The following is a 115,343-nucleotide window of genomic DNA, read 5'->3' on the forward strand; positions in this document are numbered from 1 at the left end:
GATTTAACAGGCATTCGAAGATTGTTCAAAGCGGGGGTGCTCCTTTTTACCATTTCCTCTTTACTTTGCGCTATGGCTCCATCCGGGCTCTGGCTAATCATTTTCAGACTAATGCAGGGAGCCGGGGCCGCACTATCCAGCACAACCGGTCCGGCCATTTTAGTGTCCGGCTTCCCCATAAATCAACGCGGAAGAGTTTTAGGAATATCCACCTCTGCTGTTTATCTGGGACTTGCCTTTGGTCCATTTGCAGGAGGACTTCTGACCCAATCACTTGGCTGGAGATCTATTTTCTATACATCTTTTATAATAGGAATTCTGGTTGTGACCATCACCTGGGTTTTCCTCGGAAAAGATAAAGTGCCTAAAGATTCTCAACCTCAAAAAATTAATCTTAAAGGGTTGATATTTTATATAGCCGGATTGATATCATTGGTTTATGGCTCTTCCATTATTCCCGAGGTTACCGGATGGACCCTTATGGCACTGGGAGTGCTTGCATTAATCATTTTCTGGAGCATTGAATCACGGTCAACAAACCCAGTAATTCAGACGGAACTATTCACAAAAAACCGACTGTTTGCCTTTTCTAACCTCGCCGCGCTTATCAACTACAGCGCCACTTTTGCCATTGTCTTTTTACTTAGCCTTTATCTCCAGAAAATCCAGGGGTTAAGTCCCCGGGATGCAGGCATCATCCTCGTAGCGCAACCCATCATGATGGCAGTATTTTCGCCGGTTGCAGGACGCGCTTCAGATAAAATTCAACCCCGTTATCTGGCCACCATTGGCATGACCATGTGCACGCTGGGACTGGCTGCCTTTGCCTTTTTGAATGAAAACACACCACTTTGGGGAATCGTAGCCCTGCTAATCTGGGTCGGTCTTGGCTTTGCACTGTTCTCCTCACCCAACATGAACACCATCATGAGTTCTGTCGATAAAACAAAATATGGTCTGGCCTCAGGAACTGCGGCAACTATGCGTGTAGTGGGCCAAATAACAAGCATGACAATTGCCACATTCTTTTTTGCCCTTTTATTTAGCGGCAAAGCAGTAGATATCATAGAAAACGAAACATTTCTGATAGCCATGCAATATGGCTTTATCACCTTTGCACTTATTGCAATTGCAGGAATCTGGTTTTCTTTCTCCCGGGGCAGCATAAAACGATAATGCTAATTTTTTTGCTTCCATTCAGTTTTTGTTGCTTAACACCATACCATCACCGGTATAAATAATGAATTCAGGAGGACAAAATGGTAATTCTGTTTTGGGCCATCAGATGACTCATCAATTTTCTTTAATCTTGTGAAAGAAACTGAAAAACTGAGTCATGAAGGCAATAAAGAAATTAAAAAACAGATCTCTGATTTGGACAGCAATTCTGGGGTTTAGCCTGCAGGTAAATGCACAAAACCCCGTTATTACAGAAAAGCATACCGCCGATCCGGCTGCCATTGTTCACAATGACACCGTTTATCTATATGCAGGCCATGACGAAGCAGCGCACGATTTTCACTTTTACAATCTTAACGAATGGCTCATCTACTCCTCCACAGATATGGTTAACTGGAGAGAGGAATCTGCCTTCCCTGTCACTGAGTTTAAGTGGGCCAGCGGAGATGCATGGGCAGCAGAAGTTATTGAGAAAGACGGAAAGTTTTATTGGTACGTCACAGTACATCATAAAGATGTGGATGGGAAAGCCGGGAAAGCCATTGGTGTTGCAGTTGCCGAATCTCCCACAGGCCCCTTTAAAGATGCCATCGGTTCCGCACTTATTACAAATAATATGACCACGGATATTGATATTGACTGGGACGACATAGACCCCACTGTTTTCATCGATCACAATGGCACTCCCTGGCTGTTCTGGGGGAACACCAAATGCTACTACGCAAAACTGAAAGAGAACATGATTGAACTGGCAGGTCCCATCAAAGAAGTTGAAGGACTTCCAAATTTCACTGAAGCCCCTTATATCCATAAGAAAGGAGATTATTATTACCTGACCTATGCTTATGAGTTCCCTGAGAAAACAGCATATGCCATGAGCAAAAGCATCGAAGGTCCCTGGGAATATAAAGGGATTTTGAATGAAATTGCCGGAAACAGCAACACCAACCATCAGGCAATTCTGGAGTACAAAGGAAATGATTATTTCATTTACCACAATGGCGGTATTCCAACTCAGGGAGGCAGCTTCAGACGATCTGTTTGTGTAGATTACCTTTATTATAACCCCGATGGAACACTAAAAAGAATAATCATGACCAGTGAGGGGGTTAACCCTGCAAAATAAAAAGACCTCAAATCCTGTGTGCTTCCCCCCAAAAAAGGATTTAAGCCAACAGACAGGCCCTCAGCCGGACCTGTCTGTTTTTATATTTACTCATCCTCCGGGGATTCATCCTTATTGTTAAAGTTTACAGACCCCAGATTGGTAAGCTGGTAATCTCCCGGCACAAAGCGAATCGATGCAGCATCATTCAACTCAGTTACCTGCATCATATTCGTTTCTCCCGTTTCTTTGTCTAAACTTTCACTCTCCATAATCATCCCGTTGTATATGCCATGTGAATACAAGCCTGCCTTGAAAATCGACGAAAAAGTATCATTCGCTTTCCACTCCGCTTCTTTTGTCACCCAGAAACTCCCTTTATCTACTTCTGTATCAAACGCATATTCCTCACATTTACAACCGGCAATCATTTTTGTTCTACCCGTTTTCTTATACCGGGAATCATAAAGATCCGAATCCTCTGTCTCCTCTTCATAGGTTTCCGAATCATCCTCTATGGCCTCATCAAAAAATTTTATCCCATAGACAACCCCTGTCTTCTCACCATTATCATCCGACAATATAATAGTGGCTCCATTGGCATAATCCATAATAAAAATGCCCTTTTGAGGTCCTTCCCGATGAGACGGATTTCCGGAGATAAACTCATATGCAAAATTCTTCTCCCCAGGTGATAAATAAGTCACCACATCGCCCTCATCGGTTACCTGTCCGCGATTGTCCATGTTTTTATAATGCATGTTCATTTTAGAGGAAAAATGATAACTGTCTGAAATGGGTACCGGCTCTGATGACACACCCATTTTTTCCATCAGGGCACTCATTTTTTTGCGCGAACGTTCTTCTCCGGGAGCTGCTGCTTCTTCCTCTCCATTATCTACAGATTCTTCCAGACTATTGAACCCTTCATCGATTTTCTCATCCAGTTTTTGATCGGCTTTTTCTTCTGCCTTCTGTTCAACTTTTTCCGAGGCTTTCCTTGCTACCCGCTCCAGGAATCCCTGACCGGTAACCGTAATCGGGAGCATCAGGAGTAACAACAAAACGGTAAAATTCATTTTATTCTCCATGGCTTAATATTTTGTTATTATTTCTATTTCAAGCGAATATATCCACAGAGCCTACCATTGTCAACTAAAAAACCACAGACTTCTGTTTTTAATTGATAAAAGATATTTCCTGATTTGATTTTTCAACAACCTGCTAAAATGAAAAAAACCGCATCTTCAACGGAAGTATGCGGTTTGAAATGAAATAATTGTTCTGTCAGATCTGTTTCAATGCCTCTTTGGCTGCTTCAATCATAGGATGAACATCAATGGGACTTCCAACCGCTTCCATCATCCATTGATTGGGAGTTAACCGTCCCTGCCTGAAGATTCGCTGAACCTCTTCAGCAAAGTCTTGTTCCGTCAAATACTGCTCCAACTGAAACTCAATGATATTTCCATACGCATATGCAGATAAATACAATGGATAACTTACCATGTGACTATAAATTGCCAAAACAGGCTCATCCTTCATCCCGTAAACCGGTGCATAATAATTATTCCAAATTTCTTTGGCCAAAGTAACAGTAGCATCTTTCAACTCTGAAGCTGTTGCATCGGGGTGCTCATACAGCCATTTCCAGACGCGCATATCAAGCAAAGAAACGCCCATTATCTCATAAGTGGACCACAGCACATCAAGCGTTTTTAATGCTTCTTGTTCAGGGCTTTTATCTGATCGTCCAAGAAGCTGAAGATCCCGTTTTTGAAAGATAAAAGCCAAAGCTTCTGTAAAGGCAGTATTGGGCACACCATTCAGCATATAATAATCCACATCGTACAAGGACAAAGTCTGTTCCACGTTGTGGCCAAATTCGTGTATTGCAATATTGTATCCTTTATAATCCATTCCGCTCTCAGGCACTCGGGTGCGTAAGTGAGACTGCTGTCCTTTCATTGCTGCACCCCATGCGTGACCGGAGCCCCGTGCCGGATCTACGGTAATTTTTTCGCCCAAGGAATGTGCTTTCTCCGCAGGAAAACCAAGTTTGATAAGCAGGTCAGGTAAATCGGAATCCAAAGCAGCCGCATCAGGATACAATTTTCGTGTTTGAGCGGTCAAATGTTCTTCATTGATATTGCTGCGGGCTTTAAACCCGTCGTACCAGATATCAAATGGTTCCAAAGGACGTCCTAACCGCTCACTGATCAGCGTTCCCACCTCTTTCAACACCTCCGATTCCAGAAACTCAACAAAAAGTGCCTCCACCTCCGGCTGCGAAATCTCCATTTCCCCTTCAAACTTTCTTTTAATGTAGGTATCCAGTGGAGTATAAGCATCCATTGCTCTTAGTGCCCGAAAATTATTAACAATCTGCTGATATCGCGTATCAGGCTCAGAATCGAGGGTTACTTCAGAGCCATTCGCAAAAACTTGATTTGTGTAAGGATTCCACAGGAACTCGCCATTATTAATGACATCGTTAGGAATCGATTGTGAAATAATCCTTTTCATCACCTGATAGATCATTTTTTGCTTTTGCAACCCCACATTCCCGAGCGGATAATTGGCCTTCAATTCATCACGAAGGTTCCAATGGGAAAGTAGCACCATGTGTTCAGGAAAAGGACGATTACCTGCCTCATCCACCAAATTACCTGCATAGATGTTGTACTGACTGATATACACATCCGAATTGGATCCTACCCGTGATACCTCCTGCTTCAGATGAGCGGGAATTCTGGAAGTAAAAACATCACCCATTCTGGCATAAGCCCAGTCAAGACGGGTCCACTCTTTCGCAAACTCCTTTTTCTCCGAAAGCGAATAAAACGGAAAATTAAGTGCCACTTCAAAAGCAATTTTCCCGGCGAACAAATCCTCCTGAAGGTGAGCAGAGGGATTAAACCCACCAAAAGTTTCATCAATTGGTTTAATCTCGCCATACTTTAAATGTAACGGTTCCTGTAACTCCAGGGAAATCATATTGAAATGACCATTCAGGATTTCCAGATTTCGACTAATCTTATCAAACAGAATCCTGCGTTCTTCCTCATCACTCACGAAATGCTCCTCGCAAAACGCTTTAAAATCAGATGGCGTTCCATCCTCCTCATACCAAAGAGAGGCCGCATGGTTCACTCCTCTTTCAATCCGCAATTCAAGATCCGGATAATTGTTTTTCAAAGCTTCAATAGTGGAACTTTTCACTTCATCACTCACAAAAGCCAAATTGGATTGGGTGACCACCTTGTGCTCACATGAGCATAAACTCATAACCAAAATTAAAAACAATAAATAATTAGTTCTCATTTGTATAGAATCTTTTAATGCTTAAGTTAATAGTTGCGTGTGGATGTTTAAAGATTGCTTCGGCCTGAGCCCTCGCATTGAAAACGCCACACCGCAGGGGGGAGGGCAACGCCGGAAGGAATCTCTAATTGCAAAAACGTAATTTTAAACTATAGCCTCTTTTAATTACTAACCTACCATATAAACAAAACGGACAATTATATATATTTCAAACAATTAACACTAAAACAACCCATGCTGATTCTGCTTTTACAGACTTCTTATTAAAAAATTGCATGCCTGGAACCAAACCTCCATGACATGCCCCGTGGCTGTTATTCAAAGACCTTCTGCCTTAAAAAAACACAACTCTGTTTTGTCAAATTAGCCTCATGTGTTTTTCTGAAAGGTAAAATCCCACCTTTTAAAGAGCTCCTTTATTCAAACCAAAGACAATAAAGCAGATAAATACAAAGATAAATTTAACAACGCGGCATATGAATGATAAATATCTTAAAATAACCGAATCATCAGACGTTACCAAAATGTATAAATCAATCTAAAACTGGACTTTTAAAAAACTAATTCATAGATTTACAAACATATAGTGCTGACAAGTTATGCCCTTTTTTATTAACCCTTAAATAAATTGTCATGTTAAAAATGATTCTGTCCGGTGCACTCGGACATGATGCCGAAATCAAAGAAGTAGGCAAAAAGAAAGCCATCAATTTCGATGTTGCCGTTTCAATGGATTACAAAGACCAACAAGGAAACAAAGTAGAACGGACCGAATGGGTGCGTGCTGTATTGTGGAAAAACGACGGACAAAGCACCAAAGTGGCGGAATTTCTTACTAAAGGGAAAAAAGTGTTGATTGAAGGCGTTCCCACCAGCGAAGGCTACAAAGGAAAAGATGGCGACATCAAATCGACTTTGAACGTAAATGTAAAAGAGCTTGAGCTGATTAAATAGTGCCTGTCTATAAAGTCGGGAAAGTTTGTAAACAGTCATGTGTCTGGTCAGAAAGTGCCAGTTGCAAAGCCTGCCCCGATTTTTCTTTGGGGGCTTGCGAAGCCGCAAAAAACGGAGTCCCGAAGTTGCTTTTGTAAGGTTTTTTGAACAGAAAACCAACAAAAAGCACAATCGGGATGAGTATTTTGGCGGCATGCGTAACGAAGCAAATGGTACTTTATGGACAGACATTAAGTAAGGTTTTGAACCAGGTGGCAATTGCATTACATAACCCACAAAAGGCTGTCTTTAACAGATGGCCTTTTTTATGCCCTACGCAACCAATTTACCAATGAAAACAAAAGATACCCCAACACAGTAAATGCAATTCCTCCGATTCCAAAGAAAAGTACGGATACCGACCCTATCAGGATTAACAAATACCGCGAAATGTTTCGCTGAAAATGAAAATTCTTAAATTTAAGTGAGAACATTGGGATTTCACTCACCAGCAGGGCACAAAAAACAACAATAACCGGAAGCACAAACCAGGGAGTCGCGAGCATCTCCCAATTAGCTCCCCTCGTATAAATAAGGTAAATCAAAGAAACAGAAAACATCCCGGTAGCTGTGGTCGTAAGTCCAAGAAAGGATTCTGTCTGTCGTGTATCCAGATTAAACTTGGCCAGACGAAGAGCAGAAAAAACTGTCAGTACAAAAGGGGCCAACAATAGCAGTTGAGTAGCAAAATTATGAGTAAAAAAGCTAAAGGTCCAACTTCCTGTCAGCCCAAAATGTAAAAGACTGATATAAGCCACCGCAGGAGCAAGGCCAAAACTTATTAAGTCGGCCAGGGAATCCAATTCTTTTCCTATATCACTGTAAGCTTTCAACATGCGTGCAGCAAATCCATCGGTAAAATCAAAAAATGCCGCTAACAGAATACACCAGGCAGTAAGATCAGGACGCCCCTGAAAAGCCAGCATCATACCGGTGGCACCAAAAAACAAATTCAAACTGGTAAGCGTATTGGGAACAAACTGAAGAATTCTCATATAATATCTTTTTTAACTTAAAACTGACAGAACAAGACATTGGTTAATAGAGGCTAATTAGTGTTTGTCTATAAAGTCCAACTTCTGCGTTGTTGCTCAAAATCTAAATCCTCAAATACACTAGTGTCAAGTCAAGCATAGTCTGACGGGCCAAACCTTGCTCTTTCTACCTTGTGCTTCTCAAAAAAAAGACTCACGTAGCTATGGCTATGCTTACTTTTTTGTTGATTTGCACAAGGTGAAAAATAGTGGCGGCTTACCCGACATTCTTCACTTGACTTGACACTAGTATTCTGCGGTTTAGTTTTTTCACACGCCTTGAATTTGAACCTTCTATCTCAAACACGTGAAAAACGTTTAGTTTATGGACAGACTCTAATTAACGCCACCCTTCTATCAAACACAAAAGTAACGATTTTCACCGACTATTATCCCCGTCAGCAAATCTTCATCAGGAAAATAAAGCTCAAAACAATGATATTTTTATGTAAATATTGCTTGTCTCCGCAACTATCATCTCCTTAAATTTGTATAATTGCAGCTTCCCTCCCTCACCATTTTTTTTACAATCTAAAACTAAAGCGAATGCTAATTAAATGGACTGAAGATCTTTCTGTAGGCCATGAAACCCTGAACCAGGAACACCAAAAATGGATTGCCATCCTGAACGATTTTTACCAGGGGCTGGCTGACGGGAGCTCAAAAGAAAAACTTACCGGTCTGATAAAGGGGCTTTTGGATTATGCAAAGGTGCATTTTTCCAATGAAGAGGAGTATATGCGCTCGATTCATTTCCCCGGACTGGAAAGACATCAACAGGAACACGGGGAATTCATTGAGAAGGCAACCGAATTTTATGAGAAATTTTCCACCGGAAAAATGCTCCTGTCTATTGAGGTAACCAACTTTATCAAGAACTGGATTTCCAATCACATCAAAGCAGAGGACAAGCAATACGCGCGCCACGCCGGACTTTAATACAATCTGACATTATCCAGGCCTAATAAAATTTTTCAGAAAAAATTTGATTTTATCTCAAAAGCACCTACTTTTGTATCATATTATTATCAAAAAAGCGAAAAAAATATGATTTTTTCAGTACACCATCATGCTCATCATCATTTCTACCTCACGTAGCGAGGGTGGGCTGGTTGTACTATGCAATAATATAACTGTAAAAGGCTTACCTCGTCGGGTAAGCCTTTTTTGTTTTCCGACGGGGATCATTAAGCTGAAAAATTAAAAATTTACAATACTATTATGGAAACAAGATTAAGAATTGCGCTCCAGAAGAAAGGACGTTTATTTGAAGACAGCCGGGACCTGCTAAAGGAAGCAGGCATAAAGTTTAACCTGGGTAACGGCCGTTTAGTAGCATCTGCCACTAAATTCCCCATGGAAGTTTTGTTCCTTCGGGATGATGACATTCCGCAAACAGTAGCCGACGGAGTGGCCGACATTGGCATTGTGGGACAGAACGAATTACTGGAAAAAGGATTTGACCTGACCACGGAAAAAGAACTTGGTTTCAGCAGGTGTCGTCTGTCTCTGGCTATACCCAAAGAACAGGAGTACACCGGTCTCTCATGGTTCGAGAACAAAAAGATAGCCACCTCCTATCCGGAAATTCTGAAGAAATTCTTTGCTGAGAAGAAGATCAATGCCGAAATCCATGAGATTGCCGGATCCGTAGAGATTGCACCGGGAATAGGCCTGGCAGATGCCATCTTTGACATTGTCAGTTCCGGAAGTACATTGGTAGCCAACCACCTCAAAGAAGTGGAAAAAGTAATGGATTCAGAGGCAGTGCTGGTCTCCAGCGGAGATCTGTCTCCTGAAAAAAGGGCTATTCTGGATCAAATGATTTTCCGCATCAATGCCGTAATGGCTTCCAACAGCAACAAATACATCCTGCTGAATGCACCCAACGAAAACCTCGAAAAGATTATTGAGATCCTCCCGGGAATGAAAAGTCCTACTGTCCTGCCTTTGGCACAAGAAGGATGGAGCAGCGTACACTCCGTAATCAAAGAAGACCATTTTTGGGACGTTATCGGTCAGTTAAAAGAAAACGGAGCCCAGGGAATCCTGATAATCCCCATCGAAAAAATGATTTTATAGACAATTAATTTCCCTGAATCCATGGAAATAGTAAAATATCCGGCCCGGGACCAATGGCAGCAACTGACCACCCGGGCCATCAGCAACCAACAGGAGGTCATTGAGAAAATCCGACCTGTTCTGACGGCAGTCAAAAAAGACAAAGACAAGGCATTAAGAGATTACACCTCCCGGTTCGACGGTGTGGAGATTGAATCTTTCAGAGTAAGTGAAGAAGAGATTCGCCAGGGATGCCTGAATGTCAGCAATCAACTTAAAGGAGCCATCAATGAGGCAGTCATCAACATTCGTAAGTTTCATGAAAGTCAGAAACATACAGTAAACAAAGTTGAAACTGCCCCGGGTGTGGTTTGCTGGCAACGAAGCACGGCCATCGAAAAAGTAGGCTTATATATTCCAGGAGGATCAGCGCCCCTTTTCTCAACGGTTTTGATGCTGGCAATCCCCGCCTCCATTGCCGGATGCAAAGAAATTGTACTGTGCACTCCGCCGAACAAGCAGGGGAAAATACACCCGGCAATTTTATTTGCTGCTCATCTGACGGGAATCACCAGTATATTTAAAGCTGGCGGAGCCCAGGCAATCGCTGCCATGGCTTATGGCACGGAAACCATCCCTGCCGTTGACAAAATTTTCGGTCCGGGAAACAGTTTTGTAACAGCTGCCAAACAACTGGTAACTCTTGATGGAGTAGCCATTGACATGCCGGCCGGACCTTCGGAAGTTGAGGTTATGGCAGATGCCTCTGCCAATGCAGGCTTCGTTGCATCAGATTTACTCTCACAGGCAGAACACGGACCGGACAGTCAGGCAATACTGGTTACCGACTCAGAACCACTAATTGCTGAGGTACAAAAAGAAATAACAAAGCAGCTAAAAACATTGCCACGGGCAGAAACAACGAAAAAAGCACTGAATCACAGCAGATTAATTCTACTTAAGAATCAGACTGAGATGCTTGACTTCACGAACCTTTACGCTCCGGAACACCTGATCCTTTCAGTACGAAATTATAGTGACGCAGCCGAAAAGATCAACAATGCCGGTTCTGTATTTCTGGGAAATTACACCCCTGAGAGTGCCGGTGATTACGCCTCTGGAACCAATCACACTCTTCCCACATACGGTTACGCAAGAGCTTATAGCGGTGTGAATCTCGACAGTTTCAGCAAAAAAATAACCTTTCAGGAAATTTCCGGAGACGGATTGCAGAAACTGGGCCCTGTAATTGAGACAATGGCCGAAGCAGAGGAACTCGAAGCTCACAAAATGGCTGTATCGCTGAGGATGGATGCATTGAACAAGACATAGACCTTCGCCAATACAAAACCACGAACGTCAAAAGACCCTATACCCGGAATCCAAATTGTTTGTCCTTACCCAGAGCATCCCCGAAAGTCCCCGACATTGGCAAACCATTAAAAACCAAAAATAAATTTCTATTCTAAACACGTTTAGTAAATAAAAACATGAAATCAATAAACAACCTGTTACGTCCCAATATCCGCAATTTAAAGCCATACTCTTCTGCACGTGATGAGTTTAGCGGAGAGGCAGCCGTATTTCTTGATGCCAACGAGAACCCCTTCAACGCCCCATTTAACAGATACCCCGACCCTTACCAACGAGAATTGAAAAAACGAATTTCAAAAATCAAAGAAATACATGAAGAAAGCATCTTTCTGGGAAATGGAAGTGATGAGGCCATTGATATTGCCATCAGAGCCTTTTGTGAACCCGGGAAAGACAATATTGTATCCATTTCTCCCACCTATGGGATGTATCAGGTATCCGCAGACATCAATAACATTGAGGTAAAAAAAGTTCTGCTCACACCTGATTTCGAGCTGGACGCAGAAGCTCTGCTTGAAGCTACAGATGAACACACAAAAATCATTTTCCTCTGTTCACCTAACAATCCAACCGGGAACTGTTTCAACCCACAGGAGGTAAAGAATGTACTGAACGGATTTGACGGCATTGTGGTACTGGATGAAGCATACATCGACTTCGCCCCCGACAAAAGCTGGTTGAAAAAGCTGAAACAATACCCCAATCTGATAATCCTACAAACTTTTTCCAAAGCCTGGGGCATGGCAGGCATCAGACTGGGCATGGCTTTTGCCCAAAAGGAAATAATAAACGTGTTTAGCAAGATTAAATACCCTTACAATATCAACATTCTCACACAGCAAAAAGCATTGGAACTACTCTCCGAAAATGACACAATGGGTAAATGGGTAAAACAGCTTCTCGAAGAACGTGGCGTACTAATAAACACATTAAAAACCAAAAAATTCGTACAAAAAGTTTACCCAACCGATGCCAACTTCGTTCTGCTTAAAACCCCGGAACCAAAGAAAATTTATAATTATCTTGTGGACAGAAAAATCATTGTTCGCGACCGCTCTAATGTTGCTCTCTGCGAAGGATGTCTCCGTATAACAGTGGGAACCCCTGAGGAGAACAGGAAATTAATTGAAGCACTGGACGGATTAAGCTAATCCATTTTTAACACAATCAAGTATGCGCATATATTTATCAATAATATTTATCGCAAGCATGATGCTGAATGCAATGGCACAAGATCAATCCATTCCGCTATATCAAGACACTCCTCCGGGAAACAAGACACCGAATACCGGGGAAGTATGGAGTACCTCGGCAAGTGGCTCTGCAATAGTTTCCAATATTACAACACCTGAATTATGGTTTTTCGGTTCAGACTCCGGCCAACCGGCACCTGCCATCATCATTTGCCCCGGTGGAGGGTACAGATATCAGGCGTACGAACATGAAGGCCTGCAGGTGGCAAAATGGCTTTCTCAACTGGGGTATCAGGCATTTGTGCTAAAATACAGGCTTCCTGATGAATCGCTCTTCGACAACGCATCCACCATACCACTTACGGATGCCCGGCAAGCCATCGTCACCATCCGCAAAAATGCATCAACACTGGGGGTTGATTCCACCAAAGTCGGCATCATGGGATTTTCGGCCGGAGGACATCTGGCAGCCTCAGCTTCCACCCTTTTCAACCACAACCTGCCATATATCAAAGCCACCCCATTGGCAAGACCCGATTTTTCAATTTTGATGTATCCTGTTATCTCCATGACAGATAGCCTAACGCATAAGGGATCAAGAGAAGCCCTTCTGGGAAAACATCCGGATAACAAACAGGTTGATCTCTACTCCCTCGAAAAGCAAGTCACATCTGAAACACCTCCTGCTTTTATCCTGCATGCAGAGGATGACGGCTCTGTGCCGGCAGATAACACAAAACAATATGCCGGGGCATTACGAAAAGCCAATGTTCCGGTGCAGGAAATAATTTTGCCGAAAGGAGGACATGGATTTGGGTTCAGAAAAGAGAGCCCTGCCTTTGAATGGACAGTCCACCTGGAAAAATGGCTGAAAAATTTATAATTTATCCCTTTGTTTAATTCGGAATAAACCATAAAACAATGAGCACTCAACCGGTTTTAAAAAGAGTCCTTTTTATCGATCGTGATGGAACCATCATAAAAGAACCGCCCTCAGATTACCAGGTGGACAGCCTGGAAAAACTGGATTTTGTCCCGGGAGCAATAACAGCGCTCTCCAGCATTGTCAAAAGCCTTGATTTTGAACTGGTAATGGTAACCAATCAGGACGGCCTTGGAACCGATTCTTTTCCTGAAGCAACTTTCTGGCCGGCACAAAACAAAATGCTCGATACACTGAAAGGTGAAAACATTGAGTTTGCCAACATTCACATAGACCGCACCTTTCCGGAAGAGGATGCACCCACACGAAAGCCCGGGACAGCAATGCTCAGCAAATATATGAGCGACACCTACGATTTACAAAACTCTTTTGTTATCGGAGACCGCATTACCGACATCGAATTGGCTAAAAACCTGGGGTGTAAAGGAATCTTTTTGAAAAACAAATCAGAAGCAGAAGATCAACTTAACAAACAAAACCTTGATGAATACTGTGCCCTGTTTTCAGATGAATGGGAGGAGATTGTAAACTTTCTGTTTGTAAAAGAACGTACGGCCAGCGTGGAGAGAAACACCTCCGAAACAAAAATCCGAATCAACCTGAACCTTGACGGCACCGGGAAATGCTCTATAAACACGGGCCTCTCATTCTTCGATCACATGCTGGAGCAAATAGGCCGGCATTCGGGCTGCGATCTAAACATTCAGGTTGATGGTGATTTGCATGTGGATGAGCACCACACCATTGAAGATACTGCATTGGCATTGGGCGAGGCATTTAAAAAAGCATTGGGTGACAAAAGAGGCATTGAGAGATATGGTTTTTCGCTCCCCATGGATGACTGCATGGCACATGTTGCTCTTGATTTTGGCGGACGTCCGTGGCTGGTGTGGAAAACAAAATTTAAAAGAGAAAAAGTAGGTGATTTACCTACCGAGATGTTTATGCATTTTTTTAAAAGTTTCTCTGATGCCGCGGCTGCAAACCTTTACATCAAAGCCAAAGGCAATAATGAACATCATAAGATTGAAGCTATCTTTAAGGGGCTTGCCCGCGCTCTGAAAGCCGCCATCAGGAAAGATTACCTCAACAATCAGCTGCCCAGCACAAAAGGAAGCCTCTGAAAAAAGCATTCAGCCCTCATTGACAAAACAAACAGCCCACCTCTTGACAAACCAGGAGGCGGGCTTTATTTTTAGTATCAAAATCAACAATCATGAAATTACGCAACATCACATCATTTAAGTTTTTTTCGTACCTGTTGCCATTGTTTTTTGCCGGGGGGCTGATCGCAATTTCTACCACTTCTTGCAAAACCACAAAAAAAGCAAATATCCCTGACCAACAGGTTGAGTTGAAAAAACAGGACAGCGAAACACCGGCAGATTCCACAGAATATGAACTTATCATAATGGATTCCCGTTTTCAATCCTGGTTGGCCACCCAACCATCGGCCAACTTTTATTCGCAGCCGTATTATGAAAACTGGAACCAACGCTACGTAACTGAATGGAACAACAGGCACAGCAATCCCCTTCGCTATGGCGATTTTTACCAAACGCGCATTGATTATGATCCAAATGCGGACTACGGCCTGGAATTGAATTACAAACTTTATTATTATTTTCGGTTCATCGAAAAAGAATATGGTATTGTGCTTATTCCCAGGGGGAAATAGCGCCATGTATAATAGTACCACATTCATAAAAATCTTTTTAGAAGTCTCCAAATATTAACTAAATTTGGGGTTTTGAGACTATTACAGTCTTACAGCAACTAATTGTTCAACCTAAACCCATAAGCATATGGCGTTTTTAGAAGCCAGTGGCATCGTAAAAAGATTTGCCAACCACCTGGCCCTTAATGATGTAAACATTTCCGTCCCTGAAAACAGCATCTATGGACTGCTGGGACCAAACGGAGCAGGAAAAACAACCTTAATCCGGATAATCAACAAAATTACAGGTCCTGATGAAGGCACACTTCTTTTTGACGGAAAGCCGCTCCGCAATTCGGACATTATGAAAATTGGCTATCTCCCGGAAGAACGTGGCCTGTACAAAAAGATGAAAGTCGGTGAACAAGCGGTCTATCTGGCCCGCTTAAAAGGGCTTTCAAGAAATGACGCCCTCAAACGGCTGAAGTACTGGTTTGAGAAATTTGAAATTCAACCCTGGTGGGACAAAAAAGTGGAGGAACTCTCCAAAGGAATGGCCCAAAAGGTTCAGTTCATCGTAACCATCCTTCATGAACCACAACTACTGATCTTTGACGAACCATTCAGCGGATTCGACCCCGTTAATGCCACATTGCTCAAAGAAGAAATCCTTGAACTCAAGCAAAAAGGGGCTACCATTATCTTCTCTACACACAATATGGCTTCTGTTGAAGAGTTGTGCGACCACATCACCCTCATCAACAATGGTAAGGCCATGATTGAAGGACGGACGGAGCAGATTCGAAGAGGCTATCGTCAAAACCTTGTAAACATTGAGTTCTCGGGGCAACGGGAAGAGGTAGAAAAAATCCTGAAAGACAACTACGAGCTTCGCAACCTGAATGCCGTAAATGACCATTTCGAAGCTCAGGTGAAAATGAGCGAAGATCAATCTCTGAACAATGTTCTTTCGGGCATTATAGGGCATTGCACTATCCACAGTTGTCAGGAATTACTCCCCGGCATGAACGATGTTTTTATACAGGTAGTTAATCAGAAAGAACAACCTTCCCAAAATCAGAAATCATGAGCAAAATATCGCTAATTATAGAAAGGGAATATCTCTCCCGTGTCCGCAAGAAGAGTTTTATCATCATGTCCATTCTTGGCCCTGTTTTATTTGCGGCCATGATGGTTGTTCCGGCCTGGCTGGCATCTATGGAAGACGATGAAGTAAAGACCATTGCAGTCATTGATCACACCAATCTCTATTCCGGACAAATTGAAAATACGGAATTGTTAAAGTTCGATTTTTTGGACGAAGAATCAGAAGAGGAGATTCGAAGCAACTTCAAAGAATCCGGTTATTATGCCTATCTGGTTATTCAGGATAATTTACTTAAAAATCCGGAAGCAATCCGTCTGTATTCCGATGCTCAAATCACAATGGATGCAAAAGGGTACGTTCAGCGAAGTCTGCGTGATCATTTGAAAAATCAAAAGCTTCAGACTTATAAAATGGAGGGATTGGAAAATATTCTTTCGGAAATCAACCAAATAAACATCGAAATTCCAACCGTAAAAATTGGAGAAGACGGAAGTGAGAAGCAAAGTTCTGCAGAGTTAACCATGTTTGTCAGTATGGCATTTGCGTTCCTCTCTTACATGTTTATTTTCATTTACGGAACGCAGGTTATGCGAGGGGTCATGGAAGAAAAGACTTCCCGCATTGTGGAAGTTATTGTTTCGTCGGTAAAACCATTTCAGCTGATGATGGGCAAAATTCTGGGCATAGCCATGGTGGCATTGACACAGATTTTACTTTGGGTAGTGCTTACCATACTGATTGTAACCGGTGTAAAAGCAGCATTTTTCCCGGATTCAGAAATGCCTTCAGGAACACATGCCCAGATTGAAATGATGCAGGATCAGAATCCTGAGGCTGCGCAACAAATAGCTTCCATGGAAGATGGTTTCAACTTCAACAACATTCTGGAGATGGTAAACAGCCTGGAGCCTTTAAAAACACTGCTGCTATTCATCTTTTATTTCTTTGGCGGGTATCTTCTTTATTCGGCACTTTTTGCGGCTGTTGGAGGAGCTATTGACAACGAAAGCGACCAGCAACAATTCATGCTACCGGTTACCATTCCCATCATCATATCCCTTTATGTGGCCATGATGACCTTCCGAAACCCCGGCAGTGATGTAGCATTCTGGTTCAGTATGATACCATTCACCTCCCCCATTGTCATGATGGCGCGTATTCCGTTTGATGTACCGCTTTGGCAATTATTGCTCTCCATGGCATTACTTGTTGGCGGATTTATAGCAACCACCTGGTTTGCAGGAAAAATCTACCGTGTAGGAATACTCATGTACGGTAAAAAGGTCGATTACAAAGAGTTGTGGAAATGGTTCCGGTATTCGGGAGATTAAAAGCATATAAAAAAAGGGGTTCTATTTTTTAGAACTCCTTTTTTTATCACAAAATAACAATCGCCGGGAACCGGTATTAAATTGCAACACCAAGCTACCTTACCAGAAAACGAGCACTGTGATGCCATGAGTTATCGCCCCCCGGAATACCACCCCCGTAAAACACTCCAAAGTGAAAATTCGTTGGCTCGCTATTGTCCACATATTTAGAATTGCTTTCATGGAATAAAGTAAGTGAATAACCTGCCACAGTCCGGGGATACCACATATAATTTACAGAAGAAGAGCTTAATCCTACATCAACCCAACTGCCGGTGAAATCAAATCTATAATAAAGATTATCGCCAGAAGACAAGTCTTGTGTAGTCCCGTAATTTGGCAAAATATCTCTGCTTTTAACCCTGTATATTGTTTTAGCAGCATGATCCTCCCAACCAGTAAACCATGAGGATTGATGAATAATTACTGCAAATTCAAGTGGCCATGCCACACCTCTAAGTACGCGCCAGTCCGTCCAGGCTCCTTCACTATCGGGATCGGCAATATACTCCGGGTTTCCATAAGTCTCATCCAATCCCGCCTTCATAAAATATGCATAATCCCTGTCATCCAGATCATCAGGTGCATTTTCCGTAGCAGGATTCCGGTAGTATCCCACCAGCGTCCACCCCCCTCCATCAGTAGTCATATCACAATAGCACTCAAAGGGGTCTGAACCCCCTTCTCCATCGGGATCGATAGTATAGATGCCATCAACAGCTTCCGGATTGGCGACCTTGATTTCCTTACAGCTCTTATAGAGGACAGGAGTAGAGATATCGCCAATTCTACCAATTGACTCAACAGGCACTCCGCCAATTTTAATTATGGCATTTTTCTCAGTACCCCCTATCTTACCTGTAGTCTGACCAAAAGCCAGAGGGGATAGCTGAAAAAACAAATAAAACAGTAATAATTTTTTCATTATTTCTATTATCGTTGGTTAGCCTGATAAAACAGCCCACTTCATCTAAGCCATATTGATCCGTAATTAAAATGTTCTGTACCCGAACCGTCCCAATAGGGGGCATCCTGGAAACTTTCCAATCCTCCACCCCAGAAACTTCCACTCATGCAAGCTCCGTACCACCATGCTGACTCATAATAATTGTGAGAGCAATTGCTACTAAAAGCATCATGGTCAGCATCACGTGTTGTGAGTGGTCTGCCATTATGATAGGTATACATACCAGGACTTGCAGTTCCCTCGGTATGTATAGTAACAGATTCATTTGACATTACCAGAGCATAGTTATTACTCTCATCAAGGGAAAAGTCATAATATGCCCTGTGAGCAAGGTTTGAGGGGGATTCACCCATGTCAAGCCTTGCTGAGGATCCCAAAAAATTCCAGTGTCTTACCCCCAGAAACAGATCGTATGAGGTAATGTCGGTTGAAAGCGCCCCGTTAAGGTTAACATTATTAACCGCCTCTGTCCAGTAGGGACGAGGACAACCTGCTATGGCGGTATTGCTTAACAGCACCAGCGTCCACCCTCCGCCGTCTGTGGTCATATCGCAGTAACACTCAAATGGCTCGGAACCTCCTTCTCCATCAGGATCAATAGTATAAATGCCATCAACAGCCTCCGGATTAGCATCCTTGATTTCCTTACAGCTTTTAAAGAGTCCAGGAGAAGAAATATTCCCAACTTTGCTTATTGACTCAACTGATATACTGCCTATTGTATTAACAGACTCCATTGAAGTACCCGCAATTTTGTCCGTGGTCTGACCAAAAACAAGAAAAGACGACAGAATAAACAAATGAATCAGTAATATTTTCTTCATAGCACAACAATTATTATGGTTGAACAGGTTTACATCTGGTCTTTCTTATTTTATCTCTATAAGCATCAAATTGGGATTGAAAAACAGCGCATTGCTTTTTATTGCGTATCCCAATATCTGCAGCTGTTCTCCTGTTTCCGAGGGAGGGGTCTGTGTAATTACTCCACTGATTGGAGAAACATATACCAATCCACCGGGTGTGAACGACCAGCTATCATTACGGATATTCCCCTGCAACAAAATTCTTTTCCTTCCTGCATCCGTTTCTAAAGCCAGTGCTGTGCATGGCATCGTAGATGCAGAACCTGCATTAGCCTCTTCATACTTACCATCAGCTGTCATATATAGAGCTGCACCATATCCTGCAGTGTTGGAGTTAACAGTTCCGTAAGAGGTGACACCGCTGGCAGACTGATCTTTTACAGGATCACTCAATACCTGTTCAACAAGAATTTCTTCCGCCTCGTTGTCTCGATCTCCAAAATCTGTTTTAGCAAAATTCCATATTTTCACATTATCGACAGAATAACGATCAGTAGCAAAGTCGTTATCCCATGGAGTGGCTACTCTAAAATCTCCTGTGCTGTTATCCGCTCCCCAATCATTATCAGTACTATTTGCTGCTACCACCTCGCCGTCAACATATAGTCGCATATAATCCCCAGAACCATCTATTCCGTCCCGGTCCCATACACAGGCAATATGGACAGGCGTGTTGAGGGGAGGACTAAAACTACCCAATGAAACATTACGACCCGTACCGTTAAAAGTCAACGTCATATCCAAAATACTACCGCTGTTATGCCAGGTAAAGCTCATCACATTATGACTCCAGTGATTTACGTTGACAAAACCATATACTCCATAACTTCCGGATGCAGGGGGGGTATAAAATTTAGTCCACATCTCAACACTACCCCTATCCGGATCAACGACAGTAGTCGGAAAGTCCACACCACTATTTGCATTACCCGTATTAGGCGTTAATCCTTGTCCAAAACGAACGTCATTATCAAAATTGACATCACCCAAAATGGTTCCGGCGGGACCTGTCTCGCTGTTTTCCACTTCATCAACCGATCCCATCTTGTTCCACAAAACCAGTCCCTCACTGGAAAGACCCAGTTTATCATTTACCAGATCAACCTTTGTATTTAAATCTTCAGCCCTCTCTGAGGTGTTCGAGTACAGAGCATACGGTACACTTAGCAACTGACTTGTACCAACTTCTTCGAAAGCAGTTCCGTTTTCCGGATCAATCTCGACCTTCATAAAATATGAGCCCGAACTCCAGTCAATAGATGAAAAGGTGCCTGTAACAGGAGTTCCCTCACCAACATTAAAAACAGCAAGGCCAAACTCATTGGTTGTAACACCGTGAGTCTCAACATAAGATTCAGATCCGGATATACTCCCTTGCAACAGCGATATTCTAAATGCAACATTTTGAGATGCCAGAACCATACTACCATCAGCGCTTCTTACAACAGCCTGATATTTTAATGACTGAGGTGCCTGTCCCCAAAGGGTTAACGTGGACAACAGGAAAATAATTACAGGTAAATAGTTTTTCATAATTCTATTTTTTAATTATTCTATAAATCCCTTGTTCTTTTAGAGTGGTGTACAATTTCAAAAAGTAAACACCTGATTTTAAATCATTAACTATTAACTGCGATTCGGGCAGTGTAATTACACCCTCCTTCAGTATTCTGCCTTTCAAGTCAAGAATGGCATAGTTCATTTTCTCTGTTCCTGAAATATCTGAAACGACATTAATGATATTATCGGCAGGATTAGGAAAAATCTTAAGGATCTGATTCTCTCCCTCCCACTGCTGTATAGTAGTTACAATCAGAAAATCTCCCTGATTAAAGCCCTGTGTCAGAGCAACCCCTGCCCCCTGGACTGTCTCAGTCACCGGCTCTCCCACAGTCCATGATACCCTTGCGCCACTAACCGAACCTGCCCCCCCGGAAGTTGAAATTACCTCTTGTGAATGCGACTGTGTTAAAAAAAAGAAGATGATCAAAACAGCCAGAAAGATCTCTTTCCTGTTTTTCATTTTTAAATGGTTTTTGAAGTGCAAAATATCCAGATAAACTCAAGTGTTAAGTTATCCGAAGGATAAATACATTTTAACCCTGCGTGAAAAATATAAAATAAAAGTACAAATTATCATCTATCAACAATTCATTATTACACAAAACCTTAGGCTTACGGCTTTTAAAAACACGAACCCCGGTAAAACAAGATGGTAACAAAGCCTGTCTTTCCAATATTTTTCATGTTTTTTTGACGAAAGACATATCCGACACCAGAATCTAAGAATTCGACTTATATCTTCATTCCTTCAAACAACAAGATTTTAGCCTGCTTTATTCATGAATTATTCAGGCTAAAAAGCAACAGATTTAATACGCAGCAAAATTAACCAACCGAAACACCCCCACCACAATGATTATTTGTAACTTTGTAATCAGAAATACTTTACATATCATGAAGCACAACCGTATTGCCATAATAGACCTGGGAACCAACACCTTCAACCTCTTGATCACCGAAGTTGCCGAAAACGGGACTTACAACATTCTTTTAGAATCGAAGAATCCTGCTAAATTGGGAAAAGGAGGTATTCATAAAGCCACCATTACTTCCGAGGCTATGGAAAGAGGCGTAGAAGCACTTAAATCCCATCTGATTACCATTTCCGATTATCAGGTCGAGAGCATCTTTTGCTTTGCAACTTCCGCAATAAGGAGTGCCAATAACGGTCATGAATTTGTAAAAAGGGTTAAAAATGAATTGGGACTTACCATTCGCATCATCCAGGGAGATGAGGAAGCTCAAACCATTTTTGACGGAGTCCGACAGGTTTATCCGCTGGATGAGGAATACATTCTGATTATGGATATCGGGGGCGGCAGCATTGAATTCATCATCGCTAACCGGTTTGGAGTGGCATGGAAACAAAGTTTTGAGTTGGGCGTTGCACGTCTGCTGGAACAATTCACCCCATCCGATCCAATCAAAGAGAGTGAAATAAAGGCCATTCAAAAACATCTCAAAAAAGAGTTGGAGATGCTTTTTGAAGCAGTCAAACAATTTCCGGTAAAGAAAATGGTTGGTTCATCCGGATCTTTCGATACGCTGGCAGCTCTTCTTTCCAAAAAATTCTATCCTTTGCTGGACAGTTCAAAGCTCACCTCTTTATTGCTGGAACCAAAACGTCTATTACTTGTACATAAAGAGCTGATGACATCCAACTCGGATGAACGGAAAGTGATGCCGGGGATGGAACCACACCGGGTGGACAGCATCGTACCGGCCAGCATCATTGTAAAATTTATTACCGAAGAATTAAAAATTAAAGAAATCTGGCAGTGCTCATTCGCACTCAAAGAAGGAGCAATTCTTCAGATAATCTCAAGTCAACTGTAATAAACATCTCTTAAATATGTCCAAAATACTTGTCATTGACGACCAAAAAAGCATAAGAAACACATTAAAAGATATCCTGGAATACGAAAAGCACGAAGTTCTGCTGGCCGAAAACGGAGCAGACGGGCTGGAACATTTTTCCGAATCGAAATTTGATGTGGTCTTGCTTGATATCAAAATGCCCGAAATGGACGGCATGGAAGTACTGGACAAAATGATGCAGACTTCACCAGACGTTCCTGTCATCATGATTTCAGGACACGGAAATATAGATACCGCTGTGGAAGCCATCAAAAAAGGCGCCTACGATTTTATTGAAAAGCCGCTTGACCTGAACCGTCTGCTGGTAACCATCAAAAATGCCATCGACAAAAAAGAACTGGTATCAGAGACCAAAGTTTTGCGCCGAAAAGTCAGCAAAACCTTTGATATGATTGGTGAATCAGAACCAATGATGCAGATAAGGGAAATGATTGATAAAGTAGCCGCCACAGATGCCCGAGTTCTGATCACGGGTCAAAACGGAACAGGCAAAGAATTGGTGGCCAGGTGGTTGCATGAAAAAAGCAATCGTGCGGCTCAACCTTTCATTGAAGTAAATTGCGCAGCCATTCCATCCGAACTCATTGAAAGCGAGCTGTTTGGCCATGAAAAAGGAGCTTTCACCTCGGCCCACAAGCAAAGAAAAGGAAAATTTGAGCAAGCCAATGGCGGCACCATATTCCTTGATGAAATAGGAGACATGAGCCTTGCAGCGCAGGCCAAGGTCCTCAGAGCACTTCAGGAAAATGTAATTTCCAGAGTGGGCAGTGACAAAGACATAAAAGTGGATGTACGGATTCTGGCTGCCACCAACAAAAATCTTCAGGATGAAATAAAAGAATCACGTTTCAGAGAAGACCTTTATCATCGCCTGAGTGTTATCATCATACAAGTTCCCTCGCTTAATGAGCGAAAAGATGACATCCCCTTGCTCACAGAGCATTTCAACAATCTTATTTGCAAAGAACTGGGAGTTCAACCAAAATCATTTGATGAATCAGCTGTTAAAGAGTTACAGAAAATAAACTGGACCGGTAATATCCGGGAATTCAGAAATGTTATTGAGCGATTAATAATATTGGGCAGCGATGGCATTTCTTCCAAAGATGTTCAAACCTATGCCATGCCTCTGGCATAAAACGGCCTGATTTTATTTAGACTGAACTATTTAATCCCTCAAAATTACGGAAGCATCCATATACCAAATGTCTCCGGAACCGTTTCCGGGGCCCAACAGCCATTTTTTTATACTGGAATATCTTAATTGCCGGGGCATTTTACGGGTTACAGTACTGGAGAAAATGAATATTCTCCCATCAGAGGTAAACATTGGGCAACATTCATAGGCTGTTGAGTTTACTTTAGTCCCCAGACTTACCGCTTCGCCCCAATCCTCTCCCGATTTGTAAGAGACATACAAATCGGATGTACCCTCACCCTCCGGACGTGGAGAGCTAAAAACCAGACACTTCCCATCGGGAGAGATCGCCGGATCCCGCTCCGGAAACTCAGAATTAACCGCCGGCGAAAGCTTTACTGCCTCAATCCAGTTTTCCTGATTGTCTGACTGAACACTGAAAATATCCAGTGCGTTTTCATCTAATGTGATGGTACCACCGTCATAATCCGCACTAAAATAAACAATCCCTTGTCGGTCAACAGAAACAGAAACTTCGTTCCTGTCACCGTTACTAAACGACATTAGTTCAGGAGTTGACCAATCCCCGTTCTGCATACGGCTACTTCGCCACACATTCCAATCCAAAACCAGGTCACTTTCATACGAAGGTCTGTTGGAGGTAAAGAAAAGAAAACGACCATCAGGAGTTACAAAAGGACTGGCGTCCATATATTCACCAGAAAAAGAGACCACTTCCGGATATGTCCAGAATCCATCATGAAACCTGGTCGCCAAGATGGCTGAAAACACACCTTTCTCCGTAATACAGTAGTAAAATTCGTCACCATCAGGCCCAAGAGCCCCATAAGCCTCGCCCATACCCGAAGAGATAAATCCCGGAGACATAAGCATAGGCTGCTCTCCCACCTCTTTGGAAAAGAAAAAATCGGCAGGCGAGTCTGCGTAAGTTTGTGACAATACAAGAGTTCCGGAAAACCACAAAACCAAAAGAAGAGGTAAAAATTTAACCATAAACAACGCTTTCAAATACATGATTGACCGAACACAACAGGATGTCTAATCTGACTCAGGTACAAAACTTCAAATTGTGTGAAATGCTCAAAAATAGGTCTTTTTATCTGATTCCCGAAAGAGCAACGCCCAAACGCTGGAACTTATCTCAAATTTTTAATTACTTTACACAAAAAAAATGGGAAAAGACCGGCAGCCTTTTATTGGCATTTTTGGAAGAAGGAACAACGGTAAAAGTACATTGATAAACCGACTTGCAGGCCAGGAGATAGCCATTGTATCCGACATCCCGGGAACAACAACCGATCCGGTTAAAAAATCTTTTGAGATTACAGGCTTCGGACCGGTAGTTCTCGTTGATACAGCGGGCACCGATGACATTGGAGAATTGGGCACCAAAAGGGTTTCCAAAACGCTGCAAACCATCGACAGAATTGACCTGGCAATACTAATAGTGACCAACAATCAACTGGAAGAACCGGAAGAAAAACTCATTTCAGAATTCAAAAAACGGGATGTTCCTTTTTTAGTCATTCACAACAAAGAAGACCTCAATCCTGCCAATAAAAACATTGAAAAAGAATACCGAAAATCAGGAGTGGCCGGATTCCTTAAACTGGGATCCGCTTTATCCACTGAGCCAATCATCGATGCCATACGAAGCACCATTCCCGAATCTGCTTACACAACCCCGACATTGCTCGGAGACCTCATCCATCCGGGAGATATAGTTTTACTCATTACCCCCATCGACATTGAAGCTCCGGCAGGCAGAATGATTTTGCCTCAGGTGCAAACCATCCGTGATGTACTGGACAACGATGCAACCTGCATTGTACTTAAAGAAACAGAAGCAAAAGCCTTCCTTGAAAAGACAGGTATTACACCTGCTTTGGTCGTCACGGATTCCCAGGTCTTCGCCAAAGCGAATGAGATAACCCCAAAAAACGTTAGACTAACCAGCTTTAGCATACTTTTAGCAAGATTAAAAGGAGACTTCGGGCAATATATGACAGGCACCCCCAAAATCGATGAGCTAAGAGACAATGATCGTGTACTGATACTTGAATCCTGTACACATCACGTGGCATGCGATGACATTGGACGTGAAAAAATCCCTAAATGGTTAAAAAAACATACCGGGAAACAGCTGGAATTTGATGTAATAGCCGGATTGGACAATATAAAACGCCCCATCAATGACTATGCGCTGGTAATTCAATGCGGTGGCTGTATGATTACCCGAAAACAACTTCACAACAGATTAAAACCAGCCATTGAGGCCAATATCCCTGTAACGAATTATGGGATGGCCATCGCCTGGGTGCATGGAATTTATCACAGAGCAACAGCACCTTTTCAAAAAACAGAGAAGTAAGAATTGTTGTGTCAGCCGAAAAATTGAACCCACATTATTCCCGAATAATCCGGTCCGGTTATTCATGAACCAAGGTTCGACCAAGTCAAAGCAAAAAGAAAAGGCTGCCTATAAAGACAGCCTCTGTTTTTATATCCTTAAGAGGTTACCGTCGAAGTCTGGCCGACGGCATTTTTGATGATTCCCCGTTTCGATCCTTTAATGAAATTAATGATTTGTCCCATTTCCGGACTTGGATCCAGATAAGCCTGCATGTATTCAATGGCCTGAGAAACATTTCTTCCCTGCTGATACAAAGCCCGGTAAATATCATGGACATTGTCTATTTGCTCTCTGCTAAAGCCTCGACGACGCAATCCCACCACATTGATCCCCATATATGCAGCAGGGAGACCAAACACTTTCGTGAATGGGGCCACATCGGACAACACTCCACACATTCCGGAAACCATGGCGTGAGCTCCTATACGACAGAACTGATGTACAGCACTCATTCCGCCAATAACTACCCAGTCTTCCAGCACAACTTCACCAGCCAGCTGAACACTGTTAGCCACCACACAATGACTGCCCACCTCTACATCATGTCCCAGGTGTGCATAAGCCATCAGCAGGGTGTCATTGCCAACGCGGGTAACCCCTTTAGCAGCAGTACCGCGGTTAATGGTCACATACTCACGAACAGTAACCCGGTCACCGACCTCAACAGTACTGTATTCTCCATCAAACTTAAGATCCTGTGGTTCTGCAGAAATAACTGCTCCGGGAAATACTTTACAAGCCTTTCCAATTCTTGCCCCCGGATAAATGGTCGCATTGGCGCCAATCCATGTGCCATCACCAATAATTACATCTTTATCAATCTTAGCAAAAGCCTCAATCGTAACATTTTCTCCAATCTTTGCATCCGGATGTATCTCCGCTTTTTTCGATATGAGTTGCTCCATTCTCAGTCTATCATTTCTGAAGGTAAGACAATCTTAAAAATCCAAGAATTGCATCCCTTAGTTAACATTTTACAATTTTACCTTTTTATATGACAACTGAGCGTTCAAGCACACGTACAAAAATTTTAATTTTTTTCAGAAGGGGGCCCGAAAGTCTCTCAACATCATTAAAAACCAAGCACTTACAAACGCCCTTTTCTTCCCGCAACAAAAAAAGCCGGCCATAAAACAGACCGGCTCCTTTTAGGAAACTTAGTTACCCGCTACCCTGACAATCTCTTTTCGGGGAAATTCAGATAGATTCTATTTTGACAGGAACTCATGAACATGCGCAGCGGCCTCACGTCCCTTTGCAATGGCTGTAACCACCAGACTGGCTCCGTTTGCAGCATCACCAGCTGCAAAAACGCCGGGTTTACTGGCAGCAAATCCATCGTTAATTTTTACATTTCCGCGCTGGTCAAGTTCCAATCCGAGTTCCTTCACCAAACCTTTGTGAACAGGATGAACAAAACCCATGGAAAGCATTACCATATCCACGTCAATTTTACGTACGGTATCTTCCTTTTCTTCCATTTTCCACCGGCCATTATCCTGCATCCACTCCACTTCAACAACCTCAACTGCTTTAAGCCTTCCTTTATCTCCAACAAACCGACGGGTGGAAAGGCTCCACATACGCTCACACCCCTCCTGATGAGAAGACGAAACCTTCAGCACATTGGGCCAGAAAGGCCAGGGATTATCAGGGGTTCTGGAGGCAGGTGGTTTAGGCATAATTTCTATTTGCATTACCTTTTCGGCACGCTGACGATTGGCCGTTCCCACACAGTCACTTCCAGTGTCTCCACCACCAATGACCATCACCTTTTTCCCTTTGGCATTAATACGCTCATCGTCCGAAAAAGAGGAACCCCGGTTCACCTTATTCTGCTGTTTCAGATAATCCATGGCAAAATAAACCCCTTTTAAATCACGTCCTTCAACAGGCAAATCTCGGGGCTGCATGGCTCCAATAGCTAAAACAACCGCATCAAACTCCTTCAGCAGTTGCGCTCCTTTAACATCCTCCCCCACAGCTGTATTTATGCGAAATTCGATGCCCTCCTTCTCAAATATCCTTTGCCTGCGATCAATCACCTTCTTATTCAACTTAAAATCCGGGATTCCGTACCGAAGCAATCCCCCAATAGCATCATCACGCTCAAAGACAGTCACACTATGTCCTTTTTGATTCAGCTGATCTGCCACCGATAATCCGGACGGCCCGGAACCTATAACCGCCACCTTCTTTCCGGTTCTCTTTTTAGGAATACGTGGCTGGATAAAACCAAGCTCAAAAGCTTTCTCTACAGTTGAAGCCTCATTTTCGCGAATGGTAACAGACTCTTCGTGAATGGCCAGGACACAGGACTTCTCACAAGGCGCAGGACAAACCCGACCTGTAAATTCAGGAAAGCTGTTGGTCGAATGCAGCACCTCACTGGCCAGTTTATAATCACCGCGGAACAAAGCGTCCTGCCATTCAGGAATTTTACTTCCTACCGGACATCCCCAATGACAAAAAGGAACGCCGCAATCCATACATCTGGAAGCCTGTAATTTCCGATCCTGGTCATTCAGCGTTTGCTCCACTTCCCCATAATCATCAATTCGTTCATTCACAGGTCGGTTTCCACTCAGCTTTCGCTCAACTTCTATGAATCCTCTGGGATTTCCCATAGCTAATCATTATTATGATGACTGACACAATTGCCATTGATCACAACCCTGTCAATCCTTATTAATAAACTATTTTACTCTCTCAAATGCGGGGCATCTTCAGTCTCCCTCAGCTTTTTCTCCAGCTCCTCCACTTTCTGCTGTTCCAGCACCTTCTTATATTCAAAAGGAATCACCTTCACAAACTTCGGAAGAAATTTCTCCCAGTTCACCAGTACATTACGGGCCTTCTCACTGTTGGTATGGAGCAAATGTTTATGAAGAAGGAATTGCAACTCCTGAACATCACCATAATCCTGCACAGGCGTCAGATCTACCAACCCTTTGTTGCAATAAAAATCAAAATTGCCAGATTCATCCAATACATAGGCGATTCCACCGCTCATCCCGGCAGCAAAATTTCGTCCGGTGGATCCGATAACAACAACACGACCTCCTGTCATATATTCACAACAGTGATCTCCTGTCCCTTCCACCACAGCATTTGCGCCGGAATTCCTGACAGCAAAGCGCTCGCCGGCAACTCCATGAACATACAGATGTCCACCTGTGGCACCATAGAGCACGGTATTTCCGATGATAATATTCTCTTCAGGATTAAACTTATGCCCAGTTGGCGGAACTACCACAATTTTCCCGCCCGACAAACCTTTGCCCAGATAATCGTTGGCATCTCCCTCCAGCCGGAAGCTCACCCCACTCACCAAAAAAGCACCAAAACTTTGACCGGCCGATCCGGCAAACGAGCAATTAATAGTATTCTTGGGAAGCCCCTCTTCCCCATAAGCTATGGAGACCTCTCCTGAAAGCATGGCTCCCACAGCTCTGTCAGTATTATTCACCGGATAGGACATCCAAACACGCGAACCATTCTGAATAGCCGGGCGAGCCTCCTCTATCAATTTGCGATCCAAGACCTTATCAATTTTATGATCCTGATCTGTGGTCTGATGCAATGGATATTTTTGACCTTCCGTTGGGAAATGGAGCAATCCTGACAGGTCGAGACCTCCGGTTTTCCAGTTTCCAACTTCAGGATCCCGTTCCAACAGATCACTCCTGCCGATGATTTCGTTCAACGATCGATACCCCATTTCAGCCAAAACCTCCCGTACTTCAGTTGCAATAAACGTAAAGAAATTCACCAGATTTCTGTACTTCCCGATAAATCGCTTTCTGAGTTCTTCATCCTGGGTGGCAATACCTGCAGGACAGGTATTCAGATGACATTTACGCATCATCACACAGCCCAGTACAATGAGACCGGAAGTGGCAAAGCCATACTCTTCTGCGCCCAAAAGTGCCATTTTTACTACATCATGGCCCGTTTTCAACTGACCATCGGTTTGCAACTTCACCCTGCCCCGAAGATTGTTAAGCACCAGCGTTTGTTGTGTTTCGGCAAGACCCAGTTCAACAGGAAGTCCCGCATGTTTGATAGAACTGGAAGGACTGGCACCTGTTCCTCCCTCCGTTCCACTAATTACAATCAAATCGGCATGCGCCTTGGCCACCCCTGCTGCCACAGTTCCGACTCCGGTTTCAGAGACCAGCTTCACACTGATTCTGGCCCGGGGATTGGCATTTTTCAGATCAAAGATCAACTGAGCAAGATCTTCGATAGAATAGATATCGTGATGCGGAGGGGGAGAAATCAGAGTAATACCGGGAGTTGAGTTCCGCAGTTTTGCAATAACCTTATCAACCTTATACCCGGGCAACTGACCTCCTTCTCCAGGTTTAGCTCCCTGGGCAACCTTAATCTGAAGTTCATCGGCATTTACCAGATAATTATTGGTCACGCCAAACCGACCACTGGCCACCTGTTTTATGGAGCTACGTGCCGGCGATTTAAAGCGTTTTGAATCCTCACCTCCCTCTCCGGTGTTGCTTCGGCCGCCAATTTCATTCATGGCCATGGCCAATGCTTCATGGGCCTCTTTAGATATGGAGCCATAACTCATGGCACCAGTAACAAACCTTTTCAATATGGCCTCTACCGGTTCTACTTCACTTAAATCAATCGCCTTTCCTCTTTTAGGATTTAAAAAACCTCTCAGAAAAAGTGGTTTGCGATTATCGCTTTCCACCTTACGACTGTATTCCTTGTATTTCTGATAATCATTGCGTGCAGTAGCCCATTGCAAAAGCCCTATTGTTTCCGGATTCCAGGCATGCTTCTCTCCGTATTTCCGAAAAGCATATGCCCCGGCACTATCATAAGGTCCTTTGGGCAACAACTCATCAAAAGCTTTTTGATGAAAAGCCAGTGCTTCCCTGGCAATTTCCTCAAAACCAACACCACCTATCCTTGAGGTCGTTCCGGTAAAATATCGTTCAATAACCTCACCGGATATCCCTATGGCTTCAAAAATTTGTGCTCCATGATAACTTCGGAGAGTGGATATTCCCATTTTTGAAAGTACTTTCATGAGACCTTTATCCACCGATTTAATGTACTTTTCACGAGCCTCGCCGTAACTACCCCGGACTGATCCGTTTTTAACCATTTCATTGATGGTGGCAAAGCAAACATAAGGGTTGATAACACTCGCCCCATAACCCAACAACAATGCAAAATGCATAACTTCTCTGGCTTCTCCGGTTTCAATAATCAAACCGACCTGCATTCTTTTTTTGGTTTTTATGAGGTGATGATGAACAGCAGCAGTGGCCAGCAGTGAAGGGATCGCCGCGTTTTCCAGACTCACACCGCGGTCACTCAGAATAATGTAATTGTTACCCTCATCAACCGCCTTTTCCGCGTCGGTACATATCTGCTCAAGGGCAACTTTCAGCCCCTCCCCACCCTGAGAAGCTGGAAAAAGCATGGGTAAAGTTACATGCGAAAACTCTTCACGGCGAAAATCTTTAATCTTCCCCAGATCAGTATTTGTAATCAGAGGACTTGCAAACTTGATGGAACGGCAATGCTCATGGCTTTCCATCAAAATATTTTTAGAAACAGATCCGATATAATTGGTCAAAGCCATTACCAAACCTTCTCTGATGGGATCAATCGCGGGATTGGTTACCTGAGCAAAATGCTGCCGGAAATAGCTGAACAAACGTTGCGGCTTATCAGAGAAAATCGACATGGGCGTATCATTCCCCATAGAGCCAATAGGCTCCACTCCTGTTTCCGACATGGGCTTAATAATAAGATCCACATCCTCTTTATTGTACCCGAAAGCTTTCAGGTACATATCATAATTCTCTCCCAGATCTGACGACACTCGTTGACGTACCTCAATGTCTCTAAGACTAATTCGGTTTTCTTTGAGCCAGTTTTCATACGGATGACGCATCGACAGCTGTGATTTTATCTCCTCATCAGGAATAATAATCCCCAGACGGGTATCCACAAGCAACAATTTTCCGGGTTTAAGCCTGCCTTTAGAAACAATCTTCTCTGCAGAAAAAGTTTGAACCCCGACCTCGGATCCCATCACAATCAAATCATCATCGGTAATCACATACCTTGAAGGACGCAACCCGTTTCGATCAAGAGTTCCTCCAATGTATCTTCCATCAGAAAAAACAATGGAAGCAGGACCATCCCAGGGTTCCATAATCGTACTGTGATATTCATAATATGCTTTAAGACTTGGAGGAATCGGATTTTTGTCATTCCACGATTCCGGAATCAGCATCGTAAGTGCATGAGGTAGTGTGCGACCGGTCAGAAACAAAAATTCAAGAACATTGTCGAGAGATGCTGAGTCACTTTTTCCGCTTTCGATAACAGGAAAAAGTTTCTTCAAATCATCCCCAAACATATCAGACTCCAATAATCCTTCGCGGGCCTGCATCCACAGACGGTTTCCTTTAATGGTATTAATTTCTCCGTTGTGAGCCAGAATCCTGAAAGGCTGGGCCAGATCCCAGGTGGGAAATGTATTGGTACTGAAACGGGAGTGAACCAACGCAATGGCACTTGCCAGCTTAGGAGCCTGAAGATCAAGAAAATATTCTCCCAACTGAGCAGGAGTCAGCATTCCTTTATAAATAAATACTTTGGAAGACAAACTCACAATATAAAACCCCTCTTTGGAAGCAATTTTCGAGTTCCGGACGGCGTTCTCTGTCATCTTCCTGACCAGATACAACTTTCTTTCCAGAGCATCCTGCTCCACAAATTTACCGGTCACAAATACCTGCCTTATGACGGGCTCACTTCCACGCGCTATTTCCCCAATGGCGTCCGAATTTACAGGAACATCACGATATCCAATCAGTTCCAGTCCTTCATCCACAATATTCTTATTAAGGATTTCCAAACAACCACGGGCCTCTTCCGGATCACCGGGCAGGAACACCAGTCCTGTTCCGTAATGCCCGGGAGCAGGTAAGTCAAAATCAAATCCACTAAAATACTCATAAGGAACCTGCATAAGAATACCGGCACCGTCACCAGATTTATTGTCAGAACTCTCGGCACCTCTGTGGGTCATATTCACAAGAACCTCCAACCCCTTTCGCACAATATCATTAGAAGGTTTTCCTTTGATATGCGCGACAAATCCAATTCCGCAATTGTCATGTTCATTGGCCGGATCGTACAGCCCTTGAACTCTGGGAAAACGTTGCTGCATACTGAAACAATTTTAAAAGGAGATAAAACAAAACATTGGAAGTCTGAGATGCCTGCCGAACATCCAACATTAATACTTTTTCAAGCAACAGGCACTTTTTACTTAATAACCGAAAGCAAAATTACAATTTTAATTACGTTTTTCAAATTTTTTGAGCTAAAATATAACAATTAGCACTTTTCATGTCCTTTTCTATCATTCATTAGGAACAGGTAGCTTTGTATTGAAATATCTCAAAAATCGCAACTCGCGGGATTTAATCACCCATTTACCGATTAATCTCTTCCCGTTTTAAAAAATGATGTTATTTTTGATTCAGGACTAAAAGATGCTTCAGAATTAAGCACTTTAAAAAATAAAAGACAAACTGACAATCAAACCATTCCATTATGGAACCAAAACAAGATGTGGAAAGTTCAAAACGAAACCACTCATTCGCCGGAACAGGATTGATAATTATTGGAGCCCTCTTACTTGCCGGTAATCTGGGCCTTATCCCCCAACCGGTTTGGAACATTATTTTCAGATGGCCGACCATATTTCTGATCATTGCCATTATAAATCTGATCAAAGAAAAATTCATTCCCGCTTTAATATTCACAGCCATCTGGGGATTTTTCGTGCTTCCTGACATTTTCCCGACTTTGCACACAGAGGAGTTGAAAAGTTACTGGCCTGTTTTACTCATCCTGGCCGGATTGCTATTCCTCAACACTCATCGAAAAAGAAAACATGATAGTTACCCCGGAAAAACCAGGACGCACGAGGAAAACCAAATCGATGAAGTCGCCATTTTTAGTGGAAACGTCCGGCGCATTGAGTCTGAGAGCTTTGAAGGAGGAGAAATTACCTCAATTTTTGGAGGAAGCGAACTTTATTTCAATAATTGCAAAATCGGTCCGGGAGGAGCTGTCATCGAACTAACAAATATTTTTGGAGGCACCAAAATTGTTGTTCCACGCAATTGGAATGTAAAAATTGAAGTAACCAGCATACTCGGCGGTTTTGCTGATAAGAGAATTTATCCTGACAATGAAAGTCCCTCCAAACAAACCCTCATCATAAAGGGAATGAGTATATTCGGGGGAGGAGAAATCACCAACTTCTAACCTTTCAATATATGCTACATCCAATACTGGCCCAGAAACGATTGTTTTATGGCTTTATGGCCGGATGGATTACGCTTTTTATGGGACATACACTGTTCTTGTCCTATCAGTATCTTCCATTTGCCGAGGCCCTTGTGGATGCCTTCATCTACAATGGTGTATTCATGATTTTATCAGTAGCACTCTATTTTCCGCTTGCTTACCCCGAGGACTGCACCAGCAGTGCATTCAATAAAAAATCTTTTCTTTACCATGCCTTTCATCACATTACAACAGGCATGGTAACACTTGCTATTTGGCTGGGAGCATCCTTTTTTCTTGCCTCTCAATTGTTGAGCCAAAACACCGAATATTTAAACTTTGCAAGATCAAGCCTGCCCATGCGGGCAGCATTTGGAGGAATCTTAATTGTTTTGCTGATTTCGATGTATCATTTTACCAGCTTTTATAAACATATAGAAGAAAAAAATACGCGTGAAGAGCAACTCAAAAAAATGCTGAAAGAAGCTGAATTGAAAGCACTCAAGGCTCAGCTCAATCCTCATTTTTTATTCAACAGCCTCAACTCCATAAGCTCTCTTACCATATCAGATCCGGAAGCGGCAAGAGAGATGTTAACACTCCTTTCAGACTTTCTCAGGTATGCCCTCAAACGAAAAGAAGAAACCCTGCTTCCACTCAGAGAAGAGATAAAAAACATCCAGCGCTATCTTGAAATCGAAAGAGTCAGATTTGGTGACCGTTTAAATTGCGAATTCAATATGCATCCCGATTGTTTAAACGTGCATGTTCCGGCCATGTTGCTCCAGCCACTTTATGAAAACGCTATCAAACACGGACTTTACGAAAGTATTGACCCCGTTAGTATCAAAACAAATTGCCGATCAGGCAATCACATACTTGAAATTTCGGTATCCAACACTTTCGATCCCGAAAGCACCCCTGTTAAAGGAGAAGGGGTGGGACTGGAAAATATTCGCAGCAAGTTACTTCTTTTTTACAACCGAACAGACCTGTTGAGCATTCACAGAGAAAACAACAACTTTGAAGTAAAAATAATCATCCCAAAATCCAGGACAAAATGAAAAGAGCATGGCAACGATTGTCACAAGAGAATATGTATAAATTCTTGCATGCAAGTTCCATCCGACTTTAATAAACAAATTTTAAACGAATGAAACGAGCATGGCAAGGAAACCACAAAGGATCATGTATAATATTCTGACATGTGAGTTCCATCAAGCCAATAACTTAAACAAATTTTATACTGATGAAAGAACAATCAAACTTCAGCGCACTAATCATTGATGATGAACCTCCTGCAAGAGCTGTTGTCACTTCTTTCCTGTCTCAACACCCTTACATTAAAATAATAGGTGAATGCGGTAACGGGTTTGAAGCTCTTAAGGCCATTCAGGAACAAAAGCCTGACCTGATATTTCTGGATGTTCAAATGCCAAAAGTTTCCGGGCTGGAATTGTTAGAAGTAATGGACGAAAACCCCGTAGTAGTTTTCTCCACCGCATACGACCAATATGCACTGAAGGCATTTGAAATGAGCGCTGTTGACTACCTCCTGAAACCATACTCTCAATCACGATTCAACCAGGCGATGGAAAAAGTCCTGAATCAACTTCATAAAGGAGAAAAAACAGACACAAAAAAATTGGTTCAGACTCACTCCCAGGAAAACCAGTCAACCCTCGAAAGAGTAGTAGTGAAAACAGGAAACAAGATGCACGTTATTCCTGTGGGAAAAATACGTTTTATCGAAGCAAACGAAGACTACGTAATGATTTACGCCGAAAGTTCACGACACCTAAAAGCTCAAACCATGCGATTTTATGAGACGCACCTCAACAACGAGCAATTTGTAAGAATCCATCGGTCCTACATTGTAAACGTCAATTTCGTTGAACGTATGGAACCTTACGATAAGGACACTTATGTGGCTGTAATGAATGAAGGACAACGGTTAAAAATAAGCAGAACCGGATATCGAAAACTCAAAGAAACACTTAACTTCTGAAAAACAACTGTTCTTAATCTCCACAATATTGACAAAATGCAACTCTCCATTGTGTTGATTACCTCAAAATCCCCATAAAACTCAAAAAGCAAGAATCCACAATTCAATTTTGAAGTAAAGCCCCAACAAATAAAATTTATTAGGTTCTCACATTTCGGTATTCAGGTTCTTGATTATTTGTTTATTTTAGCAAAAATTTTGCAATCAACTGCAATAAGGTCATCAAAAATCTGTTTATTCGGAAGAGTTTCTGCAAATATAAGGCAAATTGAATATTGACTTGCCTTATACCTAAAACAGGTATTAAGAAAACAGGCGGAGTACCTGAAAGCAATAGCCCGGGACAGCACCCATAAGATGCATTTGTCTGCTTTCCTATTTTTATTGGCAGTAATTCGACCAATAAATAGGAAACTCCGATTGGCCAGCAGATTTAATCAACAAAAAGACGAGGAGCAGAAAGTTCAAAAACAGCATTGACTTAAAGAAAAACTCAATAAGAAACACTAATTTTAAAAAATCCTTTTATTTTTCACTATCTTGGATTTTCAAGTATGGAAAAACTCAGAAAAATAGTCAATTTTTACGTCACGGGGTTCCAGAATCTGCCACCGTGGGGTAGAGCGTTATGGGCCATAATACTGATCAAACTTTTCATTATGTTTGTTGTATTGCGGCTTTTCTTTTTTCCGGATCAACTACAAAACAACTTTAAATCGGATGAAGAGAGAGCCCGGCATGTAATTGAAAACATTACCACACCGTAATCAAACAATCAGCTTAACGATAAAACCGAAACAAAATGCTTGAAAACATTGACTTCACCCTGGTCAACTGGTCAAGAGGCCAGTTTGCACTAACAGCCATGTTCCACTGGCTATTTGTGCCGTTGACGCTGGGGCTTGCCTACATCATGGCATATATGGAAACCATGTACGTCAAAACCGGGGACCCCGAATGGAAGCGCATCACAAAATTCTGGATGAAACTATTCGGAATCAACTTTGCCATCGGCGTGGCCACGGGCATTATTCTCGAATTTGAATTCGGGACAAACTGGAGCAACTACTCCTGGTTTGTGGGCGATATTTTCGGAGCTCCACTGGCCATAGAAGGAATCATGGCTTTCTTTCTTGAGAGTACATTTATTGCCGTGATGTTTTTTGGATGGGACAAAGTAAGCAAGCGCTTTCACCTTACAGCTACCTGGCTTACTGCTATAGGAGCCAGTCTAAGTGCTGTATGGATCCTGGTTGCCAATGCCTGGATGCAAAACCCGGTGGGCACTTTCTTCAATCCGGAAACTGCCCGTAACGAAATGACCAGTTTCTGGGATGTTTTTCTATCCGAAACTGCAGTCAACAAGTTTGTTCATACCATAACATCAGGCTTTGTTTTTGCCGCCATATTTGTAATAGGCGTCAGCAGTTGGTATCTGATAAAAAACCGTGAACATCTGCTGGCTAAAAGAAGCATCGTAATTGCCGCAGTCTTTGGTTTAATAAGTTCCTTTGTCCTGATAGGCACAGGAGACAGCTCGGCCAAAGAGATTGTAAAAACCCAGCCAATGAAGTTTGCCGCCATGGAGGCGCTTTACGAAGGGCAGAGCAATGCTCCATTAGTGGCATTTGGCATCCTGGGCGAGGAAACAGACCATAAAAATCTGAATGCCGAAAGCGAAGCAGATTTTCTGTTTAAAATAGAGATTCCATCCATGCTATCGTGGCTTGCCTACGGAGATCCCGACAGGTATGTGGCCGGGATAAAGGATCTCATTCAGGGCAACGAAGAACAGGGCATACTCTCCTACAAAGAGAAAATCATCAGAGGATACAAAGCTCAGCAAGCTCTCAGAGCCCTTAAAGATGCTCAAAAAAGTGATCCCAACGGGAAAGAGGCAACCGCACTGAAAGCAAAATTCAGGGATCCGGAATTCATCGAGAATAACGTACAATATTTTGGGTATGGCAATTTTTACCATCCCGATCCGGAACAAATTGAAAAGAATGCCTTCACCATGGTACCGCCAATCTCCATGACCTTTTATGCTTTTCACATCATGGTAATGCTGGGAGGTTTGTTTATGGCATTATTTGCCGTATTCCTCTTCCTTGTATTGCGCAATCAGTTGCATAACAAAAAATGGTTGCTTTGGGCAGCGGTATGGACCATTCCACTGGCCTATATTGCTCAACAATCAGGCTGGATTGTAGCGGAGGTTGGTCGCCAGCCCTGGGTCATACAGGATTTGATGCCCACCATGAAAGCCGTTACGCAAATAGATGTAGAGTCAGTAATGACCACATTCTTCCTTTTTGCTGTCGTATTTATCGGCCTTTTCATTGCGGAAGCAAAGATTATGATAAAGCAAATCAAAGTTGGACCAAAAAAGAAGGAGGACCCGAATAATGTTTGAAGCACTCTCTCACTTAGCATTACAACAATACTGGTGGATCATCATTTCCGTTTTGGGCGGCGCCCTTGTTTTCCTGATGTTCGTTCAGGGTGGTCAGACATTGATTTATCAGGTAGGAAAAGAAAAAGATGAGCGCACAATGCTGATCAACGCACTGGGAAGAAAATGGGAATTCACGTTTACCACCCTGGTAACTTTCGGAGGAGCTTTTTTTGCCTCATTCCCGCTCTTTTACAGCACCAGTTTTGGCGGAGCCTACTGGGCATGGATGGTGTTGCTTTTTGCATTTATCATACAGGCAGTTTCTTATGAATTCCGTTCGCGTCCTGGCAATGTATTCGGGGCGCGCACTTATGAAACCTTCCTGTTCATTAACGGACTGATAGGCACTTTTCTTCTGGGGATAGTCGTAGCCAGTTTCTTCACGGGATCACAATTTTCGTTGAACGACATGAATGAAATGAACTGGCATTCTCCTGCCCGGGGGCTGGAACTATTGCTAAATGTCCACAACCTCACTTTGGGGATAGCCGTTTTTTTTCTGGCCCGCACATTAGGACTGCTTTACTTCCTGAATTCCATCGAAGACGAGAATATTGAGAAGAGAATCAGGAAGCAGCTATGGTACAATGCAATACCATTCCTGGTGCTTTTTCTCACTTTTATTATCTGGCTGATGTTTCGGGATGGATACGCACTCAATCCGGAAACAGGCGAAATTTTCATGCAGGACAACAAGTACTTCCTGAATCTGATTCAAATGCCTGTTGTTTTAATCCTGTTTTTATCGGCCGTAGTGCTTGTTCTTTATGGGATCTTCATCAGTCTTTTCAAAAAGAGTTCTGCAGGAATCTGGTTCACCGGAAGCGGTAGTTTTTTAGCCGTATTCTCATTGTTTTTGGTCGCAGGGTTTAACAATACCGCATTCTACCCTTCAACGATCGACATACAAAGTTCTTTGACCATCATGAAAGCATCTTCAAGTCATTTCACACTCACCGTAATGAGTTATGTATCATTGATGGTTCCTTTTGTAGCCGCCTACATATGGTTTACCTGGCGGGCAATCAACAAAAATAAAATCAACAAAGACGAGTTGACCTCTGGAGAATCACACTTTTATTAGGAAAAAATTATTAGCAGAAACAACAAAAAAAGAGACCTATGAGTTATTTTGTGGCTATTTTGATGTACTTATCATGGTTGGCAACCGTTGCTGTTGGTTATTTTGCTTCGGTATCTGCCGTAAAGTACTTCGACAAAAAGTGGAAAGAAACAACTAAAGCGGAAGAAGCTGCTGAAAGTTAGTATAACATCGATATAATACAAAAAAAGGGGCTTTGCACAACTGCGCAAAGCCCTTTTTGTATATAATGAGTTTTGTTTACCTCTCTCCCTTCGATTTCTTTATCAGATCCACAAAATCGTCGAAAAGGAATTCCGTATCGGTAGGGCCACTGGAGGCTTCGGGGTGAAACTGGGTGGAAAAGAACGGTTTGGTTTTATGGCGTATGCCCTCGTTGGTTTTGTCATTAATATTCACAAAAAGAGGCTCCCAGTCACTGCTCAAAGAATCGGTATCCAATACAAAACCATGGTTCTGACTGGTAATGTAACAGGTTCCTGTGCCCACCTTAATTACCGGGTGATTGTGAGCCCTGTGTCCATATTTCAGTTTATGAGTGGATCCTCCGGCAGCTGTCCCCAAAAGCTGGTTGCCCAAACAAATTCCAAAAATAGGCTTATTCCCTTTCAGAGCTTTACTTATATTCTGTATCGTAGTCTCACACATTTGGGGATCGCCGGGACCGTTGGCCAGCATGATGCCATCAAAATCATCATTATTAAAATCATAATCCCACGGAACCATCGTAATCGTTGTATCCCGCTTCAGAAGACATCGGATAATATTGTATTTCCCGCCGGTATCCACCAACACCACTTTGTGCTTCCCGTTCCCGTAAGTCACCTTTTCCTTCGTACTCACTCTGGCAACGAGGTTGTCTTTATTGGGATCATAAAATTCAATCTGCTCTTCATCGGTTTCAATCTTTCCGAGCATAGTCCCTTTCTCTCTAAGAATTTTTGTCAATGCCCTGGTATCAATACCAAAGATGCCTGGAACCTTATTTTTTTTCAGCCAGTCTCCCAAACTACTTTGCGCATTCCAGTGACTGAAATCAATAGAGTAATCAGAAATCACAAACCCGGAGACATGAATACGGTCTGACTCAAAAAACTTTGGAATTCCATTCTCCTTGTCATCTTTAGGTACTCCGTAGTTACCTACCAGCGGATAAGTTGAGACAAGTATCTGCCCTTCGTAAGATGGATCTGTCAGGCTTTCAGGATAGCCTGTCATTGCCGTATTGAATACCACTTCCCCGGCAACCGCCTTGTGATATCCAAAAGATTTTCCTTTAAAAACAGTCCCGTCTTCCAGAACCAATCTGATAGGTTTAAATTCAGACATACTTCACTTATTCTTTAAAAGTCCAACGCTTATTCATTTCCGCAAAAAATGCATTTACCTCAGAAACAGGGTAAATGCATTTCGCAAGGGTTTGTTTGGTTACAAAATTAGCAAATATTTCGCATTAAGGCACAGCAAAATTAATATTTATGAATATTTATTATACACATGCAGAATATATGTGATTTTTATTCACCCCGCCATGCTCCGGATCATAATATTACCCAGTCAAGATACTACACCAATCTACTGCTGCCAGCAAGAAGGCCACTGTATTTCAAGTCTATACAAGAAAGCATCAAACACGAGGCTTTCGACCGCGTGCCGCCTAAAGCCTTAGCGGTGGCGCAAGTATTTGAATCCAGGGATTTTACATGTCGTAAATAACTGATTCAGAAACACGAATAACGAATTAGTTGGTGTTTTCCTGCAACAACTATCTATCTTTCATGAATGTATATTTCAGCCGCGGATAAACCGCTTTATAAGCAGGACGTATAATGCGACGGCTTGAACATGTAACTTCCTCAATTCGGTGCGCACACCATCCTGCAATTCTGGCAACTGCAAAAATAGGAGTATATATCTCTTCCGGAATTTCCAGACACTGATAAACAAACCCGGAATAGAAATCCACATTGGCACAAACCGTTTTTGAACCTGAACCTTTGAAATCATAGAAAACTTCAGGTGCAAGACGCTCGATCATAGCATACAAATTAAACTCCTTCAGGCGGTTTTTCTCCACAGCAAGCTCTTCCGCTTTTTCTTTGAGCAAAATAGCACGAGGATCAGAAAGCGTATATATGGCGTGTCCGATTCCGTAAATTTTCCCGGTCCCGTCATAAGCTTTTTTATTCAGGATTTTCTCCAGATAAGCAGCCACCTCTTTCTCATCTTCCCAGTTTTTAACATTTTGTTTGATGTTGTCCATCATGTTAATCACTTTAAGGTTAGCGCCCCCGTGCAACCCTCCTTTAAGAGAACCGAGTGCTGCGGCAATAGCGGAGTAAGTATCCGTTTGTGCAGAACTCACCACACGAGTGGTAAAAGAAGAATTGTTACCACCACCATGTTCGGCATGCAATACCAAAGAGAGATCCAGCAAATCAGCCTCAAGTTTGGTGTATTTCTTTCCTTTAAGCATATAAAGGAAGTTCTCTGCCGCACTCAACTCAGGTTGAGGATGACGAATAATAAGGGATTTTTGCTGATATGAATGTCTCATTCCAAAGTATGCATAAGCCACAATAACCGGAAATTTGGCGATCAGACTCATGGACTGTTTCAACAGATTTTCGGGAGAATAATTCTCAGCCTCGTCATCGGCCGTGTACAATCCGAGTACCGAGCGGGCCAGCATATTCATCACGCAGCGACCACGCAGAGACAGAATCATGTTTTTGGAGAAAAAATCAGGCAGCTCACGCTCTCTTGCCAATTGATTACTAAAAGTACTCAACTGGCTTTTGTCCGGCAGTTTTCCCGACAGCAGCAGATAGGCAGCCTCTTCAAAGCCATGTCGTTTATCTTCCTGAAATCCTCTGCAAAGATCCTTAAGTTCAACGCCACGGTAATAAAGTTCTCCATGGGCTGGTATGATATTCCCCTCTTCATCTTTGTTGTAGCCCACCACATCACCAATATTGGTAAGTCCAACCAAAACACCCGAGAAATCGGCATTTCTCAATCCTCTTTTCACATTGTATTTAAGATACAACTCCTTGTCGATCTCGCACGACTGAACAGAGGCTTTTGCAAATTCATTCAAAAAGGCCATATTTTAAGTTTTTAGGTTAATCATGTAAGTAATTTATTCATAGCATCCTGCACACGTTCAAAGTTAAATCCCGCGATTACAACATCCATTTTATCTTTGATTTCTTTGTTGCACAGGTTCCCAATGCTTCCCTCATGAGTATGTTGCACTGCGGAAGTATCGGGCAGGAACTCTCCCTTTTCTATTTCTATCCCCACCTGTTTATATGCATCCCGAAAGGTCATCCCCGAAAGCACACGCCGGTTCACCTCCTCCACACTAAACGCATATTTGTAGCGTTCATCATTCATAATATCTTTAGCAATCTCCATTTTGGAGATTGCTGTGGTCATCAGGTCAATACAGCTAAGGATATCCTCAAAAGCAGGAATAAAAACCTCTTTGGTAATCTGCATATCTCTAAAGTACCCTGATGGCAAATTGCCTGTAATCATGGCAATCTGATTGGGTACATCAATCAATTTGTTACACCTGGCCCGCAGCAGTTCAAACACATCAGGATTCTTTTTATGCGGCATAATGCTGGAACCGGTGGTAAAAGCATCCGGTAACTTCACAAATCCGAAATTCTGACTCATATACAAACAAGCATCCATTGCCAGTCGCGATAAGGTTGATGCTATTGAAGATATAGCCATAGCCACCGACCGCTCCATTTTTCCACGTCCCATCTGTGCATAGACCACATTGTAGCTAAGGTCGTCAAAACCAAGCAGACGGGAGGTCAGCGTCCTGTCCAAAGGGAATGAATTTCCATATCCGGCAGCTGCCCCGAGAGGGTTTTGATTAACAACCCGCCAGGCGGCCTGCAAAAAGTGCAAATCATCCACCAGACTCTCTGCATAAGCCCCAAACCAAAGACCAAAAGAAGATGGCATGGCCACCTGCAAATGAGTGTATCCAGGGAGTAGGTCATCCTTGTGGGCATCACTACGCTTTTGCAATACATCAAAAAGATCTTCCACAGCCCGGGTCACTTTCATAATTCCGTCACGGGCAAACAATTTTAAATCAAGCAAAACCTGATCATTCCTGGAACGTCCGCTGTGTACCTTCTTTCCTGTATCCCCAAGTTCGCGGGTGAGTAACAACTCCACCTGTGAATGCACATCTTCAATCCCTTCTTCGATCACGAAGTCGCCTTCCTCTGCATTTTTATACAGCTTCTTCAGCTCGGGAATCAATGTCTGCAGATCCTCCTCACTCAGCAATCCCACCTTCTTCAACATCATGGAGTGAGCCAGCGTTCCGGCAATATCAAAAGGGGCCAGAAACAAATCCAACTCCCTGTCTTTACCAATAGTAAATGACTCTATCTTTTTGTCAGTATCAATACCTTTATCCCAAAGCTTCATAAAACTACAGCATTAGCAAGAAATTAAACCCTAAGAATCGAAGTGAAAACCGGAGCAAACTCTTTTAAGGGCTATAAAAGTGCATATTATTCATTTTTAAAACAAGAGAAACACACTTACAGTTTTCACCCAATTTGCAATCAAAAAGTCGAAAGCGTCACAAAAATAAGCGAATATTTTAAAATCCATGTATTGAAAAGAAAAATAATCAACACATTCATTTTATTTTTAATCATTTTAAATTGAATTAATATTCAATCCATCCAATAATTTGAAATACAATCCCACCGCTTCAGCTATCTCTTTTTTGCAAATGAACTCATCAGCGGTATGTGATCTGGCAGAATCTCCAGGCCCTATTTTGACAGTAGTAAACGGCAGACGTGCCTGATCTGAAGTAGTAGGAGAACCGTATTTCTGAAGTCCCAGTTGCTCCCCACGAATCACAAAAGGATGATCAACAGGAATAGAGGAACTGTTCAACCGAAATGAGCGTGCCTGCAACCGGCAGTTCACCTTCTCCTGAATCAATTGAAAAAGTTCCTCATTACGGTAAAATTCATTAACCCTGACATCGACCATGAACTTACAAATATCGGGAACGACATTATGCTGCGAACCGGCTTCGACACCGGTAACGGTCATCTTAACGGGTCCCAAAAAATCTGACTGCTCAGGAAACTGAAACGTTCGAAACCATTCCAACACAGGAAGAGCCTCATAAATGGCGTTCAAACCCTCATCCCTGGCGGCATGACCGCTCCTCCCCAACACTTCACCATCAAGAACCATCAGTCCTTTTTCGGCTACAGCCATCTGCATTTGTGTCGGCTCACCAACGATCCCGAGATCTACCGGGCCAAATTCTTCTATAATGGAAGCGACCCCGTCATCACCTGAAACTTCCTCTTCGGCGGTGGCCGAAAAAATCAAGTTATAAGTTTGTGGCGATTGTTCCAATTTCCGGAAAGCTGCAAGAAGGGCCACCACTGAAGCCCCTGCATCATTACTCCCCAATCCGATAATACGATCGCCCAACTCAGTAGGAACAAACGGGGGATAGGTCCACGCAGAGGAGGACTTAACTGTATCCAAATGAGAGTTAAGCAAAATGGTTGGTTTCTCTTCCGAAAAACCAGCGGACTTTACCCATACATTATTCCCCTTTCTTTCAGGACTGAGCCCAAACGACTTCAGAGAATGCTCAAAGATATCGGCAACCGCCCCCTCTTCTCTGCTTAAAGACGGAGTGGCAACCATTTTTTTCAGAAGTTGTATGGATTCGGAAACAAAGGGATCTTGTGACATACAATAGATCGTTAGATTTTTAGAAATTAGAGATTAGAAATATCGTATAACATTGACATTTTGAATTTTATCAAAAAAACTCATTTAACCTGAACTATTCATAAATTATCGATTACAATGTTCAACTACCGGCTAAATACAGGCGTCCTCAATAAAATTGACTTGAAAATAAATCGTTATTCCCTTCATCAATTTTCTTTGCGGTTACCCGTACTTATTGGTATTTAAACATCTCATGACGAAAACTTATGAATAGACCAGGCTAAGATTAAAAACTTAATTTCCAGAACTTTGAAAAAGATTAACGGACTATTGACATAAAAACAATTAATAAACTCTCAAAAACTATTCACCCAGGGTAGTTCCGCTACCCGGAACAGACAAACCTTCAGTATTGGTAATTACCACCTCTGATACGCCGTTTGCCAGTGAATTAAACCCATTTTCCAGCTTAGGAACCATTCCTTCCGAGATAATTCCCTCGTTGCGATACATATTGAATAACTCACGGTTAAGGAAGGGAATCACAGAGGTATCATCATCAGGATTAATCAGAACACCCGGTTTTTCAAAACAAAACATCAGCCGGGTTTCCATGACTTTGGAAAACCCTGCTGCCAGGGATGAAGCAATGGTATCGGCATTGGTATTCAAAAGGGTTCCCTGTCCATCGTGTGTGAGTGGAGCAATCACAGGAACAATTCCCTGCTTCAACAAAGGAATAACGGGGGAGATATTCACCTCATCCACATCACCAACAAAACCGTAATCAATATCAGTTCCGGTACGTTTATGGGCTTTGATAAGATTCAGGTCAGCACCGGTAATCCCCATCGCATTAATATCCATAGCCTGCAACCCTGCAACTACAGCCTTATTCACCAGGCCTCCATAGACCATTGTAACCACCTCCAACATTTTCTCATCAGTAATACGCCGACCTTCAACCATTTTAGTTTCTATTCCGAGGCGCTTGGCCATGGTCGTAGCGGAGCGTCCTCCTCCATGCACCAAAACTTTTGGTCCGGGGAGGGCAGAGAAATCTTCCAGAAAATCGTGAAGTGTTTCCGGACTCTCCAGCACTTTCCCTCCGACTTTGACAACGGTAAGTTGTTGATCCATACTTCCTTTTCTTTTTTTTACAATTAGTGTAAAAGTTTTTTCTGAGTGCTTGATTCGAAAAGTTCAAGTTCAAGGCGTGTGAAAAATCTAAACCGCAGAATACTAATGTATTTGAGGATTTAGATTTTGAGCAACAACGCAGAAGTTGGACTTTATAGACAAAGATTAATTACAATGATTCAAGCATACGTTTCAACACAGTCTGAGCGGAAACCACACGGTTAGCCGCCTCCTGAACAACAATGGAATCCGGACTTTCAATCACACCGTCTGTAACCACCATATTCCGCCGCACCGGAAGACAGTGCATAAACTTCGCTTTATTGGTCAATGCCATTTTTTCTTCATCCACCGTCCATGAACGATCGGTGGAAAGCACCTTTCCATACTCCGAAAAGCTTGCCCAACTTTTGGCATAAATAAAATCGGCACCTTCAAAGGCTTTTTTCTGATCGTATTCCACATGAACACCATCCATGAATTCAGGCGCCAGCTCATAACCTTTCGGATGGGTAACGGTCAGATCCACATCAGCGACCTTCATCCATTCCACAAAAGAGTTGGGAACCGCCTGAGGTAACGCTTTCGGATGCGGAGCCCATGTAAGTACCACTTTAGGCCGTTGAACTGAACGATGCTCCTCAATGGTAACAAGGTCTGCAAATGCCTGAAGCGGATGACGGGTAGCCGACTCCATACTTATAACGGGACGACCGGAGAGCTCAATAAACTGATTAAGAATCTTCTCACTATAGTCCTCCTCTTTATTCTCAAACCGGGCAAAGGACCTTACCCCTATAATGTCACAATATTGGCCAATCACCGGAACAGCCTCCCGGATATGCTCAGGTTTATCGCCGTCCATAATCACCCCTGTCTCTGTCTCCAGCTGCCATCCATCTTTATTGATATCCAGAATAATAACATTCATTCCCAGGTTGGTGGCTGCCTTTTGAGTACTCAAACGAGTGCGAAGACTGGAATTAAAAAAAATCAGAACCGCTGTTTTGTTCTTTCCCAGATGCTGATGTGCATAGGGATTCTTTTTAACTTCTGCTGCCTCTTTCAAGGCCTGGCTCAGATTGCCGATATCTGATGGAGTAAGAAATCTTCTCATATTTTTATTGTGTAAGTAGCACGTTTAAGAGTTGTTGGGTTTTGGGTTTTGAGTTTTAAGTTTTGAGTTCTGGGGTTCGGGTTCCGTTCCGAGGTTCGGGTCCCGGGTTGTGGGAATTAAATCTGAGTGCCTCAAGGGCGAACTACGCCATCACTCTCAATCAACCATTTGTAGCTAGTAAGTTCCCGTAGTCCCATAGGTCCGCGGGCATGAAGTTTCTGAGTACTGATTCCTATTTCTGCGCCCAATCCGAACTGAGCCCCATCAGTAAACGCGGTGGATGTATTGGCATAAACGGCAGCTGCATCCACTTCATTAAAAAAGCGGGCAATTACATTCTTGTCCTCAGCCATAATTGCTTCACTGTGTCTTGAGCTGTAATGTGAAATATGCTTTAAGGCCTGGTCAAAATCATCAACCACTTTAACAGACATTCGAAGGCCCAGAAATTCTGTACCAAAAGAGGCTTCATCAGCCTTCCGGAGCAGGTTTTCAGGATAGTGTGACTGAAGAACTTCATAAGCCCGTTCATCAGCCTCAATGACAACATTCTTCATCGCCAGCGCGGCTACAACATCGGGCAGATCAGCCACACGATCGGCATGAAGCACCAGACAATCAAGAGCATTACAAACGCTGGGCCTCCTTGTTTTAGCATTAAAAACAACCTTTTTTGATTTCTCCAAGTCGGCGGAAGCATCCACATACGTGTGTACAATTCCGGCACCAGTTTCAATCACCGGGATCCTGGATTCATTTCGGACAGAGTTTATCAACCCCTGAGAACCTCTCGGGATAAGCATATCCACGTAACCATCAGCATGCATAAGATCCTGGGCCGCTTCCCGGTCGGGAGGCAGCAACTGAATAACATCTGATGAAACAGAATGCGAAACCAGACACTCCCTGATAATTCCGACAGCTGCAAGATTAGAGTGCCAGGCATCCTGTCCTCCTTTTAATACAGAGACATTACCTGATTTAAAACACAAAGAAAAAACATCAAAAGTCACATTGGGACGGGCCTCATAAATCACCCCGACAACACCGATGGGTACGGTCACTTTTTTCAGTTTCAGTCCGGAAGGCACTGAACGCCCATCCAAAACATCACCAAGCGGAGAGTTCATTCCCGCCACATCCCGCATATCAGATGCAATACCTTCAATTCTTTCTGCAGTAAGTTGAAGTCGGTCGTAACGTGGATCAGACTCTTTCATCCGCTCCAGATCCTTTTTATTGGCACTGAGCAGAAGAGCCGTTTTTGCCACCATAGTATCAGCAAGATCCAGCAAGACCGTGCGTATGAAGTCATCACTCAGACGAACCATAACATTTGCCGCCTCCTTTGCTTTCTTAAATTGATCAAGGTTTGTCATAACAAATCATTTTCTCTTCTCCTTATTCACTAATGTACATCAGGATAAATAAAAAGATAATCATAATGTACCAACGGTCTGTACCTGCTATCTTCAAGATGGCGCTCCGCAACGGATTTTTCATATTGAGCTCTACCTATACCGATAACACCCCCGTTATAGTCGCGAATTCTCAGCAAGTCACCCTTTTTAAAATCTCCCGAAAATGAGATTACTCCTGCAAGCAACAGACTTCTTGCTTTTTTACCGGTAAGGGCATTGCGGGCCCCCTCATTAACCTTTACCTCCGCCTTTGCAAACCCATCTGCATAAGCCATCCATTTTTTAATGGCAGGCTTGGGACTGTCTGGTTCAAAACGGGTATGTTTAACACCCCCGGGATTGTGGGCCAGATCAAGGATTATATTATCGCGGGTTCCGTTGGCAATATGAACTGCAACACCTGAGTCAGCCGTTTTACGTGCAACGCGACATTTGGTTAGCATTCCACCACGCCCAAAATTACTTCTGGTAGTGGAGATGTATTTTTCCAAATCATCTTCCCCCTCTTTGATCAGCGGTACCAACTCAGCACCCGGATCTCCGGGCATTCCGGTAAAAATACCATCCACATTGCTGAGGATAAAAAGAGCCTCGGTCCCCATCATGGAAGCCACCATACCGGCAAGTTCATCATTATCAGTAAACATGAGCGCGGTTACCGACACTGCATCATTTTCATTTATTATTGGCACAATGTGGTTTTCGAGCAGCACCGAAAGGCAATTCTTCATGTTCAGATAATGCTCTCTGGTGCTAAAATCCTGTTTGGTCACCAGCACCTGCGAGCAGGTAAGTCCCCTGTTGCCAAACAACTGCGAGTAGATATTCACCAATTTCACCTGCCCCACAGACGACAACAACTGTCGCTCAGACACCGGATCTTTGGCAATTTTCCGGGCCACCATACTCCGACCGGCAGCCACCGCACCACTGGAAACCAGCACTACACCAATTCCCAGTTTATGAAGTTTAGATATCTGCGCAGTAAGATGCTCAATCCTTTCCAGATCAAGATTTCCATCGGGTCGTGTAAGGACATTGGATCCGACTTTTATGGTAATTGATTTATAATACAGATCTGCTTTTGTCACTTCTTTTTACTTCCGTTTTCAATTTTCTCAAATGAAGTAATCAATCCTTTAATGAGCGATGAACTAAAACCCTGATGTTCCATCTCGTTCAGCCCCGAAATGGTGATTCCTCTGGGAGTAGTCACCTTATCAATTTCTGCTTCGGGATGCGCTTCTCCCCGGATAATCAACTCTGCAGCTCCTTTCACCGTTTGTGAAGCTATTTTGAGTGCCAGATCGGAACCAAACCCAATCTCAACTCCTCCCTGTGTAGCTGCACGAATAAATCTGAGGGCAAATGCTATTCCACATGCTGCCAGCACTGTTGCCGAAGCCATCAATTCTTCCGGAATAAACTGCACAGTTCCGGTAGGGTCAAATAGCTCTCTAATAACAGACTCCTGCTCTTCTGTAGCTTTGTAGGATGAGACACAGGTCATGGATTCTCCGATGGAGATGGCTGTATTGGGCATTACCCGGAAAATAGATTCTCTTCCGTTTGCCATTTCTGAAATGCTTTGCGAATCAACCCCTGCAGCAAGAGAAATCAACAATGTTTCATCAGTGAGTGCCGGCTGAATCTCTGAGATGATATCCTCCAACTGATAAGGTTTAACAGCCAGAATGACAACATCGGCATCGGTCACCGCCTTCAGGTTGTCCTGGCCAACAGAGATCCCGTATTCTTCCAACGACTTTATCAGATGCACCCGACGACGGGTAACAATCACTTCTCCTTTAAAGGGTTTGTTTGATTTCACAAAACCTTTGGCTATGGCAGTTCCAAGGTTTCCCCCGCCTATAATAGCAATTTTATTGATCATTCAGAATAGGTTTTTATTTTTCTCCAACCACTGGCTTTGACTGAACATTTACGTGAGACCAGTTTTCGCCGCGTTTTATTCGATGTAATTGAATTTCGCTAATCCCAAACTGACGGGCAATAATCTTAAGCCTGGTTTTTCTTCCGGGATCGGAAATCCGTTTTTTTAGCAACATCACCTGCGTATCGGTAAGCTTAGCTCCCTCACATGGTTTTCGGGCTTTCATCTTTTTCCGGCCTTCCAAAACCAACGGATTGCCCTGTTGATGATCAAACATATCCTTTTTATTCGCCCAGCGCAAGTTTTCCACAAAATTATTGCATTTATTGTAGTCCAAATGAATCACAAACGTTTGATCTTCTGAATCTTTACCAATAAACTGTTCAGCAACCAGTTTGTGCACATAAAAAGTTGTGGATTTACCAAAAGGTCTGAGTGGCAGTGTCCTGTATCCTTTTAACACGCCACCCTTTACGATGCAGGCATCACCTTTGTCATCTGCACAATAGCTGATGACACGTCCATAATTTGATACTGCATAGCGCTTTCTCAACGCTCCTTTTTTAAAGGGAATCTCTTTCCACTCTTCGTTCCAATAAGAATCAACCATAGCATAAGGGTTTAGGGAGCCAGAAGGCGGCCCAAAGCCCTGGTAAATACAGTTGCCTGTTCCACCGTCAAAGACAGTGGAGGAAGCAATCGAATGATATTGGTTGAAGAAACCCCTGTGAAAATATGTTCCTCATTCAAAAGTTTTTTCCGCAAAGAGGCCACCTCAGAATCAAACTCAAGGCCAATCATGAGCCCACGTCCGCGCACCTCTTTGATACCATCCATTTTACCCAGCTCTGACAACAGAAAACTCCCTGTTTCAGCAGCATTCCTGATCAACTCCTCAAATTCCATCACCTCCAGTACGGCAAGTCCTGCCGCACAAGCAAGGTAATTTCCTCCAAACGTGGCTCCAAGCATACCGTGCCTTGCCTCGATATCGGGACTTATCAGAACGCCACCCATGGGAAATCCATTGGCCATTCCTTTGGCTGTTGTTATTATATCGGGTTTAATATCTGCTTGTTGAAAAGCGAAAAAGTTTCCACTTCGCCCATATCCGGACTGAATTTCATCCAGAATAAGCTTACAATCATATTTTTTACTCAGTTGCTCCAGAGTTTGAAAGAACGAATCATCCGGAATCTGTACTCCTCCAATTCCCTGAATTCCCTCAATGATAATAGCACAAACATCTCCGCTTTTCAGTTCTTCCTCCACCAGTTCAGCATCATTGAGCGGCAAAAAGGAAACATCCATCCCCTTGTTGATATTGGCCTGTATTCTCACATTATCGGTCACACTAACCGCTGCAGATGTACGGCCATGAAACGCTTTATTAAAAGCAATAACTCTTTTCTTTCCTGTGGCAAAAGATGCCAGTTTCAATGCATTTTCGTTGGCCTCGGCACCACTGTTACACAAAAACAGGTGATAATCGTTCAATCCCGAAAGTTCTCCAAGTTTACGCGCCAATTCCTGCTGAAGCGGATTTATGACAGAATTGGAATAAAACCCAATCTTCTTCAATTGATCATTGATACGCTTTATGTAGTGAGGATGCGAATGGCCAATGGAAATTACCGCATGACCACCATACAGATCCAAATACTCCGTACCCTGGTCGTCGGTCACATAACATCCCTTACCTGATACCGGAGTCACATCCATCAGCGGGTAAACATCGAAAAGTTCCATATTAACTATCTCCTATATTCCGGATTTCCGGGAAATTATTGCAAAAACACAAATTGGTTCGGAAATGTCGCTGCATTCAACTGAATGCAGCGACAAACGAATCTTCGGGTGTGGGATTGAAAAAAATGAACACCTAAATTTAAACCGTAAAAAACAACCCTTAACTATTTCAAAAAGCCACTGGCTTAAGTCGTAGTCCCTCCGATTCGTCCAAACCAAACATTAAATTCATATTTTGAACAGCCTGACCGGAAGCCCCCTTGGTCAGATTGTCTATAACACTCGTGATGTGCAGCTTACTGCCATATTTCTTCACATGCAACAAACACTTATTCGTATTGACCACCTGTTTGATATCCACAGGTTTAGCCGAAATGGTCACAAAAGGATGATCTTTGTAAAAATCTTCATATATCTCAACCGCCCGATCCTCTTCCAAATCACATTCGAGGTAAACTGATGCCAGGATTCCACGGGAAAAATTCCCTCTTACAGGAACGAAATTAAAGGGCTTTTCAAAACCGGGCATCATTTCGCGCATGGTTTCGTTCATTTCGTTCAGATGCTGATGACCAAAAGCTTTATAGACCGAAACATTTCCGTTTCGCCAGCTAAAATGGGTCGTTCCTGAAGGTGCCTGTCCTGCGCCTGTGGATCCGGTAATTGCATGCACATGTATTTCGTCCAGCAAATGAGCTCCTGCAAGTGGTAACAGAGCCATCTGTATAGAAGTGGCAAAACAGCCGGGGTTGGCCAGAAACTGACAGGACTTGATCTTTTCCCGGTTCACTTCAGGCAAACCATATACAAAATCATTCTCTGCACGATTCAGTCGGAAATCATTACTCAGGTCTATAACTTTAAGATGAGGAGGCAAATGATGCTCCTGCATAAAAGTCACCGATTTTCCGTGTCCCATGCAAAGAAAAACCACCTCCACTGTCTCAAAATCCATCTTATCAGAAAAAATAAGATCGGTATCTCCCAACAGGTCGGAGTGCACATCACTCAGAGGTTTACCCGAATTGCTTGTACTATGAATCCACTCAATCTCAGCACCAGGATGTCCAAGTAAAATGCGCACCAGTTCTCCTGCTGTATATCCGGCTCCTCCAACTATTCCAACTTTTATCATGTTCTATAATTTCTCAATAAATCAATCTCCTAAGTTTCAGATTACACTCCGGTTTCCACATCGAAGCCATTCACCTTATTGAATATCTTCAGATAATTACCCATAAGTTTGGTAAACCCTTTCACATCATCGGCATTCCACTCCTTGTTCATTTCACCATAATCTCCAAATCCGCTGTTCATCAGATCATGTTTGGAGCGGATTCCCACAAGTTCGAAGCGATAAGGGTGCAACTTAAGAATGACTTCTCCGGATACATTGGCCTGAGAATGCTCCAGGAAAGCCTCAATATCTCTCATCACAGGTTCAAGATATTGTGCCTCATGCAATAACATTCCGTACCAGTTGCCCAGTTGTTCTTTCCAGTAAAGCTGCCACTTGGTCAGCGTATGTTTCTCAAGCAGGTGATGCGCCTTAATAATCATCAGCGGACCTGCTGCCTCGAATCCTACCCGGCCTTTGATTCCGATTATGGTATCTCCCACATGGGTGTCACGACCAATAGCAAAGGCATTTCCCAGGGCTTCCACCTTTCGGACAGCCTCCACCGGATTGGCACATTTCTCACCATTTACACCATTCAGCTCACCTTTTTCAAAAGTCAAAACCATCTCCTCAGGTTTCTCTTTTTGTAACTGACTCGGATAGGCTTCTTCAGGAAGGCTCTGATCGGTTGTCAGCGTTTCTTTACCACCGACACTGGTTCCCCAAAGACCTTTATTGATAGAGTAGGTCATCTTGGTCCAATCCTTTTTAACCCCGCGTTTTTTGAGATATTCAATTTCGTCTTCCCTTGAAAGAGTCAAATCCCGGGTGGGGGTGAGAATCTCTATTTCCGGAGCAAGAATCTGAAAAGTCAGGTCGAAACGAATCTGATCATTTCCGGCTCCCGTACTACCATGAGCAATGTATTTTGCTCCAATTTTCCGGGCATAATCGACGATAGCCATTGCCTGAAAAATACGCTCGGACGAGACCGAAAGCGGATAAGTATTGTTTTTCAACACATTACCATATATCATATACCTGATACAGTTGCGATAATACAAATCGGTAACATCCAGGTTTACATGATCTTTTACGCCCAGTTCACGGGCACCAGCCTCAATTCCGCGGAGTTCTTCATCCGAAAATCCGCCGGTATTTCCTATTGCCGAATAAACTTCCAGTCCCTTCTCTTCTTTCAGGTATTTCACACAAAAAGAGGTGTCCAGGCCACCACTAAACGCAAGTACTACTTTTTCACTCATTTTTTTCGATTATATTATTTCAGGCAAACAATGCTGAAAAGAAGCTTTTCAACACATTATTCTTCCCGTCTTTATTATTCTTTTTCCGGTTTCCTCCAAGAAAAACAAATTTCTTAAACCTCAACCACCTCTCGTAAACCCCGAGTTTTCGTTGCGGAATAGGGTCCGCCTTTGCATCGCGGGCGGGGTCAAACAACATACCTGTGCACAGACAATGCTTGCGATTGGTACGAAGAAGGATATCATAATTTACACAACTCTGACATCCTTTCCAGAACTCGTTATCATCCGTAAGTTCAGAAAACGTGACCGGCTTATATCCCAGCTCGGAATTTATCTTCATCACGGCAAGCCCTGTTGTCAAACCAAAAATCTTGGCGGTAGGATACCGCTTTCTGGAAAGTTCAAATGCTTTTCTTTTAATATTTTTGGCCAGTCCCTGCCCTCTGAATTTATCAACAACAATCAGTCCTGAGTTGGCTACAAATTTATCGTGCCCCCATGATTCAATATAACAGAAACCGGCAAACTCCTCCCCGCCAAGGGCAATAATCGCCTTTCCCTCAACAATTTTATTCTTAATATAGTCAGGATTCCTCTTGGCAATACCCGTACCTCTGATCTTTGCAGCGTCAGCAATTGTCTGAAGAATCGTATCCACATAAGCCAGATGCTCTTCTGAGGCAATCTGTATCGTGATATTATTTCCCTGTTGTGCCATCAATATAACTTCAAACCTGTTCTAAACCAGTTTCTTTTTTAACCCGGGCATAAACAGCGACAACGCGTTTATTACATCGGGACGAGAAACCCCCTCCTTACTAATCAACAAAATGGTATCATCTCCGGCAATCGTTCCAAGCACCTCATAAGGTCCGTGACTATCAATAACCGACGCAATGCTGTTGGCAAACCCGGGCCGGGTTTTAATAACCGCCATGTTTCCAGAAAACTCTATGGACTCAAGTCCGCTCACGGGGAACACATCCCCACCATCGCCATCCTCCCTGTCATCATTATCCTCGGGCAAAACATAGGCATAACCGCCTTCAATATCGGGACGCTTGGCTACCTTCAATGCTTTCAGATCACGAGAAAGCGTTGCTTGTGTGGTGGAGTATCCCTCCTGCTCAAGCAAATTCAACAGTTCTTCCTGACTCCCTACTTTATGGTCAGAAATCAATTGTCGAATTACATTTAATCTTTGTGTTTTTATTTTCATATCAGAAAAAAGAAAGTTGCCCCTTTTGCTATACAATCCGGCAAAAAGAAACAAGCAGTCCGCTTTAAAATTTCAAGAATAATTATTCAATTCAAGATGCAAATTTATTCATTTTAAACAAACATCAAAAATTTATGCGTATTTTTTTTCATTTTTATTCCAGACTCAAATCACACTGAAAACCACACCCATAAATGCTAGCAGCAGATACCAGCTCAACAACAACAAACCTGATCCAATACATATATTCATAAAATATACAAAATTCCTTTCACAATGCATTGAGGTTAATAGAGAATAATGTACCTTTGCATCCCGGATAACAGGTTTACCTACAAGCAAAAAACAATCAACCAATGAAGAAGGACATCAAAAAAGCACTCATTCTGGGTTCGGGAGCCCTAAAGATAGGGGAAGCAGGAGAATTTGACTATTCCGGCTCGCAGGCACTGAAAGCCCTACAGGAAGAAGGGATCGAAACAGTACTCATCAACCCAAATATTGCCACGGTTCAGACATCTGAGAAGGTGGCTGATAAAATTTATTTTCTGCCGGTCACCCCGTATTTTGTGGAACAGGTAATAAAAAAGGAACAACCTGAAGGTATTTTGCTGGCATTCGGTGGGCAGACAGCTCTGAACTGCGGAATTCAGCTTTTCGAACAGGGCATCCTGGAAAAGTACAATCTGGAAGTTCTCGGAACCCCCATTCAATCAATCATCAATACGGAAGACAGGGAGATTTTTGCCGGCAAACTGGGTGAAATTGATGTCAAAACCCCCAAAAGCGTCGCGGTAACATCGGTGCAGGATGCAGTAAAGGCGGCGGATAAGATGGGATACCCCATTATTATAAGGGCAGCTTATACGCTGGGAGGAATGGGAAGCGGCTTCTGCTCTAACGAAAAAGAACTCATTCAGCGTGCTGACAATGCGTTTTCCTACTCCAAACAGATTTTGGTGGAAGAGTCGCTCAAAGGATGGAAAGAAGTGGAATACGAAGTGGTGCGTGACAGCTACGACAACTGCATCACTGTTTGTAACATGGAAAACTTTGATCCACTGGGAATCCACACCGGAGAAAGTATTGTGGTGGCTCCGTCACAGACTCTGAGCAATTCTGAATATCATAAATTGCGCGAACTGGCCATTAAAATTATCCGGCACATCGGAGTTGTTGGCGAGTGTAACGTTCAGTATGCATTGGATCCCTACTCAGAAGATTACAGAGTGATTGAGGTAAATGCCCGTTTATCGCGATCCAGTGCCCTGGCCTCCAAAGCCACCGGTTATCCGCTGGCATTTGTTGCCGCCAAACTGGGATTGGGATACGGCCTTTTTGAGCTTAAAAACTCCGTAACCAAGACCACGCCTGCTTTTTTTGAGCCCGCATTGGACTACATCGTCTGTAAAATCCCGAGATGGGATCTGAACAAATTTTCAGGCGTTTCCAAACAAATAGGCTCCAGCATGAAAAGTGTAGGAGAAATAATGGCCATCGGCCGCACATTCGAAGAGGCAATCCAAAAAGGCCTCCGTATGGTTGGCCAGGGAATGCACGGATTTGTTGCCAATCAGCTCCTAAAGGATATTGTGCTGGAAACAGAACTTGCGGAACCAACAGACCAACGGATTTTTGCCATTTCAGAATCTCTGCAAAACGGATCTACCGTTGACGAGATCCATAACCTCACTAAGATTGACAAATGGTTTCTGGAGAAACTAAAAAACATCAGTGACCTGAAAATTCAGCTGGCCAAATACAATTCCCTGGAGTCTCTTCCGGATGAATTACTACTGAAAGCCAAACAAATGGGCTATTCCGACTTCCAGATTGCCAGAATCGTCATCAATCCGGAAGATACTGCCATGGAAGAAAGCCTTTTAAAGGTAAGAGCATACCGCAAAGAGCGCAACATACTTCCGGTAGTTAAGCAGATAGATACCATGGCAGGTGAATTTCCCGCCCAAATCAACTATCTGTATCTGTCCTACAACGGGGAATACCATGACATTGAATTTGAAAAAGACGGAAGGTCGGTTGTTGTGCTTGGATCAGGTGCATATCGCATTGGTTCAAGTGTGGAATTTGACTGGTGCAGCGTGAATGCCATTGATACCATCAACAAACAGAAGTATCGTTCGGTAATGATCAACTACAATCCCGAAACGGTAAGTACGGATTACGACGTTTGCGACCGTCTGTTCTTTGATGAGCTCACACTGGAGAGAGTGCTCGACATCACTGATCTTGAGTCTCCCAAAGGAGTCATTGTTTCGGTTGGCGGCCAGATTCCCAACAACCTGGCCATGCGTTTGCATGAGAACAAAGTTCCTATCCTGGGGACCTCTCCGGAAGATATCGACAGAGCAGAGAACCGCCAGAAGTTCTCCTCCCTTTTGGATACCTTAAAAATAGATCAGCCCCGCTGGAGCGAGCTGACCTCTACTGAGGATATCTACAAGTTCATTGAAGAGGTGGGTTACCCGGTTTTGGTCCGCCCTTCCTATGTTCTTTCCGGAGCCGCAATGAATGTGGTATCAAACGAAGAAGAACTGGACCACTTTCTGGAACTGGCCGTAAATGTATCTAAACAATACCCGGTAGTGGTTTCCGAATTCATCGAACAAGCCAAAGAAATTGAAATTGATGCAGTGGCTAAGAATGGCGAAATGATTGCCTATGCCATTTCTGAGCATATTGAATTTGCGGGGGTTCACTCAGGGGATGCTACCATAGTATTTCCTCCCCAAAAGCTCTACATCGAGACCATCAGGAGAGTCAAGCGAATTGCACGCCAAATTGCCAAAGCGCTGAATATCTCAGGCCCGTTCAACATGCAATTACTGGCCAAAGACAACGACATCAAGGTAATTGAGTGTAACCTGCGCGCCTCACGAAGTTTTCCGTTTGTGTCAAAGGTATTGAAAGTAAATCTTATCGATATTGCCACCCGGGTAATGCTTGACCTACCAGTGGAAAGACCAGGCAAGAGTATTTTTGAGCTGGATTACGTAGGGATCAAAGCCCCCCAGTTTTCTTTCTCAAGGTTGCTTAATGCTGACCCCGTACTTGGCGTGGACATGGCCTCAACCGGAGAGGTAGGATGTATTGGAGACAATTATTACGATGCAGTATTACAATCTATGCTGGCAGTTGGATACAGACTCCCGGAAAAGAATATTCTGATTTCTTCCGGTCCTCTCAGAAGCAAGGTTGAAATGCTTCAGAGTGCAAAAATGCTTGTGGAAAAAGGCTACAACCTCTTTGCAACCGCAGGAACGCATAAGTTTTTTGAGGAGAACGGCATCAAAAGCACGATGCTGCACTGGCCCGACGAACCGGAGAAGCAGCCCAATACACTGGATTACATCAGAGAGAAGAAGATAGATCTGGTCGTAAACATTCCCAAGAACCTAAGTAAGGGAGAGTTGCGCAATGGATATAAAATCCGCAGAAATGCGATAGACTTTAACATCCCACTCATTACAAATGCCCGACTGGCAAGTGCTTTCATTTATGCTTTTTGTAAGATGGACATCAGCGATATTTCCATCAAAAGCTGGAATGAATATCGTTAATCCATACTAATAGATATAAAAAAACGGGATCCGACAAAATCGGATCCCGTTTTTTATATCATTCATTCAGGTTATTCAGCGGCAGGAAACCAACCGTCAACCATTTCCTTATTGTTCTGATAGAACTGCTTAGCTCCGTCCAGAGGATCGGTAGCATTCTCTACAGCATCAACCAATTCATAAAGTTTGGATTCCTCGAGCTTAAAGTTTCCAAAGAAAGTCGCCAATTCCGGAAAATCAGTGGTAAATCCTTTACGGGCAAGAATTTGCACTTCATCGGTAGGATAAACACCTTTAGGATCATCCAAATATTTAATATCGAAACGAGCCCACTTAAAGTGAGGTTTCCATCCGGTAATTGCAATCCACTCTTCATTCTGAATAGCACCTTCCAATGCTGCAATCATAGCAGTACCAGAGGATGTTACCTGCTTAAAATCAAGTCCGTATTCATCAATGGCTTTAAGGGTATTCTTGTGAACACCTGCACCACTTCCGATACCAATAATTTCACCATCAAACTTGTCAACATTGTCATTCATCTCTTCGATAGAGTTAATGGTCACATATGAAGGAACAACCAATCCGGTGGTGCCATTATCAAAAGCAGTTCCGATGTGATCTATTTTGTCACCGAAACGCTCCCAATACTCAGCATGGGTATAAGGCAGCCATGCATCCATAAATACATCAGCATCACCTTTTGACAAAGAAGCATAAATAGGACCCGGTTCAATGGGCTTAATTTCTACATCATACCCGTTCTGATCCAGAAATGCTTTGGCCAGATGGGTCATAGCAATACCCTCAGACCAGTTGGGATACGGAATAAAGACTTCTTTCTTCTGATCTTTCTTGCCTGCACAGGAAGCTACAGCTAAAAGAATGGCTGCAACAACTGTCAGATTTAGAATTTTTGCAATTTTGTTTTTCATAATCATAATCGATTTTAAGATTTGAATGTCGAAAATTATCAACAATCTAATATCCTGTACAAGGAATTGCACAGAATAGAATACATTTTTATTTTTTACCAAGGCCTCCAAGGGCCTGAGTCACACGGTCAAGAATAATAGCCAGGATAACAATACCGAGACCTGCTTCAAAACCAAGGCCTACTTTTGCCTGAAGGATTCCGGAATAAACCCGTTCTCCAAGACCGGCAGCACCTACCATTGATGCAATTACCACCATGGAAAGTGCAAGCATAATTACCTGATTGACACCTGCAAGAATAGTTGGCATGGCCAATGGTATCTGAACTTTAAAAAGCAACTGTCTTTTAGTACTACCAAAAGATTGAGCGGCTTCCACAACTTCCTCGGGCACACCTCTGATTCCAAGGCTGGTAAGACGTACCGCCGGGGGAAGTGAAAACACTACCGTGGCCACAACACCAGGAACGTTACCCACTGAGAAAAACAGAATGGCCGGAATCAGGTAAACAAAGGCAGGCATGGTCTGCATAAAGTCTAAAACAGGTCGAATTACCTGATCTGCTTTTGAGTTTCTGGCAGCCCATATTCCCAAAGGAATACCTGTCAACAGTGCCAGGAACGCAGAGGCCAGCACAAGAGCCAGCGTTTGCATGGTCTCTTCCCAATAATCCATCCACAGTAACAAAAACAAACCGATAATGGTAAAAATGGCCAATCCAAAACCTTTCCTAAAGCCTTTCTTTGTCCGTGCAAGCTTCAGTCCACCTGCCTGTACATAATAGGCAATCAGCGCCATCAATATCATAATCAGCCAGGATGGCGCAGACAGTAAAGCATTCTGCAATCCATCCACAATTCCTTCGATAACCAGTGCAATACCGTCCAAAACAGGGCCAGCATGCTGAGTGATGGAATCTATGGCACTCTCGATGTATTTTCCAATATCTAATTTTTCCATAACTATAGGCCTCCGCTGTTTTTAATTTCAATAATCTCTTCGCGATCACGTCCGGTAACTTCGGCAATAACTGAGGAATGAACTGCCACTCCCAGCAATTTACCATCATCGTCAACCACCGGTAGCGGTAATTGCTTATCAATAAACAGCGGCAACAAATCAGCCGCGGGCGTATCCGGGGCTACTTTGGGCATGACATCCTTAATCAAAATCTTATTCAGATCCCGATCATCTTTTTTCTTCAGTTCCACGGCATCATTGTCACGCACAAATCCCAGAAAAACATTTTCACGGTCAACTACCGGCAAACGGTTCACGCCCATTTCCCTCATACGACGCAGTGCCAGGGACGGACCATCCTTCTCCAAAATGAGTTTTCCGGTATTCTTAAACATCAGACTTGAAGCAGTAACAATCATGCTTCGATCAACATTTTCCACAAATGCCCGCACATAATCATCAGCCGGATTTACCAGAATTTCTTCCGGAGTACCAATCTGAACGATTTTACCATCTTTAAGTATCGCAATCCGGTCTCCAAGCTTCAAAGCTTCATCCAAATCGTGCGTAATAAAGACAATGGTCTTTTTCAACTTCCGCTGTAATTCTATTAACTCGTCCTGCATATTGGTCCGAATCAATGGGTCGAGTGCACTAAAAGCCTCATCCATCAGCAGAATCTCTGGATTTGTAGTGAGAGCACGAGCCAGTCCGACACGTTGTTGCATTCCACCGCTCAACTCACCGGTCATCATATCTTCATAACCTTCAAGTCCGACGGTCTTAATCATTTCACGAGCCTTTTCATAACTCTCCGCCTCTGAAACACCCTGTATTTCAAGGCCAAAGGCTGTATTGGCTAATACCGAACGGTGAGGCAACAATCCAAAATGCTGAAAGACCATTGACATCTCTGTTCTCCGCAACTGGCGAAGCTGATCATCATTCATTTTGATGACATCCTTCCCATCTAACAAAATGGAGCCGGCAGTTGGTTCGTTTAAACGGTTAAAACAGCGAATAAGTGAGGACTTTCCGCTACCGGAAAGTCCCATCACCACGAATATCTCGCCTTGCTCAATTGAAAAATTGGCATCTTTAACCGCCACTGTACACTTGGTTTTTTCAAGCACTTTGTCCTTGCTCATCCCCTTTTTTACCAGCTCGAGCGCCTGCTTGTGCTTTGAACCAAATATCAGGTACAGGTCTTTAACTTCAATTTTGCTCATTCGCTTAAGATTATATTTTTAGAAATAGTAACCAATGTTGATGTTGAAGCGGCGATCCCAGCCACTCTGATCTTTTCCTTTGGCTAAACCATTGGTCCACTGGTCTCCTACCCAGGCATTATTTTTACCAAAGGCCCAGTCAACATAGGTATAGATGCTTCCTGCTGTAACCAGGAACCCGGGTACAAAATGCTCACTGTTATGAAAACCCTCTTCAGCTTTTGTAATTACAGAATAATCAATATACGGTTGAATATTTGAGATCGGGCCCCACTCAACAGGAATAGAATAAGCCAGACCAGCTACCCAAATATCGGCTTTTGCGGCAACATTATAGTCGTATCCATAAGCTCCCATTTGAACTGCAGCCAAATCATTTCCGGCATTATCCTTTGCGCCAAAATCATAAGAAATATACTCCCCTTTGAAGTTAAATCCGTTTCCGAAATTACCCACTACGTGAGCGGCAAAAGCATTTGAAGCCTCTGATTCATCAAGAACACTATTGTAGTTGCTTCCAAATTGTCCTGAAAGTCCAATCTCCCAATCATCTGACAAATTGTATGCAGCGCGAATGTTAAACTGGCTTGTCTCTTTCAAAGATGCATTTTCTGACGGTGTAATATCATATGAATACCGGGCAGCATAGTTAGGACTGCCTTTTGGCTCCGGCTGATGAAAATAAGCAATGTTCAGCGTAAGATTCTCAATACCGGTATAGTCAAACTTAATACCCATATCATAATCATCTTCCAGACCTACATAATAAGGAATCTGAAACCACCATGAATGAGAGGCAAATTTGGTGATTCCAAAAGGCACCTGTGACACCCCTAATTTCATGTAAAGATCTTCGTTAAACCCGTAGCCCAACCAACCGTGGTGCAGAAAATGACTATTATCAACAGGATAAAAGCGATACTCAAAACTGAGATCCACACCAGCGGTGCGGGCATCCACATTCAGGCGCCAGGTATCCCAGGTAAACTGAGGGTCGGTCTTGTCGTCATTCCAACTCTTATCATGAATATTGTAACGAACTGCCCCTCCAAACTTCACATAATCTTCCTGGGCTTGCATAGTCCCATGGGTTAGAAGTCCTCCAACGGCAAAAATCGTAAATAATACTTTCTTCATAATTTTCAATCGTTTAAATTTTTAGATTAAACTCTTTTCTAATTATTAATAAAACAGGTTTTAAATCCTGTGTAAAAATTCAATTATTTTCTCGCCACCCAACATCTCAAGGGTAACAGCAATCACTTTAAACATTCCGGAAATCTCATTCCTCACATCAAAAGCCTTTTAAATTAACCATTTAAATATAAAATAGTCAAGTTTTATTTTTTCAGTCAAGACAAAACACAACTGCTTTGATAAACAATTATTTATCAAAACCAATAATTCTGTTTTATTTATTCTAAAACATGATTATTTCTATACCAACAAAACTAAAAGGAACTACTAAACTGAAACGGCATACAAAAACAGCTGCAAATATACAGCTTTATCAATACATTTCCAAATAGTTTCTATAGAACCTGTTTTCGCTCATCAATAATTTAACTACATATATGAACACATATTACTACTCTAAAAACCAAAAAAGGAGGCAACAAATACAGGATAATTCACTGAACTTGCTATTTTTGAACTTCCAAACAAACACACAAACCAACCCTCTATGAAAAAGAAAACCTTCGGACAGCCGAACAAATCACTACCCGGGCGTATCAGCTCATATCTCAGGGGCCATCAGAAAATCATTCTCATCGGTGCAGGATTCACTTACATCTTGTTAAGTTTTCTGACTTTTAATTTAAGGGTCAGCGAAGGGGGAGACGACAGTGCCTACATCATCCGGGCCCTGCGACTGTTTGAAGAAGGACGTTTCCCCAAATTTCAGGGACCGCTATATCCATCCATTTTGTCGATATTGGTAGCTCTTACCGGCCTCAATATTGTTGTACTCAAAATATCTTCCTGGGTTTTTCTAACCATCTCTCTGTTACTACTTCTGAAATCCTACTCAAAAGAGGCATCAACCATCACCATTGCCGCTACCGGCATGCTCCTAATCCTCAATCATCATTTTCTGTATTTTGGCAGCCAGACCTATTCAGAGGCATTCTTCATGGCCCTGCAAGCCGGATTTTTACTTTTTCTGTTCCACACCATACAATGGCAAAAACAACACCGGGTAAGAATCACACAAACGGCTATCCTGGCCCTTTTCCTGGTGTCTTTGTATTTAACCAGAACAGTAGCAATAGTGGCAACTCCGGCCATCATTATCTATTTCATGACCCAGAAACAATGGCGTGCCCTCCTTTACACAACCCTTTTTGTCACACTCTTTTTATCTGCCTACTTCCTGATATTAAATACAATCATCAACATCGATCCAACGGGAAATGATCAGCTGACATCCCTTCTTCAGAAACATCCTTACGACAAAAGCCAGGGCATGGAAACCCTCCCGGGTTTCTTTGTTAGGTTTTGGGAAAATTCCAAAATTTATTTATCAAAACATTTCTTTATTCTTACAGGCTACAAGCCAGCTATGTCCCTCTCAAAACCCCCATTACCGGCCATTTTATTGTATCTGTTTTTCTCATGGGGAATTATTCGGTTTTATAAAAAAAACCAGCGGTTTTTATTCTTCACCGGAATTTATGTGGCCTTTTCGGTAGGACTTACGTTCTTTGCCCTCCAGCCACTCTGGGATCAGGTCCGGTTGATTATCCCCTTCTTCCCCCTGGTTCTGATAATAATTATAGAAACCATTATCGGCCTGGTAAAGCAAAAGGAACGAAGATGGGCACAACAAATATCACTCTTATTGATAAGCATCGCAATTCTCCTTACCGGGGTCCAAACCCTTCGGCAAACTGATTTCTCATCAGTTTTCAAAAACATTCAGGGAGAAAAACTCTATGGATACACCCCGGACTGGCAGAATTACCTGAAAATGGCCGAATATGTGGCAAAGGAATTACCTGATGATAGCTATGCAGCCTGCAGAAAACCAAACATGGCACGTCTTCATTCTGGAGGTAAAAAATTCTACGGAATATATTCTTTCAACTCTGCCAATCCTGACACCTTATTAATGAATTTGTATGAAAGAAATGTATCACACATCATGGTCGCTTCACTGCGAAAAAACCCGAGGAGAAATACTGGTCAGGTGATTAATACAATTCACAGATATATGTCGGTGATTGCAAAAAAATATCCTCAATCATTTATCCTCAAAAAGCAAATTGGAGAAAATGAAAAAGCATGGCTTTTTGAAATCGATTACACCCGGTTTCTTGAAAACCAATAGTTCGGTAAAAAAAGCTTAAACGCAAAGGCGCAATGACGCAAAGTATTTATTATTAGAGAGTTAAAGTCAATGCATATTGTTTTACAACCAGCTCTTTATCATATATTTACAAAAGATTAACGGACTATTGTGAAAACAATGCAAAAATGAAAAACATAAAACATCCAGCATCAGCGCAATGAATCATATACTAAACTACTACAACAAAGCCGCACAAACATGGCAGGGATACCGGAAAAAGAAGTTTTATTACTGGGAAAGCATCACCCGTTTTTGCAATTATTTCATTCCAAGGCAGCACAAAGTACTGGAAATTGGCTGTGCAACCGGAGAATTGTTGAGCCGGCTGGAAGCAAAAGAGAAAACCGGCATTGACTTCAGCCAGGAAATGATAAAAATTGCCCAGGCGCAAAACCCGGACATCCATTTTCACACCATGTCTGCAGAGGAGATTACCCTAAACGAAAAATATGACACAATTATTCTTTCCAATTTGGTTGGAGTACTGCCCGATGTTGAAAAAGCATTTCATGAGTTGGCGAAAATAAGTCATCCGGGGACACGCATCATCGTAACTTACTACAACCGACTTTGGGAGCCTGTCTTACGATTGGCTGAAACGCTTCGTCTAAAACGCAAATCACCTCTCCAAAACTGGCTATCCACAAACGATCTGAAGAACCTTCTCTACCTCTCAGGTTTTGAGACCTACAGGGTAAATAAAAATATGCTTATTCCTTTCTACATCCCTGTCATATCATGGTTTTTCAATCGTATTGTTTCACGTCTTCCTTTAATCAGACATCTGTCGCTCAACAATTTTCTTTTTGCCCGCCCTTTTCCGGACCCGGAACCTGACAGAAATCAATTTTCAACAAGCATTGTAATTCCCGCCCGCAATGAAGCAGGCAATATCGAAGCCGCCATTCAGCGCATTCCAAATTTCGGCAAAAAGGTTGAAATCATCTTTGTGGAAGGTAATTCAACGGACAACACCTGGGATGTCATTCAAGAGGTACAAAAAAAATATGCAGCCACACATGACATAAAAATACTTCAACAACCAGGAAAAGGAAAAGGAGATGCTGTGAGAGCCGGCTACAGAGAGGCATCCGGAGATGTACTCATGATCCTGGATGCTGACCTCACGGTGTCTCCGGAAGATTTGCCCCGCTTTTTTAATGCCCTGACCTGCCGGAAAGGCGATTTCATTAACGGGGTGCGACTGGTTTATCCCATGGAGAAAAATGCTATGCGTCCACTGAACACCGTTGGAAATTATTTCTTCAGCATGCTTTTCTCCTGGCTTTTGGAGCAGCCGGTAAAGGACACATTGTGCGGAACCAAGGTCATGTACCGCTCAGACTACCTGAGACTCTCTGACAACCGCCCATTCTTTGGTGAATTTGATCCTTTTGGGGATTTCGATTTATTGTTCGGTGCCTACAAACTAAATTTAAAAATCATTGACCTTCCTATCCGGTATCAGGAACGAAAATACGGAGACACCAATATCAGCCGCTTCTCTCATGGCCTTATCCTGCTAAAAATGGCCGCTTTTGCTGCAGCAAAAATCAAGTTCTGGTAATCAGAGGACTGACGAATCACAAAATTAAACAATACGCGGGAATTGGTGGTCTGACTTATTTTTAGGATTTTTACGGTGTTAATCTACCTTATACATAAGACAGGTAAGATGCAAACAGGCTGAAAGCCTGAGAGCAATAGCCTGGGGCAAGGCCCTGGGTTTTGAGGTATCACTCACGCCCCCTCTCATTATTGATCGCGACGCGACCAATAATGAGCATAACGAAAACTCATGAATAAATAAGGTTAAATCACTCAGGAAGCAGGTGATTTTTAATTTTGGAAGAAAAAAACAGGAAACATGCAGAAAACAGCGCTTTTTCCCGGGTCATTCGATCCTTTTACGGTAGGACATGAGAATATTGTCAGACGAGCATTGACGCTATTCGACAAAGTCTATATCGCCATCGGATTCAACGCCAATAAAAAGGATTTTTTCCCGGTAAAACAAAGAGTTGAATGGATTAAATCAGTTTTTCAGGACATCCCGTCCATCGAAGTGGTCACCTACGACGGATTAACAGTCGATTTTGCAAAGGAGTTGGGTTGTGGGTTTATTCTCAGAGGCATCCGTACTTCTGCCGACTTTGAATATGAACGCGCCATTGCACAGGTTAACAAGTCTATGTCCGGCATCGATACTGTATTTTTACTCACATCGCCCGAGCACACACCGGTCAACTCCTCCATTGTAAGAGACATTCTTAAGCACGGGGGCGATGCGTCCAAATTTATTCCCGATAAAATAAAAATTCAGGTAGCCAGGGTTAGTCGTGAGCAATAACCAAACTGGCATGATTCATGCTTTAACATCAGCAAAACAGACAATTTTAATGCTGCACAATCTCAAAATCTTTATCGGTTTTTTGCTTTGGCTGCTCCCTCTTTGGACCGCTGTTGCACAAACAAAGACCACCAGCATATCGGGACATGCTCCGGAATACAAGAATATGGGATTGGTTTTTCAGCGTTATCAAAACTTTCTGACTCTAGAATCCGAGGAGTTATTCTCACTTCAGGTGGACTCCACCGGACATTTCAATTTTCATATTGATTTGCCCGAAACCACATACGCATTTGCAGATCTAGGAAGTTACCGGGGGTTCATTTATCTCAGGCCCGGACATAATTACGAACTTAAACTTCCACCATTCGAACCAGTACCTCAACCTCAACGATTAAATCCGTTTTATACCCCTGAAGCCATATCACTTGGAATCCTGAATCAGGACAGCAACGACTTGAATGCCCGGATACGAAACTTTGATGATGCATTCTATTACGAGCTGAATACCCGGGCCATCAGGTTAATGGCTTCCAGGAATAAATCGGCTGTTGCGGCAATTACAGACACACTTGAAACCCGTTTTCCGGACAATTCCGATTCGTTTTTCAGGGGCCACAAGAGGTACAGATATGCCCGGCTGGAAATGCTCACTTCACGCAATCCGGAAAAAGAAATCATTCAAAAATACTATGCCGTCCATCCGGTTCAGTTTAATTTGCCGGCATACTGGGACACTTTCAGGGATGTTTTCCGTGGCTTTGGGCGAAAAACCCTGAACAAAGAATTTACCGCCCCTCTGACCTTTTCAAAAACGGTCTCACTGGTAAAGACAGACAGCACTTTTCAAAAAAAGGATATTTCGGAATTGCTGGCATTGTGGACCATCTACCAGAGTTATCATGAAAAACTGTTGCCTCAGCACAGAGCACTTCAACTGATCAAAGAAGCATCGGACAGCGCCTCTGTAAAAGAGATTAAAAATATTGCCGGAAGTATTTACAGAAAACTCTCAGCCCTTCAACCCGGTTCTATGGCACCCTCTTTCACACTGATGGATTTTGATCGCAAGGAACACCATTTAGATGATTACCGGGGCAAATTTGTCTATCTCAACTTCATGCACACGGAAAACTATACCTGCCGACAGGAGTTGAGGTTACTGCCACGCCTTCATGAAACATTTAACAGAGATCTGGAAATTGTCACCATTCTGACAGATGACAATTACGATAAAGCACAAGAATTCGTGAAAGACACCGACAGTCCCTGGACATTCCTTCATTTTGGAATGAATGCCAACATTCTGAGCAAGTACAACATCAAAGCAGTTCCACAATATTTCCTCATCAATCCCGATGGAAAACTAATTCTTTCGCCCGCACCTGCTCCGGGAGAAAATTTTCACGATCATTTCATCAAACAATACCGGCAATATCAGCATGAACAGCAACGAAAAAATCCGGAGAAAAGAGAATCCATTTTCGGCCCCTGATCCGGCATGGTTTCTTCAGGTTTGAACCAACACAACACCAATTTCAGGTGGTTTTTGATGAATGCACTGATTCTTTCTGTAAAAACCTTCCATACAGCGCTAAATAATTGCGTTTTACACCAACTTTTTTATTAGGTTTGTGAAGAAGTGTATTTTTTACTTAAAATCGCAATTGAATTTAGGGTTTCATCAAGATGGACAAACTTAAAATACTCATAGCATCTTTTATCTTTTTAAGCCTTTCGCACGGCGCCTATTCTCAAAACGAACTAGATGCACAAATTATCAGTGGAGACATTGATGTTTGCGACAACGAATCAGCCACAGTAGAATTGGCCATTCAATTTACAGGAGAAACACCTTTTCAATACAAGATTCGTCTTTCCCCATCAGCGACTACAACCTCTGAGGATTACGTTTACAACGATGATGTAGATGAGAACAACGTTTTTCTAACCACTGAAAACATCTCTCTTTCCATTCCCGAAGGCGAGGCCAATGCATCTTTTCTTGTTCAGGTTACCCAAATATCCAAGGACGGGATTAATTGGGTTGAGACAACCGATCCCGGAGTCACCTTTACCAACTGGGCGATGCCCGATCCCAATGCAGGAGCCGACATCGACTCCTGTGGTCTCTCAGCTGTGCTAAGCGGTGCCCCCGATCCGGTTTCTTCTGATTACCAATGGGAAGCACCTACACAAGGAACTTTGTCGGATCCGGCTTTGGGAAACAGCAGCTACAGTGTTTCATCCACAGGAACCTACTCATTAACATTCATCCAGGAAAACGGAGCCTGCATTGCTCAGGACGAAATTCAGGTAATTTTCAAAGGCTCACCATCCGCATCCATCTCTACGACTTCAGAAGTTTGTGGCACATCCCCTCAGGATGCTACACTTCAACTCTCATTCACAGGTGCGGACAGCCCATGGACTTTTGCCTTATCAGATGGTGAAAACCAATCAGTAACCGGAACAGCCACGACGTCAGAACACAGCGAGCAGGTAAGTGTTCAGGGCGAAACCACCTACTCAGTCCTTTGGGTGAAAGACGGCAACGGATGTCCGGCCAAACCAGAAGATCTCACCACTACAGCAACCATCCAGGACATGAAGCCGGCGACCAATGCAGGAGACGATTTTCTTGCCTGCGGTCTTTCTTCGGAGTTGGCTGCCATCAGCGATAAAGGAACCGGTACCTGGACATCTGAACATCCGGAAGTCTCCTTATCAGCAATAAATGACCCAAACAGTGCGGTTGATGTTACCGAACAAGGAACCTACACGCTCACCTGGACAGAAAACAACAATGGCTGCGAAAACTCGGATCAGGTTGAAATCCAATTCAAGGAGCTTCCCACCATAACCTTTGAAAAAGAGAACGCACACATTTGCCAGGGGGATGAAGCCAGTTTCGCATTCACGATAACCGGAAACAATGGTCCCTGGGCGCTTAATTATAGTTTGGGCGAAGAACCACAAACCATCAATTATCAAGATGCATCGTCCTCCCTCTCCACATCACCCGTTCAATCCACGACTATCCAGATGACTTCGCTTACCGACCAGTTTGGATGTGAGACGATTCTGACCTCAGAACTTTCTGTTTTGGTTGACCAGATGCCTGCTCCCAATGCAGGTAACGACAAGGCTGTCTGTGGGGATATAGTCCAATTGGAGGCCCAAATGTCGCCGATAGCACAGTTTGGTGAATGGCAATTTCCGACAGGGGACAATACCAGTAAGCCCGATGCAACTTACCAAAGTACCGACTTTGGCCCCGTGACGCTAACCTGGCTCGAAACCAACGGACTCTGTATCGCAACCGATGAAGTAACCATCAGGTTTGATGAAGAACCCGTTGCCTATGCCGGAGAGGACATAACCCTTTACAATCAATACGAAACCGTTCTCCATGCAGGACAACCGGTACCATCCACCGATGAGTGGACCGGCGAATGGTATATTTCATCCGGCCCCGGAAGCATTGCCAATCCGGGAGCGAAAGATGCCACCATTTCAGGTTTGAAACACGGAGAGGTGGAAATCCTATGGACGGTAACCAACGGTGCCTGCCCTCCGGAGTCAGACAGCCTGACGATTAATGTCAAAGGACTGACATACCACACCGGAATTTCCCCTAACAATGATGCCCTAAACGATTTCTTTTCTTTAAAAGGAGCACACACGATACCTCAAAACCAATTGTTGATATTTGACCAGAGTGGGAAAGTAGTTTATCAACAAAACGATCTGGAAGAAGGAAACGTTTGGGACGGGACCGACAACAATGGGAATCCCCTTGAAAACGGCATATACTACTTCATCTTCAAAGGAGACGGCATTGATCCGGTAAAAGATTACATAGTCATCAAACGTAATATTAACTAAACCCCTGACAAATGAGAACAAAGGGCCTCATTCTTTCCATATTTCTTCTTTTGACCATTTCTGTGTCGGCGCAAAAAGCCATGACCCTGAGTCAATATATGCACAACAGGTTTGCGATCAACAGCGCCTTTGCAGGTTCACGCGAGGTTTTAAGTGTATTCGGATCGTTTCGAAAACAGTGGGCAGGGCTGCCCCAGTCGCCACAATCTCAGTATTTCACCGCCCATACTCCCTTAAAAAATCCAAAAATGGCAATGGGACTACAGGTATTTAACGAACAATTCACCATTAAAAATAACATGGGATTTTCCCTGGCTTATACTTACAGAGTAAAGGTTACCCCCTACACCTGGATGGCTTTTAGTCTGTCGGGAGGTTTCTCCAGTTACCAGATCAACTGGAATGAAATAAGCCTCGAGGATGACAGCGATCCTGCTTTTGCGGGCAATGACGCCTCCAACGGCCCACAGGCAGGATTCGGCTGGAGCATCTATAACGATCGCTTTTTTGGGGGCATTTCCATTCCTGAAATATTTACGCACGATTTTGAAAAAATGGACGGAACCGAGCCGGATTTCTCGAGAACGGATTATTTATTCACTGGGGGCTATCTCATCGACCTGTCATCGAGTTTTATGTTCCAGCCCTCTTTCCTTGTCAAGGCCAACCAGGAGACAGGCAGTTGGGCAGATCTCTCGGGATCTGTAATTTACGATAAAATGATTTGGGGGGGAATTACCTATCGCACCCGTGAAGAATTAATTTTCCATACAGGATGGCAGATTCTCCCGCAACTGCGTATGGCCTATTCTTTTGATTACTCTTTGGGAGATATTGGTGATTTCAACAACGGAAGTCATGAAATCTCCATCCAATACGATTTTGGATATAAAATAAACTCCCCCAGTCCCAAGTTCTTCTAAAAATCTGAGTTATGACTCCAAAGAAGATATTATCTGCATTCCTTATTATCAGCGCCTTTGCCATATCCGAAAATTCAACCGGACAGGAGATAAAGGTCCGGCCGGCAAAAACCAACACCATCAATAACAGCGAATTGGCCCCGGTCCTCATGGATTCAGTTTTATATTTCATCTCCAACAGGCGTACCAACCTGTTGGTCACCTATTTGAATCAGGAGGACGAGTTGCTCTATCGAATTTTCAGAGCGCCTCTGAAATCCGACAGCACTATTGGCAAAGCAACACTCTTTGCTCCCCCCGGGCAACCCAAATACAATGCAGGATCTCTTACATTTTCCGCCGATGGAAATAAGATGATTGCCACCCACAATAAAAGTAACAGAAACACCACCCGCAAAAACAGGGATCGAAATAATCCGCTGGCCCTTTACTCAGCAGAAAAAAAAGGAAACGGGTGGTACGATTACCGAAGGATACATACAGACCTTCCCCACGGAAGTTCTTTTGCACAACCCTCCCTCTCCCCGGATGGCAATTATCTCTTCTTCGTGTCTGACATGGAAAGCGAAGATGGCTCCACAGACATTTTCATCTCGGAGAAACGAGGAGATGGTTGGGGAATCCCCATTAAGTTAGGTTCACACATTAACACTTCCGGAAAAGAACTTTTCCCGTTCATCCATCGCTCAGGAAAGCTCTATTTCACCTCGAACGGTCACACGGGCCCCGGAGGATACAATATTTATTACATCGACTGGCAAAACAAAAATGCCAGGCCCGTTTTGATGCCTTCCCCCATCAATACTATTTCCAATGATTTCTCGTGTTACATCAGCGATGATGAGAAATGGGGATACTTTGCCTCCGACAGAAACGGAGACGATGATATATTCCGATTCTCGATACCTCAGATGAACTGCAAGGCACCCAAAGAGGTTGTTGATGACAATTATTGCTTCACTTTTTTTGAGAACGGCCCATTCAAATCGGATACTTTACCTTATATTTATCGATGGGATTTCGGCGATGGAGAACAAGCCGCAGGTCTTGAGGCAGACCACTGCTTCCCCGGCCCGGGCAACTACCACATCAATCTGAATGTGGTGGACACACTGCTTAATGAAGAGCTTTTCTCTGTGGCTTCATACAATTTAAAATTGGAGCAGACCAGTCAGATTTGGTTCGAAATTCCTGATACCATCTCAACCCACCAACCCATCAACCTCAACGCTGAACCCCGTAAAATGGAGAATCTGACTCCTGAGCCCGTTTTCTGGTGGGATTTTGGAGACGGAGAAACAAGATTTGGCAGGAATATTGATTATCAATACAAAGCAGCCGGAGAATATCAGCTTGTTTGCTCCACCAACCTGGCAGACGGCCGAACGGTTTGTTTTTTCAGAAACATCACAGTTATTGATTCACAAGAAGACTAAGAACCATGAGCACTAAAAAGTTCCTTTTTTATACCCTTTTTTCATTATTTATCCTTTCCTCTTCCGCATTTGCGCAACCGGTACCGGCACTGGATGAAAACATTCCACATCTGGTAACCTTCGGAGGCGAAGGTGAAACAGGCTGGGGTGATGACGACTTTGTTCAAATCATTTTCTTCTCCATCCCCGAAACATTTGATGCTCCGATTTTTATCCGTGTGTATGATCCGGATACAGGAGGAACTATTGATGAACCAAAAGGAGAATGGGATACGATGATGCGCTATTCCGTATATGGAGGTGACGGAGCCGCCTCAGAAGAAGATGCGCGCAGATCAAATCTTGAAGGAAACTATCTCAGCGGAAACCTGCTGGCAACCCGCTCATTTGCCGAGAACCCGCGGTACGATAATAACTGGTACACTTTTGGTCCCTTCAACCCCACAGAAGGAGAATTGCTCCCCGAATATGGAGGATACATTTTCAAACTGGTCATCGAAGGTGCAGAAGGAGACGATGGCAACCTGTACAAACTATTCCTCACTACAGAAGGAAGTGAAAACCGACCTGTGGAAGGAGCTTTTGCCTTTTATTTCAAATACAAATTCCGGTTACACAATGATGTGAATGAAGTTTCTCACATTTATCCGTATATGACTTCAGAAGTAATTGCCATTAAGCAAAGTAATTTCGATTGGGACAACGACGGATTCATCAGAATCATCAGTCCGACCAAAAACGGAGAAATTCTGCGCACATCGGGCGACGATAACTGGACTGACAGCAGGCACACAATAGATGAGGGCGACCACAACAGTTCACTGGACATTCAAATGATTAAGAAAAAATCAAACCTTGTTAAAGACAACAACGTAGTTATATTTCTGGAAAACCAATATGGAGAACTGATGCCCTTTTACAGTATCCCTATCGGAGGAATTCCTGAGTACAAATACAGCATAGGAATAAAACCAAAAAAATAACAATATGCATCTTCGTGCCCGTTGGCTGTCTGTTATCCTGATAATTGTCCATGCAATTTTTACATGTACTGCCCCGGTTCATGCCCAGTCATTCCGTTTTAAAACCTACGATTCCAATGTAGGTCTTCCCCAGAACTTTGTTTATTCGCTGAGCCAGGATCAAAACGGATACCTGTGGATGGGAACCGGAGAAGGGCTGGTCAAATATAACGGATTAGAATTCATCGGATACAACCACTCTGATTCACTAGCTGATGATTTCATCTCAGTAATGCATGTTTCCAAGGACGGAACGCTTTGGATCGGACACAACAATGGGGACATAACTCTTTACCAGGATGATGAGTTCATTCCACTACGCATCAGCGAAACCAAAAGCCCTGTAACAGCTATTATCTCTAATGGAAACGGGCATGCATGGGCCGTCAGTCAAAATGAAGGCCTGATTAGCATAAACCAAAAGGAACAGAGTTACCGGCTTGTTGGTCACAAAAAGCTCAAAAGAAAGCTTTTTTACACACTTGCTTCAGACGGAGATCGTCTTCTCGCTGGCACTTCAGAAGGCATGATCAGCATAACTCCGCAAGGAACAGATTCTATCTCTGACGTATCGAGAATTTCGAAGATTCCGATGACCAATATCAACTGTATTGTTCCCCGTAAAGGAATCAACGGAGATTTCTGGGTTGGCACAGAAGACAATGGTTTTTTTCTGTACTCAGAATCTTCAGACCGGAGCAAACACATCGTGGACAACAGCCTCTGTCTGAAGTTCGATATTCAATGGGAAAACATCAGGGATATTGAAGAAGAGCCCAATGGCAACCTGTTGCTGGCCACATGGGGGAACGGAGTTATAAAACTATTTTATGCTCCGGAGAGCCAGTCTTTTATTGATTCCTACAACTTTACTACCGAAAACGGACTCAGCAATAACTATGTACGTGATATATTATGCGACCGGGAGTCGAATTATTGGTTCGCAACTTATGGAGGTGGTACATCTGTGCTAACGGGTGAGGAATTTGTTTTTTACAACCTGGAAACCATTGGCTTTGAAAAGTCAAAAGTTCTCTCCACACTTTTAAACGACAGCACTTTGTGGTTTGGTTTGGAGACCGGTCTGATTAAGACAGACCCATACTGCTTCACCGATTTTGAATATTACGATGCGGCCTTCGGACTTCCGGATGACGACATCACAGGAATGCACAGGATGCACGACGGAACGCTCTATCTGGGAACAGCCAATAGCGGAATGTATTACAAAGTTCCGGGCAGTACCTCGTTTATCCCATGGCATTACAGCCATCAGGTACCAGACAAAAAGATTCGTGATATTGCGGGCAAAGAGGAGATGGTTTACCTCGCCACTTACGGAGGTTTCTTTTCCATCAACACGAAGACCAGAAAGGCAGAGCATCTGACAACCGGAAAAGGATTACCACACAACAACATCAATTTTGTTGAAGTGGACAAAGAAAATCAGGTATGGATAGGCCCGAGAAACAGTGGTATATGCAAAGTAAACAACGGCAACATTGAGATGCATAAAATCTCAGATTCACCCATCGATGTTTACGATATGACTCAAACCTCTGATTCAGCATTCTGGCTGGCAACACAAGGCCAGGGAATCATTAAATACAGCAGAGATTCCATTGAACACTACTCCATTGCTCAGGGCTTAGCTAAGAACTTCTGCTACAGCATTGAAGCAGATATTAATAACAGACTCTGGATTGCACATCATCCGGGACTAAGCATGTTTAACACAAGAACCGGAGAAATCGAAACTTATGGACATGAAGAAAACATGGGTTCAGATTTTTATCAGATTCTTAAGGACAGCGATCAGACTCTGTGGTTCTCTTCGGCCAATGGAACAGTTCATTACTTTCCGGAGAAACACCGTAAAAATGATATTGCTCCGGCACTCCATTTTACAAAAATACTGATCTCCGGAGAACAGTATTCCTCCGGTCAGGAGATAAACCTAGCTTATCCTTACAGAGAGAATTATAAGTTTCGGTTTAATTTCATGGGAATAAGTTTCAAAAAGCCCAATGAAGTTACTTATCAATACCGTCTGATAAAAAACGGAGAAAAGTCTGAAAGTGAATGGATCGATCTGGGAAATACCAATTTCAGAGAATATGACTTTCTTCCCAGCGGTAGTTATGAATTAAAGATTCGGGCCATTAACGCTGACGGATATGCCGCCGACCCCATTTCTGTAACCTTCTCAATAGCCACTCCATTCTGGAAAAAACCATGGTTTTTCCTACTGCTGGCGGCTGTAATGATTTATTCGGTATATCTGATTATTGTTGCCCGTGAACGAAAATTAAAGAGGCAAAAAGAGATACTTCAAAAAGAAGTGGACCTTCAGACCATACAGTTAAGAGAGCAAAAAGCCGAGATTGAGCGAAAAAACCGAGATATCACGGACAGTATTAATTATGCAAAAACCATCCAGTCATCAATTCTTCCTCCGCTGGATGTTTTGAAAACAAGATTCCCCGAATCGTATGTATTCTTTGCCCCGCGCGATATCGTAAGCGGTGATTTCTATTGGTTTTACAAAACAAAAACCCATTTTATTGTTACCTGTGCGGACTGTACAGGCCACGGAGTTCCGGGAGCATTTATGTCAATGATTGGCAGCACATTGCTCAATGACATTGTGAAACGAAAGGACGTGAATTCACCAGCGGATCTTCTGGAAAGGCTGGATTTCGAGATTAAAGTACTGCTCCAGAACAGTAAAAATAAAGACAACACAAAAGACGGGATGGATATATCTGTGGTGGAAATTGAAAACACAGGAACACGTGTCAGGGTGGCATCTGCCAAACGACCGGTATATCTTTATCTGAACAATGAGCTTACCATATACAAAGGCAACCGAAGAAGCATTGGAGATTCGCTGGTGGATGATGACACGCCATTTGTAAACATAGAATACAACGCCGCAGAAGGTGATTTAATTTACCTGTTTTCAGATGGATATACGGATCAGTTCGGAGGTCCAAAAGAAAAGAAATTCATGAAGGTCGGTGTGAAAAATATGCTCGAGGAAATCCACACACTTCCAATGGATGAACAATATAAATCCGTAAAAACACGCTTTCATGAATGGAAAGGAAAGCTGGAACAGGTTGATGACGTAATTTTCATGGGCTTGAAGCTATAACGGTTACCCTGAAGTATCAACGGTACTTATTCAAATTGACCTCTTCCATGGATCTGATATTGTTATGTCATAAAAGTATCAGATCTCAAGGTTTCCTGAGGAGAATACCCACACACAATAGCGTCCACCTGTTTGTTACTGAAGCCAGCCCAGAATAGTCTGCTTTCCTTTTACTGCCTGTCCGGGTTTTACATCTATCCTGCTGCCTAATGGAAAAAAGACATCAACACGGGAACCAAACTTAATAAATCCCATTTGCTTTCCCTGTATGCTTTCCGTCCCAACCTCAGCGTAACAGACAATCCTGCGGGCAAGCGCTCCGGCAATCTGACGTACAACAATGACTTTACCTTTGGGGGATTCAAGAACCACAGTGGTTCTTTCATTTTCGAAAGAGGCTTTGGGAAGGTAAGCTGCCTGGAACCGGCCATTATGGTGTTTAAAATATTTCACCACTCCATTAATGGGAAACCAGTTTATATGCACATTGAATACAGACATAAAAACAGAAACCTGAATACATTTCTCCTTCAACACCTCATTTTCTTCGGTTTCTTCAACTACCACAACCTTGCCATCAGCTGGTGAAATAACAGCATCATCCTGAAGATAGCCCTCTCTTTTGGGGCTTCGAAAGAATGCAAGAAAAAAGAAAAACAGAATAATAGATAGACTCACACTCCATTCTAAAACAGAAGCAGGAGACTCTGTCAAAAAATAGATCCCGGTATTAATAACGGCAAGGATCAAAAAAACAACAGCCAGTGTAGCAAAACCTTCCTTATGAATTGTCATAATCTTAATGTGGTGTTTGGATATTTTTTCAGACCACAAAGGTACAATAGTTCAATAACATTTTGCCTATTTATACCTCAAAAAATAGCTAACAAGGGGCAATACAGAGAAATAGCAGGAAAAACAGCCGGGTTGCATTAAGAAAAAAGACTGGAAATTCTAACAAAACAAAAGATAGCAACTAACGGCTGGGGCAGAGAAAAACACGGCATCGAAACGATCCAACACCCCTCCGTGCCCCGGCAGTACACGACCGGAATCCTTAATATTTACACTACGTTTGAGCATCGACTCTATTAAATCGCCATAAGTCCCCAATACTGAAACCAACGCACCAATCACCAACCAATCCACCAGGCCCAATGTTCCCATCAGGTAAAAATTGAATACCGAAATACCGGCTGCAAAGAAAAATCCTCCAAATGCTCCTTCCCATGATTTTGCCGGAGAAACACTCGGGAAAAGCTTGCGACGACCAATTAAAGTTCCAACCAGATACGCTCCGGAATCATTGCCCCAGATAAGAAGGAAAAAACCCAGCAATAATTCGTATCCGTACTCTCCCTGAAAAAAAGCCAGATGATGTAAGAATGCAAATGGCAAAGCCACATAAAGCGGTACAATAAGGGTTGTGGCAATATTCAAGAGCGAGTTCTTATTCTTCAGATACAACTCTGTCAGAAATACCCCGCCCACCAGTGGCACCATAACAACCAACCATCTTGGCTGCAATGCGGCGTAAAAAATAAAAAAGGAACTCAGATACAAAAACAAACCAATGGTAAGGGCCCAGATAACCCTAACTTTAGCATCAAGTCCATCAATCATTCTGATGAACTCGTACATACCAAGCATGATAACAATTGCAAAGATGGTCATATAAGCCAATGGATGCCACCAGAGTCCTGCGACAATGGCGATAACAAAAAATAAACCCGTAATTGTTCTTTGCAAAAAGTTATTCATGCTCTGCATTTTCGGTTATCAGTTCTGCAAATCCACCAGAACCATCAATTCATTAAATCCAGGTGCCATCATATCCTTACCACATCATATCCTTACCACAATGCCACTGAACAGCATATCTCTTGAAATTCCTGCCTCAGGACACTTATGCTTTGTTATCTGATTCATCTTTCTTACCAGAATCAGATGTGTCTTCAGGTTTAATTTCATCCTCTTTTTTGTCTTTGGGAGCTGAATTTTCATTCTTTTCAGTCTGCTCTTCCCCATTGTTACCTCCGTTTGATGGAATCACATGCTGAGGACCCTTTCTTTTACCGAAAATTTTCTCAAGATCTTCGCTGAAAATGACTTCCTTCTCGAGCAAAAGTTCAGCCAACCTGGAGTGTTTTTCCTTATTCTCGGTAAGAATCTTTTTAGCACGATTGTACTGTTCTTCAACAATAAGAGAAGCTTCCCGGTCAATTAACTCAGCGGTTTTTTCACTATAAGGTTTGTGAAAAGAATACTCACTTTGTCCTGAAGAGTCGAAGAAGCTGATATTTCCTAATTTACTGCTCATCCCGAAATAGGAGACCATTGCATAAGCCTGACGAGTCACTTTCTCAAGATCGTTGAGAGCCCCTGTGGAAATTTGATTAAAAATCAGCTCCTCTGCAGCACGCCCCCCAAGAGCGGAACACATCTCATCAAGAATCTGGGCAGAGGTAGTCAACTGCCGTTCTTCAGGGAGATACCAGGCAGCACCCAATGCTTTTCCCCGGGGAACAATAGTTACTTTTACCAGAGGATGAGCGTATTCCAGCAACCAGCTTATTACAGCATGACCGGCCTCATGGTAAGCAATGGCACGTTTTTCATCCCTGCTGATGATTTTATTTTTCTTTTCCAGACCTCCGACTATCCTGTCAACAGCATTCAGAAAATCATCTTTCTCTACAAGTTTTTTATTTCCACGGGCCGCAATAAGAGCCGCTTCATTGCACACATTTGCAATATCGGCACCCGAGAAACCGGGAGTTTGCTTAGCCAGAAAATCTGGATCAACATCATCTTTAAGTCGAAGAGGCCGAAGGTGAACTTTGAATATCTGTTCCCGTTCTTTCATATCCGGCAACTCAACAGCTATCTGACGGTCAAAACGGCCCGCCCGCATAAGCGCACGATCCAGAACATCGGCACGGTTGGTGGCAGCCAGAATAATCACACCACTGTTGGATCCGAAACCATCCATCTCGGTAAGTAACTGATTGAGCGTATTCTCACGCTCATCATTACTGCTAAATCCGGCATTTTTTCCTCTGGCCCGACCGATCGCATCAATTTCATCAATAAATACAATACATGGAGCCTTTTCTTTGGCTTTCCGGAATAAATCACGAACACGGGAAGCTCCCACACCCACAAACATCTCAACAAAATCGGAACCCGACATACTAAAAAACGGCACATTTGCTTCCCCGGCCACGGCTTTGGCAAGCAAAGTCTTACCGGTTCCCGGAGGGCCGATCAGTAAAGCTCCCTTGGGAATTTTCCCACCCAGTTCGGTAAACTTCTCGGGTTTCTTCAAAAACTCGACAATTTCCTCAACCTCCTGTTTGGCTTCAGACAAACCGGCAACATCTCCAAAATTCACATTGATGTTGTCCTCTTTATCAAACATTTTCGCCTTGGATTTTCCAACACTGAAAATATTCCCGGCACCACTGCCGCCTCCCTGAGAACTCATTCTTCTGAAGATAAATATCCAGATAATGATAATGAGCAACAAGGGCCACATCATTGACAGGAAGTCTTTAAAAAAGTTCACCCGCTCTTCATATTCAACGGGGATACTGATATTATTAGCCTCCTCAGCAGCCTTTCGTGCCTCCTCAAAACTATCAAGCGTAGGAATTTTCACGGTAAAATGCGGACCTGCAGCAGGAGGTGCATAATCGCCCTTAAACAGCTCACGGTATTTATCAATGGCATCAGGGGCAATGGTAACCTCGGCAGCCCCTTCATTTTTAATCACCACCACACGTTTTATATCTCCACCTGGCAACAACTCCCCCACAAATACACTGTAAGAAAGATTTTGCGGTCCTTGTCCAAGATTAAAAGTACTAACCACGATCAGGGCAATCAATATCAATCCGTAAATCCAGTATGCATTAAACTTTGGCATTTTAGGCCCCTGATTTTTCGGATCTCCTCCGTCACTCTTTTTACCAGTATTTTTAGACTCCTTGCGGGATCCTGATAAATTCGTCACCGGCTCTTTAGGTAAATCGGTGGTTGATTTTGGGTCTTTTTGTTCCTTTTCTGTCATATAATAGTTTAGCTATTGTCTGTTGGTAATAAAATCATTTTGTCCGGGAATAGAAAATGCCCGTCAATAAACCTGATAATTCAGATTAAAAAAGGTCTTCGATATCTTTACGGCCGGCATCGGCCCATAAATCTTCAAGGCTGTAGTAGTTCCGTACCTGCTTTTGAAAAACATGTACCACTACATTCATATAATCAATCAACACCCATTCGGCGTTTTGTTTTCCTTCCACATGAAATGGCTTCTCACCGGCATCGCGTCTGACTATTTCTTCCACGGAATCCGAAACAGCATCCACATGCACATTGCTTTCCCCTTCACAAATCACAAAAAACTCTGCAATCATATTTTCTATGTTTCGCAAATCCAGCACAGTTATTTTCGTCCCTTTCTTCTCTTGCATCCCTTCGATAACTGCATCTACTAATTTTTCAGTTGAGACAACTTCAGAATTACTTTCAACCATTCAAAAATACCTTTTTATCATATCTCCGGCAATTACAACTCCGGATATGTTTCATTATCTAATTTTTACATACTCATTGCAACATATCTATTGAAAAAACAATGCCACAATAAAATTTGTGCTCAAAGATAACATTTTAAAAGAACATATATACCTATTTTTGTTGCTTCTGAGAGAGCATTCTGACAAAATGACGTTCTTTAAATAAACACAAAAAACAATTATGCAGCACATACCGGAAATAATACAACCAGCACAAACAGCCTCTACCAGTACCTACCTGAAAGAGTTACTGAAACAACGCAAATTACCGGAATGTTCGGTAGTAATAACCAATAACCAAACAGAGGGAAAAGGACAACCCGGGAATAAATGGGAAACAGAGCCCGGAAAAAACCTTACATTTTCAATGATATTTTACCCCAACGGCATAAAAGCTTCAGAACAGTTTATTATTTCTAAAGCAGTCAGTGTAGCCATTGTCAAAACCTTAAAGAAGTTCAACCTCAGCGCCACCATAAAATGGCCCAACGACATCTATATCAACGACAAGAAATTAGGTGGGATACTCATAGAAAACACACTGAGTGGTCAGACGATCGATCAATGCATTATCGGAATAGGCCTGAACATAAATCAGGAAACATTCCCCGACCATTTGCCAAATCCTGTCTCCGCAAAAAACGTTTCAGGCAGGGAAACCGACTTGCTGGCCATTTTTGGCGAACTACATGAATCCATCTCAGATCTTTACGATCAGGTTTTGGCGCAGGATCATCCGGAAATTGAGAAGGAATACCTAAACCAGCTTTATCGCAGAAGCGGGCGTCACCTTTACAAAGATAAGACCGGATTATTCAAAGCTGAGTTCCACAGCATCGGTCCGGCCGGCCATCTGTTTTTAAAACGAGAGGATGGCTCTGTAACTGGCTACGCTTTCAAAGAGGTAGAACACATTCTTTAATAATCGTATCCGGCAATACCCTCTGCCAGCATTCCGATAAATTTCTCTATCGGTCCTTTGGCCACCATTTTTATCATTGGATTCATATCGGCATCCAGGGTTATTTTCAACTTGCTTTCCCCGTCGATAACCTCCTTAAGCTGAATCCAAAGAAAAAAAGTAAAAGGCACCTTCCCGTCGGCCGTATATTTAATGGTTTTATTCTCTTCCCGATCCACAATCTTAAGTCCCACCTGTCCTACGCCATCCACCTCGAAGCGGCAAGAATCACCAAAACTCTCCCAGTTCTTTATTTTATCACGGGGAATCACCTCAGAAAAATTGTCAAAATCAGACAACTTCGCATACACCTTTGATGCGGGATGCGTAATTGTCTTTATCTGACTTTCAAATCTTGTCATAAATAAATTATTTCTTCCAATTAGCGGGGTCTTCCCTCCATTGCGACAGAGTGCTCAATTCGTCTGAAGAAACATATCCGGTTTCAACAGCGACTCTGAGCAAAGCCTGATAATCGCTCAGCGTTTCATATTTCACAGAAGCTTCGTCAAAATTGTCTTCTGCCACTTTAAAACCGTATGAGAAAATGGCAAGCATTCCCAGCACCTCAGCTCCGTTATTTCTCAGAGCCTCCACTGCTTTCAGACTACTGCCACCGGTAGAGATCAGATCTTCAATAACCACCACTTTCTGCCCCGGTTTCAAATCACCCTCTATCAGATTTTCCAATCCATGACCTTTCGGGCTTGAACGCACATATACAAATGGTTTACCAATTAAATCAGCAACCAAAGCCCCTTGAGCAATTGCCCCGGTAGCCACTCCGGCAATCACATCCACTTCGGGCCATAATTCCAATACCCTGCGGGCAAACTGAATTTTTATAAAATCACGAACCTCCGGATAAGAAAGTGTTTTACGGTTGTCGCAATAGATGGGCGATGTCCACCCCGATGCCCATGAAAAGGGGTTTGCAGGTTGCAGTTTTATTGCTTTTATTTGCAATAGCTGCCTGGCTATATTTTCCTGTAAATTTTTCATACTGCAAATGTACAAGATATTTTTCAAAGATAGAGTTGTATTACTGACCGACAATATTGATTTGGCCCTTACAGATGAGGTTCTCGGCATCCACAAACTGGGAAGCGACGGAGAGCTGAAAAAATTTCTGGCCGATTTTGAAAACACTCCTGACAGAAAGGAAGCCATTATTTATCATCACAATCAACATGAGCTTTTTCAGCGATTTCGCAGCTGTTATAAAAATCTGCTTGCAGCAGGAGGCGTGATCTGGAATGCTGAGAGAACGCACTTCCTGAGTATGTACAGGCTTGGACGTGCTGATTTGCCCAAGGGAAAAGTAGAAAAAGAGGAAACATTTGAGATGGCTGCGGTGAGAGAAGTAGAAGAGGAATGTGGCATTACGGGACCGGAAATAACCACCAAAATTGGTTCCTCCTTTCACATTTATCAAATCAATCAACAATCCATTCTGAAGGAAACAAAATGGTTTGAGATGGTTTATCATGGAACAGCAACTCCGGTTCCTCAAGAGGAAGAGAATATCAGTGAAATCAACTGGACTGCCAAAGAAGACCTCAGAGAATTTGCAGAAAAGACCTATCCGTCGATAAAAGAGATGCTGATAAAAGGAGGATACCTTAAAACCGGATTGAATCAATAGAATTTATCACCATTCTTCCAACAAAAACAAAGAATTAAAAAGACCAAAAAAGAAAAACCATGGATTCAGTCACCCAAAATGAAATTGAATTAAAAAAATGGAAAGAAAAAACACGCCGTGAGGCACTTGAAACTGAAGTAGAGCGATTGAAGTCCGTTAACACCTATCAAACGGGGAAAATCAAAAAAGTCACCATTGCGCTTATTGCGACACTTGTTCTGCTGGTCACCTCATTCATTGGTTTTTTTGTCATCCGGTTATCAGAAAAAAACGATCAGACAACTGTAAGTGCCCAAAAAGTAGAAGAAACGCTCCCGAAAAGCCCAGCTCCTTCAGATTCCAAAGAAATAAACATTATCTCTCCGGCATCAGATACCATCAAGCTCTGGGTTCAGGACAACGGAGTGCTCTTCAGCGTTCAGATTGGCGCTTATTCGGGGCAGAACCTTGATGAATTCAAAGACAACATGATTTCCCTGCATCAATACAAATCGGAAACCATCAATCAGTTTACACTAGGGCTCTTTACAAGTTATGAAAAAGCCATTGAATTCAGAGAAACCATAAAAAAAATTGGCATCAAGGACTCTTATATTTCAGCCATAAAAAACGGGAAAAGAATTAAAATACAGGAAGCTCTGGCGAATAGCGAATCACTTCAACCAGGTCAATAAAACCTCACATCCTGTCGGTAAGTTTCTGCACCAGTTCATATTTATCAAAAAACTCTCTGGCGATCACACGCACAATGGTATAAACAGGTATTGCCAGAAACATTCCTAATATTCCGGAAAGGTATCCGGCTCCCAATATCACAATAAAAATCTCCAACGGATGAGCCTTCACACTATTCGAAAAAATAAGGGGCTGAAAAACGATGTTATCCAGAAGCTGAACTGTAATGTAAATAACCAGCATACCTCCCAGGAAAGAGAGATAAGTAATGTCCATGGGTAATTGCAAAAACACCAGAGTTCCGACACTGATTCCAAAAATAGCGCCGATAAGAGGTCCCAGATAGGGAATAATATTCATCAATCCACTAAAGATGCCAATGATTACGGCATGACTAAACCCAACGCCCAGGAGCGAAAAACCTAATGTGACAATTGTCCCCATCAGGGTAGTCTGAATCAGTATCCCCAGAAAATAGCGCCGCAACAAATACCTGATGGAAATTAAAGCATGCCTGATGCCGGCTTCATGTTTTTGAGGCACAAACAATAAGATACCCCCTATCAATAATCCCTCTTCTTTCAGAAAAAAGAAGGTAATAAAGGAGATGGAAAAAGCAGCAATAAAAACACCACCAAAAAAACCGGCAATGGAGGTGAAAAACAGACGCACCTGCTCAAAATCCAGGAAAGTCAGGAGTGCAGCCTCAAACTGCTCCTCAAAGCTCTGCATCAGTGCACGTCCTACTTCGGACCCCCTGAGCGGCGCCAGTGTATTGGAGAGTAAACCTCCGGCCTTTTGAAGAGCAGAAGGAATATCTACGTTGGAAAAGAACTGAATTTCTGAGGCAAGCAGAGGGACCGTAAAACGAAAGAACAGAACAATCAGCACCCATAATGACAGTACGGTGAACAAGGCAGCTCCGCTTTTGCCGATGGTAAACCGCCATACTTTAACCCGGTGAAAAGCATCAAAAATCGGACGCGTAACCAGAGATAATATGGCACCAACGCTCACAAACAACACGATAGATCTGAAATACCATAAGAGAAAGAAGCCTCCAAAGATGGCAAGTGTCAGAAATAAATACTTAAAAAACTGCTTCATATTCAGAATATGCCTTAAAACACTTAAAATTAAGAAAAATTACACGGTCTTTCGACAAAATGAAAATCTTATTGTCATTTTCTCTATAAAGAGACATTATTATAATCGGAAAAGTTTGATATTTAATGAAAACTTATCATATTAGCCGACTCATTTTTTTACGTTTTTTTCCAAATCCACTACTATGAAAGGTGCAATTATCGGCGACATTATAGGTTCAACATTTAAAAATATTGATTTAGGAGATACCGATTTTCAGCTTTTTAAGCCCAACTCCGCATACACCGATGACACCATTCTTACCATTGCAACGGCAGATTCAGTTCTGAATAAAAAAGATTATGAACAAACACTGAAGGATTGGGTCAGGGCATTTCCCCGGGCCGGTTATCGACCCAAATTTCTTGAATGGGCCCTCTCTGATCAATCAACCCCTTATATCAGTAAAGGTGAAGGAGCAGCACGTCGTATCAGCCCGATAGGCTTTGCTGCTCAGAGTGTGGAAGAAGCGCTTACCGAAGCGGAGAAAAGTACCCGGATCACGCACAATATTCCTGAACGTATCAAAGCTGCCAAAGCAGTTGCCGCAACCATATATATGTGCAAACATGCCGGGACCAAGAAAGAAATTAAAACATTTATCGGTCAGGCGTTCGATTATGACTTCTCCCTAAAGGTGGAAGACTGGAAACAGAGAAAAATAACTCCTGACAGTGAGACTTCTCCCGTAGAACCGGCCTTTTCTGCTTTCATGGAAGCCTCAGATTATGAAGAAGCCATCAGGCTTGCTATTTTAATCGGAGGTCCGAGTAATACCATTGCGTCTATTGCCGGCGCTTTGGCAGAAGCTTATTTCAAGCACATTCCCAAATCCATCATAAAAAGAGCGCTCTCACGCATCACCCCCGAAATGCAGGAAATACTCTCGGTATTTGAAGATAAATACCTGAAATTCTCGGAACAGGAAGCTTAATATCACCAAAAATATTAGAAAAAGCCGGACTCATTAAAATATGAACCCGGCTTTTTTATTGTCTGTAAATCAATAATCTGCTTATGCTTCGGCTTTCTCATCTGTAAGTGCTATACTGAGCACCTCCTGGATATCATCAACATAATGGAATCTAAGTTCCGCTATATATTCAGCTTTTATTTCCTCCACATCTTTTCGGTTCTCCTTACAAAGAATAAGTTCATTGATACCGGCACGGCGAGCAGCAAGAATTTTCTCCTTAATTCCCCCAACCGGAAGTACTTTCCCCCGCAAGGTAATTTCGCCTGTCATAGCCAGTCGTGATTTCACTTTTCGCCCGGTAAATGAGGATGCCAGGGAGGTAACCATTGTAATTCCTGCTGATGGCCCGTCCTTAGGTATAGCCCCCTCCGGCACATGGACGTGAACATTTCGCTCATCGAAAATCTCCTCCTGTAAGCCAAGAACATCTGCGTGCGATTTGAGATACTCAAGGGCCAGCATAGCCGACTCCTTCATGACCTCTCCAAGGTTTCCGGTTAGCGTCAGTCGTCCTTTCCCTTTACTCAGACTGCTTTCCACAAAAAGTATTTCACCACCGGCGGCAGTCCAGGCCAAACCTGTAACCACTCCTGCAAACCGGTTATCCTGCCATGTATCTTTCGAGAATTTTTCAACACCCAGGTATTCCTTCACTTCCGAAACGCCCACAGATTTTTTCACATCCTCATCGGTTGCCAACTTAAGGGCAATTTTTCGAAGCAGTCGGGCAATGGTCTTATTCAAATCACGAACCCCTGACTCGCGGGTATAGTGGTCAATAATATATCCGATGGTTCGTTTTGGAAGCGTAACAGTTCCTTTAGGAATACCATGGTTTTCCAATTGCTGCGGCACAAGATGACGGCGGGCAATCTCTACCTTTTCCTCCAATACATAACCACTTACATTAATCAGTTCCATTCTGTCGAGCAACGGAGGGGAAATGGAGTTCAACGTATTGGCCGTTGCAATAAACATTACTTTAGAGAGGTCAAAGTCAACCTCCAGAAAATTATCATGGAAAGCGCTGTTTTGCTCAGGATCCAACACTTCCAAAAGTGCCGAACCGGGGTCCCCATGAAAACTGTTACTTATTTTATCAATTTCATCCAAAATAAATACCGGATTCGCAGATCCTGACTTATTAATATTATGGATGATACGCCCGGGCATCGCACCGATGTAGGTTTTCCTATGTCCTCTGATTTCTGCTTCATCATGAACCCCTCCCAGCGACATTCTGACATATTGGCGCCCCAGGGCTTCGGCTACTGATTTTCCAAGGGAGGTTTTCCCCACTCCGGGAGGGCCGTAAAGGCAAAGAATAGGAGATTTCAAATCACCTTTCAACTTAAGCACCGCCAAATGCTCCAAAATTCGTTCTTTCACATTCTCCAGCCCAAAGTGATCACGATTCAAAATTTTCCTGGCCCGTTTCAGGTCAAAATTATCCTTTGTGTATTCATTCCAGGGAAGATCGAGCAGTGTCTGTACATAATTGTACTGGATAGAATACTCCCCGGAAGCAGGATTCAGACGACGCAATTTCTCCAACTCTTTGCCAAACAACTCCTTGACGGATTCATTCCACTTTTTACCAGCAGCGCTTTTCTCCATTTCTTTTATTTCCTGCTCAACAGGGCTGGAGCCGAGCTCATCCTGAATGGTTTTCATCTGCTGATGCAACAAATATTCACGCTGTTGCTGATCCATGTCCTGCTTCACCTTCGATTGAATATCGTTCTTGATTTCCATCAACTGGACCTCACGAACCAGATACTCAACCAAACGCATTCCTCGTTCTTTCAGATCATTTGTTTCCAGCAGTTTTTGCTTTTCTTTGACAGGAATATCAGAACTGGAGGACACATAATTTATAAGAAACGCAGGACTTTCAATATTCCGGATGGCAAAGGAAGCTTCGGGGGGTACATTAGGCGACTGCTTTATAAGGCTCAACGACAAATCCTTAAGCGATGAAACCACCGCTTCAAACTCACGTGTTTTATCACCCTCAGGCTCCACATCCTCCAAAACACTTACGCGTCCCTTAAAATAAGGATCCTCCTCGGTCATCTCCTCCAGTCCAAAACGCTTTTTACCCTGAATGATTACCGAAGTAGAGTTATCAGGCATTTGCAGTATCTTAATAATACGTGCAACGGTACCTGTTTTATAAAGATCATTTACTCCGGGATCATCAATCTTGTAATCCATCTGAGTAAGCGCGCCGAAAAAACCTTTCGATTTTTCTACATCCTTGACAAGCTGATGGGATTTCTCCCTCCCGATTGCAATTGGAATAATCACTCCCGGAAAAAGAATGGTATTACGCAAGGGAAGTATGGGCAACACTTCCGGGATAGGCTGATCGTCATTATCCTGCTCCATATCATCACCAATGATGGGAATAAACTCAGAGTCGTTGTCGGAAGCCTCACTTAACCCAAACGGGTCTATCGAAATCTTAAAATCATTATCCATAATATCTGATATCACTATTCAGTCACAAACGTGCCACTTTGACAGACGGAATTGTTAAAGAAAAGAACCGTCAAAGAAAAAAATGCAAACACCCTCTAGGCACTGCATGCCTGGCACAAGAACCTTTAACCTTCAAAAAAATCGTTTTTATTAACGATGCAACAATAGGGAACAATCCCTGTACCAAAAACGTTTTTGCCCCTAAAGATAATGCTTTTCAGAAAGGTTGTCAGCAATAAACCAAATTCATTCATTCATCAAACAGAACATAACGAAGTACTACCTCCAAACAAATCTGCCTTTCAGGGATGGCTATTTAGTGCCTGTCTATAAACTAAGCGTTTTTCACGTGTTTGAAATAGAAAGTTCAAATTCAAGGCGTGTAAAAAATCTAAACCGCAGAATACTAATGTATTTGAGGATTTAGATTTTGAGCAACAACGCAGAAGTTGAACTTTATAGACAAACACTATTTAACTTAACCAGTAAGGAGATGAACAGGGTAAAAACAAAAAAGCTCCGGAATAAAACCGGAGCTTTCTTAAATATTCTAAAACCGACAAGTGATTATTTCTTGTCTTCGTAATGTTTCTTGTAACGATTACGGAATTTATCCACACGACCTGCGGTATCCACAAGTTTCATTTTACCAGTGTAAAACGGATGTGAAGAACTTGAAATTTCAAGTTTCACCAATGGATATTCAGTCCCGTCGATCTCAATGGTCTCGCGGGTGTTTACAGTAGAACGGGTGATAAAAGTATCGCCGTTGGACATATCTTTAAACGCAACCATGCGATAATTGTCCGGATGAATTCCCTTTTTCATTTCTCTAATATTTTATTTTCTAACCTCTGTTTTTTTAACTCTTTCCGGTGAGTGTCTGACGATTAAACAAAACACTCACATCTAACGGACTGCAAAATTAATTATTCCGCTGACAAACACCAAAAATTTTCTCAGAAAAAAATTCAAACAATCTGTCATTCCTCTTTCCGCGGCTTACTAAAGCTATAAAAAAACGAAAAACAGGCGCGCTTCAGGATTTAACTTTTCCCTTGGTATCATTAGGAATTGAAGCAGCATGCTGTCCCTCTTTTCGTTTTTCTTCATCAAAGATAAAACGATAAGTAATATGTTTCTTCCCGAAATCAGCCCCTACCGATTCATGAAGAGCTCTCATCTTGGGGTTAAAATCTCCAACCCAGGAGAGTTCCATCTCTCTCAGCCATGGTTTTTTGGAAACAGCATTTCTCAAATGCCAGAAAATTCCTGATTCAATACCATTTCGCTGCCAACGGGGACGAATCCCCATAATCACAACTCTTGTACGAGTCATTACTTTTCGCCATTTCAGATAAACAAACTTCAGTTTATTCCAAACATTCATCTTCCCATGAAAATGCTTAATAATCTGATTTACATCCGGGAACTGCACAAAAAAACCAATGGGTGTCCCTTCATGATAAGCAAACCAGATCAACTCCTCGTCCATAAAATCCTTGGCTTCCTTAAGGGAGTTGCGGAGTGTTTCAGCCTTCATCGGAGTGAAATTTTCATGAAACTGCCACGCATCGTTATAGATTTCAATAAAATCTTTAATAAACTCCTCACTTTTGTCCCACTGAAAATGCTTAAACTCATAACCAGGTTTTCGTCCTACCCAACCCGCAATTTTCCAAAATCTTTCGGGAAAAGGTTTTTGCAAATCAAGATGATTTGTAACCTGTTCAAAATAACTGGCAAACCCGTACTCCTCGAAAAAATCTTTGTAATAGGGGGGGTTATACTGGACGCCAAAGGCAGGCGAAGTAAATCCGTCCACCAAAAGTCCCCAGAATGTATCATTTTCCCCAAAATTAATGGGTCCGTCCATGGCTTCCATTCCTCTCTCTGAAAGCCAGTCACGAGCAGCATCAAAGAGCATAAAAGCAGCTGCTTTATCATTCACACATTCAAAAAAACCCATCCCTCCTGTTGGCTGCTTGTAACCATAGGCTTTTTTCTCATTAATAAATACCCCGGTTCTTCCAATAACCTTATCGTCATCCGAAAGGAGCAAAAACCGAACAGCGTCACCATGTGCAAAAAAATCATTGGATGCAGGATCAAAGATCTCCTCTATCATCACATCCAGTGGGCGCACATAATTATCGTCGTTTTTGTATATCATATCCACGACATCCAAAAATTGTCGCTTTTGCTTGCTCGTATTTACCTCAACAATACGCATAAGAGAATATAAAAAATTATGTAATCAGTAGTATAACAAGAGGTCAAAGTTAATTAATTTGGTTGAATACACTAAACCTGCTTTATTCACAAATTATTTATTCCGATGCCCAACTATCTGCTAAATACAACCGTCCTCAACAAAATGGATTTGAAAATAATTTATTATTTCCGGCACCTATTTTATTTGCGGTTGATTGTATTTCTTGATATATGAACATCTCATTACAACAATTCATAAATAAAGCAGGTTAAAAATGAAACCATGAAAGATAATCATCCATTGTCTTTCCGGGCTTGTTTTTGTGGCTAAATTCATTCTCCCACGGATGGTATTCATAATCCTCCGACCACTCTTCAGCATTTTGTGCGACCTGAGCGACTGCATCAATAATATACTCAATCTCCTCTTCGCTCATCACCGGATGAAGAGACAACCGGACCCACCCGGGCTTTTCAGACAAGTCGCCCATATCAATTCTACGTGTGATATTACTGGAGGTATAATAATCCACGTGCAACAAATAGTGACCGTAAGTGCCGGCACATGAACACCCGCCTCTGACCTGAATGCCAAAACGGTCATTCAACAGACGAACCACCAGGTTAAAATGAACATTGGAAATGTAAAATGAAATTGCTCCCAACCGTTCTTCCTGCCCATCTGCAAGAATAGTCAGCCCCGGAATTTTCCTGAATTCACCAAAAATTCGTTGAATCATAGCTTTCTCCCGTTCCGCCATTTTCAGACAATTCATCTGCTCCTTTAGCCTGATGCTTAAAGCAGCGCGAATAGACTGAAGAAAACCGGGAGTCCCCCCGTCTTCCCGGGCCTCAATATCAGCAATATACTGATATTTCCCCCATCTGTTGGTCCAGTTCACAGTGCCTCCACCGGAGTTATCAGGTGCTTTGTTGTGATAAAGAGCAGAATTAAACACAATTACTCCGCTACTGCCCGGACCTCCAAGAAATTTATGGGGAGAAAAGAACACCGCATCCAACCGTTCCAAAGAATTATCCGGATGCATATCGATGGGGACATAAGGCGCCGAAGCAGCAAAATCAACAAAACAGAAACCTCCATACTCATGCATTATCCGGGCAAGTTGATGGTAGGGGGTTTCAATTCCCGTAACATTGGAACAGGCGGTAAAACTCCCAATTTTTAACACCCGGTCCTTGTATTTTTCAATTTCCTTCTTCAACGATTCCGGATTCACCAACATATCGGCATCCGGCTCCAACACTACCACATCAGCATTGGTTTCCAGCCACGAAGTATGATTAGAATGATGCTCCATGTGCGTAAGAAAAACCACCGGTCGTTCTTTTTCAGGTAAATGACAATACCGCTGCGCCTGCTCAGGAACCCGCATTCCAAGAATCCGCTGTAGTTTATTCACCACCGAGGTCATTCCATAACCGGCAGTTATTATGAGGTCACCCTCACGGGCATTTACGTGTTCTTTTATGAGTTTATGGGATAACCGATAGACATTGGTCATCACTTTTCCTGTATCGCTCGATTCGGAATGCGTATTGGCCACCATAGGACCAATCACATTCACTATTTGTTCCTCTACCGGCCGGTACAACCTCCCGGAAGCAATCCAATCGGCATAAACCAAAGGCTTTGCCCCATAAGGAGTTTCAATGGCAGCATCAAAACCAACAATATTCTCCCTGAATTTTTTAAAATGATCTTCGTGAGGTAACATACAAGCAATACGGTCAATAAGTTTTACTTTGAGTTTGTCTGTAAAGCCATTATTCATGGTTTCGGACAGACACTATCCCGACTTTACAGACGGACACTATTTAGTGCCTGTCCATAAACTAAGCGTTTTTCACGTGTTTGAAATAGAAAGTTCAAATCCAAGGCGTGTGAAAAAGCTAAACCGCAGAATACTAATGTATTTGAAGATTTAGATTTTGAGCAACAACGCAGAAGTTAGACTTTATAGACAAACACTATTTAGCGGTGGTCTCGTCTCAATATGAGCAGGAATCCGGATCCTTTCAAATCGATTCCACACCAAACCGCAATGACAAAAATAGAATCTACGTTTGATAAAAAAGCTGATGAATGACACTACTGAAAAGCTTCCAGCTCATAAGCTACATCTTTTCCGGTTTCAGAGACATATACATCATCCTCCGTCATCCATTTTTTTGCATTTTCAAAAACAAAATCCCGAAAAGAAGAAAAGCGCCCGGCCATTTTTAACACAAAGCCGACAGCTCTCATCAACCGAGGGTCGGAAGCCATGGATTTGAGCATATCCATTAAATCAGGCAACTCACTAAAGCTATCATCTCCAGCCAACCGAATTCTCCAGCCAATACCCATGGCAGCAGCATATTTCTTATAAATCTGCTCACTTTTGAGCCATTCAATCAGAAACAGCGAGGGGACCTTCTCTGCGGCCAGCAAATTACGGCCTATCTGCTCGGAAAGTTCAATGGTATGAAGCATATTGCCCCACTCTTCCAGTTCCTTTACAGGCAAAGCATCAAAATCAACCAGCATAGTGGCCAGAATCATGGTCTCACGGATCTCACGGGCCCACAAACGTATAGCGAGGGCGGCACTTTTCGGAAAATCCCCTGCCATTTTACGAAGGTAAACCACCGAAACACCGTAATTTACGCGATACCGAGCTCCTGATTCTTTCATCAGATCTGCTGTTTCGCCATCTTTCAGGTTACGAACCCGGCGCATCAAAGACTCAATTTGCCGGTCAACCTCCGGCTCCACAGTGAAAAACTTCATTATCAATATTTTTAATGACCACACATTTCGAAGAAAGCAATTATAGTCGCTTTTTTTAGAAAAACATTTGCAAAACTAATGGAAAAAATTTTACCTTTGCCCCCACATTAAAAACGGTGATTGTAGCTCAGTCGGTTAGAGCGCCAGATTGTGGCTCTGGAGGCCGCCGGTTCGAATCCGGTCTTTCACCCTTTAAAGCGGACAACCATTTTGTTGCCCGCTTTTTTTTAATAACATTTTATTAAAGAAATAAATCGTTAATAGGACAAGTCTGTTGATTCCTAAACTACAGGATCGCACAAACAGGAAGCAGAAACTCTGTTTTCAATACCTGAAACCATCCTGCTCATGGTAATTTATTTCTTACCTTTGCAAACATAAACTAAAAACACTAAGGAAATGGTAACATCTGAAATGATGAAAGACCTTTCGGGACGCGAGATCGCGTTGAGGAGGTATCTTTGACATCGATAGAAAAAAGATTGAAATAGAAGAAGAGGAACTGCGCACTCAGGCACCTGACTTTTGGGACGACCCCAAAGAGGCAGAGCTTAAAATGAAAAAAATCAAAGAGCTTAAAAGCTGGGTAACGGGTTACGACAAAATTAAAAACGCCATCGAAGAGACCTCTGTCCTGCTGGAATTCTTAAAAGAAGGAGAGGCCGAAGAGGCTGATGTGGATGCACAATTTCAGAAAACGGTAAAGATGCTGGAAGATCTGGAGTTGCGCAATATGCTTCAAAAAGACGAAGACCGCATGGGCGCCATTCTCAAGATTAATGCAGGAGCAGGTGGAACAGAAAGCCAGGATTGGGCAGAAATGCTCATGCGGATGTATGTTAGATGGGGTGAAAAGAACGGCTACAAAGTCACAGAGACAAACTTCCAGGAGGGAGATGAGGCAGGAATAAAATCAGTCACCCTCCAGTTTGAAGGAGACTTTGCCTATGGCTATCTGAAAAGCGAAAACGGAGTTCACCGACTCGTAAGGCTCTCACCTTTCAACTCGGCCAACAAACGAATGACCTCTTTCACATCGGTTTTCGTAATTCCTCTCATCGACGAGACGATCGAAGTGGATATCAATCCTGCCGACATTACCTGGGAAACTTTTCGTTCCAGCGGCGCAGGAGGTCAGAATGTCAACAAAGTGGAGACCGGCGTACGGTTGCGCCATGGGCCATCAGGCATTGTCATTGAAAATACCGAATCGAGATCGCAGGGAGGAAATAAAGAAAACGCTCTGCGGATGTTGAAATCTCAGCTCTACGAGATTGAGTTAAGAAAAAAACTGGAGGAGCAAAACAAAATTGAGTCCCAGAAAAAGAAAATTGAATGGGGATCACAAATACGATCGTATGTCCTGCAACCGTACAAACTCGTCAAGGATGTCCGCACCAGTCATGAGACCAGTAACGTACAGGCAGTTTTAGACGGTGAAATCGACGGATTCATCAAAGCCTTCCTGATGGAATATGGAGCTGAAGATGTCTTCAAAAAAGACTAAACACAGTTTAGTAGTCAAACATGCATTCAATTAACACTCATAAAAAACTACAAAAAAATGGAATATCGGATTGAGAAAGACACCATGGGTGAAGTAAAAGTGCCCGCAGACAAATATTGGGCAGCCCAGACACAGCGTTCTGTAATGAATTTCCCCATTGGCCCTTCTGGATCAATGCCCCTTGAAATTGTTCATGCCTTTGGTTATTTGAAGAAAGCAGCTGCCTATGCCAATGAAGAATTGGGTGTGCTTCCCGCTGAAAAAAGAGATCTGATAGCTGCTACCTGTGATGAAATCATTGGCGGAAAGCTCAATGATCAGTTCCCATTGGTGGTATGGCAAACCGGTAGCGGAACCCAGTCGAACATGAACTGCAATGAAGTTGTGGCCAACCGCGCCCATGTAATTAACGGAGGGAAACTCGGTGAAGGAGAAAGACCTATTCACCCCAACGATGACGTTAACAAATCACAATCATCCAACGATACTTTCCCCACAGCAATGCACATCGCTGCCTACAAAATACTGATGGAGAAAACCATTCCCGGGATCGAAAAACTCAGGGATACGCTTCAAAAGAAATCAGAAGAGATGAAAGAAGTGGTAAAGATTGGCCGTACTCATCTGATGGACGCCACACCGCTTACCCTCGGACAAGAGTTTTCCGGCTATGCAGCGCAATTAACACATGGGATCAAGGCGATCAAAGCCACACTGGAACACCTTTCTGAACTGGCACTGGGAGGAACCGCAGTGGGAACAGGTTTGAACACCCCTAACGGATACGATGTGACAGTAGCCAAATACATCGCCAAGTTCACCGGAATGCCATTTAAAACCGCTGCCAATAAATTTGAATCACTGGCCGCTCACGATGCCATTGTGGAAAGCCACGGAGCACTAAAACAAGTAGCAGTGAGTCTGATGAAAATTGCCAACGACATCCGCCTGCTGGCATCAGGCCCCCGCTCAGGCATCGGCGAGATTCTGATTCCGGAAAATGAGCCCGGTTCTTCCATTATGCCCGGAAAAGTGAATCCTACGCAAGCCGAAGCAATGACAATGGTATGTGCTCAGGTTATGGGAAATGACGTTACCGTTTCGGTTGGCGGATCTAATGGTCACTTCGAACTCAATGTTTTCAAACCGGTAATGATTTACAACTTCCTGCAAAGTGCAGAACTCCTGGGGGACGCCTGTGTGGCCTTTAATGACAACTGCGCTGCAGGAATCAAGCCCAATCATGACCGCATAAAAATGCACCTCGACAATTCTCTGATGCTGGTTACAGCTCTGAATACCCATATCGGATATTACAAAGCTGCCGAGATTGCCAAGAAGGCTCATAAAGAAGGGACTACCCTCAAAGAAGCAGCACTGGAACTTGGTTACCTCACAGCAGAAGAATTCGACAAATGGGTGGATCCGTCCAAAATGATTGGATCTTTGGACTAAGGGACCTTATACACAAAACAGGTAAAAAAATCATTTTCTTCAAATATTTTTTTAACCGCCTCTCAATCAGGGGCGGTTTTTTTGTAACTTTGAGTTTCCAAATACAAAAAACGACCGATAAACAATTTATCCCTGCCCGTCACGTTACCATAGAAAGATTCAGATTTTTCATTTTGACAACCGGAATCCGTTCTTGCAGAAACATTCTATACGAAAACCGAATAATATCATGGCCATGATTAAAAACAAGATTGCTAAAATTCTTTTTATTGCACTTATCACAAGCACCCCCATCACTGCGCAAAACGAACAAAACGAAGCGACACTGGACAAAGGTCCGGTGGCAGGGCAATTTGATTATGCAATAGAAAAATCCAGCAAATATGAAGAATACCGAGTCGTTCGCACCAACTGGTTATACAAATTAAAAGCCAATGTCCTTGACTCTCTCTCTTCCCTGGAAACAACCATTGTGCAAAAAGAGGCAAATATTGATTCTCTTAAAAGTGAAATAAAAACAATCAACAGCAATCTGGAAAATACCAAAGAAAAGCTGAACAAAGCAATTGCCCAAAAAGACAGCATCCCGTTTCTTGGGGCTGAATTGCCCAAAGGACAATACAACTCAATCATGTGGGGTCTGGTATTAATTCTGGCCATTGGTGCGGTCTTCCTGTTTCTCCTTTTCAAACGCAGTCACCACCTTACAGGAGAAATGAGGGAAAAATACAGCGATCTGGAAAAAGAATACGACGCCCACAGAAAACGGGCGCTTGAAAAAGAAAAAACCATGGCGCGTCAGCACCTCAATGAGCTGAACAAGCTGCGCGGACGAGACTAATCAATCAATCTCCGCACCGGAAAGAGAGTTCATTTATTCTTCCCGGTGCGGAACCCTGTAAGCACCCTCTTCAAAGCACTTCCAACAGCCGCACCACCTGCTTCTGTACGAAAACCATATATTTACTTACCTTTGCAATTCAATCCACTACGCGTTTTCGCAGGATTGATTAATGGCAAAACAAATCATTAATTACCCGCAGCAGGCTTATCACTCTAGTTCAGACTGAAAAAGTCCGTTGCCTGTGGCGTGGTCGTATATGGAATATTATGAGCAAAACATCATTATTAAAAGACCTTGTTAAGAAACGAGTACTGCTTCTGGACGGAGCGATGGGCAGTCTTATTCAACAATACAAACTAACTGAAGAAGATTTCAGAGGGGAAGAATTAAAAAATCATACGCACTCACAGCGCGGAAACAACGATTTGCTGTCACTAACCCGACCCGATATCATCACAACCATACACGAGAAATATCTGGAAGCGGGAGCCGACATTATAGAGACCAATACCTTTAACTCCACCCGCATTTCTCAGTCAGATTATGCATTAGAGGATTACGTTTACGAACTCAACAAACAATCAGCTCTTCTGGCATCCAAAGCGGCAGCAAAATATTCCACCCCTGAAAAGCCGCGTTTTGTGGCCGGCTCTATGGGGCCCACCAACAAAACTGCATCTCTGAGTCCCGATGTCAACAATCCCGGATACAGAGCCGTCACGTTTGATGATCTGGCATCAGTATATGCAGAACAGGCAAAGGGATTGCTTGATGGTGGCGCCGATATTCTTTTGTTGGAAACTATTTTTGACACGCTCAATGCCAAAGCAGCATTGTTCGGAATCGGTGAAGTGCTAAAAAAGCGGAAGCTCACCGATTTTCCGGTCATGGTATCCGTAACTGTTGCCGATGCCAGCGGGAGAACCCTGTCAGGCCAGACACTCGAAGCCTTTTTAATCTCCATTTCACATTTTCCGCTCTTTTCTATCGGACTCAACTGTTCATTCGGAGCGGAAGATCTCCGATCCTATGTACAAACCCTGGGTGAGAAAACACCTCATTTCATCAGCGCCTATCCCAATGCAGGACTACCCAACCAATTCGGAGAGTACGATGAGACCCCCCAGGAGATGGCACCGAAAATTTTCCAATACCTGAATCAGGGATTGGTAAACATTGTTGGAGGTTGTTGCGGAACCACTCCCGAACATATCAGGGCATTTTCAGAATTTATTAAAGATGCCAGACCACACATTCCTTCCAAGCCCGATATAAAAACAAAGCTGAGCGGTCTCAATGCACTAATAATGGATCAAACCACCAACTTTGTGAATATTGGGGAACGTACCAATGTGGCAGGATCCAAAAAATTTGCCCGCCTCATCAGGGAAGAGAAATACGAAGAAGCACTATCCGTCGCACAGGATCAGGTTGAAGGAGGAGCCCAGATTATAGATGTCAATATGGACGATGCCATGCTTGACGCAAAAAAGGAGATGGTCACCTTTCTCAACCTCATGGCTGCAGAACCCGACATCGCAGCTCTTCCGGTAATGGTAGATTCGTCCAAATGGGAGGTTCTGGAAGCCGGATTAAAATGTCTGCAGGGGAAATCCATCGTCAACTCCATCAGCCTTAAGGAGGGCGAAGAACCATTTGTTAAACAAGCCAGTGCCATTAAAGAGTACGGTGCCGCAGTGGTTGTAATGGCTTTTGATGAGAAGGGCCAGGCAGACACATTGGAAAGACGCAAGGAAATTTGCCAGCGCGCCTATAACCTACTGACAACCAAAGTCGGATTCCCGGCAGAAGATATTATTTTTGACCCCAACATTTTGGCGATCGGAACCGGAATAGAGGAACACAACAACTATGCAATAGACTACATAAATGTAACCAAATGGATTAAGGAACACCTCCCCCACGCAAAAGTAAGCGGTGGAGTCAGCAACCTGTCGTTCTCCTTCCGGGGCAACAACCAGGTCCGGGAAGCCATGCATGCAGTATTCCTCTACCATGCCATACAGGCAGGTATGGATATGGGCATAGTCAATCCCGGAATGCTCCAAATCTATGACGAAATACCTGCTGACCTTCTGGAACTGGTAGAAGACGTAGTCCTCAACCGGCGCCCGGATGCCACCGAACGCCTCATCGAGAAGGCTGAAGAGATAAAAGACCAAAAAGAATCCGGAACAGCAGTAAAGAAAGACAGCTGGCGGGATAACCCATTGGAAGAGAGACTGCACCACAGCCTGATCAAAGGAATTCCCGACTTTCTGGAAGAAGATCTGGTGGAAGCCAGAGAAAAATATGAATTTGCCCTCGACATCATTGAGCAACCCCTGATGGACGGGATGAACATTGTAGGAGACCTGTTTGGATCAGGTAAAATGTTCCTCCCTCAGGTCGTAAAAACTGCCCGGGTAATGAAAAAGGCGGTGGCCTGGCTGGAACCTTTCATCGAAGAAGAGAAAAGAGCCTCGGGAAACGCCAACACCAAAAAAGGCAAAATACTGATGGCCACAGTAAAGGGAGACGTACATGACATCGGTAAAAACATTGTTGGCGTCATCTTGGCATGCAACAACTATGATGTGGTCGATCTTGGGGTAATGGTTCCTGCTGAAAAAATCCTCAGTGAGGCCGTAAAAGAAGAGGCTGACATCGTAGGATTAAGCGGGTTGATCACCCCATCCCTCGAAGAGATGAGCAACGTGGCCCGGGAAATGGAGCAAAGAGGCATGAAACTACCGCTCCTCATCGGAGGTGCCACCACATCCAAAGTACACACTGCAGTTAAAATAGACCCATACTATTCAGGACCCGTTGTTTATGTCAAGGATGCCTCCATGAGCGCCCAGGTAGTAGGCGCATTGCTATCGCCGAAGGAACATGAGCGGTTCAACCAGCAGACCAGTGAAGAATACAAAAAACTGAGAGAAGCAAATAAAAACAAAAAAGCCAAGGAATATCTGCCCATCGCGGAAGCCCGCCAAAAAAAGTGGCAAACAAACTGGCAGAAAGCTCCTGTTAAGAAACCCAATTTCACCGGCATTAAAACCTTTGCGGATTACCCCGTAGATGAAATCGTTCCCTTCATTGACTGGACATTCTTTTTCCATGCCTGGCGACTCACAGGGAATTACCGGGGAATAGAAAAGGTCACCGATGAAAAGTCGAAACAGCAATGGCTGGACAATTTCACCTCCGGTATGGCAAAGGAAAAAGCATCTGAAGCGTTGAAACTATGGAGAGATGCTCAGCAAATGTTGCGAAAAATAAAAGAAGAAAAGATGCTTCGCCCCAATGGCATAATTGGATTATTTCCGGCCAACAGTGTGGGAGATGACGTGGAAGTATATGCGGGAGAAGATCGGTCAGAAGTTCAGACCACTTTCCATTTTCTGCGTGAACAACAAAAAAAACAGGGTAAAGAGGTTTACTATTCTCTGGCTGATTTTGTTGCCCCTAAAGATTCAGGCATTGGCGATTACATTGGCGGGTTTGCGGTAAGTGCCGGTGAAGGAATTGAGAAATGGATCACCGAATTTGAAACAAAACATGACGATTACAACGCCATTCTCTTGAAATCGCTGGCTGACCGACTGGCCGAAGCTTTTGCAGAGTTAATGCATTTCAGAGTTAGAAAAGAATTTTGGGGAACCAACCCCGATGAAGCATTTAACTACGACGACCTCGTGCGCGAACGTTACCGGGGAATCCGGCCGGCATTGGGCTATCCTGCCTGTCCCGACCACAGCGAAAAGCGTTTACTCTTCGACCTTATGGAAGTGGAAAATAACGCGGGAATCACACTGACCGAGCATTTCAGCATGTACCCCAATGCTTCTGTCAGCGGGCTCTATCTGGCACATCCGGACGCCATCTATTTCGGGGTGGGCAAAATCAAGTCAGACCAGGTAGCGGATGTAGCAAACAGGAAAGGAATGAAACCGGAAGAACTGGAAAAATGGATCCCGACCAACCTGGCAGATAAATAGTGTCTGTCCATAAAGTACCACTTGCTGCGTTACGCTTGCCACCAAAATACTCATTTACCCAAGTAAACTCCGTTTTTGGTGGCAAGCCTTGCAATTGGCACTTTCTGATCGGACACATGACTAAAAACAAACTTTGCTTAGTTTATAGACGGGCACTAAATAGTCAAATAACCTGCATCATCCGGGATCATGAAAACAGACGAAAACAGTGCCAACCACATAAAAATCGGGGATGTTTTCACCCCCGTTCGCTGGGCGTGCTTCGCCATTGAGCAGTTTGGTATTTTTGAAAGATGGATGAAAGGGGCTACCATTTTTGACCCCACCATGGGCCAGGGCAATCTGCTGATTGCCCTGGTTGAATATGGAGTTGAAAAGGGCTTCAACCTCAAAGAACTTCCAATACTAAACCTGTTTGGCAACGAAATAAATACGAATTATCACAAAAAGGCACTTCAGTTTTTCCTTGATGAGTTCAACACAGACATGTCCGGTAATTTCAGCAACCGGGACATTCTGGAACTGCCACCTGTCCCTTACGATATTGTCCTGGGTAATCCACCCTGGCAAACCTTCAACGACCTCCCGGATAATTACAAAAAGAAAATCAAACCCTGTTTTGAAAAGTACCGACTAACCGGAAACAAAAAAAATCTGCTACTGGGGCATTCCCGAATCGACATCGCAGCACTAATCATAAAAGCAACCATTCAGGAATTCCTGAAGCCCGGAGGCAATGCCTACTTATTCATGCCTTTGTCATTGCTGCTCAACGATGGTGCCCACGAGACATTTCGAAGTTACACTTCCACGGAGGCTCCTTTTTCTCCTGTAGAGGTATTTGATTTCAACAAAGAAGATGTTTTTAATAAAATAGCCACCCGTTACGGGCTGGTTCATTTTCAGAGAAACAGACACCCCGTGTTTCCCATCCGGTACAAAATACTGAAAAACAAACAATGGGAACTGTTTCATGCAACACCACTCACTTCTCCATCCGCCGCTCTTAGCATATTTAAGAATTCGGATAAAGGGGAGATAAACTCGTTTAGCAAGATTAACTTAAATAAAAAAAATCAACCCCGACAGGGCCTTAATACCTGCGGTGCCAACAAAGTTTTTTTCTTTAATGACTGCAGGCAACTTGATGATCAAACTTACTTGCTCAATGATGCAATAAAACTGCCATCAGCATTTGTTTACCCCCTCCTGACCGCATCCAATTTTCGCAACGGAAAAGCCCCGAAAGCCTGGGTTCTGCTGCCTTATTCCAAAGAAGGACGGCCTCTCACGGCAAAAGAAACCTCTCATTGGCCACTACTGGATCAATATCTGATGAATGTATCTGACAAGCTGCGTTCACGCAAAGGGACGCTCATCAAAAACTGGATTAATAAAGGAATGTGGTGGGCACTCCTTGGAGTAGGCCCGTATAACTTTGCTCCTTACAAAATTGTGTGGGAAGCTTACGGTCGAAAAAAATTCTCTCCACAGATTTTCGAAGGCCAATGGCAGGCCAATCAGGCATTACAGGCATTTATCCCGTGTGACTCTGAAAAAGAAGCAAAAAACATTCTGCAGAAACTGGAAAATCCGGTGGTTGAAAAGATTCTTCTGTCCCACCGAATGGAAGGTACAATGAATTGGGCACAACCGGGAAAGATTAAAAAATTGATAAATTTCACCTGAAATTTCAATCAAACTATAAGCAAAATTCCCTTTTCGGGATAATAATTTTAATTTTGCACCCCTAAAACCTGAAATTATGTCAACAGTTGCAGAATTAATCCGGAATAGTGATACGCCATCCTTCTCATTTGAGTTATTACCTCCGCTCAAGGGGAACAGCATCAGCAAAGTATTCAAAACCATTGATAAACTCAAAGAATTTTCCCCTTTATACATCAATATCACTTCACATCGCGATGAAGTGGTTTACAAACCAAATGCCGAAGGAATCAACATCCCCCACGTTTACCGAAAAAGGCCAGGAACTGTAGCTGTAGCGGCATCAATCCAGCATCAATACAAAATTCCTGTCGTCCCCCACATGATTTGCAGTGGTTTTACCCGGAGTGAAACAGAGTACGCCCTCATAGATTTAAACTTCCTGGGCATACATGATTTATTGCTGTTGAGGGGAGACAACTCTGACAGACATAACTTTGTAAAGCCCGGCGAACCCGGAAACAAATATGCCATTGATTTGATCCACCAGGTAAACAACCTGAACAAAGGACAGTTTCTGGACGGAACGGTTATGGAGCCTTTCGAAACGCCCTTTAGCTACGGAGTGGCAGGATATCCCGAAAAACATGAAGAAGCTTCCAGCCTGGATGAAGACATTTCCCGACTGAAACAAAAGGCAGATGCCGGAGCTGAATACATTATTACCCAAATGTTTTTTGACAATTCAAAATTCTTTGATTTTGTTAAAAAATGCCGTGATGCAGGCATCACCATTCCTATCGTACCAGGATTGAAACCCATCAACTACCTCAGCCAGATAAAAGTATTGCCGGATATTTTCAAAACTCAGTTTCCGGAAGCACTTTCCGCGGAATTGCAAAAGTGCACAAGCAATGAAGAAGTTGCCAAAGTGGGAACAGAATGGGCCGCCCATCAGGCCAAGGAATTAATGGAGCATGGCTTCAAGCTGATTCACTTTTACTCAATGATGGCCACCAATTGCGTTTACGACATTGCCCGAAAAATTTATTAAGGAACTGTTTAAATTTTGTTTTTGGTAGGTGTTTTTGAAGGATTGAGCTCTTGAGACAAGTCAAAATTGACGAGAATAGCAGCGCTATTTAAGGAAATTTTGACGAAGTATAAGAGTTCAAGACTCGAAAATATCCCAAAGGATAAAACTTAAACAGTTTCTAAAGGATGATGGAAAGCCGCACTCCGAGAAATTCGGCCACTTTCCCATGTGCCTTAAGGCCCACACCCGCTTCCACATCGCCAGTCAATTCAAAATCGAGTGTATAGTACTGAAACCATGGGGAATGCGTTGAATGTCCACGAAGCAGGTACAGCCCGGCCGTCTGACCAAAATCGAAGCGCCCCAAAATGAAGTGATGACCGGTAACAGCACTTAGCCGGCCCTTTTTGAGAGACAATGACCCCGGCTTACTATTGTCCAATTCCCCCATCAGGCCGGCAGACCAGCCATTGATACGGGCAAACTGAGCATGATATTCGGCCATCAACCCTATAACAGAAGCCTTGCTTTCACTCCCTTCAGGCTCCTTCAACCCTGCAATAATCGTAGATTTCAATCCTTTTTCCCCAACTGAAGCATCAAATGATTCAACTGTTTGTGAAGGAGGCACCTTTTGCCGATCAAGTTTACGGGAAACGCCCAACCCAATAGTTGTATAATTAATTCCCAGATTGGGCTGATTCACACCTCCATTCGAGATATGCTGAAACATTGCAGATAATTGGAAAGACCAGTCATCAGATACAGGATAATCGACCGAAAGCCCTGCCATCAATGGGAAGGCAATTGACGTACTATAAACAATATTCTCCGGATTGTTTTCTTCATCGTATGGATTGTCCAAAAAGCTAACCCCCAGCCCGGCCTTTAAAGACAGACTAACATCAAAGGGAGAAAAAAGCACCGGCTCCACATAAAAAAGAGAGGAAAATGCATTGCCCAGAGCTTCATGTCCTAAATCCCAGTAATTAAAGGAGACGCCCAATGACGGGTAACACCGACACAACTCATAAGCCTTAGCAGAAATAAATTTCCATGAAAAATCCATCCCAATCCCAATGGGTTGGACACCCCTGAAATGCTCAATCTTTGAAGAATGAATCTGTAACTGCCCCCCATACAATTCACCAGTTATAAAGCGGACCAAATTCCGTTCTTCAACCTGCTGCCCCCCGGAAAATTGCGGGAAAACCATCAAAAAAAAGACCATCAACAAATACCTAATCATACCAAACTGAGCATTATATCGGGTTCAACAATTGCCAAAAAACCACCAATCCCATACTAAGGGTAAAAGAAACAGGCTTTCTGGTTTTATGATCATATATTGCTTTTCAAAATACTACTCCACCTCCTGGAGTGCACTTAAAAAATGACTATTTTAGCCTTTCTAATCAAAACAAACAACACAAATAAATGGATTACAAAAAAGCACTCCATAAAGCATCATCTCTTTGTTCCCGCCAGGAATATTGCAGGTCGGACATTAAAAAAAAACTGGAAAAATGGGATCTTCCCGCCAGTGACAGTGAGAAGGTAATCCAAAAACTGGTAACAGAAAAATTCATCGATGAAGAGCGCTTTTCGTCATTTTATGTGCGTGACAAATTTCGATTCAACAAATGGGGACGTAGAAAAATAATGTGGCAACTCCGACAAAAGGGAATTGATCAGGAAACCATCTATCAGGCACTGGAACAAATTGACCCTGATGAATATAACGAAAAACTTCAGGAGGTGATTCGTGAAAAAATCAGACAGGTAAAAAACAAAGAGCCCATCAGGCAAAAAGCCGCAGTAATTCGCAATGCTGTGTCCAGGGGATATGAATATGAAGAGATCATGCCCCTTGTGGAACAATTATTGTTAAAGAAATAAAAAAACTCAAAACTAAATGTCATGGCCCGTAAAATACTCCTCATCACCGTCGTTCTCTTTCTCACTTCTGCCTTAGCCTCCCAAGCTGCCAAGCCCAAATGGGTGAAAAAGCGCCCCTCGGAAAGAGAATACTACATTGGCATAGGAATGGCTTACAAAAACGGGCATACAGGACTCGACTATGCAAAGAAAGCCCGTGCTGAAGCCCTCCGGGAAATGACCTCCGAAATTGAAGTTAATGTTTCAGCCAATTCTCTCCTGCGACAATTTGAGGACAATTACCGTTTCAGGGAAACCTTCGAATCTGAAATCAGCACCTCTGCTGAAGAAAACCTTTCGGGTTATGAGGTACAGACCTGGGAAAACAAAAGGGAATACTGGGTCTTAATGCGACTGAACAAAAACGATTTCAGGAGAAAAAAAGAACTGGATCTGAACATGGCCAAAAAAAGGGCAGCCTCCTATCTCCGGGAAGCACGGCGGTTAGAAGACCAGCAGGAGATCACTGCATCGCTTGCCGCTTATTTTAAAGCCATCGAATCACTCGAAAATCATATCAGTGATGATTTAACCTATCGAACCATCGACGGGAACCTCAATTTTGGAACCGACATCATTCAGGATTTAAGAGCTTTATTTGGAAAAATTGCCATCTCCTCAGAAAATCCCGACTACAATATTTCATTCTCTAAAAGCATGGAACGACCCCTAACGGCAAAAGTGGAGTACTTCACCAAAGGTGGACGAAAAATCCCGATTCACAATTTCCCGTTACACCTGGAATTCACTGAAGGTGCAGGCATTCTTCAGCAAAAGATAACAACCAGCCGGGGAGGAGAAGCTTCTGGTTATATTCAAAAAATGGAATCTTCACGAAAGAAACAACAGGTAACTGCAATATTTGACCATACAGCGTTACTTCAGAAAGAACACATAGAGAGCCCCCTGGTGGCATTTTTTCTGCCCACGGAAACCCTTCCAAGATTCACATTCAACATTGAACTTCAAAAAACCAAAGCCACCTTTACAGCCAACGAAATGATTTTCGGGAATCCCTCCATCTCAGAAACCTTCTCAAACCGGCTTAAAGCTCAATTAAATGAAACCTTTTTTAATTTCACATCTTTTGCAGATGAGGCCAAATATCTTGTTGTAACAAACATCAATTTCAGAAAAGGAGAAATCAAAAAAGGAGATGGCTATGAAGTATATCTTGTCTTTGCGGATCTCTATTTCTCTGTTCTATCTGCCGGGTCCCAAACAGAAATTTACAATGGCACTATTTCCGGAATCAAAGGAATGCGGCCGGGGAACTACAATTATGCACTGGAAGAAGCCAGAAATAAAATGATGGCAGAATTTCAAAAAAAGATTTATCCTCAATTAGAGGCCTTAAACTTTTGATCTTCACTAAAATGATTCAACACCCTTCGCGGAAAAACAGAATACCAGATTCCGGGAAGTGCTGAAACTGCTGAAACCAGGAAGAACAACAAACTTAGTGCAACAGCCAGATCCTGTTGCAGATGAAGGTACTCCGCCCCCATCAGAAAGGTAAACTCACGAGCTCCTATTCCACCAAGAGTTACAGGCACGGAAGCCATAATGGCCGACAGAAAGAAAAGAAACAGGTAATCGTCATAATTCGCTGAGTCATCAACCCCTAAAGCATAAAGAATCCCTACAGCAGCAAGCATCTGAATTCCCTGCACCAGCACCGACCACAGACTGATCGCTGCAAAAGCCTTAATAAATAAAGGAAGAAACAACCTCAATAAAAAATAAAGTCCCAGAAGAGGAATTGGGATGGCCAGCAAAAACAAAAATTTACAGGGGATATTATAATCGATAAAATGAACCAATATCAGGAGGAAAGTCACAATGATGGTCAGTCCGGATAATCTGTCAGCAAAAATAGCTCCCAAAGAGCGCTTCACGGGAACTTTCAGATAATGATTCAGTATATACACTTTAAAACCATCACCTCCAACCCCCCCCGGAAGAAACAGGTTATAAAAAAGTCCCAGCCAGTAAAGTTTAAGATTTGAAATCTGTGAGATACGAATGGGCATCAACCGGAAAAGGGTATTCAGGCGAAAGGATGCCGCAACCTGGGAAACAGTATATATCAGCAATGCAACAAACAACCAGCCAGAGTTAGCCCGTCGCATAGCTGCACCAATTTGAGTCAGATCTATTTTGGTAGAGATATACCACAAGATAGCCCCACTCAAGGCAATTTTAGCGGTAAGTTTTAAGTACTTAAAGAGTTTCTTTTCTTTTTTCATAACAGGCAGGTCGCCTTACGGTAAATTCTAAGAAAAATCAAAAATACAACAAATCATAAAAAAACCCGCAACAATGAACTATTGATGCAGGTTAAATCTGTCATTATGGTTTTTAGAGCATCATTCGTGCCAGATCTTCCTCAAAGAAAAACTCCTCCTGGCCGAAAGCAGGTTGAAGATCATCCATCCACAAAGCACGAGGATCATATTTTGCAAAGAAAGGCCGACCTACCCAGTCGCTGTTCCGCCCCTGAATGAATTCACAAACAAACACTTTTTCTCCCTTAATCTCACTTATCCCGATGATACGGACTTTCCCGGGTGTACAGGACATACTCGGCCCCCTGACTGTCCGCGAGATACCACTGACTTTGGTGTATGCACCCCGGAAGATCTCCCAGGCTTTTGTCAGCGACACCCCGAAATATTCCTGGGCTCCGGTGTCTCTTGCTATGAACATATAATAAGGTATCATACCAAGTTTTACCTGCTTCTGCCACATAGTACTCCAAACATCGCTACTGGCATTGATATGGTTGAGCAGAGGCGACTGAGTACGAATCTGCGCACCGGTAGCCCGGATTCTGGCAACCGCCTTTTCCAATGCAGGAGTTTCCAGTTCACGGAAATGATTAAAGTGCGCCATAAAAGCAAGGGATTTCCCGGCTTTGGTTACTTTCTCAAATACCCTGAGCACATCACCTGCGTCACTGTCGGTAAGATATCTGTATGGCCAAAAGGACAAAGATTTACTTCCTATTCTAATGGTCTGCAAATTAGGCAAATCAGCATCCAGCAGTTTGGTGATGTATGAATCCAGAATAGAAGCCTTCATAACCATAGGGTCACCGCCGGTAAAAAGAATATCTGTAATTTCGGGATGCACCTTAAGATAAGCAATTACATAATCGATCTGATTCATTGCAAATTTCAGATCATCCATGCCCGTAAACTGAGGCCAGCGAAAGCAGAACGTACAATACGCATGACAGGTTTGCCCCTGTGTAGGGAAAAACAACATGGTTTCATCATACTTATGCTGAATTCCCGGAAGCTTTTGTCCGTTCAATTCCGGAACATTATGAGCCTGTCCGGCAGGGTGGGGATTCATTTTGTGACGAATGACATTGGCGGCTTTCTTTAACTCAACCTTATCATTCTCACGTTCCAGCACCGACGCCATCGAATTAAAATCATCGGGCTGTAACATTCCCCTTTGAGGAAAATTCAAAATAAAAATGGGATCTTCATGGAAATTATCCCAGTCGATGAGTTCGTCAACAACGTAATTATTGGTTTTAAAAGGAAGTACATGACCAACAACATCGATATTTTTCAAATCCTGTTCACTAAATTTATCGATTTGAGGAATCTTTCGATAATTATGCAATGAATAGATCTGGTATTTCATAGGCATCCAAAGTTTTTTATTTTTTTAAACACTATTCTTTCGAACCACCAACACATCTTTCAGAAAAACAAAGACATGCTTCGGGTGCCACACTTTTTTAAATCAAAAATACAAGAGGCCAGGAGCCAACTGAAGCAGAAATTCTTTACGGGCGGGGATTATCCGTAATTTACTGCAAATATACAAATAAAAAGGGAAACCGGCAAGCCACAACCCGCACCACTACTGACATACAAGCAGTTACAACACCCCCCGCAATGAACCAGGAGAGAATATCACTTTCAGTTTTCCTTTTTTTAATTGTCCGCAAAAACCCACAAGGCACATCAAACTGACACAAAACAAGAAAACCTGCTATCAATTTGACAGCAGGCACTCCGGATTTCTTAAATATTACGATGTTTGATGCTTCCGAATCCGTCAGCTTAATATTTCTTTAAAAGCAATATCGTGTGAAGCAACCACAAACAATTTTCTCGGGATGGTGGCAGTTTTTTGTTTTAAATCTTCAAAATAATCTGAAAATTCATTATCCGGCTTTTTCAAGCCGCAAAGTACCAAATCTGCACCTTGGGAGTCTTCGGACAAAATCTGAAAGAAGTTTCCCTGTTCACTCACAAGAATTTTTCGCCTGAACTCAACACGAATAGAAGCAAGTAAACTATCAAGGTTTTTTCGCGCCTCGGTGGCAGCTTTGTCCGATGGCACCACCATTTTTATGGTAACAGACACCTGTTGCCAATGAGGACTATTCTGCATCATATATGCCAGCACCATCATTAAGCCACCGTTGCCCTGAAGCCCTCCCCACCACAAATCAACATTGATTTTATTACGACTTGGCAAGGGTTGATCATCCTTAAGAATAATCACATTCTTTCGTGATTGATAAAAATGGGTAATCATCTCAGCATAACTTTGATGATGAGATACATCTGTAGTATCCCCCAGAAGAATCGTATTAGGTACAAGTGGTCCAAGTCCGTATGCATTGCTCAAATACCTGGCTCCGGAAAACGGATCCTGCGCCCTGACTACACGAACCAAAGAGCGAATATTCTTATCAAATAAATAATCACGGATTTGCTTCTCATATTGATAGATTTTATCTTGTGCCACTTTCTCTTCAGGCAGTATGGTTGCCACAGTAAACAGCCCTTTTTCCTGAGCAAGTCCGCTGGCAAAATCAATCAGATGCCAACGTTTCATGGGAGCCCCGCTAAAGACAAGGATATTGGGACGCCAGCTTTTGGCATCATCCATAGGTTTTACCTTGAGCATCACAAAACGGGCTATTTGCAACAACATACCGTTGCGCACATCACCCCAGGTAGTTTTTAACCTACGGCGGCGGAGCCAAATTAAAACACCCATAATAAAAACAATGGCAAGAACCGTAGCCAGGGCATGTATCAGAAACATTACCGAAATACATCCGATGGCACCAATAACAGAGAATCCCCAGTGAACCTTGAATTTAGGACGGAAGGAGGGACTCTTTAAAAAACGTTCAATTCCGGCAGTGACATTCAGAATTCCATATGTGGCCAGAAAAAACATGGTCAGAACAGGAGCAATAGCATCTAAATCCCCCAGTATAACACAAACAATAGTAATAATAATGGTTACAATAGTGCCTCCACGTGGTATTCCCTCTTCTCCGTAACCGGTGGCCAGAAAAGACCATTTCTTAGGCACCACATTATCGCGCGTAAGAGCCTGAAGCACCCGGGGAGCACCAAGCAAACTCCCCACCGCACTGGACAGGGACGCACCCCAGACACCCAACAGAATAGCCCCTCCCCACAGGGCAATTCTTCGCATAATGAGGGGATCCGAAACAAGTGTTGACGCATCGGCACGTGAAGCGAGAATTATCGGTAATGCCATATAAATCAAATATCCTGTACCCACAGCCAGGAATGTACCACGGGGGATGGAACGCGATGCATTCTTTAAATCGCCTGACATATTCACACCAGCCATAATCCCGGTTACTGCAGGGAAAAATACCGCAAAAACCTGCCAGAAACCAACGGATCTAGCTGCCGGCACTCCCCACATTTCAATACTTGAATTTTCAATGGCACCGCCAAAAAAGAGAGACAAAAGCGACAGAACAATCACAAAAAG

At 43.0% G+C, this 115,343-nt stretch carries 91 protein-coding genes and 1 tRNA gene (2 of these 92 running past the window's edge); 46 read left to right on the plus strand and 46 right to left on the minus strand.

Annotated features, from left to right (window positions below):
- Together W7W_RS0108100 and W7W_RS0108105 are read left to right on the plus strand one after the other, a co-directional pair.
- A protein-coding gene (locus W7W_RS0108100) for an MFS transporter (RefSeq protein WP_010663297.1) crosses the window boundary here: on the plus strand, positions 1–1,176 show its 3' portion. The gene continues 204 nt to the left of window position 1, outside the view; the window shows 1,176 of its 1,380 coding nt (coding positions 205–1,380); its start codon lies off the left edge, out of view; it ends in the stop codon at positions 1,174–1,176.
- A 160-nt stretch (positions 1,177–1,336) separates the two neighbouring features.
- Positions 1,337–2,305 (plus strand): glycoside hydrolase family 43 protein, encoded by a 969-nt coding sequence (locus W7W_RS0108105; RefSeq protein WP_010663298.1) that lies wholly within the window; start codon positions 1,337–1,339, stop codon positions 2,303–2,305.
- Positions 2,306–2,391: 86 nt separating this feature from the next.
- Here the strand turns inward: W7W_RS0108105 and W7W_RS0108110 are convergent, their stop codons facing one another.
- A complete protein-coding gene (locus tag W7W_RS0108110) occupies positions 2,392–3,375 on the minus strand; it encodes a hypothetical protein (protein ID WP_010663299.1) in 984 nt (327 codons plus the stop codon).
- Between the two features lie 196 nt (positions 3,376–3,571).
- On the minus strand, positions 3,572–5,608 hold the full coding sequence (locus tag W7W_RS0108115) for a hypothetical protein (protein WP_010663300.1): 2,037 nt from the start codon (positions 5,606–5,608) through the stop codon (positions 3,572–3,574).
- 633 nt (positions 5,609–6,241) lie between these two features.
- Between W7W_RS0108115 and W7W_RS0108120 the strand changes: the two genes are divergently transcribed.
- Positions 6,242–6,562 (plus strand): single-stranded DNA-binding protein, encoded by a 321-nt coding sequence (locus W7W_RS0108120; RefSeq protein WP_010663301.1) that lies wholly within the window; start codon positions 6,242–6,244, stop codon positions 6,560–6,562.
- Positions 6,563–6,867: 305 nt separating this feature from the next.
- Here the strand turns inward: W7W_RS0108120 and W7W_RS0108130 are convergent, their stop codons facing one another.
- Complete coding sequence (locus W7W_RS0108130; protein ID WP_010663303.1) at positions 6,868–7,596, minus strand: CDP-alcohol phosphatidyltransferase family protein; 729 nt, start codon at positions 7,594–7,596, stop codon at positions 6,868–6,870.
- 585 nt (positions 7,597–8,181) lie between these two features.
- Here W7W_RS0108130 and W7W_RS0108135 point away from each other — a divergent pair.
- The 9 genes from W7W_RS0108135 (at position 8,182) to W7W_RS0108175 (ending at position 17,302) form a co-directional block, all read left to right on the plus strand.
- A complete protein-coding gene (locus W7W_RS0108135) occupies positions 8,182–8,574 on the plus strand; it encodes a bacteriohemerythrin (protein ID WP_010663304.1) in 393 nt (130 codons plus the stop codon).
- A gap of 282 nt (positions 8,575–8,856) precedes the next feature.
- The gene (gene hisG / locus W7W_RS0108140; RefSeq protein WP_010663305.1) at positions 8,857–9,717 is read left to right on the plus strand and encodes an ATP phosphoribosyltransferase; all 861 of its coding nucleotides are present in this window, start codon (positions 8,857–8,859) and stop codon (positions 9,715–9,717) included.
- A 21-nt stretch (positions 9,718–9,738) separates the two neighbouring features.
- The gene (hisD, locus tag W7W_RS0108145) at positions 9,739–11,028 is read left to right on the plus strand and encodes a histidinol dehydrogenase (RefSeq protein ID WP_010663306.1); all 1,290 of its coding nucleotides are present in this window, start codon (positions 9,739–9,741) and stop codon (positions 11,026–11,028) included.
- Positions 11,029–11,186: 158 nt separating this feature from the next.
- A complete protein-coding gene (hisC, locus tag W7W_RS0108150; RefSeq protein ID WP_010663307.1) occupies positions 11,187–12,221 on the plus strand; it encodes a histidinol-phosphate transaminase in 1,035 nt (344 codons plus the stop codon).
- A 22-nt stretch (positions 12,222–12,243) separates the two neighbouring features.
- On the plus strand, positions 12,244–13,146 hold the full coding sequence (locus W7W_RS0108155; RefSeq protein WP_025006760.1) for an alpha/beta hydrolase: 903 nt from the start codon (positions 12,244–12,246) through the stop codon (positions 13,144–13,146).
- Positions 13,147–13,184: 38 nt separating this feature from the next.
- Positions 13,185–14,330 carry a bifunctional histidinol-phosphatase/imidazoleglycerol-phosphate dehydratase HisB gene (gene hisB, locus W7W_RS0108160; RefSeq protein ID WP_010663309.1) on the plus strand — a complete coding sequence of 382 codons (1,146 nt, stop codon included), beginning with the start codon at positions 13,185–13,187 and terminating at the stop codon, positions 14,328–14,330.
- Positions 14,331–14,422: 92 nt separating this feature from the next.
- Positions 14,423–14,884 carry a DUF6146 family protein gene (locus W7W_RS0108165; protein WP_010663310.1) on the plus strand — a complete coding sequence of 154 codons (462 nt, stop codon included), beginning with the start codon at positions 14,423–14,425 and terminating at the stop codon, positions 14,882–14,884.
- A 127-nt stretch (positions 14,885–15,011) separates the two neighbouring features.
- A complete protein-coding gene (locus W7W_RS0108170; protein WP_010663311.1) occupies positions 15,012–15,953 on the plus strand; it encodes an ABC transporter ATP-binding protein in 942 nt (313 codons plus the stop codon).
- A complete protein-coding gene (locus W7W_RS0108175; protein WP_010663312.1) occupies positions 15,950–17,302 on the plus strand; it encodes an ABC transporter permease in 1,353 nt (450 codons plus the stop codon). The genes W7W_RS0108170 and W7W_RS0108175 overlap by 4 nt, the downstream gene beginning before the upstream one ends.
- 94 nt (positions 17,303–17,396) lie before the next feature.
- Here W7W_RS0108175 and W7W_RS0108180 read toward each other — a convergent pair whose 3' ends face one another.
- Genes W7W_RS0108180 through W7W_RS0108195 form a run of 4 tightly spaced genes read right to left on the minus strand, consistent with a single transcriptional unit; the run spans position 17,397 to position 21,197 of the window.
- Positions 17,397–18,266: a fibrinogen-like YCDxxxxGGGW domain-containing protein gene (locus tag W7W_RS0108180; RefSeq protein WP_010663313.1), complete on the minus strand. Its 870-nt coding sequence runs from the start codon at positions 18,264–18,266 to the stop codon at positions 17,397–17,399.
- A 41-nt stretch (positions 18,267–18,307) separates the two neighbouring features.
- Complete coding sequence (locus W7W_RS0108185) at positions 18,308–19,132, minus strand: fibrinogen-like YCDxxxxGGGW domain-containing protein (protein WP_010663314.1); 825 nt, start codon at positions 19,130–19,132, stop codon at positions 18,308–18,310.
- 45 nt (positions 19,133–19,177) lie between these two features.
- Positions 19,178–20,707 (minus strand): LamG-like jellyroll fold domain-containing protein, encoded by a 1,530-nt coding sequence (locus W7W_RS23690; protein WP_010663315.1) that lies wholly within the window; start codon positions 20,705–20,707, stop codon positions 19,178–19,180.
- Between the two features lie 4 nt (positions 20,708–20,711).
- A complete protein-coding gene (locus W7W_RS0108195; protein ID WP_010663316.1) occupies positions 20,712–21,197 on the minus strand; it encodes a T9SS type A sorting domain-containing protein in 486 nt (161 codons plus the stop codon).
- A 434-nt stretch (positions 21,198–21,631) separates the two neighbouring features.
- On the opposite strand from W7W_RS0108195, the gene W7W_RS0108200 reads away from it, so the two are divergent.
- Together W7W_RS0108200 and W7W_RS0108205 are read left to right on the plus strand one after the other, a co-directional pair.
- Positions 21,632–22,573, plus strand: a complete 942-nt coding sequence (locus W7W_RS0108200; RefSeq protein WP_010663317.1) for a Ppx/GppA phosphatase family protein — start codon at positions 21,632–21,634, stop codon at positions 22,571–22,573.
- 16 nt (positions 22,574–22,589) lie between these two features.
- Positions 22,590–23,753, plus strand: coding sequence for a sigma-54-dependent transcriptional regulator (locus tag W7W_RS0108205; protein WP_010663318.1), 1,164 nt, complete (start codon positions 22,590–22,592; stop codon positions 23,751–23,753).
- A 30-nt stretch (positions 23,754–23,783) separates the two neighbouring features.
- On the opposite strand, the gene W7W_RS0108210 is transcribed toward W7W_RS0108205, so the two are convergent.
- The gene (locus W7W_RS0108210) at positions 23,784–24,767 is read right to left on the minus strand and encodes a TolB family protein (RefSeq protein WP_148660825.1); all 984 of its coding nucleotides are present in this window, start codon (positions 24,765–24,767) and stop codon (positions 23,784–23,786) included.
- A gap of 178 nt (positions 24,768–24,945) precedes the next feature.
- Here W7W_RS0108210 and hydF point away from each other — a divergent pair, with 178 nt between their 5' ends.
- Positions 24,946–26,145 (plus strand): [FeFe] hydrogenase H-cluster maturation GTPase HydF, encoded by a 1,200-nt coding sequence (gene hydF, locus W7W_RS0108215; RefSeq protein WP_010663320.1) that lies wholly within the window; start codon positions 24,946–24,948, stop codon positions 26,143–26,145.
- Positions 26,146–26,282: 137 nt separating this feature from the next.
- Here hydF and lpxA read toward each other — a convergent pair whose 3' ends face one another.
- From lpxA to gltB, 3 genes are all read right to left on the minus strand, one after another.
- The gene (lpxA, locus tag W7W_RS0108220) at positions 26,283–27,092 is read right to left on the minus strand and encodes an acyl-ACP--UDP-N-acetylglucosamine O-acyltransferase (protein WP_010663321.1); all 810 of its coding nucleotides are present in this window, start codon (positions 27,090–27,092) and stop codon (positions 26,283–26,285) included.
- Positions 27,093–27,395: 303 nt separating this feature from the next.
- Complete coding sequence (locus W7W_RS0108225) at positions 27,396–28,814, minus strand: glutamate synthase subunit beta (protein WP_010663322.1); 1,419 nt, start codon at positions 28,812–28,814, stop codon at positions 27,396–27,398.
- Between the two features lie 74 nt (positions 28,815–28,888).
- Complete coding sequence (gltB, locus tag W7W_RS0108230; RefSeq protein ID WP_010663323.1) at positions 28,889–33,409, minus strand: glutamate synthase large subunit; 4,521 nt, start codon at positions 33,407–33,409, stop codon at positions 28,889–28,891.
- A 389-nt stretch (positions 33,410–33,798) separates the two neighbouring features.
- Between gltB and W7W_RS0108240 the strand changes: the two genes are divergently transcribed.
- From W7W_RS0108240 to W7W_RS23695, 7 genes are all read left to right on the plus strand, one after another.
- Entirely contained in the window at positions 33,799–34,518 is a 720-nt protein-coding gene (locus W7W_RS0108240) for a LiaF transmembrane domain-containing protein (protein WP_010663324.1), read from the plus strand.
- A gap of 11 nt (positions 34,519–34,529) precedes the next feature.
- Positions 34,530–35,603 (plus strand): sensor histidine kinase, encoded by a 1,074-nt coding sequence (locus W7W_RS0108245; RefSeq protein WP_036162833.1) that lies wholly within the window; start codon positions 34,530–34,532, stop codon positions 35,601–35,603.
- A gap of 185 nt (positions 35,604–35,788) precedes the next feature.
- Positions 35,789–36,547, plus strand: coding sequence for a LytR/AlgR family response regulator transcription factor (locus W7W_RS0108250; RefSeq protein ID WP_010663326.1), 759 nt, complete (start codon positions 35,789–35,791; stop codon positions 36,545–36,547).
- Positions 36,548–37,101: 554 nt separating this feature from the next.
- Positions 37,102–37,314 (plus strand): DUF4492 domain-containing protein, encoded by a 213-nt coding sequence (locus W7W_RS0108255; protein WP_025006757.1) that lies wholly within the window; start codon positions 37,102–37,104, stop codon positions 37,312–37,314.
- Positions 37,315–37,349: 35 nt separating this feature from the next.
- Positions 37,350–38,963, plus strand: coding sequence for a cytochrome ubiquinol oxidase subunit I (locus W7W_RS0108260; protein ID WP_010663327.1), 1,614 nt, complete (start codon positions 37,350–37,352; stop codon positions 38,961–38,963).
- A complete protein-coding gene (gene cydB, locus W7W_RS0108265) occupies positions 38,956–40,089 on the plus strand; it encodes a cytochrome d ubiquinol oxidase subunit II (protein ID WP_010663328.1) in 1,134 nt (377 codons plus the stop codon). Before W7W_RS0108260 ends, cydB begins: the two co-directional genes overlap by 8 nt.
- Before the next feature lie 38 nt (positions 40,090–40,127).
- Entirely contained in the window at positions 40,128–40,271 is a 144-nt protein-coding gene (locus tag W7W_RS23695) for a hypothetical protein (protein WP_169315022.1), read from the plus strand.
- Positions 40,272–40,347: 76 nt separating this feature from the next.
- On the opposite strand, the gene carA is transcribed toward W7W_RS23695, so the two are convergent.
- From carA to W7W_RS0108350, 15 genes are all read right to left on the minus strand, one after another.
- Positions 40,348–41,436, minus strand: coding sequence for a glutamine-hydrolyzing carbamoyl-phosphate synthase small subunit (carA, locus tag W7W_RS0108275; protein WP_010663329.1), 1,089 nt, complete (start codon positions 41,434–41,436; stop codon positions 40,348–40,350).
- Between the two features lie 436 nt (positions 41,437–41,872).
- The gene (locus W7W_RS0108280; RefSeq protein WP_010663330.1) at positions 41,873–43,216 is read right to left on the minus strand and encodes a citrate synthase; all 1,344 of its coding nucleotides are present in this window, start codon (positions 43,214–43,216) and stop codon (positions 41,873–41,875) included.
- Positions 43,217–43,236: 20 nt separating this feature from the next.
- Positions 43,237–44,571 carry an argininosuccinate lyase gene (argH, locus tag W7W_RS0108285; RefSeq protein WP_010663331.1) on the minus strand — a complete coding sequence of 445 codons (1,335 nt, stop codon included), beginning with the start codon at positions 44,569–44,571 and terminating at the stop codon, positions 43,237–43,239.
- A 237-nt stretch (positions 44,572–44,808) separates the two neighbouring features.
- A complete protein-coding gene (locus tag W7W_RS0108295; RefSeq protein ID WP_010663332.1) occupies positions 44,809–45,879 on the minus strand; it encodes a M20 family metallo-hydrolase in 1,071 nt (356 codons plus the stop codon).
- Positions 45,880–46,224: 345 nt separating this feature from the next.
- The gene (gene argB, locus W7W_RS0108300; RefSeq protein WP_010663333.1) at positions 46,225–47,001 is read right to left on the minus strand and encodes an acetylglutamate kinase; all 777 of its coding nucleotides are present in this window, start codon (positions 46,999–47,001) and stop codon (positions 46,225–46,227) included.
- Positions 47,002–47,170: 169 nt separating this feature from the next.
- Positions 47,171–48,118 (minus strand): N-acetylornithine carbamoyltransferase, encoded by a 948-nt coding sequence (locus tag W7W_RS0108305; protein WP_010663334.1) that lies wholly within the window; start codon positions 48,116–48,118, stop codon positions 47,171–47,173.
- A 131-nt stretch (positions 48,119–48,249) separates the two neighbouring features.
- Positions 48,250–49,497 carry a glutamate-5-semialdehyde dehydrogenase gene (locus tag W7W_RS0108310; RefSeq protein ID WP_010663335.1) on the minus strand — a complete coding sequence of 416 codons (1,248 nt, stop codon included), beginning with the start codon at positions 49,495–49,497 and terminating at the stop codon, positions 48,250–48,252.
- Between the two features lie 29 nt (positions 49,498–49,526).
- Positions 49,527–50,630, minus strand: a complete 1,104-nt coding sequence (gene proB / locus W7W_RS0108315; protein WP_010663336.1) for a glutamate 5-kinase — start codon at positions 50,628–50,630, stop codon at positions 49,527–49,529.
- Positions 50,627–51,433, minus strand: coding sequence for a pyrroline-5-carboxylate reductase (proC, locus tag W7W_RS0108320; RefSeq protein WP_010663337.1), 807 nt, complete (start codon positions 51,431–51,433; stop codon positions 50,627–50,629). Before proC ends, proB begins: the two co-directional genes overlap by 4 nt.
- Before the next feature lie 13 nt (positions 51,434–51,446).
- Positions 51,447–52,043: an HNH endonuclease gene (locus tag W7W_RS0108325; protein WP_010663338.1), complete on the minus strand. Its 597-nt coding sequence runs from the start codon at positions 52,041–52,043 to the stop codon at positions 51,447–51,449.
- An 11-nt stretch (positions 52,044–52,054) separates the two neighbouring features.
- Positions 52,055–53,182 (minus strand): aspartate aminotransferase family protein, encoded by a 1,128-nt coding sequence (locus W7W_RS0108330; RefSeq protein WP_010663339.1) that lies wholly within the window; start codon positions 53,180–53,182, stop codon positions 52,055–52,057.
- Positions 53,183–53,351: 169 nt separating this feature from the next.
- Positions 53,352–54,317: an N-acetyl-gamma-glutamyl-phosphate reductase gene (gene argC, locus W7W_RS0108335; RefSeq protein ID WP_010663340.1), complete on the minus strand. Its 966-nt coding sequence runs from the start codon at positions 54,315–54,317 to the stop codon at positions 53,352–53,354.
- A 41-nt stretch (positions 54,318–54,358) separates the two neighbouring features.
- Entirely contained in the window at positions 54,359–55,567 is a 1,209-nt protein-coding gene (locus W7W_RS0108340; protein ID WP_010663341.1) for an argininosuccinate synthase, read from the minus strand.
- 19 nt (positions 55,568–55,586) lie between these two features.
- Positions 55,587–56,288 (minus strand): N-acetyltransferase, encoded by a 702-nt coding sequence (locus tag W7W_RS0108345; RefSeq protein ID WP_010663342.1) that lies wholly within the window; start codon positions 56,286–56,288, stop codon positions 55,587–55,589.
- 21 nt (positions 56,289–56,309) lie between these two features.
- Positions 56,310–56,789 carry an arginine repressor gene (locus W7W_RS0108350; protein ID WP_025006754.1) on the minus strand — a complete coding sequence of 160 codons (480 nt, stop codon included), beginning with the start codon at positions 56,787–56,789 and terminating at the stop codon, positions 56,310–56,312.
- 356 nt (positions 56,790–57,145) lie between these two features.
- On the opposite strand from W7W_RS0108350, the gene carB reads away from it, so the two are divergent.
- Positions 57,146–60,370 (plus strand): carbamoyl-phosphate synthase (glutamine-hydrolyzing) large subunit, encoded by a 3,225-nt coding sequence (gene carB / locus W7W_RS0108355; RefSeq protein ID WP_010663344.1) that lies wholly within the window; start codon positions 57,146–57,148, stop codon positions 60,368–60,370.
- A 71-nt stretch (positions 60,371–60,441) separates the two neighbouring features.
- Here carB and W7W_RS0108360 read toward each other — a convergent pair whose 3' ends face one another.
- From W7W_RS0108360 to W7W_RS0108375, 4 genes are all read right to left on the minus strand, one after another.
- On the minus strand, positions 60,442–61,305 hold the full coding sequence (locus W7W_RS0108360; protein WP_025006753.1) for a glycine betaine ABC transporter substrate-binding protein: 864 nt from the start codon (positions 61,303–61,305) through the stop codon (positions 60,442–60,444).
- Positions 61,306–61,393: 88 nt separating this feature from the next.
- Positions 61,394–62,266, minus strand: a complete 873-nt coding sequence (locus tag W7W_RS0108365; protein ID WP_010663346.1) for an ABC transporter permease — start codon at positions 62,264–62,266, stop codon at positions 61,394–61,396.
- Positions 62,267–62,268: 2 nt separating this feature from the next.
- Positions 62,269–63,495, minus strand: a complete 1,227-nt coding sequence (locus W7W_RS0108370) for a quaternary amine ABC transporter ATP-binding protein (protein ID WP_010663347.1) — start codon at positions 63,493–63,495, stop codon at positions 62,269–62,271.
- An 18-nt stretch (positions 63,496–63,513) separates the two neighbouring features.
- Positions 63,514–64,632 carry a hypothetical protein gene (locus W7W_RS0108375; protein WP_010663348.1) on the minus strand — a complete coding sequence of 373 codons (1,119 nt, stop codon included), beginning with the start codon at positions 64,630–64,632 and terminating at the stop codon, positions 63,514–63,516.
- 547 nt (positions 64,633–65,179) lie between these two features.
- Here W7W_RS0108375 and W7W_RS0108380 point away from each other — a divergent pair.
- The 9 genes from W7W_RS0108380 (at position 65,180) to W7W_RS0108420 (ending at position 79,623) form a co-directional block, all read left to right on the plus strand.
- Positions 65,180–66,826 carry a hypothetical protein gene (locus W7W_RS0108380; RefSeq protein WP_010663349.1) on the plus strand — a complete coding sequence of 549 codons (1,647 nt, stop codon included), beginning with the start codon at positions 65,180–65,182 and terminating at the stop codon, positions 66,824–66,826.
- Between the two features lie 178 nt (positions 66,827–67,004).
- The gene (locus tag W7W_RS0108385) at positions 67,005–68,414 is read left to right on the plus strand and encodes a glycosyltransferase (RefSeq protein ID WP_010663350.1); all 1,410 of its coding nucleotides are present in this window, start codon (positions 67,005–67,007) and stop codon (positions 68,412–68,414) included.
- A 300-nt stretch (positions 68,415–68,714) separates the two neighbouring features.
- Positions 68,715–69,197 carry a pantetheine-phosphate adenylyltransferase gene (coaD, locus tag W7W_RS0108390; RefSeq protein ID WP_010663351.1) on the plus strand — a complete coding sequence of 161 codons (483 nt, stop codon included), beginning with the start codon at positions 68,715–68,717 and terminating at the stop codon, positions 69,195–69,197.
- 49 nt (positions 69,198–69,246) lie between these two features.
- Positions 69,247–70,692: a TlpA family protein disulfide reductase gene (locus W7W_RS0108395; RefSeq protein ID WP_010663352.1), complete on the plus strand. Its 1,446-nt coding sequence runs from the start codon at positions 69,247–69,249 to the stop codon at positions 70,690–70,692.
- Positions 70,693–70,886: 194 nt separating this feature from the next.
- Positions 70,887–73,085 carry a T9SS type B sorting domain-containing protein gene (locus tag W7W_RS0108400; RefSeq protein ID WP_010663353.1) on the plus strand — a complete coding sequence of 733 codons (2,199 nt, stop codon included), beginning with the start codon at positions 70,887–70,889 and terminating at the stop codon, positions 73,083–73,085.
- 11 nt (positions 73,086–73,096) lie between these two features.
- Positions 73,097–74,008, plus strand: coding sequence for a PorP/SprF family type IX secretion system membrane protein (locus tag W7W_RS0108405; protein ID WP_010663354.1), 912 nt, complete (start codon positions 73,097–73,099; stop codon positions 74,006–74,008).
- 911 nt (positions 74,009–74,919) lie between these two features.
- Positions 74,920–75,444: a PKD domain-containing protein gene (locus W7W_RS24045; protein ID WP_394331620.1), complete on the plus strand. Its 525-nt coding sequence runs from the start codon at positions 74,920–74,922 to the stop codon at positions 75,442–75,444.
- Between the two features lie 5 nt (positions 75,445–75,449).
- Positions 75,450–76,427 (plus strand): hypothetical protein, encoded by a 978-nt coding sequence (locus W7W_RS0108415; RefSeq protein WP_010663356.1) that lies wholly within the window; start codon positions 75,450–75,452, stop codon positions 76,425–76,427.
- 4 nt (positions 76,428–76,431) lie between these two features.
- Positions 76,432–79,623 carry a ligand-binding sensor domain-containing protein gene (locus W7W_RS0108420; protein WP_010663357.1) on the plus strand — a complete coding sequence of 1,064 codons (3,192 nt, stop codon included), beginning with the start codon at positions 76,432–76,434 and terminating at the stop codon, positions 79,621–79,623.
- A 135-nt stretch (positions 79,624–79,758) separates the two neighbouring features.
- On the opposite strand, the gene W7W_RS0108425 is transcribed toward W7W_RS0108420, so the two are convergent.
- From W7W_RS0108425 to rsfS, 4 genes are all read right to left on the minus strand, one after another.
- Complete coding sequence (locus W7W_RS0108425; RefSeq protein ID WP_010663358.1) at positions 79,759–80,418, minus strand: phosphatidylserine decarboxylase family protein; 660 nt, start codon at positions 80,416–80,418, stop codon at positions 79,759–79,761.
- 159 nt (positions 80,419–80,577) lie between these two features.
- A complete protein-coding gene (locus tag W7W_RS0108430) occupies positions 80,578–81,384 on the minus strand; it encodes a phosphatidate cytidylyltransferase (protein WP_025006750.1) in 807 nt (268 codons plus the stop codon).
- A 145-nt stretch (positions 81,385–81,529) separates the two neighbouring features.
- Positions 81,530–83,695 (minus strand): ATP-dependent zinc metalloprotease FtsH, encoded by a 2,166-nt coding sequence (gene ftsH / locus W7W_RS0108435; RefSeq protein WP_010663360.1) that lies wholly within the window; start codon positions 83,693–83,695, stop codon positions 81,530–81,532.
- 85 nt (positions 83,696–83,780) lie between these two features.
- Entirely contained in the window at positions 83,781–84,161 is a 381-nt protein-coding gene (rsfS, locus tag W7W_RS0108440) for a ribosome silencing factor (RefSeq protein WP_010663361.1), read from the minus strand.
- 223 nt (positions 84,162–84,384) lie between these two features.
- Here rsfS and W7W_RS0108445 point away from each other — a divergent pair, with 223 nt between their 5' ends.
- Complete coding sequence (locus W7W_RS0108445; protein WP_010663362.1) at positions 84,385–85,125, plus strand: biotin--[acetyl-CoA-carboxylase] ligase; 741 nt, start codon at positions 84,385–84,387, stop codon at positions 85,123–85,125.
- Here the strand turns inward: W7W_RS0108445 and W7W_RS0108450 are convergent.
- Complete coding sequence (locus W7W_RS0108450; RefSeq protein WP_010663363.1) at positions 85,122–85,526, minus strand: SRPBCC family protein; 405 nt, start codon at positions 85,524–85,526, stop codon at positions 85,122–85,124. The two genes, W7W_RS0108445 and W7W_RS0108450, sit on opposite strands and share 4 nt — an antisense overlap.
- A 7-nt stretch (positions 85,527–85,533) precedes the next feature.
- Entirely contained in the window at positions 85,534–86,166 is a 633-nt protein-coding gene (gene pyrE / locus W7W_RS0108455; RefSeq protein WP_010663364.1) for an orotate phosphoribosyltransferase, read from the minus strand.
- Positions 86,167–86,173: 7 nt separating this feature from the next.
- Between pyrE and W7W_RS0108460 the strand changes: the two genes are divergently transcribed.
- Both W7W_RS0108460 and W7W_RS0108465 read left to right on the plus strand, forming a co-directional pair.
- Entirely contained in the window at positions 86,174–86,809 is a 636-nt protein-coding gene (locus tag W7W_RS0108460) for an NUDIX hydrolase (protein WP_010663365.1), read from the plus strand.
- A 59-nt stretch (positions 86,810–86,868) separates the two neighbouring features.
- Positions 86,869–87,483, plus strand: coding sequence for a hypothetical protein (locus tag W7W_RS0108465; protein WP_010663366.1), 615 nt, complete (start codon positions 86,869–86,871; stop codon positions 87,481–87,483).
- A gap of 4 nt (positions 87,484–87,487) precedes the next feature.
- Here W7W_RS0108465 and W7W_RS0108470 read toward each other — a convergent pair whose 3' ends face one another.
- Positions 87,488–88,591, minus strand: a complete 1,104-nt coding sequence (locus W7W_RS0108470) for an AI-2E family transporter (RefSeq protein WP_010663367.1) — start codon at positions 88,589–88,591, stop codon at positions 87,488–87,490.
- A 184-nt stretch (positions 88,592–88,775) separates the two neighbouring features.
- Here W7W_RS0108470 and W7W_RS0108480 point away from each other — a divergent pair, with 184 nt between their 5' ends.
- The gene (locus W7W_RS0108480; RefSeq protein ID WP_010663368.1) at positions 88,776–89,564 is read left to right on the plus strand and encodes an ADP-ribosylglycohydrolase family protein; all 789 of its coding nucleotides are present in this window, start codon (positions 88,776–88,778) and stop codon (positions 89,562–89,564) included.
- 81 nt (positions 89,565–89,645) lie between these two features.
- On the opposite strand, the gene lon is transcribed toward W7W_RS0108480, so the two are convergent.
- Positions 89,646–92,090 carry an endopeptidase La gene (gene lon / locus W7W_RS0108485; RefSeq protein WP_010663369.1) on the minus strand — a complete coding sequence of 815 codons (2,445 nt, stop codon included), beginning with the start codon at positions 92,088–92,090 and terminating at the stop codon, positions 89,646–89,648.
- Between the two features lie 38 nt (positions 92,091–92,128).
- On the opposite strand from lon, the gene W7W_RS23650 reads away from it, so the two are divergent.
- Complete coding sequence (locus W7W_RS23650; protein WP_010663370.1) at positions 92,129–92,329, plus strand: hypothetical protein; 201 nt, start codon at positions 92,129–92,131, stop codon at positions 92,327–92,329.
- Positions 92,330–92,657: 328 nt separating this feature from the next.
- Here W7W_RS23650 and W7W_RS0108495 read toward each other — a convergent pair whose 3' ends face one another.
- The 4 genes from W7W_RS0108495 to W7W_RS0108510 all read right to left on the minus strand — a co-directional run bounded on the left by W7W_RS0108495 (position 92,658) and on the right by W7W_RS0108510 (position 97,098).
- Positions 92,658–92,918, minus strand: coding sequence for a type B 50S ribosomal protein L31 (locus W7W_RS0108495; RefSeq protein WP_010663371.1), 261 nt, complete (start codon positions 92,916–92,918; stop codon positions 92,658–92,660).
- Positions 92,919–93,129: 211 nt separating this feature from the next.
- Positions 93,130–94,263 (minus strand): GNAT family N-acetyltransferase, encoded by a 1,134-nt coding sequence (locus tag W7W_RS0108500; protein ID WP_238532130.1) that lies wholly within the window; start codon positions 94,261–94,263, stop codon positions 93,130–93,132.
- Positions 94,264–94,573: 310 nt separating this feature from the next.
- On the minus strand, positions 94,574–96,100 hold the full coding sequence (locus tag W7W_RS0108505) for an aminotransferase class V-fold PLP-dependent enzyme (RefSeq protein ID WP_238532131.1): 1,527 nt from the start codon (positions 96,098–96,100) through the stop codon (positions 94,574–94,576).
- Between the two features lie 317 nt (positions 96,101–96,417).
- Positions 96,418–97,098, minus strand: coding sequence for a DNA alkylation repair protein (locus W7W_RS0108510; protein WP_010663374.1), 681 nt, complete (start codon positions 97,096–97,098; stop codon positions 96,418–96,420).
- Between the two features lie 115 nt (positions 97,099–97,213).
- On the opposite strand from W7W_RS0108510, the gene W7W_RS0108515 reads away from it, so the two are divergent.
- The 7 genes from W7W_RS0108515 (at position 97,214) to W7W_RS0108545 (ending at position 107,630) form a co-directional block, all read left to right on the plus strand.
- A tRNA-His gene (locus W7W_RS0108515) sits at positions 97,214–97,289 on the plus strand.
- 208 nt (positions 97,290–97,497) lie between these two features.
- A protein-coding gene (gene prfB, locus W7W_RS0108520) for a peptide chain release factor 2 (protein WP_148660821.1) occupies positions 97,498–98,605 on the plus strand; the annotation gives its coding sequence in 2 pieces (ribosomal slippage) (positions 97,498–97,560 and positions 97,562–98,605; 1,107 coding nt in all).
- A gap of 57 nt (positions 98,606–98,662) precedes the next feature.
- Positions 98,663–100,060 (plus strand): class II fumarate hydratase, encoded by a 1,398-nt coding sequence (gene fumC, locus W7W_RS0108525; RefSeq protein WP_010663376.1) that lies wholly within the window; start codon positions 98,663–98,665, stop codon positions 100,058–100,060.
- A 229-nt stretch (positions 100,061–100,289) separates the two neighbouring features.
- Positions 100,290–100,901 carry a hypothetical protein gene (locus W7W_RS0108530; protein WP_010663377.1) on the plus strand — a complete coding sequence of 204 codons (612 nt, stop codon included), beginning with the start codon at positions 100,290–100,292 and terminating at the stop codon, positions 100,899–100,901.
- A 269-nt stretch (positions 100,902–101,170) separates the two neighbouring features.
- Complete coding sequence (metH, locus tag W7W_RS0108535; protein ID WP_010663378.1) at positions 101,171–104,908, plus strand: methionine synthase; 3,738 nt, start codon at positions 101,171–101,173, stop codon at positions 104,906–104,908.
- A gap of 189 nt (positions 104,909–105,097) precedes the next feature.
- The gene (locus W7W_RS0108540) at positions 105,098–106,597 is read left to right on the plus strand and encodes an N-6 DNA methylase (protein ID WP_010663379.1); all 1,500 of its coding nucleotides are present in this window, start codon (positions 105,098–105,100) and stop codon (positions 106,595–106,597) included.
- A gap of 76 nt (positions 106,598–106,673) precedes the next feature.
- On the plus strand, positions 106,674–107,630 hold the full coding sequence (locus W7W_RS0108545) for a methylenetetrahydrofolate reductase (protein WP_010663380.1): 957 nt from the start codon (positions 106,674–106,676) through the stop codon (positions 107,628–107,630).
- Between the two features lie 160 nt (positions 107,631–107,790).
- Here W7W_RS0108545 and W7W_RS0108550 read toward each other — a convergent pair whose 3' ends face one another.
- Positions 107,791–108,861, minus strand: coding sequence for an acyloxyacyl hydrolase (locus W7W_RS0108550; protein WP_010663381.1), 1,071 nt, complete (start codon positions 108,859–108,861; stop codon positions 107,791–107,793).
- A gap of 188 nt (positions 108,862–109,049) precedes the next feature.
- On the opposite strand from W7W_RS0108550, the gene W7W_RS0108555 reads away from it, so the two are divergent.
- Complete coding sequence (locus tag W7W_RS0108555; protein WP_010663382.1) at positions 109,050–109,511, plus strand: regulatory protein RecX; 462 nt, start codon at positions 109,050–109,052, stop codon at positions 109,509–109,511.
- Positions 109,512–109,532: 21 nt separating this feature from the next.
- Positions 109,533–110,915, plus strand: coding sequence for an LPP20 family lipoprotein (locus tag W7W_RS0108560; RefSeq protein ID WP_010663383.1), 1,383 nt, complete (start codon positions 109,533–109,535; stop codon positions 110,913–110,915).
- Here W7W_RS0108560 and W7W_RS0108565 read toward each other — a convergent pair.
- From W7W_RS0108565 to W7W_RS0108580, 3 genes are all read right to left on the minus strand, one after another.
- Positions 110,891–111,799, minus strand: coding sequence for a lysylphosphatidylglycerol synthase transmembrane domain-containing protein (locus W7W_RS0108565; protein ID WP_010663384.1), 909 nt, complete (start codon positions 111,797–111,799; stop codon positions 110,891–110,893). The genes W7W_RS0108560 and W7W_RS0108565 overlap by 25 nt on opposite strands.
- Positions 111,800–111,911: 112 nt before the next feature.
- Positions 111,912–113,210: a KamA family radical SAM protein gene (locus W7W_RS0108570; protein WP_010663385.1), complete on the minus strand. Its 1,299-nt coding sequence runs from the start codon at positions 113,208–113,210 to the stop codon at positions 111,912–111,914.
- A gap of 420 nt (positions 113,211–113,630) precedes the next feature.
- A protein-coding gene (locus W7W_RS0108580) for an APC family permease (protein WP_010663387.1) crosses the window boundary here: on the minus strand, positions 113,631–115,343 show its 3' portion. 450 nt of this gene lie beyond the right edge of the window; 1,713 of the gene's 2,163 nt are visible here — the last part of the coding sequence; the start codon falls outside the window, past its right edge; the stop codon is at positions 113,631–113,633.

The sequence above is a fragment of the Marinilabilia salmonicolor JCM 21150 genome, from assembly GCF_000259075.1.
GTDB classification, from domain to species: domain Bacteria; phylum Bacteroidota; class Bacteroidia; order Bacteroidales; family Marinilabiliaceae; genus Marinilabilia; species Marinilabilia salmonicolor.

Bases quoted from the DNA above. Each gene is read 5' to 3' on its own strand.
- W7W_RS0108465 (WP_010663366.1), top strand. From the start codon at position 86,869: ATGGATTCAGTCACCCAAAATGAAATTGAATTAAAAAAATGGAAAGAA.
- W7W_RS0108245 (WP_036162833.1), top strand. From the start codon at position 34,530: ATGCTACATCCAATACTGGCCCAGAAACGATTGTTTTATGGCTTTATG.
- W7W_RS0108380 (WP_010663349.1), top strand. From the start codon at position 65,180: ATGAAAAAGAAAACCTTCGGACAGCCGAACAAATCACTACCCGGGCGT.
- W7W_RS0108425 (WP_010663358.1), bottom strand. From the start codon at position 80,418: ATGACAATTCATAAGGAAGGTTTTGCTACACTGGCTGTTGTTTTTTTG.
- W7W_RS0108500 (WP_238532130.1), bottom strand. From the start codon at position 94,263: ATGATATACAAAAACGACGATAATTATGTGCGCCCACTGGATGTGATG.
- W7W_RS0108310 (WP_010663335.1), bottom strand. From the start codon at position 49,497: ATGACAAACCTTGATCAATTTAAGAAAGCAAAGGAGGCGGCAAATGTT.
- W7W_RS0108460 (WP_010663365.1), top strand. From the start codon at position 86,174: ATGTACAAGATATTTTTCAAAGATAGAGTTGTATTACTGACCGACAAT.
- W7W_RS0108510 (WP_010663374.1), bottom strand. From the start codon at position 97,098: ATGAAGTTTTTCACTGTGGAGCCGGAGGTTGACCGGCAAATTGAGTCT.
- W7W_RS0108360 (WP_025006753.1), bottom strand. From the start codon at position 61,305: ATGAAAAACAAAATTGCAAAAATTCTAAATCTGACAGTTGTTGCAGCC.
- hisG (WP_010663305.1), top strand. From the start codon at position 8,857: ATGGAAACAAGATTAAGAATTGCGCTCCAGAAGAAAGGACGTTTATTT.
- W7W_RS0108345 (WP_010663342.1), bottom strand. From the start codon at position 56,288: ATGGCACAACAGGGAAATAATATCACGATACAGATTGCCTCAGAAGAG.
- W7W_RS0108155 (WP_025006760.1), top strand. From the start codon at position 12,244: ATGCGCATATATTTATCAATAATATTTATCGCAAGCATGATGCTGAAT.
- W7W_RS0108350 (WP_025006754.1), bottom strand. From the start codon at position 56,789: ATGAAAATAAAAACACAAAGATTAAATGTAATTCGACAATTGATTTCT.
- hydF (WP_010663320.1), top strand. From the start codon at position 24,946: ATGGGAAAAGACCGGCAGCCTTTTATTGGCATTTTTGGAAGAAGGAAC.
- W7W_RS0108175 (WP_010663312.1), top strand. From the start codon at position 15,950: ATGAGCAAAATATCGCTAATTATAGAAAGGGAATATCTCTCCCGTGTC.
- W7W_RS0108120 (WP_010663301.1), top strand. From the start codon at position 6,242: ATGTTAAAAATGATTCTGTCCGGTGCACTCGGACATGATGCCGAAATC.
- W7W_RS0108305 (WP_010663334.1), bottom strand. From the start codon at position 48,118: ATGAGAAGATTTCTTACTCCATCAGATATCGGCAATCTGAGCCAGGCC.
- W7W_RS23690 (WP_010663315.1), bottom strand. From the start codon at position 20,707: ATGAAAAACTATTTACCTGTAATTATTTTCCTGTTGTCCACGTTAACC.
- W7W_RS0108545 (WP_010663380.1), top strand. From the start codon at position 106,674: ATGTCAACAGTTGCAGAATTAATCCGGAATAGTGATACGCCATCCTTC.
- argB (WP_010663333.1), bottom strand. From the start codon at position 47,001: ATGGATCAACAACTTACCGTTGTCAAAGTCGGAGGGAAAGTGCTGGAG.
- W7W_RS23695 (WP_169315022.1), top strand. From the start codon at position 40,128: ATGAGTTATTTTGTGGCTATTTTGATGTACTTATCATGGTTGGCAACC.
- W7W_RS0108430 (WP_025006750.1), bottom strand. From the start codon at position 81,384: ATGAATAACTTTTTGCAAAGAACAATTACGGGTTTATTTTTTGTTATC.
- W7W_RS0108415 (WP_010663356.1), top strand. From the start codon at position 75,450: ATGAGCACTAAAAAGTTCCTTTTTTATACCCTTTTTTCATTATTTATC.
- lon (WP_010663369.1), bottom strand. From the start codon at position 92,090: ATGGATAATGATTTTAAGATTTCGATAGACCCGTTTGGGTTAAGTGAG.
- W7W_RS24045 (WP_394331620.1), top strand. From the start codon at position 74,920: ATGAACTGCAAGGCACCCAAAGAGGTTGTTGATGACAATTATTGCTTC.
- W7W_RS0108330 (WP_010663339.1), bottom strand. From the start codon at position 53,182: ATGGAACTTTTCGATGTTTACCCGCTGATGGATGTGACTCCGGTATCA.
- lpxA (WP_010663321.1), bottom strand. From the start codon at position 27,092: ATGGAGCAACTCATATCGAAAAAAGCGGAGATACATCCGGATGCAAAG.
- W7W_RS0108240 (WP_010663324.1), top strand. From the start codon at position 33,799: ATGGAACCAAAACAAGATGTGGAAAGTTCAAAACGAAACCACTCATTC.
- W7W_RS0108170 (WP_010663311.1), top strand. From the start codon at position 15,012: ATGGCGTTTTTAGAAGCCAGTGGCATCGTAAAAAGATTTGCCAACCAC.
- W7W_RS0108195 (WP_010663316.1), bottom strand. From the start codon at position 21,197: ATGAAAAACAGGAAAGAGATCTTTCTGGCTGTTTTGATCATCTTCTTT.
- W7W_RS0108445 (WP_010663362.1), top strand. From the start codon at position 84,385: ATGCAGCACATACCGGAAATAATACAACCAGCACAAACAGCCTCTACC.
- W7W_RS0108295 (WP_010663332.1), bottom strand. From the start codon at position 45,879: ATGTCACAAGATCCCTTTGTTTCCGAATCCATACAACTTCTGAAAAAA.
- argC (WP_010663340.1), bottom strand. From the start codon at position 54,317: ATGATAAAAGTTGGAATAGTTGGAGGAGCCGGATATACAGCAGGAGAA.
- W7W_RS0108225 (WP_010663322.1), bottom strand. From the start codon at position 28,814: ATGGGAAATCCCAGAGGATTCATAGAAGTTGAGCGAAAGCTGAGTGGA.
- W7W_RS0108365 (WP_010663346.1), bottom strand. From the start codon at position 62,266: ATGGAAAAATTAGATATTGGAAAATACATCGAGAGTGCCATAGATTCC.
- fumC (WP_010663376.1), top strand. From the start codon at position 98,663: ATGGAATATCGGATTGAGAAAGACACCATGGGTGAAGTAAAAGTGCCC.
- argH (WP_010663331.1), bottom strand. From the start codon at position 44,571: ATGAAGCTTTGGGATAAAGGTATTGATACTGACAAAAAGATAGAGTCA.
- proC (WP_010663337.1), bottom strand. From the start codon at position 51,433: ATGATCAATAAAATTGCTATTATAGGCGGGGGAAACCTTGGAACTGCC.
- W7W_RS0108470 (WP_010663367.1), bottom strand. From the start codon at position 88,591: ATGAAGCAGTTTTTTAAGTATTTATTTCTGACACTTGCCATCTTTGGA.
- W7W_RS0108495 (WP_010663371.1), bottom strand. From the start codon at position 92,918: ATGAAAAAGGGAATTCATCCGGACAATTATCGCATGGTTGCGTTTAAA.
- W7W_RS0108205 (WP_010663318.1), top strand. From the start codon at position 22,590: ATGTCCAAAATACTTGTCATTGACGACCAAAAAAGCATAAGAAACACA.
- ftsH (WP_010663360.1), bottom strand. From the start codon at position 83,695: ATGACAGAAAAGGAACAAAAAGACCCAAAATCAACCACCGATTTACCT.
- cydB (WP_010663328.1), top strand. From the start codon at position 38,956: ATGTTTGAAGCACTCTCTCACTTAGCATTACAACAATACTGGTGGATC.
- W7W_RS0108210 (WP_148660825.1), bottom strand. From the start codon at position 24,767: ATGGTTAAATTTTTACCTCTTCTTTTGGTTTTGTGGTTTTCCGGAACT.
- W7W_RS0108450 (WP_010663363.1), bottom strand. From the start codon at position 85,526: ATGACAAGATTTGAAAGTCAGATAAAGACAATTACGCATCCCGCATCA.
- W7W_RS0108385 (WP_010663350.1), top strand. From the start codon at position 67,005: ATGAATCATATACTAAACTACTACAACAAAGCCGCACAAACATGGCAG.
- W7W_RS0108375 (WP_010663348.1), bottom strand. From the start codon at position 64,632: ATGAAGAAAGTATTATTTACGATTTTTGCCGTTGGAGGACTTCTAACC.
- W7W_RS0108370 (WP_010663347.1), bottom strand. From the start codon at position 63,495: ATGAGCAAAATTGAAGTTAAAGACCTGTACCTGATATTTGGTTCAAAG.
- W7W_RS0108530 (WP_010663377.1), top strand. From the start codon at position 100,290: ATGGCCATGATTAAAAACAAGATTGCTAAAATTCTTTTTATTGCACTT.
- hisC (WP_010663307.1), top strand. From the start codon at position 11,187: ATGAAATCAATAAACAACCTGTTACGTCCCAATATCCGCAATTTAAAG.
- W7W_RS0108135 (WP_010663304.1), top strand. From the start codon at position 8,182: ATGCTAATTAAATGGACTGAAGATCTTTCTGTAGGCCATGAAACCCTG.
- W7W_RS0108165 (WP_010663310.1), top strand. From the start codon at position 14,423: ATGAAATTACGCAACATCACATCATTTAAGTTTTTTTCGTACCTGTTG.
- W7W_RS0108480 (WP_010663368.1), top strand. From the start codon at position 88,776: ATGAAAGGTGCAATTATCGGCGACATTATAGGTTCAACATTTAAAAAT.
- W7W_RS0108560 (WP_010663383.1), top strand. From the start codon at position 109,533: ATGGCCCGTAAAATACTCCTCATCACCGTCGTTCTCTTTCTCACTTCT.
- W7W_RS0108110 (WP_010663299.1), bottom strand. From the start codon at position 3,375: ATGGAGAATAAAATGAATTTTACCGTTTTGTTGTTACTCCTGATGCTC.
- rsfS (WP_010663361.1), bottom strand. From the start codon at position 84,161: ATGGTTGAAAGTAATTCTGAAGTTGTCTCAACTGAAAAATTAGTAGAT.
- W7W_RS0108540 (WP_010663379.1), top strand. From the start codon at position 105,098: ATGAAAACAGACGAAAACAGTGCCAACCACATAAAAATCGGGGATGTT.
- hisD (WP_010663306.1), top strand. From the start codon at position 9,739: ATGGAAATAGTAAAATATCCGGCCCGGGACCAATGGCAGCAACTGACC.
- W7W_RS0108255 (WP_025006757.1), top strand. From the start codon at position 37,102: ATGGAAAAACTCAGAAAAATAGTCAATTTTTACGTCACGGGGTTCCAG.
- W7W_RS0108420 (WP_010663357.1), top strand. From the start codon at position 76,432: ATGCATCTTCGTGCCCGTTGGCTGTCTGTTATCCTGATAATTGTCCAT.
- W7W_RS0108550 (WP_010663381.1), bottom strand. From the start codon at position 108,861: ATGATTAGGTATTTGTTGATGGTCTTTTTTTTGATGGTTTTCCCGCAA.
- W7W_RS0108570 (WP_010663385.1), bottom strand. From the start codon at position 113,210: ATGAAATACCAGATCTATTCATTGCATAATTATCGAAAGATTCCTCAA.
- metH (WP_010663378.1), top strand. From the start codon at position 101,171: ATGAGCAAAACATCATTATTAAAAGACCTTGTTAAGAAACGAGTACTG.
- W7W_RS0108395 (WP_010663352.1), top strand. From the start codon at position 69,247: ATGCTGCACAATCTCAAAATCTTTATCGGTTTTTTGCTTTGGCTGCTC.
- W7W_RS0108260 (WP_010663327.1), top strand. From the start codon at position 37,350: ATGCTTGAAAACATTGACTTCACCCTGGTCAACTGGTCAAGAGGCCAG.
- W7W_RS0108180 (WP_010663313.1), bottom strand. From the start codon at position 18,266: ATGAAAAAATTATTACTGTTTTATTTGTTTTTTCAGCTATCCCCTCTG.
- W7W_RS0108105 (WP_010663298.1), top strand. From the start codon at position 1,337: ATGAAGGCAATAAAGAAATTAAAAAACAGATCTCTGATTTGGACAGCA.
- W7W_RS0108250 (WP_010663326.1), top strand. From the start codon at position 35,789: ATGAAAGAACAATCAAACTTCAGCGCACTAATCATTGATGATGAACCT.
- carB (WP_010663344.1), top strand. From the start codon at position 57,146: ATGAAGAAGGACATCAAAAAAGCACTCATTCTGGGTTCGGGAGCCCTA.
- W7W_RS0108340 (WP_010663341.1), bottom strand. From the start codon at position 55,567: ATGAGTGAAAAAGTAGTACTTGCGTTTAGTGGTGGCCTGGACACCTCT.
- W7W_RS0108400 (WP_010663353.1), top strand. From the start codon at position 70,887: ATGGACAAACTTAAAATACTCATAGCATCTTTTATCTTTTTAAGCCTT.
- W7W_RS0108185 (WP_010663314.1), bottom strand. From the start codon at position 19,132: ATGAAGAAAATATTACTGATTCATTTGTTTATTCTGTCGTCTTTTCTT.
- coaD (WP_010663351.1), top strand. From the start codon at position 68,715: ATGCAGAAAACAGCGCTTTTTCCCGGGTCATTCGATCCTTTTACGGTA.
- gltB (WP_010663323.1), bottom strand. From the start codon at position 33,409: ATGCAGCAACGTTTTCCCAGAGTTCAAGGGCTGTACGATCCGGCCAAT.
- W7W_RS0108555 (WP_010663382.1), top strand. From the start codon at position 109,050: ATGGATTACAAAAAAGCACTCCATAAAGCATCATCTCTTTGTTCCCGC.
- W7W_RS0108405 (WP_010663354.1), top strand. From the start codon at position 73,097: ATGAGAACAAAGGGCCTCATTCTTTCCATATTTCTTCTTTTGACCATT.
- W7W_RS0108325 (WP_010663338.1), bottom strand. From the start codon at position 52,043: ATGGTTGATTCTTATTGGAACGAAGAGTGGAAAGAGATTCCCTTTAAA.
- W7W_RS0108280 (WP_010663330.1), bottom strand. From the start codon at position 43,216: ATGGCCTTTTTGAATGAATTTGCAAAAGCCTCTGTTCAGTCGTGCGAG.
- carA (WP_010663329.1), bottom strand. From the start codon at position 41,436: ATGTCTGAATTTAAACCTATCAGATTGGTTCTGGAAGACGGGACTGTT.
- W7W_RS0108565 (WP_010663384.1), bottom strand. From the start codon at position 111,799: ATGAAAAAAGAAAAGAAACTCTTTAAGTACTTAAAACTTACCGCTAAA.
- W7W_RS0108115 (WP_010663300.1), bottom strand. From the start codon at position 5,608: ATGAGAACTAATTATTTATTGTTTTTAATTTTGGTTATGAGTTTATGC.
- W7W_RS0108130 (WP_010663303.1), bottom strand. From the start codon at position 7,596: ATGAGAATTCTTCAGTTTGTTCCCAATACGCTTACCAGTTTGAATTTG.
- pyrE (WP_010663364.1), bottom strand. From the start codon at position 86,166: ATGAAAAATTTACAGGAAAATATAGCCAGGCAGCTATTGCAAATAAAA.
- W7W_RS0108200 (WP_010663317.1), top strand. From the start codon at position 21,632: ATGAAGCACAACCGTATTGCCATAATAGACCTGGGAACCAACACCTTC.
- W7W_RS0108505 (WP_238532131.1), bottom strand. From the start codon at position 96,100: ATGAATAATGGCTTTACAGACAAACTCAAAGTAAAACTTATTGACCGT.
- hisB (WP_010663309.1), top strand. From the start codon at position 13,185: ATGAGCACTCAACCGGTTTTAAAAAGAGTCCTTTTTATCGATCGTGAT.